The sequence below is a fragment of the Streptomyces sp. CNZ301 genome (genome assembly GCF_004217425.1).
Window position 1 is genome coordinate 1,373,069 of sequence record NZ_SHLG01000001.1, and the last position, 115,343, is coordinate 1,488,411.

Sequence of the window (115,343 nt, forward strand, 5' to 3'; positions counted from 1 at the left end):
ACATCCCCTGCGACCAGGGAAGTCGACCTTCCCTCGGCACCCTTCGCTGTCAGTGCCCGGCGGTAGTCTGGGAACCAGAACGACGCCGAATCCGGGCCGGTTCCATCACGTCAGCACACCAGTCGCGTCAGTACGTCACCCACGTCACGACGTTCACGGAGGTCGCCGATGACCGCAGCCACAGCCAGCAACCTGACGCCCCCTCTGCCGCTCGCCCTCCCGGCCCCGGCCGACGGCCGGCTCCCGAAGAGGCGGCTCCCGGCGGGCCGCCCGCGGGAGTGGTATGTCTCCCACAACCGCCAGTTGAAGGCGATGCGCATAGCCATCGCCCTGCTCGACTCCGGTGTCTACACGCCGGGTCAGGCCCGTGACCACACGATCCGCCGCACGGCGGCTCGCATCGGCGTGCACCCGCCGTCCAACACCACGTGCAGGCTGGTGCGTTCACTGCTCCCGTAGGTCCTGTCCAGCCCGCAGGCCGCGTCAGGTGCCGGGGCCGCCCGCCTCGCGGTCCCGGCCCTCGCGCCATCCGGCGACGACCCGCTCCACGTCGTAGGGGGTGAGATTGAGCGGCGGTCCGGAGAGCGGGCGCCGGATGGCCTCGCGGATCTTGTCGTTGATCCCGTTCACGATCCGCCGCACCTCCTTCTCCGACGGTGCGCGCGAGGCCGCGTCGAGCGCGTCCTGGGCCTCCTTGCGCAGGGCGAGGGTCGGCGGCAGATGCGACAGGCCCTCGTCGCGCATCTTCTGCTTCAGCCACCAGTTCTCGTCGTACGGGGCGTCCGCGTCCCGCAGCGGCTTGCCGGCACCGGGAAGTTCCGCGAAGGCGCCGCGCTCCCCCGCCTCGCGGATCTGCCTGTCGACCCAGGACTCGAAGGTGATGCCGGGCGGCTTCCGTTCGGTCATGGCGTCATTGTCCCGCAGCGCGGCCGGCACCGGCAGTGCGCCACCCGGCCGGGGAGGTCGGCGGCGGGGTGCCCGGAAGCCGCCTTAGCGGCCGGCTTCCGGAATTTCTGCCGCCGGAATCCCGCACGCCGTGACCGGCGTCACACGCGGGCGAAGACTGGTGATTCCCGGACCTGGCGGCTCTCCCATCACGGCCGATCACCGACGGTGGGTGACTTCAGGTGACGGATTCCGGCATTGACGCCTCTCGGTCATGACGGAGCGCGCCGCGCTCACGGCGGGCGTGCTGGCGGCGTTCACGGGCTGACGAGAAGCCGCGCGCGCCCGCTCCACCGTTCCCCCCCGGAGCGCCGCGCGCGGCCTGCCACCGCCACCCCTCCCGCACCGGCAAGCCTTCCGGCCGCGCTTCACCGGGCATGGTGCGGCCCCGCCCAACGTGCTTCCCCGGCAGTACAGTTGATCCCGTGTGCGGCCGGTTACCGCTGCATCCCGGACCAGGAGGGGAAGTCTGTGAGCAGTCTCAACAAGGGTCTCGAAAAGGTCGAGGTGACGCTGAAGTGGGACCCGAGTCCCATCGGTGCGCCCGTCCATGATCTCGATCTCGTCGCCGCCACGTACACCGCCGACGCCCCGTACGGCGACCCGGACTATCTGGTGCACTTCGACAGCCGTTCCCCGGACGGCACCATCACGCTCAACCGGGACAGCCGCACCGGCCAGGGCTTCGGGCCCGACGAGGCCATGACGCTGGAGCTGGAGCGGCTGGCGCCCTCCTACACCCGGGTGGTGGTGGGCGTCGCCATCCAGCAGGCCCCGGGCCGGACGACGTTCGGGGACGTGGCCAACACCATCGTGAAGATCGCCCAGGGCTACGACAAGCTCGCGGAGGACGACTTCGCGGGCGTGGCCACCTCCACGGCGGCGACCGTCGCGGAGTTCGTGCGCTCGGAGGACGGGGCGTGGGAGCTGCGCGACGGGATCACCGGATTCGACACGGAGCCGGAGTCCTTCGCGCGGGAGATGGGCCGCAGGCCCGCCTGATCCCGCCCTCCTGCCCCGCGAGCCCGCCCCGGAGGGGGCGACGCACACCTGCCGGTGCTGTGCCACGGCGCGCCTGCTGGGACAGACTTGCCGGATGAGCGATTCCCAGGGATCTTCCCGCAGCGAGCTGTCCGGGCGGACCCCCTGGGCGTCCCTCCACCGGCCGGTGCAGCAGTTCCTGCGCACGGAGACCGGAAGCGCGGCGGTGCTGCTGACGGCGACACTTGCCGCGCTGGTCTGGGCGAACATCGACTTCGCCTCGTACGAGGCACTGTGGTCGACGAAGCTGTACATCGGGATCTCCGACGACCGGCTGTCACTGGACCTGCACGACTGGGTCAACAGCGGGCTGATGACGTTCTTCTTCTTCGTCGTCGGCCTGGAGGCGCGCCGCGAGTTCGACATGGGAGACCTGCGTGAGCGGCGCAGGGTCGCCCTGCCCGCCCTCGCCGGGGCCGGCGGGATGCTGGTGCCCGTCGCCATCTATCTCGCGCTGAACGCTGGCAGCCCGTCGGCGCAGGGCTGGGGAGCGGCGATGTCGACCGACACGGCGTTCGCGCTGGGCATCCTGGCCCTGGTGGGACCGCGCTTCCCGCGCCGGCTGCGGGCCTTCATGCTCACCTTCACCGTCGTCGACGACGTCATCGCGCTGGCCGTCATCGCCCTCGTCTACAGCGAAGACGTCACTGCCGTACCGCTGTTGGCGGCCTGCGGTCTCCTCCTCGTCGTGCTGGGGCTCCGGTTCGCCGGCGTCTCCTCACCTCCGGCCTACGCCGCCCTGGGCGCCGGCATGTGGCTCGCGCTGCTCAAGTCCGGTGTCGACCCGGTCGTCACGGGTCTCGTGCTGGGCCTGCTGACGTACGCGTATCCCGCGGCGCGCGGCGACCTGGAACGCGCCAGCGGACTCTTCCGCCTCTTCCGTGAGCAGCCGACCGGTGAACTGGCACGCACGGCACGCGTCGGTCTGTCCGCGGCGATCTCGCCCAACGAACGTCTACGGAACCTGTTCCACCCCTGGGCCAGCTATGTGATCGTCCCCCTCTTCGCCCTCGCCAACACGGGCGTGCCGCTCACGGAAGAGCTGCTCGAGCGCGCCTTCACCTCGCCGCTGACGCTCGGCATCCTCCTCGGCCTCGTCGCGGGGAAACCGGTCGGCATCGTCGGCGTCTCGTGGCTGGTGACGCGGCTCAGCGGCGGACGGCTGCGTCCCCCGGTGGGCTGGGCCGCGGTGGCGGGCGGCGGGACGATCGCCGGCATCGGCTTCACGGTCTCGCTCCTCATCGCCGGACTGGCCTTCCACGGGGCGCAGTTGGAGGAGGCGAAGATCGGCGTCCTCAGCGCGGCGCTGTGCGCGTCGCTGCTGACGTGGGCGGTCTCAGGCGTGACGTCGATGCTGCCGCACCGCATCAAGGGGCGGGCCATGCTCGGCACTTCCGAACCGCTGACGGATCTGGTCACCGACGTCGACGACGAGCGCGATCACGTGCGCGGCCCCGCCGACGCCGTCGTCACCCTCGTCGAGTACGGCGACCACGAATGCCCGTACTGCGCCGCGGCCGAGCCCGTCATCCGGTCCCTGCTCGGCGACCGCGACGACGTGCGCCACGTGTGGCGGCATCTGCCGCTGACGGACGTCCACCCGAACGCGCAGCTGAGAGCCGAGGCGACCGAAGCGGCAGGCGCGCAGGGCGCGTTCTGGGAGATGCACGACTTCCTCCTGTCCAACCAGGAGGAGACGACCATCCCCATGCTGGTACGTCAGGCGAAGGTGCTGGGGCTCGACACCGAACGGTTCCGCGAGGATCTGCGCGAACGCGTCGGAGCCGACCGCGTCGCCGAGGACATCGAGTCCGCCGACGAGAGCGGCGTCTCGGGCACGCCCACGTTCTTCGTCAACGGCCGCCGCCACCACGGCTCGTTCGACAGCGCGAGCCTGCACAAGGCGGTGCGGGCCGCGCGGGTGAGGGCCGACATCGGGCGGTAGCGCGTGTCAGGAGGCGGGGCAGGCGACCCGGCCCGGCGGAGGGAAGGCGGACCGGGACGCGCCAGGTCGATGCGTCTAGGGGCCGCCGTCGGTGGGCCCGGTCAGGGCGGTGCCCGCGCGGAGGTTCCAGCGGCCCGAGCGGCCGCTGAGCTCCGTGGCTGTCAGCGGTGCGACGTCAACCCTCCACAGCGTGTGCGGCGGTGCCTCCAGGGCGGAAACCACGGCCGCACGCACGATGTCGGGCTCGACGACTGCCAGGACCGGGCCGCGGCCGGGCACATCCGCAAGCCCCGCCAGCCACTGCCGCGTCCTGGCGCACAGTCCGGCGACCGGCTCACCGCCGTGCGGGGCGCTTGCGGGGTCCGAGAGCCACAACGCGACGGCTTCCGGTTCGGCGGCGCTCACCTCCTCCAGGGTTCTGCCGCGCCAGCGGCCCGTCGCGCAGCCCGCCAGCCGCTCGTCCACGAGGTCGCGGGCGCCTGCGAGCCCCAGCTCCTCGGCCGTCCGCACACAGCGCGGCGAGGGCGAGACCGTGCTGCGTCCGGCCGCCGACAGCAGCCGCGCGGCCGCGGCCCGTGCCCGGCGCGCATCCCGCAGCCCGGCGTCGCTCAAGGGACTTCCGTCATCGAAGCGGAACTCCTCGGACGCCTCGCTGCGGGCCGGCGAGATCAAAGTCACTCGCGTGGTCATCGGCCTCTCCTCGCCGTGAACGGCGGCTTTCGGTACGGGAGTTGATCACGTGTCGTCCCGGTGTCCGGGACGCGCGCCCTTGGCCGGGCAGGTGAAGTCGGGGTACCTTCCGCTGGTATCGATCAACGACGGCAGGGCGGAAGCCGGTGAGATTCCGGCGCGGTCGCGCCACTGTATGCCCTTCCCGGTCCGCTGCCGTGCGCAGCGTACGGGCAGGGGCGAGCCAGACCCGCAGGCCGTCACGAGCTCCACCGACAGGGACGCGAGTTCCCAACAGGAGGTCCTGCCATGGCACAGTCCATCGCCCCGCCCAGCTCCGCAACTCCCGCCTCCGGCGCAGCCGTTCCGGCGACGCTCCCGGTCAAGGCGATCCTTCCGTGGGCATTCTTCTTCGGTCTGCTGATGCTCGTCCTGCTGTACTTCGTCGGCGCGGAGCAGGGGGCCACGTCCCTCATCTCCGGCACGGGCGTGCACGAGTGGGTCCACGACGGACGCCACCTCCTCGGCTTCCCCTGCCACTGAGCGGGGAGGAGCACGATGAACTCCGCCACTGTGAGGACCCTCCTCGTGCGCGGCATGCTCGCCGGCCTCGTGGCCGGCCTGTTCGCCCTGGTGACGGCCTCGTTCCTGGGTGAACCGCATGTGGATGCCGCGATCGCCCTGGAGGAGGCGCATTCGCACGAGCACGGCGAGGAGATCGTCAGCCGCGGCGTGCAGTCCACCGCGGGCCTCGCCACGGCCGTCCTGGTCTACGGCGTCGCGATCGGCGGCATCGCCTCGCTGGCCTTCAGCTTCGCACTGGGACGCGTGGGCCGCTTCGGCCCCCGTGCCACGGCGCTGCTGCTGTCGGGTGCCGCGTTCGTGTGCGTGTACCTGGTGCCGTTCCTGAAGTACCCGGCCAACCCGCCGTCCGTGGGTGATCCGGCGAGCCTCGACAAGCGAACGGCTCTGTACTTCCTGATGGTTCTGCTGAGTGTGCTGCTCGCCGTCGCGGCGACGATCCTCGGCAGGCGTCTCGCGCCGCGCATGGGCAACTGGTACGCGACGGTGACGGCCGTGGTCGGCTTCGTCCTCGTCGTCGGACTCGCCTACGCCTTCCTTCCGTCCCTCAGCGAGCTTCCCGAGCACTTCCCGGCGCTGCTGCTGTGGCAGTTCCGGCTCTCGACGCTCGCCGTGCATCTGGTGCTGTGGGCGGCCTTCGGGCTGGCGTTCGGCCATCTCGCCGAGCGTGCCCTCGGTCCGGCGGCGGGCGGCGAGAAGAAGGCGGCCCCGGCCGCCGCGGCACCCGCCGCCAACTGAAGGAAGAACGGAACAGCACGACTCCCGTCCTCCACGGGCCGTGCGCCGCTGCCGGGCGCCCGATTCGGGTGCCCGGCAGCGGCCTTTCATGGTGCGTCGTCGGCTCATGGTGCGTCCTCGGCGCTGTGCGGGGCACCGGTCCCGGCGGACCGGACCGGTGCCGCACCGCGCCGAACGCACGCGTGCTCAGCCGCGGCCCGCGCCCGCGGTCTCCGCGCGCACTGTCCGCGCCGCCTCGACCATGTGCTCCAGCGCCCGGCGTACCTCGGGCCAGGCGCGGGTCTTCAGACCGCAGTCCGGGTTGACCCACAGCCTCTCCGCCGGGATCGCGCCGAGCCCCTTGCGCAGCAGCGACGCGACCTCGTGCGCGTCGGGCACCCGCGGGGAGTGGATGTCGTAGACGCCGGGGCCGACCTCGTTCGGGTAGCCGGCGGCGGCCAGTTCACCGGCGACCTGCATGTGGGAGCGGGCGGCCTCCAGACTGATGACGTCGGCGTCGAGGTCCGCGATGGCGGAGACGATGTCGCCGAACTCCGCGTAGCACATGTGCGTGTGGATCTGGGTGTCCGCGCGCACGACGGAGGTGGCCAGGCGGAACGCCTCCGTCGCCCACGCCAGGTACTCCGGGCGGCGCTGCGCCCGCAGGGGCAGCGTCTCGCGCAGCGCAGGCTCGTCGACCTGGATGACGGCGGTGCCCGAGGCCTCCAGGTCGGCGACCTCGTCGCGCAGGGCGAGGGCCACTTGGCGTGCGGTCTCGGCCTGCGGCTGGTCGTCACGCACGAAGGACCACGCGAGCATCGTGACGGGGCCGGTCAGCATGCCCTTGACGGGCCGTGCGGTCTGCGACTGGGCGTAGCGCGTCCACTCCACCGTCATCGGCGCGGGACGTGACACGTCACCCGCGAGGATCGGGGGACGCACGTAGCGGGTGCCGTAGGACTGGACCCAGCCGTGCTGCGTCGCGACGTAGCCGTTCAGCCGTTCCGCGAAGTACTGGACCATGTCGTTGCGTTCGGGCTCGCCGTGCACGAGCACATCCAGTCCCGCTTGTTCCTGGAAGGCGAGGACTTCGCGGATCTCGGCGGCGATCCGCCTGTCGTAGCCTTCCGCGTCGAGCCGTCCGGCCCTCAAGTCGGCGCGCGCGGAGCGCAGTTCACCGGTCTGCGGGAACGAGCCGATGGTGGTCGCCGGAAGCATCGGCAGCTTCAGCCGTGCCCGCTGCGCCGCTGCCCGCTCCGGGTAGGGCGCGGTGCGGCGCGCGTCGGCGTCGGTGACGGCTTCGGTGCGGGCCCGCACGGCGGGGTCGCGGGTGAGCGCGGCCGACGAACGGGAGGCGAGAGCCGAGGAGTTGGCGTGCAGCAGTCCCGCGATGACGTCGGTTCCCTCGCGCAGTCCCGTCGCGAGGGCGACGGCTTCCTCCACTTTCTGCCGGGCGAAGGCGAGCCAGCGGGCGACCTGCGGGTCGACGCCGCGCTCTGCCGCCGCGTCGAGCGGCACGTGCAGCAGCGAGCAGGACGGCGCCACGTCGACGCGGTCGGCGAAGCCCAGCAGCGAGGCCAGTGTGGACAGCGACTTCTTCAGGTCGTTGATCCACACGTTCCGTCCGTCGACGACTCCCGCGACGAGCCGCTTGCCGGGCAGCCCGCCGGCGCGCGCCAGGTCCTCCAGGTTCGCGGCGGCGGGACCGGTGAAGTCCACCGCCAGCCCCTCGACGGGCGCCCTGGCGAGTACGGGCAGCGCGTCCCCCAGCCGGTCGAAGCAGGAGCCCACCAGCAGCGCGGGCCGGTCGGTGAGCCCGCCCAGCTCCCGGTAGGCGCGTGCCGCGGCGTTCAGTTCGGCGGGCGTGCGGTCCGCCACCAGCGCCGGCTCGTCGAGCTGAACCCAGCGCGCCCCGGCCGCGCGGAGGTCGGCGAGCACCTCGGCGTACACCGGCAGGAGCCGGTCCAGCAGCGTCAGGGGTTCGAAGTCCGGGGCCACGCCGGGCGCGGGCTTCGCGAGCAGCAGGTACGTGACGGGGCCGACGAGGACGGGCCTGGCCTCATGCCCCTGGGCGACGGCCTCGGACAGCTCGCCGGTCTGCTTCGCCGAGTTCGCGGCGAAGACGGTGTCCGGCCCCAACTCCGGTACGAGATAGTGGTAATTGGTGTCGAACCACTTCGTCATCTCCAGCGGCGCGACGTCCTGGGTACCGCGCGCCATGGCGAAGTAGCCGTCCAGCGCGTCCGCCTCCACGGCGTCGCGGTGGCGTTCGGGGACTGCACCGACCATGACGGTCGTGTCCAGCACATGGTCGTAGAGGGAGAAGTCGCCGGTGGGCACTTCACGCACGCCGGCTTCCCTCAGCTGCCGCCAGTTGCCGCGGCGCAGCCCCGCGGCGGTCTCCCGCAGGGCGTCGGCGGTGACGCGGCCCTTCCAGTAGCCCTCGACGGCCTTCTTCAGCTCACGGCCGGGGCCCTGCCGTGGATACCCGTGGACGGTGGCGCGGGGCTTCGTGGACGTCCTCGACGCCGCACCTTGGGATTTCGGTGTCACTCAACTCTCCTTCGCGAGTCTCGCCGGTGACCCGAGAGGCACGGGGCGAGGAGGAGAGGCGACGCGGCGGCACGCGCGCTCACCGCGTGCTGCTCACCTGTACCGCCGACCCGCCCTCGAGGTCACCGAGATCGCCGCGTACGAGGCGCGCACGCGGGCAGTGGCAGGTCTTCGGACTCGCGGGCACACCGCGTCCGTGATCCACGGACGGGCTCCTACCGGCCGTCGCTTCCCGGGTCCGCTCGGACCCAGTGCGTGTGACGGCTTTCGTTCCCACTCACCGCTGCGGGGCAGTTCCGGAGTCTCACCGGATTCCCTCTTGCGACGTACCTGTCTGGCGGACAGGCCGAACCGACTGCGTCTCCAGCGTACGAGGAGGTACGGCGCCGGCAAAGGCCACCGGGGTGAGGGGGACCTCATGCGCCGGAGCGGTTTGCCCGGCCGGGAGGTGTTCCGGGGGGCGTGGGCGGCAGAACGCACCGCGACGGGCCACTACGGGCGGGAGCGAAGTCACGCGGGGTCCCGGGCGCGAGCCACGGGTGAACAGCGTGGGCGGCCCCTCGCGGCGCGCGCCGGCCGTGCCGGTGAAGAGCCGCTCCACACGGACGGAGCGCAGGGCCGTCCGGGTCGCGGCGGTGTGGCGCACGGCGTGGAGCGGGCCACCGGTCCCAAGCTGCTGCCGGAGACTCACCGCCCGCCGGTGCGCAGGCCGGACGGGGCGGCCCGTTCCACGACGACTGGAGACGATGACCATGCCACCCCACACCGCGTCCGCGTCCTCGGCAGGGGCCGCGGCCGCACCGCACGTCCCCTCCCCCGCGGCCGCCACGGACGGGACCGAGGCCTCGGAGGCGGCCGAAGCCTTCGAGGCGGCAGGCCTGCCGCCGCAGACGAACCTCGCCGACCCGCGGTTCTGGCAACTGCCGCACGAGCAGCGGCACCAGGCGTTCGCCGTGCTGCGCGAGCGGGAGACGCCCACGTACTTCGCACATCCCCAGCACGCCCTGCGCAAGCGGCAGCAGCCGGGGTTCTACGCTCTCGTCAGGCACGAGCACGTGCAGGAGGCCAGCCGCAACGCCGCCGTGTTCGGGAGCGCCCCGGGGGTCACGACGCCGCATCCCGCGCCGTGGGTGAAGGCCCTCTTCGGGGAGTCCATGGTCAACGTGGACGGCCGCGACCACGCCAAGCTGCGGAAGATCATCTCCCGGGCGTTCAGCCCGCGGCTGCTGGCGGGCGCCGAGAAGGACATCGAGGAGGTCGTCGCGACCGTCGTCGGGAACGCGGTGCGGCAGCCCTCCCGGGAGTTCGTGACGGCCGTGGCCTCCCTCGTGCCCTGCGAGGTCGTGTGCAACATGATGGGCATCCCGCAGAAGCACCGGCCGCGTATCCTCGCCCAGCTCAACGACGCCTCGGAGAACATCGGCGTACGGCGCGGAGCAGGAGCGAAATTCCGCATTCCCGGCAAGGGTCTGCGGGCTCTGGCCCGCATGCACGTCATGATCGCCATGCTCGCGCGGGAGCGCCGGCGTCACCCCACCGGCGACCTCGTCTCCGCGCTCGTCACCACCGACGTCGACGGACAGTGCCTGGGCAACCGCCAACTCGGTGCGTTCTTCACCTTGTTGATGGTCGCCGGAGTGGAGACCACCCGCAACGCGATCTCACACGGACTCTCTCTGCTCAGTGAGAACCCGGAACAACGTGAGCTGTGGGAGAGCGACTTCGAGAAGTACGCGGACACCGCCGTGGAGGAGATCGTGCGGTGCTCGACGCCGATCATCCAGTTCCGCCGCACGCTGCGCACCGATCACGTCATGGGCGGCCGCACACTCCGCAAGGGCGAGACGGTGGCGATGTACTACGCCTCCGCCAACCGCGACGAGGCGGTCTTCACCGACCCCGGCACCTTCGACATCACCCGCGACCCCAACCCCCACCTCGGCTACGGCGGCGGCGGGCCTCACCACTGCCTCGGCGCGCACCTCGCCCGGCAGGAACTCAAGGCGCTCTTCAGGGTTCTGCTCACCGACTCCGTCGCCATGCGGGCCGCGGGCCTGCCGGAGCTGGTGCCCTCCAGCTTCGACAACCGCATCCGCTCGCTGAAGTTCGAGGTCGCCGGGGCGGAGTGACCGGCGAGGAACATCACCACGCGCTCGGGCGGCACTTGCCCGGCGCACCGCATGGAACAGGCGAGGCTCCCCACCGTTGCGCCGGTGTCCTTCACCGGGCCGGCGCAACGACAGGGAACCTCGCCTTCTGGACGGGAAGGCCGTTACCCGATTCATGCGGGATCGGGTAACGGCCTCCGTCACCGGCGTTGCCCTCGGAGATGACCGGCTGCACGCGAGGTGTGCGTGCGGCAACCCGTCACTGGAGCCTCCGGGGACGACCGGTCAGGGATTGACGGTGTGGCCCGCACTGCCCGCGGAAGCGGTGTAGTCCGCGTCATCCGGGGTGTACGTCGCCGTCACCGTGAACGGAGAACCCACTGTGGTGTTGTACGTGTGGCTGACAGTGGCCACACCGCCGGACAGCGGCACGGCCGCCGAGACGTTCCCGTCACCGAAGTCGAGCACCACCGACCCCGTCGGCGTGCCCCCGCCCGGAGCGACGGCATTGACGTGGACCGTGAAGTCCACCGACTGCCCCACCACCGACGGATCCGGCAGATCGTCGAAGATCGTCGTGGTGGTGGCCGACGGATTCACCACATGCGCATCCGTCCCCGCCGAACCGAGGTAGTCCGCGTCATCCGGGGTGTACGTCGCCGTCACCGTGTACGGAGAACCACTCACCGTGGCATAGGCGTGCGTTGTCGAAGCCACGCCGGCAACCAAAGGCACCGATCCCGACACGTTCCCGTCGCCGAAGTCGAAGACCACCGACCCCGTCGGAGTCCCCCCACCCGGAGAGGCCGCCGAGACCGTCGCCGTGAAGGTCACCGACTGACCCACGAGCGACGGATCGGGCGCACCCGCCAACGCCGTGGACGTCGCAGCGGCGTTCACCACATGCGCATCCGTCCCCGCCGAACCGACGTAGTCCGCGTCATCCGGGGTGTACGTCGCCGTCACCGTGAACGGAGAACCACTCACCGTGTCGTACGCATGCGTCGTATTCGCCGCACCGCCGGACAGCGGCACCGATCCCGACACGTTCCCGTCACCGAAGTCGAAGACCACCGACCCCGTAGGAGTCCCCCCACCCGGAGAGACCGCCGACACCGTCGCCGTGAAGGTCACCGACTCACCCACGAGCGACGGATCCGGAGAACCAGCCACCACCGTCGACGTCGCAGCAGCATTCACCACATGCGCATCCGTCCCCGCCGAACCGACGTAGTCCGCGTCATCCGGGGTGTACGTCGCCGTCACCGTGAACGGAGAACCACCGACCGTGGCATAAGCGTGCGTCGTGTTCGCCGCACCGCCGGACAGCGGCACCGATCCCGACACGTTCCCGTCACCGAAGTCGAAGACCACCGACCCCGTAGGAGTCCCCCCACCCGGAGAGACCGCCGACACCGTCGCCGTGAACGACACCGACTCACCCACGAGCGACGGATCCGGAGAACCAGCCACCACCGTCGACGTCGCAGCAGCATTCACCACATGCGCATCCGTCCCCGCCGAACCGACGTAGTCCGCGTCATCCGGGGTGTACGTCGCCGTCACCGTGAACGGAGAACCACTCACCGTGTCGTACGCATGCGTCGTGTTCGCCGCACCGGCAACCAAAGGCACCGATCCCGACACGTTCCCGTCACCGAAGTCGAAGACCACCGACCCCGTAGGAGTCCCCCCACCCGGAGAGACCGCCGACACCGTCGCCGTAAACGACACCGACTCACCCACGAGCGACGGATCCGGAGAACCAGCCACCACCGTCGACGTCGCAGCAGCATTCACCACATGCGCATCCGTCCCCGCCGAACCGACGTAGTCCGCGTCATCCGGGGTGTACGTCGCCGTCACCGTGAACGGAGAACCACTCACCGTGTCGTACGCATGCGTCGTATTCGCCGCACCGCCGGACAGCGGCACCGAACCCGAGACGTTCCCGTCACCGAAGTCGAAGACCACCGACCCCGTAGGAGTCCCCCCACCCGGAGAGACCGCCGACACCGTCGCCGTAAACGACACCGACTCACCCACGAGCGACGGATCCGGAGAACCAGCCACCACCGTCGACGTCGCAGCAGCATTCACCACATGCGCATCCGTCCCCGCCGAACCGACGTAGTCCGCGTCATCCGGGGTGTACGTCGCCGTCACCGTGAACGGAGAACCACCGACCGTGGCATAAGCGTGCGTCGTGTTCGCCGCACCGCCGGACAGCGGCACCGATCCCGAGACGTTCCCGTCACCGAAGTCGAAGACCACCGACCCCGTCGGAGTACCCCCACCCGGAGAGACCGCTGACACCGTCGCCGTAAACGACACCAACTGACCCACGAGCGACGGATCCGGAGAACCAGCCACCACCGTCGACGTCGCAGCAGCATTCACCACATGCGCATCCGTCCCCGCCGAACCGACGTAGTCCGCGTCATCCGGGGTGTACGTCGCCGTCACCGTGAACGGAGAACCACTCACCGTGTCGTACGCATGCGTCGTGTTCGCCGCACCGGCAACCAAAGGCACCGCCGCCGAGACGTTCCCGTCACCGAAGTCGAAGACCACCGACCCCGTCGGAGTACCCGAACCCGGAGAGACCGCTGACACCGTCGCCGTGAACGACACCGACTCACCCACGAGCGACGGATCCGGAGAACCAGCCACCACCGTCGACGTCGCAGCAGCATTCACCACATGCGCATCCGTCCCCACCGAACCGGAGAAGTTGGCACTGCCGCCATACGTCGCCGTCACCGTGAACGGCGAACCGCCGACCGTGGCATAAGCGTGCGTCGTGTTCGCCACGCCGCCAACCAAGGGCACCGCCGCCGAGACGTTCCCGTCACCGAAGTCGAAGACCACCGACCCCGTCGGAGTACCCGAACCCGGAGAGACCGCTGACACCGTCGCCGTGAACGACACCGACTCACCCACGAGCGACGGATCCGGAGAACCAGCCACCACCGTCGACGTCGCAGCAGCATTCACCACATGCGCATCCGTCCCCACCGAACCGGAGAAGTTGGCACTGCCGCCATACGTCGCCGTCACCGTGAACGGCGAACCCGACGTCGTCGTATACGTGTGCGTCGTACTCGCCGCACCGCCGGACAGCGGCACGGCCGCCGAGACGTTTCCGTCGCCGAAGTCGAAGACCACCGACCCCGTCGGAGTACCCGAACCCGGAGAAACCGCCGATACCGTCGCCGTAAAGGTCACCGACTGACCCACCACCGACGGATCGGGCGAATCCACCACCACCGTCGACGACGCAGCAGCATTCACCACATGCGCATCCGTCCCCGCCGAACCGACGTAATCCCCGTCATCCGGGGTGTACGTCGCCGTCACCGTGAACGGAGAACCCGACGTCGTCGTATACGTGTGCGTCGTACTCGCCACACCCCCGGACAGCGGCACGGCCGCCGAGACGTTCCCGTCACCGAAGTCGAAGACCACCGACCCCGTCGGAACACCCCCGCCCGGAGGGACCGCCGACACCGTCGCCGTGAACGTCACCGACTGACCCACCACCGACGGATCCGGAGAACCAGCCACCACCGTCGACGACGCAGCAGCATTCACCACATGCGCATCCGTCCCCGCCGAACCGGAGAAGTTGGCACTGCCGCCATACGTCGCCGTCACCGTGTACGGAGAACCGCCGACCGTGGCGTAGGCATGTGAAATGGTGGCGACGCCCCCGGACAGAGGCACGGCCGCCGAGACGTTCCCGTCACCGAAGTCGAAGACCACCGACCCCGTCGGAACACCCGAACCCGGAGACACCGCCGACACCGTCGCCGTGAACGTCACCGACTGACCCACCACCGACGGATCCGGAGAATCCACCACCACCGTCGACGACGCAGCAGCATTCACCACATGCGAGCCAGTCCCCACCGACGCACTGAAGTTGGCACTGCCGCCATACGTCGCCGTCACCGTGAACGGCGAACCCGACGTCGTCGTATAGGCGTGCGTCGTCGAAGCCACGCCGGCAACCAGAGGCACGGCCGCCGAGACGTTCCCGTCACCGAAGTCGAAGACCACCGACCCCGTCGGAGTACCCGAACCCGGAGACACCGCCGACACCGTCGCCGTGAACGTCACCGACTGACCCACCACCGACGGATCCGGAGAATCCACCACCACCGTCGACGACGCAGCAGCATTCACCACATGCGAGCCAGTCCCCACCGACGCACTGAAATTGGCGCTGCCGCCATACGTCGCCGTCACCGTGAACGGCGAACCCGACGTCGTCGTGTAGGCGTGCGTGATGCTCGTAGTGCCTCCGGCCAAGGCCACCGGACCCGAGACGTTTCCGTCGCCGAAGTCGAAGACCACCGACCCCGTCGGAGTACCCGAACCCGGAGACACCGCCGACACCGTCGCCGTAAAGGTCACCGACTGACCCACCACCGACGGATCCGGAGAATCCACCACCACCGTCGACGACGCAGCAGCATTCACCACATGCGAGCCAGTCCCCACCGACGCACTGAAATTGGCACTGCCGCCATACGTCGCCGTCACCGTGAACGGCGAACCCGACGTCGTCGTATACGTGTGCGTCGTACTCGCCACACCACCGGACAACGGCACGGCCGCCGAGACGTTCCCGTCACCGAAGTCGAAGACCACCGACCCCGTCGGAGTACCCGAACCCGGAGACACCGCCGACACCGTCGCCGTGAACGTCACCGACTGACCCACCACCGACGGATCCGGAGAATCCACCACCACCGTCGACGACGCAGCAGCATTCACCACATGCGAGCCAGTCCCCACCGACGCACTGAAATTGGCACTGCCGCCATACGTCGCCGTCACCGTGAACGGCGAACCCGACGTCGTCGTATACGTGTGCGTCGTACTCGCCACACCACCGGACAACGGCACGGCCGCCGAGACGTTCCCGTCACCGAAGTCGAAGACCACCGACCCCGTCGGAGTACCCGAACCCGGAGACACCGCCGACACCGTCGCCGTAAAGGTCACCGACTGACCCACCACCGACGGATCCGGAGAATCCACCACCACCGTCGACGACGCAGCAGCATTCACCACATGCGAGCCAGTCCCCACCGACGCACTGAAGTTGGAGTCACCGCTGTATACCGCTGTGACCGTGAACGGCGAACCCGACGTCGTCGTGTAGGCGTGCGTCGTCGAAGCCACACCACCGGTCAGCGGCACCACCACCGCAGGGCTGCCGTCACCGAAGTTGAACGTGACAGTCCCCGTGGGAGTGCCCATGTTGGGAGGGACGGGCGCGACCGTCGCCGTGAACGTCACCGACTCACCCACCACCGACGGATCAGGCGCATCCATCAGCGTCGTCGTCGATGTCGGCGCGCCGACGTAGTCGTAGGCGAAGCCGCCGCCCGGGCCGGATGCGGTCACCACAGTGACGAGCGCCGTGCCGGGGACTCCGGGGGGAACCACGACGTTGTTGATCACCGTGGGACCGACCACGTTGTAGCTGATCGCGTCGACGTTGCCGAACTTCACGGCCGTCACACCGGTGAAGCCGGTGCCGACGATGGCGACCACGTTGCCGCCGCTGCTCGGTCCGGATGCCGCCGGGCTGATTCCTGTGATCCTCGCGCCGGGCGTCCCGCTGTATGTGAAGGCCTTGCCGTTGCTGGTGCCGCTGGGGTTGACCACGGTGATCAGCAGCGTGCCGCTTCCTGCGGGAACGGTGGCGTTGATCCTCGCATCGCTGACCACAGTGAAGGTGGCATTGGTGCTGCCGAACTTGACGGCGGTCGCACCCGTGAAACCGGAACCGTGGATGGCGACGGTGTTGCCGGCAGAAGCCCTTGTAGGTTGAACGAGACTGATCGTTGGTGCGGGCATGACGCAGCTCCTCCGAAGGAGATTCCAGGGCGGAGGCCTCACCCGCAGGGACGTGCCCTGGTCAACTCCCCGTCCCGCCCGGGGGTACGGCAGAGAGGGTGGCCGTCCGGACAGCTGACGGAGGTGAAGCCCGTTGCCTCTTACGGGCAATAGAAGCGAACAGGATGCATGCCCCGAAAGGAGTGAAATCTGGCAGAAGATGCATACGGAGTGAATAGGACAATCCCATGAAGGCATCAACTGCGCCCGTTCGCGCCGGAGTACGCCCCTCCAGGCAGCCATGCCTGGCACCCGTGGACCACGTCCGGGGAGTCGTCCGCCTGAGGGCGGCCCAGGCACCCTCAGGCGGACACCACCGCCTCGTCGCCGCCTCGTCGCCGCCCCGTCGCCGCCCCGTCGCCGCCCGGCAGGGTCCGCCCCGCCCTCGCCCCTCCTCGGCGGCCGCTCACAAGCACTCGCAGCGGGCAATCCCCGGAAAAAATCCACGCCGGGCCGCTTCACGCGGCCCGGCGTGGCCGTGTTCACTGACGTATGCCCTTCATCAGAGCCATGTCCCGCATGTCTTCATCGTGTTCTTCGTATGCGAGTCGCCGGTTCCCATCGCCACTTTTCGTACTGAACGTGGTAAGCGGTCGCTCGCCGGTGGCGACTGACGAGTAGATTTTTCCGTCGCGTTGCGCCACAACCGTTTTCCAGGGCTACTGACTGCACTACGTTGTCAGGCGCGTACACCCCGCGAACCGGTCGGGTCAGACCAGCCCGTCTGACGGTTCTCCCGTTACGGGTCAGATCTGCGCCGTGAGCGATGTCCCGTGCCGCGGCAGCCTGCGCTCACTGGGGGAAGCCCGCCCGAAAGGCTCCAACATCGCGTGGCGACGGACAGTTGAACAGCGAGCTCAAGCACCGCCCCGGACCAGGCGCCTGATGCTTCACCGCTCCTGTGCCGCCGGCGGTTGCTCTCCGCGACAGCACTTCCGGCTCCACTGCGAATTGGTGGATCGGCGACTTCAGCACCCGCGTAAGCTGCCTCGAAAGAGAAATCATGAAAAGACCTCGCATTGCGGTAACACGCGTTGCGGCCGCCGCAGCCGCTCTCACCATTACGGCGACTGCCTGCAGCGGCCTGAACAGCGCTTCCGGTGAACAGGAGTTCAGCGGCCAGACCCTCACGGTCGCCGGCTCCTGGACCGGCGGCGAGGGAAAGAACTTCAGAAAGGTGCTCGACGGCTTCTCCAAGAAGACCGGCGCCAAGGTGAAGTTCGCTTCCAGCCGTGCGCAAGGACGTGACGACTTCGCCCTTTTCATCCGCGATCTGCTCAAGAGCGGAAAAGTCCCGGATGTGGCAATGGTGCCGCAGGTGGGTGTGCTGCAGCAGTTCGCGCAGAAGGGCTGGCTGGAGCCGCTTCCGCCGAGGGTCGAGCTCGAAGCCGCCCGCAACTTCGCCCTCGTGTGGCAGAACTACGGCAGCGTCCGGCGGATCTTCTACGGCCTCTACTTCAAGGCGTCGCACAAGTCGACGGTCTGGTACAACCCCAAGGCGTTCGAGAAGGCCGACGTCACTCCGCCGAAGGACTACTCGGAGATGATCGAGAACGGCGAGAAGCTGGCCAGCGCCGGCACCCCCGCCTTCTCCGTGGCCGGGAAGGACGCCTGGCCGCTCACCGACTGGTTCGAGAACATCTACCTCGCGCAGGCCGGGCCCGCCAACTACGCCAAGCTGGCCACGAACGAGATCGGCTGGACGGACCCCACCGTCATCAAGGCGCTGAAGACCTTCGGCAAGCTGTTCGAGGGCGGCAGGCTGGTGGCCGGCGGCGGTACGGAGGCGCTGCGCACCGACCTCAACGAGTCCGTCGGCGCCGTCTACGGCAAGGACCCCAAGGCGGCGATGGTCTACGAGGGCGACTTCGTGGCGGGGATCATATCCGGCGAGTTCAACAGGAAGGTCGACGAGGACGCCGACTTCTTCGAGTTCCCCCCGGTGGCCAAGGACAAGCAGGCTCCGGTGATCAGCGGCGGCGACGCCGCGGTCGCCATGAAGTCGGGCAAGAACAAGGACCTGGCCATGTCCTTCATCGAGTACCTGGCCAGCCCGAAAGCGGCCGAGATCTGGGCGAAAGAGGGCGGATTCCTCTCGCCCAACATCAACTTGAACCTCAACGCCTATCCGGACGAGACGACCCGCAAGGTCGCCAAGTCCCTCGTGGACGCGGGCGAGGCAGTGCAGTTCGACATGTCCGACCAGGCGCCGGGCGCTTTCGGCGGCACACCCGGACAGGGTGAATGGCAGCTGCTCCAGGAGTTCATCCGCGACCCGTCGGACCCGGAGAAGACGGCCCAGAAACTCGACCAGGCAGCCGCGAAGGCGTACTTGGACGCGTCGGCCACGGGCACCACGGGCTGAGCCCTCGCACCGATACTTCGCCGCGACGCCCGGTACGGCCGCCCCGACCGGGAACGGACCTTCCGCGCCCCGTCTCACGAGACGACGATCGCCCCTGGGCGAGGCCGAGGTCCGTTCCCGGCTGCGCCGGGCCGCCCCCCTCCGCGTCGCCCGACCACCTTTTGCGGAGCCGGCCTTCCCGTCCCGTCCTTGCAAAGCTCTTTTCCGAAGCCGACCTTGCGAAGCCGTGCCGTTCTGCCCGGATCCGCTTCCCCTCCCCCGGTGCTGCTCGTCCTTCCCGCCCGAGGGGCCGTCACGATCCGGCCTCGTCGGCCGTGTTCACGTGACGACCGTGTGACGTGTCACAGACAGGCGAGCGAGGATGTGGGAACTTCAACTCCCTTACTCATCAGTAGAGTTGCTGCGATTCCGAGTGCGAAGTCCCGTCCGTGAAGCGGGCCGCACCGGCTCCGTCGTCCTGTCCGCGGGCGCGCGCCGGGTGGCTCCCAGGCTTCGCCGGGAGGTACTCCCCCCAGCTTCGCTGGGAGGCACCCCCCGGCGGACCCGGCCGGGCGGCCGGCTCGGGGCGGCCGGCCCGCGGGCGGGAGAGGATCGGATGAGCACTTCGGAAGCCACCACACTGGAGGAACTGGTCGACACGGACCGGTATCCCCTCACGGACCTCGACAGCGCAGGGGCACGCGACGTGCTCTCCCGGGCCAAGGAGGACCTCCTGGCCGACGGCTGCACCGTGCTGCCGGACTTCATCCGCCCCTCCCTACAAGAGACGCTGCGGAAGGAGTGCGCGGAGATGGCGCCCCGGGCGCACGTCGACGTCGCCACGGTCAACGTCTACAACATGGCCGCCGGCCCGGACCTCCCCGAGGACCATCCGGGCCGCATGGCCTTCGAGCGCGGCAACGCCTTCGTCCCCCGCGACCGGATTCCCTCCGGGTCCCTCATCAGCCGTCTCTACTCCGACGAGACGTTCAAGCGCTTCGTCGCGGGATGCTTCGAACTCGGCGAACTGCACGAGCTGGCCGACCCGTTGTCCGGGCTTGTGCTCAACGTCGTCGAGCCGGGGATGGAGCACCCCTGGCACTTCGACACCAACGAGTTCACCGTCAGCATGCTCACCCAGGAGGCGCAGGTGGGCGGCGTCTTCGAGTACTGCCCCAACATCAGGTCCGCGCAGGACGAGAACTTCGGCCGGGTGCGGGACGTACTTCAGGGCAGGGGCGGGGAGTTGACGCGGCGCCTGCTGCTGCGCCCCGGTGACCTTCAGCTGTTCAAGGGGCGTTTCTCCCTGCACCGCGTCAGCCCGGTGCGGGGCTGCGCGGCCCGCCACTCGGCGATCTTCGCCTACAGCGAGCGCCCCGGCGTCGTGGGAAGCGTCTCGCGCACCCGGCAGCTCTTCGGGCGTGTGCTGCCGGAGCACCTGGAGGCCGAGGGCCGCGCCGTGCGCGGCGACCGGCTGCTCGACTAGGGCTGCCGTGAGGCGGCCCTTCTGCCGCGCGCCTGCCACTTGTACACCGCTGCGCCCCCCTGCCACCCCCACAGGAGCCGTCCGTGCGCTTCGACGCCACCGGGAAAGTCACGCTCGACCACATCTACAACGGGCCCGATCCCCGTGCCTACTTCAGGGAACTGCGCGAACTCGACTACTGCGTCCCCCAGCAGGCCAAGCCCTACTTCGCGAAACTCATCGAGGAGTACCGCGACGCGCGGCAGGTCGCCGTGCCGAAGGTGCTCGACATCGGCTGCTCGTACGGCATCAACGCCGCTCTGCTCAAGTACGACGTGACGATGGACGCGCTCTACGCCCGCTACTGCGACGAGCACCTCGCCGCCGGGCCCGGCGCCGGTGCCCGTGCCGAGGAGACCTCCGAGGCGCTGCTGGCACGCGACCGCAGGCTGGCGCGTTCGCACACACCGGCGCGTCCGGTCCGCTTCGTGGGTCTGGACACCTCCGGCAGTGCGCTCGGGTACGCGCTCGAAGCGGGGTTCCTCGACGACGCCGTCCATGCCGACCTGGAACAGGACGACCCGTCACCGAGGGCGCGCGCGCAGTTCGCCGGCACGGATCTGGTCATCTCCACGGGCTGCATCGGCTATGTCACCGAGCGCACACTTACGCGTATCGTCCGCTCCACGGGCGACCGGCGGCCCTGGATGGCGCACTTCGTGCTGCGCATGTTCCCGTTCGACCCCGTCGAGCGGGCGCTCGAGGAGCTGGGATACAGCACTGTCTGTGCCGACGACGTCTTCCGGCAGCGCCGGTTCGCCTCTCCCCAGGAGCAGACGCAGGTGCTGGAGACGATGAAGGAAGCCGGAGTCGACGCGGACGGCCTGGAGGCCGACGGCTGGCTGTACGCGCGGCTGTATCTTTCCCGTCCGAGCGGAACCGCGGGATGGCCCTGGACCCCGGAACGTCTCGCGCGGGAGACCGCTGCCGGGCCGCCCCGAGAACCAGCCGCGCCCGCCGCACCGGCCGGACACACAACACCCACCGACGAACCGGAGTGAGAGCGCAAGTGAACACCAGTCAGGGAAGCGCGAGTCACGGAAGCGCGACGACCAACCCCACCTTCGCGCAGGAGGACTCCCTGCCGCGCGTGCCGCTGCCCACGCTGGAGGCCAGCTGCGAGAGGTTCCTCGCCTGGTGCGCGCCGCTGCTCTCGCCGGGTGAACTCGCGGCGTCCGAGGCGGAGGTGAGGACCTTTCTCGACCCCGAGGGGCCGGGGCGCGTGCTCCAGGCAGCTCTGGAGGAGTACAACTCCGCGGAGGGCGTGCACAGTTGGCTGGACACGTTCTGGCCCTACCGCTATCTGGGGCGGCGTGACCGCATCGCCCTGAACGCCAACTTCTTCTTCCTCTTCAGGGACTCGGACGAGACGCAGGTGGAGCGGGCGGCCGGACTCGTCGCCGGTGCGCTCGACTTCAAGCGGCAGATCGACGAGGAGCTGATCCCGCCCGTGGTGCAGCGGGGGAAGCCGCAGTCGATGGAGCAGCTGAAGTACCTCTTCTCCAGCACCCGCATCCCGGGCGTGGAGCAGGACATTTCACGCACGCCCTACTCGCCGGAGCGGCCCGGCCCCTCACGGGAGCGGCACATCCTGGTGTTCTTCCGCGGCAACATCTTCCGGATGGACGTCATCGGTCAGGACGGCGCCCCGCACAGCCTGGAGGACCTGCAAGCGGGGCTGCGCGAGGTGATGAAGGCGGGTGCCGAGCGGGCGGCCGGGGGAACCTCGGTGGGCCACCTCACCACCATGGCCCGCGCGGAGTGGGCGAAGGCCCGGGCGTCTCTGCTGGACTGCGATCCGGACAACGCGGAGTCCCTGCGTACCGTCGAGGACGCGTTGTTCTGCGTGTGCCTGGAGGACTTCGCGCCCTCCGGCGTCCAGGAGGCGTGCGACGAGCTGCTGTACGGGGACCGGGGCAACCGCTGGTTCGACAAGGCCGTGTCGTTCGTCGTCTTCGAGGACGGCCGTGCCGGGCTGAACGTGGAGCACTGCCAGCTGGACGGCACCACGATCCTGAGTTTCGTCGACGCGCTGCTGCCCGTGCCGGCGGTGGTGCACTCCGAGCAGTCCGGTGCGCGCACCCAGGGGGCGCCGGACGTACGGCCCGTGGAGTTCCGTACCGACGACGCGTTGCGGGAGCAAGTGCGTTCCGCAGCGGCGGAGTTCGCGGAGTACGGGCAGAGCACCGCGACGCGCACCGTCTCCTTCGGTGACTTCGGAAGCAACCACGCCAAAGCGCTCGGGGTCTCCCCCGACGCCTTCGTGCAGGTCGCTTACCAGCTGGCCCACAAGCGCGCCAAGGGCCGTCTGGGCGCCACGTACGAGTCGATCGCCACGCGGCAGTACAAGCACGGCCGTACGGAGGCGATGCGCGTCGTGACCCCGGAGATGTACGCGTTCGTCGACACGATGGAGGACCCGGAGGCGGACAGGGAGACCCGGCGCCTCGCCTTCCAGGCTGCCGCGACCGCGCACGTGGCGCGCGCGAAGGAGTGCCAGGCCGTGGAGGCCCCCGAACAGCACCTGTGGGAACTGGAGTTGATCCAGCGCCGCCGCGGTGCGGAGCTCGGTGTGCACGAGCAGCCCTCGCTGTACCGCAGCGCGGGCTGGCTGAGGATGCGGGAGGACTATCTGAGCACCAGCTCCGCGCCGTCCACCAACATCCAGTTCTTCGGGTTCGGTTCGACGAGCAGCCGTTGCATCGGCGTCGCCTATGTGCTGCTTCCGGAGCGCTTCAACCTCTACCTGAGCACGCCGCTCACGGTGGCGGACCAGATGCACACCTTCGCGGACAGGCTCCGCGAGGCCGTGACCGAACTTCGGGAGCTGCTGGCCGGCTAGGGCCTCGTCCAGCGGGAGCGATCAGCAGTGGGCGGGCCGTCGCGGGACGGTCCGCCCGCGTGCGGTCGGGTCACTCCCGCGCGGCGCGCGCAGACGTCAGCGAGGCGTGCAGCGGTTCGAGCCCCACCAGCAGGCTGTGCAGGGCGAGTTCGAAGCTGTCGGTGTCGATCTCCTCGGCGTGGGCCGGGATCAGGTGTGCCTGCACGAGGTTGGGATAGCGCTCGAAGTAGACCCGTGTGTCATCGGCGAAGCCGCTCGCGAAGGGCGTGGTGGCGGCCCCGATCACGAGGTACTTCACGGACGCGGCGATCATCGTCGCGTGCCGCGGGGGCCAGCCGGCTCCGACGAGCCCGCCGTGCACGGCGTCGGCCATGGCCAGGAAGTCCTCGCGCCTGCCGGTGCCGGCGGCCACGACCGGGGCGGCGTTGGGGTGCCTGCTGAGCGCGGCGTGGTACGACCTGCCCCACGTCTCCAGGCCCTCGCGCCAGCCGCGTTCGAAGCCGGAGGTGTCGACCTGGCGGGTGAGCAGGTTGGCCACGGCGTCCAGCACGGCGTCCTTGTTGGGGTAGTGGCTGTAGAGCGACGCGGCCTTCACATCGAGCTTCAGGGCGAGGTTGCGCATGGAGAGTGCGCCGATGCCCTCGGCGTCGATCAGTTCCAGCGCGGTGTCACGGATCCGCTCCCGGCTGAGCAGCGGCGATTTCGGGCGTGGCATCGGGGACTCCTTGTGAAAACTAACGCCGTAAGGTTAACGTACCCGGAGACAGAAACCTAACGCTGTTAGAAACAGATGAGGAGATCGCCGTGCCGCCCGTGACATCCCAGACCCCGCTCGGACTCTTCGGCACCGAGGCCCTGATCGGCGAGGAGGACCGCGCGATCCGGGACACGGTGCGGCAGTACGTCGAGGAGAAGGTCAGGCCCCGGCTCGCCGACTGGTACGAGTCCGGCTCCGTCCCCGCACGCGAACTGGCCAGAGAACTGGGCTCGTTGGGCGTGCTCGGCATGCATCTGGACGGCTACGGCTGCGCGGGCACCAGCGCCACCGCCTACGGGCTGGCGTGCATGGAACTGGAGGCCGGCGACTCCGGGCTGCGGTCCCTGGTCTCGGTGCAGGGCTCCCTCGCCATGTTCGCGATCTGGGAGTACGGCAGCGAGGAGCAGAAGCAGCGGTGGCTGCCGTCGATGGCCGCCGGTGACGCCATCGGCTGCTTCGGCCTGACCGAGCCGGACTTCGGCTCCAACCCCGCCGGCATGCGCACACGCGCGGTGCGCGACGGTTCCGACTGGGTGCTGGACGGCACCAAGATGTGGATCACGAACGGGTCCGTCGCCGACGTCGCCGTGGTGTGGGCGAAGACGGACGACCCGGGGAACAAGGTCCGCGGATTCGTCGTGCCGGCGGACACTCCCGGATTCTCGGCGCCCGAGATCAAGAAGAAGATGTCGCTGCGCGCGTCGGTGACGTCCGAACTCGTCCTGGACGGCGTGCGGTTGCCCGAATCGGCGGTGCTCCCCGGCGCCGTCGGCCTTTCCGGCCCGCTCTCCTGCCTCAACGAGGCGCGCTACGGCATCGTCTTCGGCGCGCTCGGCGCAGCGCGCGACTGCCTGGAGACCGCCCTCGACTACGCCCGCCAGCGGGAGATCTTCGACAAGCCCCTCGCCGCCTACCAGCTCTCGCAGTCCAAACTCGCCGACATGTCGCTGGAGTTGGGCAAGGGGATGCTGCTGGCGCTGCATCTCGGCAGCCTCAAGGACGCCGGTACGCTCCGTCCGGAACAGGTCAGCCTCGGCAAGCTCAACAACGTCCGCGAGGCGATCGGCATCGCCCGCGAGTGCCGCACGATGCTGGGAGCCGCCGGGATCACCCTGGAGTACCCGGTCATGCGGCACGCCAACAACCTGGAGTCCGTGCTCACTTACGAGGGCACCTCCGAGGTGCATCAGCTGGTGATCGGCCAGGCGCTCACCGGCGAGGCGGCGTTCCGCTGACCTGACGCCGAACGGCCCACGGCGCGGCCGCGGTCGGCCGCCGGCCCGCCTACCCGGCGGGGGCGTCCCGCCGGGCAACGAGCTGGACATTGCGCGTGGTGTGTCCGTGGAGCGTGGCGGTCGTCCCCGTACGCTCCTCCGCGACGGTGAAGCCGTTGCCGTGCAGCAGCGCCCGCAGCTGCTCGGGGCGGTGGTGGCGGAAGAGTCCTCCGTCCGGCGTGGAGAACGTGCCGTAGGCGCGGTACGGGGCCGCGGCGACCGCCTCCGCGTAGCGCCGCGAATGGCGTTCGTCGTCCTGCAGCGGCACATCACTGAGGTAGAGCACGCCGCCCGGCCTGATCAGCCGGGCGAGTTCGGAGACGAGCGCGTTCTGGTCGGCGTCGCCCGGGACGACGCCGAGCACGACGAACAGCAGGGCCGCGTCGAAGGAGTTGGCGGCGAACGGCAGCGGCAGCGCGCTCTGCCGGGTCAGCGTCAGGCCCGGGTGTTCACGTGCTCCGCGCTCGATCATCGCCGCGGAAGGGTCCACGCCCTGCACGTCGCGGTAGCCGAGCTCCTCCAGCTGCGCGGTCAACCGCCCGTAGCCGCAGCCGTAGTCGAGGATCCGGGCGTCGCGGGGCACATACCGCTCCAGCAGCGCGTGGTCGAGCGGATGCGTGAACGTCATCGTCGCGCCGGCGGTCTCCCAGTACGTGTGCACGGCCGGGCGCGCGGAACCGGCCGAAGCGGCGGAACTCACCGAACCCGGGGAACCGGTGGAACCGGCCGAATCGGCTGAACTGGCGGAAGGGCCCATACCGGAAGCGTAGCGACGGAGCACCCCGTGCCGCTGGAATCCGGCCCTTCGGTGACCGGGCCGAACGGCGCGCTCGAGGCGACCGCCCCTGCCGCGGTCATGCTCGTCAACCGCCGCCTCGTGCACCGGTGTTCGCCTCCGGACGGCGCGGCGCGTGCCGCGCAGGCCTGTGGGCCGTGCTCCCGGTCCGGGAGGGCACGGCCCACAGGTTCCGCGTCCGCGAGGGCGGGGCTCCGACTCAGCCGAGCGACGCGAGCGCCTCGTTGAAGATCTTCGAGGGACGCATCACGGCGGACGCCTTCGCCGCGTCCGGCCAGTAGTAGCCGCCGATGTCCGCGGGCGAACCCTGCACCGCGATCAGTTCGTCGACGATGGCCTGCTCCTGCTCGCCCAGGGTGCGGGCGAGGTCCGCGAAGGCCTCGGCGAGCTGGGTGTCATCGGTCTGCCGGGCCAGCTCCTGCGCCCAGTACAGGGCCAGGTAGAAGTGGCTGCCGCGGTTGTCGAGGCCGCCGAGCCTGCGCGTCGGGGACTTGTTCTCGTGCAGGAAGGTCGCCGTCGCGCGGTCGAGGGTGTCGGCGAGGATCTGGGCGCGCGCGTTGTCCGTCTTCTGCGCGAGGTGCTCGAAGCTGACCGCGAGTGCCAGGAACTCACCGAGGCTGTCCCAGCGCAGGTAGTTCTCCTTGACGAGCTGCTGCACGTGCTTGGGTGCCGAGCCGCCCGCGCCCGTCTCGAAGAGCCCGCCGCCGTTGATGAGCGGCACGACCGACAGCATCTTGGCGCTGGTGCCCAGTTCCAGGATGGGGAACAGGTCGGTCAGGTAGTCGCGCAGCACATTGCCCGTGACGGAGATCGTGTTCTCACCGCGGCGGATGCGCTCAAGGGAGAACGCGATCGCGTCGACGGGCGCCATGATCTCGATGCGCAGGCCGTCGGTGTCGTGCTGCGGCAGGTACTGCTCGACCTTCGCGATGAGGTTCGCGTCGTGCGCACGGCCCTGGTCGAGCCAGAACACCGCGGGGTCGCCGGTCGCGCGGGCGCGGCTGACGGCGAGCTTGACCCAGTCCTGGACGGGGACGTCCTTGGTCTGGCACATGCGGAAGATGTCACCGGTGCTGACGGCCTGCTCCAGTACGGCGTTGCCGTCGCCGTCGAGGACCCGCACGGTACCGGCGGCGGGGATCTCGAAGGTCTTGTCGTGGCTGCCGTACTCCTCGGCCTTCTGCGCCATCAGTCCGACGTTGGGCACGGAGCCCATCGTGGCCGGGTCGTACTGGCCGTTGGCGCGGCAGTCGTCGATCACGGCCTGGTAGATGCCGGCGTAGCTGCTGTCGGGGATGACGGCGAGGGTGTCCTGCTCCTCGTCGTCCTTGTTCCACATGTGGCCCGAGGTGCGGATCATGGCCGGCATGGAGGCGTCGACGATGACGTCGCTCGGCACGTGCAGGTTGCTGATGCCGCGGTGGGAGTCGACCATCGCCAGATCAGGGCCCTCGGCGAGCTCCGCCTCGAAGGACTCCTTGATCTTCGCGCCGTCGGGCAGGGACTCGAGGCCCTTGAAGATGCCGCCCAGACCGTCGTTCGGGGTCAGTCCGGCCCCGGCGAGGGTCTTGCCGTACTCCGCGAACGTCTTCGGGAAGAACGCGCGGACGACGTGGCCGAAGATGATCGGGTCCGAGACCTTCATCATCGTGGCCTTCAGATGCACCGAGAACAGCACGCCCTCGGCCTTGGCGCGTGCGACCTGCGCCGTGAGGAAGTCACGCAGCGCCGCGACGCGCATCACCGAGGCGTCGACGATCTCACCGGCGAGCACGGGAACCGACTCGCGCAGAACCGTGGTACTGCCGTCGTCGGCGGCCAGTTCGATGCGCAGGGAGCCGTCCTCGGGGACGATCACGGACTTCTCGGTGGAGCGGAAGTCGTCACCGTCCATGTGCGCGACGTTCGTCTTCGACTCCGGCGACCAGGCGCCCATGCGGTGCGGGTTGGACCGGGCGTAGTTCTTCACCGACGCCGGTGCGCGGCGGTCCGAGTTGCCCTCGCGGAGCACCGGGTTGACGGCGCTGCCCTTGACCTTGTCGTAGCGGGCGCGGATGTCGCGCTCCTCGTCGGTCTTCGGCTCGTCCGGGTAGTCCGGCAGCGCGTAGCCCTTCTCCTGAAGCTCAGCCACGGCCGCCTTCAGCTGCGGGATGGAAGCCGAGATGTTCGGCAGCTTGATGATGTTGGCCTCGGACGTCCTGGCCAGCTCACCGAGGTTCCCGAGGGCGTCCTCCACGCGCTGCCCGGGCTCCAGACGCTCTGGGAACTGGGCGAGGATGCGCCCGGCCAGGGAGATGTCGCGGCTCTCGACACCGACCCCCGCCGTCGAGGCGTACGCCCTGACCACAGGCAGGAACGAATACGTCGCCAGGGCCGGGGCCTCGTCGGTGTCCGTATAGATGATGGTCGAGTCAGTCACCGGTACTCCGCTCCACGTGCTCCACGTCTACATCGTCTCGATATCAAGATATCTGGTCCCGCCGCCTCCCCGTCCACCCGCCCCCGGCACCGGAAGGGAGGCGAGCGGCAGGCGTTTCTGCTCGGGGCCGGATCGGACCACCCGGCATGACCGGCATATCGGATCCGGCGCCGCTGCTGCTTTTCCTGCCGGCCAGGAAGGAAGTGACCGTGTCACGGGCCGAGAAGGCCGCGGCCGGAGGCTGTCACACTGACCGGCCGTTCCCACGAGACAGCCGCGCTCTGGCCAAACCGGCCGTCACGCTTGATCATGGCTGCCGTCGTCCGACCGAACACCTCTCCCTGCCGGAGCCCGCATGCCCTTCGACATCGACCTCTTCCGCGCGCAGTTCCCCGCTCTCGCGACCGGAACGGCGTTCTTCGACGGGCCCGGCGGCACGCAGACGCCCCGCGCGGTCATAGAGGCCGTCGCGGGAGCGCTCGCCGGGCCGCTGTCCAACCGCGGCAGCGGCAACCCCGCGGAGCGCAACGCGGAAGCGCTGGTCGCCGAGGCCCGGCAGGCGCTGGGCGACCTGCTCGGCGCGGACCCGCGCGGTGTCGTCTTCGGCCGCAGCGCCACGCAGCTCGCCTACGACTTCTCGCGTACGCTCGCGAAGTCCTGGTCGCCGGGCGACGAGGTGGTGGTCACACGCCTGGACCACGACTCCAACGTCCGCCCGTGGGTACAGGCCGCCGAGCAGGCGGGTGCCACCGTGCGGTGGGCCGAATTCGACCCTGAGACCGGCGAGTTGACGGCGGAGGCCGTCGGCGCCGTAATCTCCGATCGCACCCGGCTCGTCGCGGTCACCGGTGCCTCGAACCTGATCGGGACGCGTCCCCCGATCCCGGAGATCTCCCGGCTGGCGCACGACGCGGGCGCCCTGCTCTACGCCGACGGCGTCCACCTCACCGCGCACTCCCTCATCGATCTGGAGGCGCTGGGCGCCGACTTCTTCGCCTGCTCCCCCTACAAGTTCCTCGGCCCGCACATGGGAGTGCTCGCCGCCCGCCCGGAGCTGCTGGAGACGCTGGCCCCGGACAAGCTGCTGCCGTCCACCGACGCCGTCCCGGAACGCTTCGAGTTCGGCACTCTGCCCTACGAACTCCTCGCCGGAGCGCGCGCCGCCGTCGACGTCCTCGCGGCCCCCGGAGCGCACCCCGAACGGGACCGCAGGGAGCAACTCGTCGCCGCCTACTCGATGCTGGAGAAGCACGAGGACGCGCTGCTGCAGCGGCTCGAGAACGGCCTGGCGGAACTCCCCGCCGTCCGCAGCCACTCGCGTGCCGCCCTGCGCACGCCCACGCTGCTGCTGACCTTCGACGACGGCCACAACACCCCGGCCGCCGCACGCCACTTGGCGGAGCGCGGCATCAACGCCCCGTCCGGCTCCTTCTACGCGATCGAGGCCTCCCGCCACTTGGGTCTCGGCGATGCCGGAGGGCTGCGGGTGGGCCTGGCCCCGTACAACGACACGGAGGACGTGGACCGGCTGCTGGAGGGGCTGGCGGACTTCCTGCGCTGAGCGGGCCGAAGCACGGCGGACTGAACGCCTGGAGGAGGCCGAGGCGAGCTCCGGGGCAGTTCCGCGACAGCGCCCCCGCCGCCCCGGGGCCCGCTCGGGATCTGCCCCGGGACCGGCCGGGCCGGGTTGAAACCACACCGCTCGCAAGTTGACAACTACCGCATGCGGCCCCGAGCCCCTGGCTACATTTGACGGTGACCTGCCAACTGTGCGTCCCAGTCGGCGTCCGGGTGGCAAAAAACGAGGGAACGCGTCGTGATTCCGTCGAGGGGGCCGACGATGGCAGCACTGAAGTGCTCCAAGTGTGGAGCGCGAATCCAGCTTGACGGCACGTCGTCGTGTTCGTGCACGCCCGCGGCCACCGGCCGCAACGACGTCTCAGCCTTCCAGGCATTCCGGCCCCGCCTGAAGGCCTCGTCCCGGCAGCTCGGAGCGGGCACCGCCGGACGGTCCTTCGAGAGCGCCCGCAGGTCCCTGGACCGACGCGGCAGGGGTGTCGCCGTGGGCGTCGCCGCGGCCGTCGCGCTCGGGACAGTCGCTTTCAGCGTGGACGCGATGAATTCGGGCTCGTCGGTGCAGGGAGGCGGCAGGCCCGCCGTCTCGGTCTCACCCGACCCTGACATGGTCGCGCGGGAGGCGGCGGAACGCTCCGACGGGCAAGGCGCCCCCGAGCAGCCGCAGACGGGCAATCCCCCGCCGTCCATGGACGACGACGGCATGCGGCCCGCGGGCGAGGAGCAGGAGGAGCACCCCGGCTCGCAGCCTCCCCCGTCGGATGACGGGACGCCCGCTCCCTCCCCTTCGGGGGACGACGCGGGCGGCGCCGCGCAGGGCGGCTCCACCGGCGACCCGGGCGGCGGCGACGAGGGCGACGCGGGTGGCGACACCGGCGACGGCGGCGCGTCGAACGCGGGCGGCTCGCAGGGAGGCGGCGACCAGGACGAGGACGACGACGGCGGCCTGCTGAGCGGCCTGTTGGGCTTCCTGTTCGGAGGCGGCGGCCAGGACGACCGCGACGCCGGCAAGGACCAGGGTGAAGCCGCCGACCACGGAGGCGGCAAGGGCGACGGCGGCGGACCCCACGGAGGCGGCGGCCACAAGGGCGGCGGCGGAGGATCCCACGGCGGCGGTGCCCACCACGGAGGCGGGGGCCGGCACTAGCCAGGGCCGGCCCGGTTCTCGTCGGCACCGCCGTCCTCGACGCCCGCGAGGCGCTTCAGGACTTCCTCCTCACACAGGGCGCCCGCCAGGCCGGCGGCGTACGCGTCCTCGGCCGGGAGCCCCAGCCGCTCCGCCACCTCGTACTCGTGGTCGAGGTCGGTGCCGAACATGGCCGGATCGTCCGTGCTGACCGAGCACAGAACTCCAGCCTCACGCAACCGGGGCAGCGGGTGAGCGGAGAGCCGTTCGACGACTCCTGTGCGCAGGTTCGACGTCGGACAGACGTCGAGCACCACGGCCCGCTCCGCCAACTCGGCGACCAGCGCGGAGTCGTCGACGGCGCGGATGCCGTGACGCAGTCTTACGGCGCCGAGTTCGAGGGCTTCCCGGATCGATTCCACGCCGGCTGCTTCTCCCGCGTGCGGCACGAAGGCGAGTCCCCCGTCCTGCGCGATCCTCACAGCCCTCCGATACGGCTCCAGAGGGCCTTGCAGCTCATAGCCTCCGATTCCCAGGCCCACCACGCCCCGGTCCCGGTAACGCACCGACACCCTGGCGCACTTCTCCGCCAGCTCCACCGGACAGCCCCGGTAGAGGTCCGGCGTGAACCGCACCGTCAGCCCGAACCGCTCCTGCGCCTCGACGGCTCCTTCGCAGTAGCCCGTGTAGATCTCGTCCCAGCCGATGCCGTGAGCCTCCACACGCTCGGCCGGGGAGAAGATCGCCTCGAGATAGACCGCGCCGTGACTCCGGGCCTGCTGCGCGTAGTCGACGACCACCTGCCGGAAGTCGTCAGCGGTCCTCAGGCAGTTGGTCGTCATGATCCACACGTCGATGAAATGGCGGAAGTCGGTGAATCGGTAGAGCTCCTCCAAGCCGCCGACCGTGTCGGCCGGCAGTGACTCGCCGTTGCGGCGGGCGATCTCCAGCAGCGTCGCCGGGCGGATCGAACCTTCCAGATGAACGTGCATCTCAATCTTCGCGGATGTCACGGCCCTGAGCTTTGCACAAGGACGCCCTGCCCACCGGCGCTTCGGCGCCAGAGGCCACCCGCGGTACGGCGGTGCGCAGGAGTTGCGCCGCACGTGCCGATTCGTGGGCGAGTGCGGGTGCGGGTGCGGAAAGTTCACGCGTGAATGAGCCTCCGCTGCCTGGGCACCCGGGCGCGGAAGCCGACCCGCGCGTTGGAGGCATCCCCGTGCTCGCCGCCATCACCGGCGCGATCCGGACCGTGATCTCGGCGGTCCTCCCGCACGGACGGCCGGATCCGGGACAAGCGCACCCTCACCGCGCGGGGAGCGCGCCCAACTCTCCGAACGCGCCGCGCAGCTGACGTTCCACACGGTGAAGTCATCGCCGAACAGCGCACATCGGGGAGGTCCGCACACCGCGGGCCTCCCTTCCGCGTCAGAAGCGGCGCGGCCTCAGAAGCGGCGGTCAGCCTTCACGCCGTCGACAAAGAGCCTCCAGGACCCCGCCGGGACGACGACGGCCGGGCCATCCGGAACCTTGCTGTCACGGACGGGCACCACGCCGGGAAAACCGTCCGCCACCTCCACGCAGTCGCCGCCCGCCTGATTGCTGTGACTGCTCCTGCGCCACACGGCGCCGCTGAACCCTGGCCGGGACACTGACTCCACGGTGGTAGCCCTCCATCACGCAGCGAATCATGTCGAGCGACATCTTGGAGGGCAGGGCCATGGCCCGCAAGCGGTCATAAATCGCCGAGTACCGTTTGACCTCGGCCAATTCCTCGATGAGTTGGCCGTAGTCGGAACCCTCCAGGTAGGCCACCTCGGTGTCTTCCGGAAGGTCCAGGATCGTCAGAGAGCCCCCCATCGCCTCGTGTTCGCCTTGGTCGAACGGCAGCACTTGGATCGTGACTCCAGCTTGGGCGTTGGCCGCCAGGAGGCGGGTCAATTGGTCGTGCATCACAGCGCGGCCGCCGATGGGACGTCTGATCACTGCCTCATCGAGTACAACCCACAGATCTGGGTGATCGAGTGCCTGCAGCCGTTCTTGTCGGCCCATGCGCGCAATGACTCGCTCCTCCAACTGCTCAGCGCTGGTCGGCGATGGATCGACGCTCAGCACCGCCCGCGCGTACTCCCGCGTCTGCAGCAGACCGGGCACCACGTGCGCCGCGTACTGGCCGATGATCACCGCCCGGGCCGAGTACGCCATGAAGGCGCGGGACCAGTCCGGGAACGTCTCACGGTGGACGTACGGCCAGAGGTCGACCAGCAACCCGTCCGCATCGAGGGCGTTGTCGAGCGCACGAGCAAGCTCCAGCGTCGGCTTCGCACCGGAGGCGCGCTCGACCTGGGTGATGCGCGTGCTGACCACGTGGGTTCCGCGGCCCAGTTCCGCCTGCGTCATGCCCGCGGCCGTACGCAGCTTGCGCACCCGCGAGCCGAAGAGCGCGGCCATGGACGAGGCGGGATCGATTTCGTTGGCCACGGCCTTACTTCCGTTCCTTACGACCACCGTTGTAAGCCTTCGGCACCTTTTGAGGATAGGCCCGCCCGACGATCCTTGAGTACGGAAAGTCACGAATCATGAACCGAATCGGGATGACGCACAGTGCTCCACGCGACGACGAACGAACAGCCGGACCCCGAAACGGGACCACAGCCTGCCCTTCACCTTCACCGGGCCCCGGAACCGGACTCGGCTCAACTGCTGACGTTCGCCATGCAGTTCACGTCCTCGCCCCGGGGAGCGCGGCTTGCGCGGCGGCTCGCCGTGAAGCGGATGGACCAGTGGGGCTGCGCACCCGCGTCCGACATCTCGTGCAGCGTGGCGCTGCTGGTCGGTGAGCTCACCGCCAACGCGGTCTGCCACGGCCGCGTCCCGGGGCGCGACTTCGCGCTCCGACTCGCTCTCGACCCGAAGACGGGCGCCGTCCGTATCGAGGTCTCGGACGCCGACCCGGAGCCTCCGCCCCGCCTGTCCCGTCCACCCGGGACCGGACGACGAATCCGGCCGCGGACTGCTCCTCGTGGACTTCCTGGCCACCCGCTGGGGCACATGGCCCCCGTCACCCCGTGGGGAAGACCGTCTGGGCGGAGGTCGAACGAGAGCCGTGGACCTGGGGGATCTGGTGAAAGCCGTGCGGCCGCCCGCACCGCGACGGACCGGCGGTGGCGCCCGTCAGCGGCGGAACGCGCTCCGGTGGCCGGACTCCTGCACTGCCGCCGGCGGACGGGCCGTCGGCGGCTGCGCGCACCGCCGGCCGAGAGCTGCCCCGACTCGCAGCGCCGTCCGGGCATTTGGAAACGCGGCAACGGCCCGCTTGCCGCGACCGGCTGCCTCTTCAGTGACCGCCGGTGTCGATGACGCAGAACCGGTTGCCGTCGGGGTCGGCGAGAACGATGAAGTCGGCGTCGGGCGGGTACAGGTCCCAGTCCACGCGCTGCGCCCCCAGGGAGACCAGTCGCTCGACCTCGGCCGCCTGGTCGTCCTTGTCCCCCGCGTAGAGGTCCAGGTGGACCCTCGGATACTGCTGGACGGGCGTCTCGCTGAGGCCGAGCGAGAGCTGGGCCCCCGGTCCGTGCGCGGGCACGAGGACCGCCCATGTCTCCTCGACCTCGTCGCGCGGGACGTACCCGAGGGCCTGCGTCCAGAATGTGACTGCACGCCGCACGTCCGAGACGCCCAGGACGACGGACCCGATTCTCAGCATGTGCCGATCCTGGCACGTGGCAGCTTCCCGGCCGACGGGACGCGGCCCCGTCCGCGCGGAACCTCGCCAGCCCTCCCGCGGGCTGGCAGGCTCACGTCATGACGCGACTCACATTTCACGGGGGTGCCCGTTCCCCCCACCCGGCGCCGGGCACGGACACGCCGTCGCGGCCGGTCTCCTGGTCCCGCACGCGCAGGAAAGTCGTCGCCGTGACCGCGGGCGTCGCCCTTGCCCTCGGTACGGGCGGCTCCGCCGGGGCGCGCACCACCGCGCCCGCACCCGCGCCCTCGTGGCAGAAGGCCGTCGACCGGATTCTCACCGCCGAGCGGCTGGAGGGAGCGGCGACGAGCATCGTGATCAGCGACGCGGGCAGCGGCCGGTCGCTGTACGAACGCAACCCCGGCAAGCGGCTGATGCCCGCCTCCAACACCAAGCTGCTGACCTCCGCCGCCGCCATGGACGTCCTGGGCCCGGACTACCGCTACCGCACCGACGTGCTCGCCCACGGCGACCGGCACGGCGGGCGGCTCGACGGCGACCTGTACCTGCGCGGCACCGGCGACCCGACGCTGCTCGCCGAGGACTACGACGCGCTCGCGGCGGACGTCGCCGCTGCCGGGATCAGGACGGTGACCGGCGAACTCGTCGCAGACGACACCCGGTTCGACTCTCAGCGGCTCGGACGCTCGTGGGCGGCCGACGACGAGTCGGCGTACTACTCCTCACAGATCTCCGCGCTGAGCCTCGCGCCCGACACCGACTACGACACCGGCAGCGTCCACCTGGAGATCGTGCCCGGCTCGTCGACGGGCGAGAAGCCCAAGGTGAAGGTCACGCCGTCCAACAGCTACGTCGACGTCGACGTCACCGCCACCACGGTCGACCGGGACGGAAAGGACACGATCACCGTCGACCGCGAACACGGCGGCAACACCCTCACCGTGAGCGGCGGCATCCCGGCCGGCGCGGACCCGGACGAGTCCTGGACGAGCGTGTGGGAACCCACCGGCTACGCGGCCTCCGTCTTCGCCGACGCGTTGAAGCGGCACGGCGTCCGGGTCTCGGGGAAGACGGAACTGGGCAAGGCCACACCGGACGGCGCCGAGCGCGTCGCCAGGCACACGTCGATGCCCCTGGCGAAGATCAGCGTCCCGTTCCTGAAGCTCTCCAACAACAACCACGCCGAGGTCCTCACCAAGACCATGGGCGACGAGACGGCGGGCAAGGGCACGTGGAGCGCGGGCCTGAAGGCGGTACGGGACTTCCTGGAGAAGCAGGACGTGGACGCGGGCACGCTGCGCCAGGTCGACGGCTCGGGACTGTCCCGTATGGACAACGTCTCCGCACGCCACATCGCTACTCTTCTCCACACCGTGCGCAAGAAGCCGTGGTTCAAGCAGTGGTACGACGCGCTGCCCATCGCCTGTGCCGGGGACCGCATGACGGGCGGCACGCTGCGCTCACGCATGTGCGACACCCCGGCCGAGGGCAACGCACACGCCAAGACGGGTTCGCTGACCGGCGCTTCGGCGCTGTCGGGCTACGTCACCGACGCGGACGGCCGAGAGCTCGCCTACAGCGTCGTCCTCAACAACTACCTCGCCGGTTCGGTGAAGGACATCGAGGACGCGATCGTGGTGGCCCTCGCCTCCGACGGCCGCGACTCCGGCAGCGGGGCCGGGGCCGGGGCAGACGCCGGGGACAAGGCCCGCACAAAGGGCGCTGAGGGCACGAGTGACGACCGGCGCCCTGCGGGGCCCCTCGTCGTCGGCCCGGAGTGCTCCTGGAAGAAGCCCGCCCGCTGCTGACGTACGCGCCTCCGCACCGCCGGGGGCGTGCGCCCTGGCGCCGGGGTGCCGCGGCAATGCGGCCGCCCTGGCGTCGGGCTGGCGCGGCAATGCGGCGCCCGGCGCTGCGGGGCGGGCGCCACGCCCCGCCTTCAGCCCTTCAACGCCCTCGTGAACTCGTCCGCCTTCTTCCCGATTCCCGAACAGGTCGCCTGCGCCTTGGAGTTCGGGCCCCCGGGGCAGGGCTTGTCGCGGGTGGCGGACCACATGGACAGGCCGCCCAGCTTCTTCCTGTCCGCGAACTTCCGCAGTTCCGTGGCGTCTTCGGGGCGGAACACCTCGCCCTTGACGTCGTTCACCCCGATCATCGGGGTGATGGAGAGCGCGTCCCAGGCCTCCTCCTCGTCCCTGATCCCGAGGGCGGGCCGGATCTGCCTGTGGGCGGCGGTGGCTGCCTTGACGGCGTATTCGCCCATGTCTCCGTCGTAGAACGTGCCGTAGTCCATGGCCATGATGTTCACCCGGTTCACCCTCGCGCCGTTCTTCTGCGCGTTCTCCAGCACGGCACGGGCGTCCCGGTTCAAGCCCGAAGGCATCACGGGCAAGGTGAAGGAGACGTTGAGGTTCGGACGCTGCCGCTGGAGGCGCACGATCGCCTGGCTGCGGAGCTCGTTCGCCTTCTTGTCCGTCAGCGCCGGGCCTTCGAGGTCGAAGTCGAGCTTCGTCAGGCCGTAGGCGTCGATGACCTTGGTGTAGGCGCTCGTCAGCTCGTCCACCGAGCCGCAGACCCGGGCGAGTTCGTTGCCGCTCTGACCGCCGAAGGAGACCCGTACGTCGCCGCCCTCGTCGCGCAACTGCTCCACCTGCGCGGCCACGGGGTTGTCCTCCAGCCGCTGCCTGCCGCCCCACTTGGGCACGCAGCCGCCTCCCGGGGAGACGAACGCGAGGTTGTACTCCTTCACACCGGTCTTCCCCGCCCGCTCGAGAAGGTCGTAGGAGGGCTTGAGGGAGGTGTCGACGTACGGCGCGAAGTCACCGGAGTCCGGCAGCGGGTCCTCCGTCTGCGAAGGCGTCGCCGGGGGCGGGCCCGTGGGCCCGGGGTCGGTCTCCCCGCTCGAACAGCCGGCGAGCAACGACGCGGCAACTGCCGCTGCCGTCAATGCGGTTGCTGCATGCTTCCCTGCGCGGGTCCTCGGGGAAGCCTGCGCCTCCACGCGCTCGGTCATCGCCGGGCTGCCTCCTTCTGCCTGCCGGACGTCCGGTCTCCTGCACACCCGACAAGCTAGCGAGCGGGAACCGGACAATCGGCACGTTGGGAGCGGCGGCGGGGAGGGCTTAACTCACATTTAAGGGAGCGGAAAGCGGGAACGCCCGCCTGCCGGGTGCGGGGCAGGCGGATCTTCGGCGAACGTGAGCGCGTACGTACGGACGCGTACGTGCCGACGCGTACGTGCCGACGCGTACATCGGGGGTGACCCGCTCCACGGCCGCCGACAGCCCGGTCCCGGTGCCTGACGAAGGGCTGCCCTCAGCCCTGCTCGAAGTGCCCGGACTGCCCGGACTGCTGGGCATGCCCGGACTTCCCGGGCCGCTGGGGTTCCGCGGGCCGCTCCGGCTTCCGCCGCTCGGAACACGCCCTCGGCGGCGCGCAGTTGTCGGGGCGGTTGCCCCTGACGACGCTGCGCCACAGCGAGACCTCCCCGGGCGGCGCGTTGTAGATGCCGCCTCCGGACCGCTCGGCGACGTTCTCCACCACCGCGGACTTTCTGAGCAGCAGCGACTTCTTGTTGAAGATGCCGCCGCCGTCGCTCGCGGAGTGGTTGCGCGAGACGCGGGTTCCGGTCAGCGTCGTCGAACCCTCGTTGTACACCCCGCCTCCTGCGAGCGCCTCGTCCCCCTTGTTGCGTGTCACCACGCTGTCGATCAGATGGGTCGTCATGTTGACGTCGACCCCGACCCCGGCCCCCCGGTTGCCCGCCACGGTGCTCCGCCGGACGGTGGCCGTGGCCGTGGGTGCCGGGGTGGAACCGCCGGTCACGATGCCGCCGACCTCCGTACCCGCATTGCCGGCCACCCTGCTGCCCGTCATGTTCAGGGTCCACCGGTTCCAGATGCCGCCCCCGCCGCTGCTGGTCGAGTTGTGCGTGATCCGGCTGGAACGCACCGTCAGCGGCCCGTCGTTGAGAATGCCGCCGCCCCACCGTGCGAAGCCGCGGGTGACCTCGCTGCGCACCAGTTCCAGACGGGCGCTGGGCGCCCCCACGAAGGCGTTCCCGCCGAAGGAGAATTCGGGGCTCAGCTTGCCGTTGCGCAGCGTGACGTCCTTCAAGGTGAGGGAGCCGCCTCCGGCGACCTCGACGATGCGCATGTCGGGCGCCGAGCCGGCCCGTGCGAGCACCGCGCCGTTGCCCTCGACGGTGATGCGGCCGGTGATGCCGGGCAGCGCGTTGTCGCCGTAGTTTCCGGGGAAGACCCGGTTCAGCCGGTACGTGCACCCCTTCGCGAGGCTGATGGTCCCCGAGCCCGCCGCGTTGGCCTCCTGCACCGCTGCGATCAGGGCGGCGTTGTCGTGGCAGGGCACGGCCCTGGTCCTGTCACTGTCGGCCTGCGCGGTACCGGCCGGCAGTACGGTCAGAGCCGACACGAGGGCGAAGGCCCCCAGGGTGCGCACGGCGACGGACGGCATGGGGCCTCCTGCTCAGCTGCTCCGAGTGCTGACGTCGAAACGCTGGGCAGACATGGCGGGCGGAGCACGGCGGAGTGCGCCGAATGCCCGAGGGTGCGCCTCCCTGCGGATTCCGGATTCCGGGTTCCGGGTTCCGGGTTCCGGGTTCCTGAAGGCGGGGCCGCGCGGGACGTCGACCGACCGGACCGGTCGCGGGCCCGGGGGCGGAGGGGCCCGGCCCCTGCCGCGCGCGATTGCGCCGCCGGGGGGCAAGCCGCATGAGTCCGGCCGCCTTCGGGCACACGGCCCGGCCGGGGCTCTTTCACCAGGGGGCTTCCCACTCGCCGGACCCGGAGAGCTGGAGGGCGGACGATGGCCGCGCCAGGCGCTGTGCGCAGCCCCGCTGTGCGCAGCACGTTCCTGCACCGCGCTCACCCCGCGGCGTGGCGGCACGCGCGATGGGTGGGGCCCGTACGTGTGCTGGCGTGCCTCGTGGCGGTCGTGTGCGTGACGGCACTCGTCGGCGCGGCGACGCTGCGCGCCACGGTGCTGGAGCGCGGTTACTACCAGGGCGTGCTGGACGACGAGCGGGCGTACGACCGGCTGTACGACGAGGTACTCGTCGACCCGCGCTCGCGTCCGGTCACCAGGAGCCTGCTGTCCCGGCTGCCCGTTCCGGAGCCCGTGGTGACGGCCAACCTGAAGACGGTGCTGCCCCCGGCCACCGTGCGGGAGCTGACGGACGAGCAGATCGCCTCACTGGCCGGCTACTTCCGCGGTGACTCCGACGCCCTGGGGGTGTCGGTGAATCTGCGGCCGGTGATGGCGAACGTCGGCAAGCTCGCGCAGGTGTACCTCGGCGACCTGACATCCGGGAACCGGGCCGCGCCGGAGGCGGACGTGTCGGCGGCGCTCGCTCGCGTCGACAAGGCCCTCGACAGCGTCGCGGCCGGACGCAAGCCGGCGGACCTGCCCAAGGTGGAGCTCAGCGACCGGGCCGTGAAGAAGGTGAGTTCGGCACTGCTGTCCGGGGTGCCCGAGGACGAGCGGGAGTCGCTGAGGCCGCAGGTCGAGGGGGCGCTCGCGGTCGGTGACACCGGCACGGCCCTGGCGGCCGCCGGACCGCATCTTCCCGGCAGCAGGGCCGACAGCGGCGAGGAGAAGAGCCGTCGTGACCTGCTCCGCATGGCCGACGGCGGCCGCTGGAACGTCGTACGGGACCTGAGAAACGCGGACTTCGACACGGGCGCACTGGAGTCCGCGCGCGACGTCACCCGCTTCACGCAGGGCCCTGCGCAGACGCTCGCCGTCGTCGCCGGATTCCTCGCCCTCGCGTTCCTGTGGGTGTCAGGCCCGCCGGCGCGGCACACACGCCGGCTGCGAACCGTCGGCTGGCTCCTCACCGCGGGCGGCGCGGTACCCGCGGCCGTGTTCTGTGCGGTGCGCTGGAGTGCCGACGGCCTTCTCTGGCAGCCTCCCGCGGCGTGGCCGACGACACTGGCCCGACTGGTCGAGGACGTGCAGCACAACGCCCTCACCACCCTTACGGCGGCGGGTCTGTCCGCGGCCGCCGTGCCGTTCGCCGCCGGGGCACTGCTGGTGGCCGCCACCTTCGTACGGGAACGGCACCGGGCCCTGCGCAAGACGCTGAGAGCGCTGACCCGGCGTACACGCACACGTCTGGTGGGCATCTCCGCGGCAGCCGTCGCGGCCTCGGTCGTGCTCGGCGTCGTGTTCGCCCCGGCCGCGGCCGGCGGACCGGAGAAGCCGTACTGCAACGGATCGGCCGAGCTGTGCGACCTTCGGTACGACCAGGCTGCCTATCTGGCCACTCACAACTCGATGTCCTCGACGGCCGACCGGTTCATCAGCCCGCTCCAGGACGGCGACATCAAGACCCAACTGGACGACGGCGCCCGCGCGTTGCTCGTCGACACCCACCTGTGGGAACGCTCCGAGCAGGTCGCGGACCGGCTGAAGCTGTCCGACTTCGCGCCAGGCATGCGGGAGAACGTCGCGAAGATCATCGACCGGACGGGCCCCTCGCGGCCCGGTCCGTGGCTGTGCCACGCGGTCTGCCGCGCCGGCGCGCTTCCCCTCGTCGACACGCTGCGCGAGATCCGCACATGGCTCGACCAGCACCCCGGTGAGGTGGTCACGCTGATCGTCCAGAACGGCATCTCCGGCGAGCAGACGGCCTCCGCCTTCCGCAAGGCGGGCCTCCAGGACCTGCTGTTCACCCCGGACCGCGACCCGAAGGCGCCCTGGCCGACGCTGGGCGAGATGGTCGCCGACAACAAGCGGCTGGTCGTCTTCTCGGAGGGGTCGGGAGGACCGGCGCCCTGGTACCGCGGCTTCTACGAGTACGGGATGGAGACCAGGTACGACTTCCCCGAACCCGCGAAGATGAGCTGCGCAGCCAACCGCGGAGGCACCGGCAAACGGCTGTTCCTGCTCAACCACTTCATCACCGATGCGGGCGGCAGCCGCCTCGACGCCGGCCAGGTCAACGCCAAGGACTTCGTGATGGACCGCGCCCGCCGCTGCGGGGCGGAACGCGGCCGTCCCGTGAACTTCGTCGCCGTCGACTTCGCCAACGTCGGCGACGCAAGCGGTGCCGTGGCCGCCCTCAACGCCGCACGCGCCGCACGCGCCCGCTGAAGGGCCGCACGCCGCGGTGCGGACCCGCGGATGCCTCGGTGGCCGCCGCCTCGGCTCCCTGCGGGACGGGGCACACCTCCATGGCCGAGAGGCGGCGCAGAGCGGCCTCGGCCAGCAGCACCACGGAGGCCACGGCGAGAAAGGGCTGCAAGGGCGCCCAGTAGCTGAGCGCTCCCGAGGTGCCCAGCAGGAGCAGTACGAGCTTGTTGCACACGGGGCAGCCCACGGCGACGAACGACAGTACGCCGCCCACGGAGCCGAGGCGGCGGCCCGCCTCGGGCTCGGGGACGTCGGGGCCGGGCGCGCGGGTCTTCGGGTCCCTGACGTAGGTGGCCAGCACGACTCCCCCGAGTACGGCGGTCAGCGCCAGCGCCGGGTAGCTCCACCACTGCACCGCAACGGCCCGTGAGAACAGCGGGCTCGGCACGACGGCGGTGGGGAGACCCACCAGCAGTGCGGTGCCGGCGGCCGCACAGGCGGCCGCGGTCCAGCGGCGCGGCGACCACCCGCGCAGGGCGAGCCCCGCACGGCGGGGCGACCTCGTGGCAGAGGGCATGGTTGCCGTCTCCGATCGAAGCGTGGATCGATGTGTGGGGTGAGCGCCTTGCACGTGCCGACGAAATCACATCCCTGCGGGTGGATCGAGGGGGGCCTTCGGCCTCGGCCGGTCAGCGGCGGGGGATGGCCGGGGGCGGGACGTCGGGCAGGACAAGGGGTGCCGGACAGGAGCAGGGTGCCGACCCGGCGCCTTCGGCAGCGCCCGGCGCCTTCGGCGGCGTCCTGCGTGATCGGCGGCGTCCGGCGCCTTCGGCGCGAGGTGTTCAGCCGGGTGCCTTCTCCGCGTCGTCGGCAAGGATCTCCGACAGGTACCGCAGCATCTCCGGCTGCCTCTCGTGCAGGAAGAAGTGATCGCCTTCGATCACCTTCAGGCTGAATCCCGCGCTGGTGTGGCGCCGCCACCCGGCCACCGACGAGACGTCGACTTCTCCGTCCTCGCTGCCCGCGAAGGCTGTGATGGGGCAGCTCAACGGGCGGTCCTCGCTGAAGCGGTAGGTGTCGGCGACGGCGAGGTCGGCGCGCAGGATGGGGATCATCAGTTCCATGAGCGATTCGTCGGCGAGCACCGCCTCCGGGGTGCCGTTGAAGGAGCGCAGCCGTTCGCGGAAGAGCGGCTCGGGCAGGTCGTAGTCGGGAACGGCCGTACGGCGCAGATGCGGTGCGCGGAAGGCGCCCACGCAGAGGTGCACGGGAGGGCGTCCGTGGCGCTGCTCCATGGTGCGGGCGAGTTCGAAGGCGACGAGCGCCCCGAGGCTGTAACCGAACAGCGCGTACGGGGAGTTGCGCGCCGCGGCGAGTTCGGGCAGCAGATCCGCGACCAGCGGCTCGATCCGGTCGTGCGGGGCCTCGCGGAAGCGCCTGCCCCTGCCGGGGGGCTCGACGGGGCGTACGCGGACGTGCGGGGGAAGTCCGCTGTCCCAGTCGGCGTAGAGACGTGCGGAGCCTCCCGCGTAGGGGAAGCAGAACAGTTGCAGTGTGGCGGGGGCGGCGGGGTGGGAAGTGGCCACCGAACCCCGTCGCGGATCGGTGTCGTGCGCCATCGCCGCTCAGTCCTTCCTGAATGCGGAGTCGTTACGGGGGTGTTCGCGGTCCGGACGTGCCCCGGTGCCGTCCTGCCGCCGTGTCAGCAGGGAGGCGATCGTCTTGAACTGGACGTTGGAGGTGCCCTCGTAGATCGAGCCGATCTTCGCGTCGCGGTAGAGCTTCTCCACCGGGTGATCGCCGGCGAACCCGGCGCCGCCCAGGGTCTCCACGGCCTGCGACGCGGCACGTTCGGCCACGGCGGAGGCGATGTACTTGGCCATGGAGGTCGCCTTGATCCGCTCGGCCTGCGGCGCCCCGTTCTGGAGCAGACGCGCGGTGTTGTACAACAGCACGCGGGCCGCCTCCAGTTCGGCCGCCGTGCGGGCGAGAGGGAACTGCACCCCCTGGAAGTCCATGATTCTGGTGCCGAACTGCTCCCGTTCCTCCGCGTGCCGGAGGGCGTGGGTGAGGGCTCCGTCGGCGAGGCCGACGAGTTGGGCGGCGATGCCGAGCTTGCCGATGTCCAGGGTTTCCACCATCAGTACGCCGCCGTCGCCGGGGCGCCCGATCAGGCTCCCCCGGTCGACGCGGACGCCGTCGAACACGACCTCGCAGGTGGAACTCGCGCGTATGCCCATCTTCGGCACCGGTTCGCCGATGCTGAGACCGCTCGTTTCGCGGTCGACGAGGAAGGCGCCGAGGCCCGGGGCCGACCCCGGCGGTCCCTTCTCGGTGCGGGCGAAGACCAGGAAGAGGCCGGCCTCGGCGGCACTGGTGATCCAGCGCTTGCGGCCGTTGATGACGAACCCGTCGTCCCGCTGCTCCGCCCGGGTCTCCAGCGCGAAGGCGTCGCTGCCCGCATGCTCCTCCGAGATGGCGTACGCGCCCACTTGGCCGCCGGCGAGCCGCGGCAGGTGACGGCGCTTCTGGTCGCCGCTTCCGTGCCGCAGCAGAGCGCTGACGACCAGGGCGTTCTGCACGTCGACGAAGACGGCGGCGGCGGGGTCGTGGCGGGCGATCTCCTCGATGGCGAGCACCACTTGGAAGAGGTCGCCGCCGCTTCCTCCGTAGACCTCCGGGATCTCGATGCCCATCAGGCCCTCGTCGAACAGCTCCTTGACGAGGCCCTCGTCGAGCCGGCCCGCCACGTCCATCGCACGGGCGCGCGGGGCGACGGACCGCCGGCAGAAGTCGCGGACCTTCTCACGCCAGGCCCGTGCCGGTTCCGGCAGCGTCGTCAGCGCCTGGGGGCACTCCCCCGGTTCGGGTGTCGGCATCCGGTGTCCTCTCACGGTCGGCGGTACGGGCGGTCGGGGCGCTTCGCGGGCGCGGTCACGGGCGCGGTCACGAGCGGCCCGCGGCGTTCACGGCTGACGTGTGGTGCAGCCGGGGCGGCTGCTGAAGGCCGCGCCACATGGCCTCCTGGCCGCGGTGGGCGAAGAAGGTGGTCATGCGGAGGAACAGCGGCCTGAGCAGCCGGTTGTCGACCTGCGGGGCGCCGGCGACCTTGAAGATCGTGTCCCGCACCCAGCGGACGCGTTCCAGCCGTGCCTGTTCGTAGGCGCGCAGTGCCGCCGCGGGGTCGCCGGGAGAGGCGGCCATCTCGTCGCCGAGGACCACGCCGTCCTCGATGGCCTGGCAGGCTCCCTGTCCGAGGACGGTCGTCACGGCGTGCGCGGCGTCGCCGAGGAGCGTGACGCGGCCCTTGCTCCAGTGGTCACGCCACTCGCCGTAGAAGAGGTCGGTGCGCAGCAGCCGCTCCTCGGGGGTGTTCTCGACGAGGCGGCGCGGCGGGCCCTCGAAGCGTTCGGCGAGTTCCATGACGTGGGACCGGCGGGTGCCGGGCGCGTCCTCGCCGCCCTCAGCGGCGGGGTGCCCGATGGTCCACGTGACGCGGCCGTCCGCGATGTGCCAGGCGCCGCCGTTGACGCCGTGACGTGTCTGGAAGAGGTGCACCGTGCCCTTCGGGACGCCGCAGGCGCTGTCGCTGACGCCCCGGTAGGTGGTGACGCCGGTGTAGACGGGCTCGGAGATGCCGAAGAGTTCTGCGGCGATGCCGGACACCCCGGACTTCAGTCCGTCCGCACCGATCAGCACGTCGCCCTCGGCCCGGGAGCCGTCGTCGAAACCGACCGCGACGTGCTTCTCTCCGGACGAGAAGCCCGTGATGTTCGCCCCGAAGTGGACCTCCACGTCGAGGTCTTCGCACCCCTCGGTCAGGATCCGGGCGAGGTCGCCGCGGGCGATGGTGACGCCGGGGGTGCTGCCGGGGGCGGTGAACTCCTGCACGGGCGTGCGGATGACGGACACGTCGCGTTCCGTCATCACCCGGCTCCGCTCGATGGGGACGCCGTATTCGAAGAGCTGCTTCTCCACGCCGAGCGCCGCCAGTGCGGTGGTGGCGTTGCTCCAGATCGTCACGCCGGTGCCGCTGGTCTCGACGCGGAGGCCGCTGCGCCGCTCGTACACGCGTACAGGGAAACCCTGGCGGCCCAGGGCGAGTGCCGCCGTCAGCCCTCCGATGCCTGCGCCGACGACGAGAACGGTGGGTTTGGCTGTCATCTCATGCCTTTCGCGTGGCGGGTGGCAGGTCCGGGAGGGGGCGGTCCCCAAGTGCCCGGCGGTGTACGGCGGTTCAGGCGCCGTCGGCCCGTCCGGCCGAGGTCGTTCCCGGGGGCCGCGCCGAAGGTGGGGCCTGCGGGGGCGGCGGCGGCAGGAAACCGGCGGTCGTCAGTTCGCGCAGGTAGCTTCCGAGCAGTGCGTCGTCCACCGCCGGCGGGCGGCGGCCGCCCGTCACCCGAAGCGTGTTGGCGGTGTCGAAGACCGGTTCCCGCAGCCCGCTGCGGTCATCCTCGACCCGCTTGCCGAACAGCGAGAGCGTGGGCCCGAGTTCGCTGCCGGGGTGCCGGTCGGCGTAGTCGCGGCACGCCTCGTACCAGTCCTCGAAGCTGTCACGGCGCACCGGGTGCCCGGCCAGCCGCAGCGCCCTGTGCACCCCTTCGAAGCGCAGCCGCTCCGTGCCGCCGAACTGGTAGGTCCTGCCGAGGTGTTCGCGGCTGCGGGCCGCCTGTGCGACGACGTGTGCGATGTGGTCGACGGGCACGATGTCGGTGCTGAAGTCCAGCGCCGGGACCGAGCCCACCAGTGCGCACGCCCGCAGGATGTGGGTGAAGACGTCGTCGGCGCGCCACACCCCCGTGGTGCTGTCTCCGGCGATACGGCCGGGACGGTAGACCGAGACCGGCACCCCCCGTTCACGCGCCAGGGCGACGATCTGCTCGGCCGCCCACTTGCTCTGGTTGTAGCCGTTCTCGGCAGGCGGTGCCTCCGCGGGCAGTTCGTCCTCGCGCGCGGGCGGATCGCCCTCGCGGCGCAGCGTGAACACGGAGAGGGTCGAGACATGGTGTACGGGCTTGACCGGGCCCGTGCACGCCAGCCGCAGGATCTGCTGCGTACCGCCGACGTTGGTCCGCCGCAGGGCCGCGTAGGGCTTGGCGAAGTTGACGGCCGCTCCGCTGTGGTGGATCTCCTCGACGTGGTGGGCGAGTTCGCGGAAACCGTCGTGCCCGAGCCCGAGGTGGGGCTCGGCGAGGTCGCCGGGGAGCGCCCTTATCCGGTCCCGCGTCGTCCCGTCCCACCTGTCCCACAGCTTGAGGTCGCGCAGATGGCCGGCGAGTTTCTCCCGGGCCTTGTCCGGTGTCTCCGCCCTTACGAGGCAGACGATCTCGGCTCGGGTGCTCTTCAGCAGCGCGTCGAGCAGGAACGCGCCGAGGAAGCCGGTCGCTCCGGTCAGCAGCACCGCCCGCGGGTCGGGGTTCCACTCCCAGGTCCCCTCCACCCGTATCGCCGGGTCCAGGACCACGTCCTCGGCCGGGTCCGGGCTCTCGTCCCCTGCGTCGTCCCCTGCGACGGCCTCAGCCAGCGCACGAGGGGTCGGACGTTCGAACAGCAGCCGCAGGGGCGGCGCGGCCCCCGGCCAGGCGTCGCGTACGGCCGCGTGCAGTCGCGTGGCCGACAGCGAGTTGCCGCCGAGTTCGAAGAAGTCGTCGTGCGCGCCGACCCGTCCGACGCCGAGGACCTGCGCGAAGAGCTGCGCGATGTGCGCCTCGGCCGGTGTCGAAGGCGTCACATGGCCGGAGCGTGCGGCTACCGTGCGCACCGTGCCGGGCGCGGGCAGGGCGGCGCGGTCCGTCTTGCCGCTCGGGGTACGGGGGAACTCCCGCAGCACGGCCAGATGGGCGGGCACCATGTACTCGGGCAGGCGGTCACGCGCCAACTCATAGAGCTCGGCGGTGAGTTCGCCGTGCACGGAATCATTGGCGTCCGCGGCCTCCGCGCTCTCCTCACCCTTCGCACCGCCGGTCCCCGTGCCGCCGCTGCCCGGACCCGTGCTGACGTACGCCGCGAGACGAGGGTCGCCCGGCACGTCCTCGCGGACCACGGCGACCGCGTCCCGCACCGCCGCGTGCGTCCGCAGCACCGCCTCGATCTCTCCCAGCTCGATGCGGAAACCGCGGATCTTGACCTGGTCGTCCTCGCGCCCCAGGTACTCCAACTCGCCGCCGGGCAGCCAGCGCACGAGGTCGCCCGTGCGGTAGAGACGGCCACCGGGGCGGTCCGGATCGGGCAGGAAGCGCTCGGCGGTCAGTTCGGGACGGCCCAGATAGCCGCGTGCGACGCCGGGGCCTCCCACATGCAGTTCGCCTGGCACGCCGACCGGCACGGGACGCCCGTCCAAGCCGAGGACCTGGAGCACGGCGTTGGGCACCGGACGGCCGATGGGCGGGTGCCGGTCGCCGGCGAGGGGCCCGGCGAGCGTGGCGTAGACGGTGATCTCGGTGGGGCCGTAGGCGTTGAGGAGCCGGACGTGTGCCGCCCAGCGGGCGGCGACCGCCGCCGGGCAGTCCTCTCCGCCGGAGACGACCGTACGCAGCGAGGGCAGTTCGTCCGGGTCGAGCAGCGCCAGCAGCGACGGGGGGAAGAGCGCGACCGTGGCTCCGCCGGAGCGCACCTCGGCCGCCAGGTCCTCGCCCGCGAGGGTCGCCTCGGCGTCCGGTACCACGAGGCAGGCTCCGCCCAGCAGCGCCATGACCCACTCCCACACGGAGGCGTCGAAGCTGGTGGAGGCGAACGCCAGCATCCGGTCGCCGGGGCCGACGCCGATCAGGTCGCGGGTCAGATGGAGATCGGCCACCGAACGATGGGTGATCATCGTGCCCTTGGGGCGGCCCGTGGAGCCGGAGGTGTAGATGACGTACGCCAAGTCGTCCGGTCCGGCGAGCGGTCGGGGGTTCTGCTCGTCGTCCCGTTCTTCTGCCTCCGGCGGCTCCTCGTCGACGAGCACGGTCGTCGCCGGCTGCTCGCCGTCGGGGCGGTCCCCGAGGCGGTCGAGCAGCACGGACCGGGTGAGTACGACCGGCGCCGCGCAGTCGGCGAGCATGAAGCGGATCCGCTCGGGCGGGTATCCGGGGTCGACCGGCACATAGGCGCCCCCTGCCTTGAGCACAGCGAGTATCCCTGTGTACGTCTCGACCGAGCGGCCCGTGAGGAGGGCGACGAGGGTGCCGGGGCCGACGCCGAGGCCACGAAGCCGCCGGGCGAGGCGGTTGGCGCGGGCGTTGAGCTGCCCGTAGGTGACGGTGGTGGTGCCGCTGCTGAGCGCCGCCGCGTCGGGACGGGCGGCGGCCTGCTCCTCGAAGAGCACATGCGCCGGCACCTCGGGTACCGGCCGCACCTCGCCCCGCGACCAGGACCGGAGGTGCTCGCGGTCCGATTCGGGGAGGCCTGGAAGCCCGGAGAGGGGGGCTTCGGGGGCCTGCGCCACCGCCTGGAGCAGTTCTAGGTAGTGGTCGAACATCCGGTCCACGGTGGCCGGTTCGAACAGGTCGGTGTTGTACTCCATCGCGGCCCGCCAACCGTCCCCGCGCGGGACGATCTCCAGTACGAGGTCGAACTTGGAGGTGCCCGAGTGGATGTCGAAGGGACGCACGTCCGCGTCCCCCATGCGAACCTGCGGCACCTCGACGTTGCCGAAGGAGAAGACCGTCTGGAAAAGCGGGGTCCGTGACAGATCGCGTGCCGCGCCGACCTCGTCGACCAGGCGCTCGAAGGGGACGTCGGGGTGTGCGTAGGCCCCTACGCAGGTCTCCCGTACGCGGGCCAGCAACTCGGTGAAGGCGGGGTTGCCGGAGAGGTCGGTGCGGAGCACGAGGTTGTTGACGAAGAAGCCGATGAGGTTCTCCGACTCGGGACGTCCGCGGCCCGCGACCGGCGATCCGACGGCCACGTCCTGCCGCCCGCTGTAGCGCTGGATCAGGACGTCGAACGCGGCGAGCAGCACCATGAACAGCGTGGCGCCCGCGCGAGCGCCAAGGTTCTCCAACCCGCGCATCACGGCTGCCGGGACGGGCCGGTAGCGAACGCCGCCGCGGAAGGTCTGCACCGGTGGCCGCGGATGGTCCGCGGGCAGCTCGACGGGCGCCAGATCGCGCAACGTCTCCTTCCAGTAGGCGAGTTGGCGTTCCGTCTCCGGGGCGGTGAGCTGCCGGCGCTGCCAGTCCGCGTAGTCGCCGTACTGGACGGGCAGCGCCGGAAGGGCCGGTTCGGCTCCGGCGAGCCGGGACTCGTACAGCGTCACGAGTTCGCGCACGAGGACCGACACGGACCACCGGTCGCAGACTGCGTGGTGGAAGACCAGCGAGAGGACGCGGCTCTCCTCCCCGGTGCGCAGCAGCGTCGCACGCATCAGGGGCGCCCGTGCGAGGTCGAAGGGGCGGGTGGCGGCGTCCCGCAGGATGCGTTCCGTCTCCCGCGCACGCTCGCCGTCCCCGGCACCGCGCAGGTCGATCCGGTCCAGGGGGACGGTCACATGCGGGTGTACCGCCTGCCGCAGTTCCCCGTCCTTCTCTACGAGGGCCGTACGCAGGGTCTCGTGCCGCTCGGCGAGGCGGCCCAGGGCATCGGTCAGCGCCGGCTCGTCGACGGGGCCGTCCAGTTCGACCTGGGCGGACATCAGGTATGCCCGTGTGCTGCCGGGGTCGAGCTCGTGGAGGAACCACAGCCGCGACTGTCCGAGTGAGGCGGGCAGCAGCACGGCGTCCTCGCCGGGCGCGGCGAGGCGCGGCAGCGGTGCGGGGCCGTCCGGGTCGGGCTGGGGAGCCTGCTCCCGCTGCTTCGCCGCACCGCCCTGAGCACCGGCACCGGTCCCTGCCGGGGCGTCGGCCCCGTCCGGGGCGGGCGGGGAAGCCTGGTCCGGAGTCTCGCGCTCGGTCTCCTGCGCTTCCCGGGACTCCTGCGCCTTCCGGGCGGGAGCTGCCTGCTCCTCCCCGGAGCCGTCGAGTTCCTGCGCGAGGGAGGCGACCGTGGGCCTGTCGAACAGCACCCGGACCGGGACACGGCGCCCGAAGCGCTTGCTGAGTCTGCCCACGACCCGCCCGGCGAGCAGCGAGTGCCCTCCGAGGGCGAAGAAGTCGTCGTCGGCGCCTATCCGTTCGACGCCGAGCACTTCCTTCCACAGGCCGGCGATGTACTCCTCGGTCGCGGTACGGGGCGCGGTGAAGCCGTCCGCCGAGGCACGCGCGGCGCCGTCCGGGACGGGCAGGGCGGCCTTGTCGACCTTGCCGTTGGGGGTCCTGGGCATGGCCTCCAGTACGGCAAGGGAGGCGGGCACCATGTACTCGGGCAGCCGCGCGAGCGCCCACTCCCTCAGATCGCCCACGAGCCGGCCCGGGTCGTCGGTCGTCGTGCCGGGCACGACGTACCCGGTGAGCCGGCGGTCCCCGGGTGTGTCCTCCCGCAGGACCACGACGGACTCGCGTACCGCGTCGTGTTCGCGCAGCACGGCCGCGACTTCGCCGGGTTCGACGCGGAACCCGCGGATCTTCACCTGGGAGTCCGCACGCCCGACGAACTCCAGACGCCCGTCGCTGCGGTAGCGCACCAGGTCGCCCGTCCGGTACATCAGGGCGCCGGAGTCTCCCGGTTCCGGCACGAAGTGGTGTGCGGTCAGCTCCGGTTGGCCGTGGTAGCCGAGTGCGACGCCGGGACCGCCGATGTACAGCTCACCGGTGACGGTGACCGGCACGGGCCGCCCGTCGCCGTCCAGTACGCGGAAACGGGTGTGCGTCAGGGGCCGTCCGAGAGGCACGGGCGACTCGCCCTCCCTCGCCCGGTGGCAACTCGCCCACACGGTGGTCTCCGTGGGCCCGTAGACCTGCCATGCCTCGACCCCGGCAGCGGCCATACGTGCTGTCATCTCGGGGGTGAGCGGCTCCGCGCCGCACAGGCCGCGGAAGGGGTGTGCCGCCTGCCAGCCGGTGTCGAGCAGCAACTGCCACGCGGCCGGGGTGGCTTGCCAGTAGGTGGCCTTCGTGGCGGTCATGCGTGCCGCGAGCCGTTCGCCGTCGACGACGTCGGCGCGGGGGAAGAGTGCCACGGTCGCGCCGGTGGTCAGAGGCAGGAAGAGGTCGATCACCGACATGTCGAAGGCGTGCGTGATGGTGGCGGCGACCGTGTCGTCCTGGTCGAGGCCGGGCACGTTCCGCATGGAGTCCAGGAGGTTCGGCAGCCGCCCGTGGGGGATCATCACGCCCTTCGGCCTGCCGGTGGAGCCGGAGGTGTAGATGACGTACGCCAAGTCGTCCGGCCCGGCGAGGGGTCCGGGGTTCGTGGGCGGCTCGCCGGCCGCGGGCCAGGGCTCGTCGTCGAGGTGGATGGTGCCGGCGCCGTGCCGGGGAAGCCGTCCGGCGAGCGTGCGGTGGCTGAGCAGCAGCGAGATGCCGGAGTCCTGAAGCAGATAGCGGACTCGTTCGGGCGGGTATTCGGGGTCGATCGGCACATACGCGCCACCGGACTTGAGCACCGCGAGCAGGGCCACGACGAGGTCGGGTGTGCGCTCGGTGCACACTCCGACGCGGACCCCGGGGGCCACTCCGCGGCGGCGCAGCAGATGGGCGAGGCGGTTGGCGCGTTCGTTCAACTCGTCGTAGCTGAGGGCTTGTTCGTCGAGGAAGACGGCGCACTTGCCGCCGAGACGGGCGGCCTGCTCCTCCACCATGCGGTGCACGGGCAGTTCGCGCGGCGGGGCGCCCGTGTCGCCCCTGCCCCACTGCCGCAGCTGTTCCAGTTCCCCCTCGGGCAGCGAGGGCAGACGCGACAGGCGTTCACCGGCGGCGGCCGGGGCATCCCGCAGGAGCATGCAGAAGTGGTCGAGCATGCGGTCCGCCGTGGCGGCGTCGAACAGAGCCGTGTCGTATTCGAGTTCGGCGCGCAGGCCGTCACCGTCGGGCACGAGCGCGAGGAACAGGTCGACCTTGGCCGTGCCGGGATCGACGGGCACGGGCTCCACCGTCAGTCCCGGCAGGCGGAGTTCGTCGGGCGGGGTGTTGCCCAGCACGAGGATGGCCTGCGCCAGTGGCGCCCTCGACAGGTCGCGCTCCGGCCGCAGTTCCTGTACAAGCTGCTCGAACGGCACGTCTGCGTGGGCGTAGGCGCCCAGGCACACCTCACGGCAGCGGTCGACGAGTTCGCCGAACGTCGGGTCGCCGCCCAGGTCGGTGCGGAGCACGAGCGTGTTGATGAACATCCCGATGAGGTTCTCCAGTTCGGGCCTGTCACGGCCCGCTACGGAGGTGCCGACGGGGATGTCGTCCTGCCCGGAGTAGCGCGACAGCAGCAGGCAGTACGCGGCGTGCAGCACCATGAAGAGGCTGGCGCGGCGCTCGCCCGCGAGCCGCTGGAGCTCGGCGACGACGTCCGGCGGTATGTGCGCCACGCGGGTGGCGCCCCGGAAGGACTGTGCGGCGGGGCGCTGCCGGTCGGTGGCCAGGTCCAGTGCGGGCAGGTCCTCCAGCGTCATGCGCCACCACGCGAGCTGGCCCAGCAGCTCGCCGCTGTCGAACCGCCGGCGCTGCCACTCGGCGTAGTCGCCGTACTGGACGGGGAGTTGCGGCAGGTCCGGGCGACCGCCGGTGAGGAACGCCTTGTAGCAGGCGGCCAGTTCACGTACGAACACCGCGCCGGACCACATGTCGCCGATGCCGTGGTGGAAGGTGACGACGAGTACGTGGTCGTCGTCGGTGAGTTTGATCAGCGTGACCCGGGCGAGGGGGACCTCGTCGACGGCGAACGGGGTGGAGGTCTCCTGCGCGAGCGCCTCCTTGAGGGAGGTGCCGGGGTCGGCGGCGGCCGTCAGGTCCCGTTCCCCCACGGGGATGCGGCAGGGCGGTCCGGCGTCGTGGACGAACTGCACCGGTTCGCCGTCGTGCACGCCGAAGCTCGTACGCAGCGTCTCGTGCCGCTCCACCAGCGCGTCCACGGCGCTCTGCAAGGCGCCGCGGTCGAGGGTGCCGCGCAGATGCGCCGCGCCGTAGCCCAGGTAGGCGGCGGCGCTGCCGGGGTCCAGCTGCGCGAGGAACCACAACCGCTGCTGGCCGGAGGACATCGGCAGGACGAAGGGCTGGTCCGTCTCCTGCGCCGCCAGGGCTCCCGGCTCCGCTCGTTCGGTCGTCACGTCAACTCTCCTTGCTGTTCCCGGAGTCGGAGGTCCCGCCGGTGTTTCCGCGTGTGCTGCCGCCGCTCTTGCGCCGACGACGTGACGTCCGGTCGGCCGCCACCAGCTCCGGCCCCCCGGAGCCGGCCGGTGCGCCCCCGGACGGCTCCGCCCTCTCCTTCAGCTCTTTCGCGAAGGCGGCCAGCACCGGCTGTTCGAAGAGGGCCCGCACTCGTACGTCCCTGTGCAGGGCGGCCTTGAGCCTGCCGGTCACGCGTGTGGCCAGCAGGGAGTGGCCGCCGAGTTCGAAGAAGTCGTCGTAGGCGCCGACCCGGTCGACGCCGAGCAGCTCCGCCCACACGTCGGCGATCCGCTGCTCCAGCTCGTCGCGGGGCGCCACGTACTCTCCCGCGGCTGCCGTACGGCCGGTGCCGGGCGCCGGGAGAGCCCGCCTGTCGACCTTTCCGTTGGCCGTCAGCGGCAGCGCGTCGAGGAGCACGGCGGCCGAGGGCACCATGTACTCGGGCACTCCCGCGCGGGCCAGCTCGATCAGTCCGGCGGCCAGCTCCTCGCGGGAGTCCGCGCTTCGGGCCGCCACGTCCGGCACGACGGCGTAGGCGACGAGCCGCACGTCCCCGTGCCGGTCCTCGCGCGGCACGACGAGGACATCCGTCACCGCCTCGTGTGCCTTCAGCACCTGGGCGATCTCGCCCGGCTCCACGCGGAAGCCGCGCACCTTGACCTGGTCGTCGACCCTGCCCAGCACCTCCAGCTCGCCGTTGCCGAGCAGCCGGGCGAGGTCGCCGGACCGGTACATCCGCTCGCCGCCGCCCGCGAACAAGTCCGGCAGGAACCGCTCTTCGGTCAGTTCCGGCAGGTTGCGGTAGCCGCGGGCGACGCCGGGCCCCGAGACGTACATCTCCCCCGGCACCCCCTGCGGCACCGGCCGCAGATGGGCATCGAGGAGACGGATGCTCAGGTCGGGCAGCGGGCGTCCGATGTTGCTGCGCACGCCCGAGCCGGCCTCCTGCCGCGTCACGCGGTGGAACGTGGCGTGCACGGTGACCTCGGTGATGCCGTACAGGTTGACCAACTGCGGCTCGTCGTCGCCGAAGTGGCCGAACCAGGGGGCCAGCGCCGGCACATCCAGGTACTCGCCCGCGAAAAGCACGTATTTCAGGGGCGGTTGCTTCTCTTCGCTGTCGATCGCGTGCTGCATGTACGGGCGGAACGCTGACGGCGTCTGGCTGAAGACCGTCACGCCCTCCTCGGCGAGCAGGGCGTGCAGCGCGTCGGGGGCGCGCACCGTCTCGCGCGGAACGACGACGAGGCGTGCGCCTGTCGCGAAGGCGCCCCACATCTCGTAGACCGACACGTCGAAGGCGTAGGAGTGGCACAGGCTCCACACGTCCCCGGCGTCGAGGTCCATGAGCTGCTGCGTGCCGCGTACGAGGCGCACGACGTTGGAGTGCGGCAGCTCGACGCCCTTCGGGCGGCCCGTGGAGCCCGAGGTGTAGATGACGTACGCCAGAGCCGACGGGTCGGTGCCCGAAGTCGGCGCCGATGTCTCGCGGGCCCGGATGGCGTGCGCGTCCTCGTCCAGATTCACGGTGCGGCCGTCGAAGCCGGGGGCGCGGTCCGCGGCGGCGCCGTGGGTGACGAGCAGCGAGGCGCCCGCATCGGCGAGCACGTAGGCCATGCGCTCCCGCGGCTGGGCCAGGTCGAGCGGTACGTAGGCCGCTCCGCTCTTGAGCACCCCGAGAATGCCGACGGCCATGTCGGCGGTGCGATCCAGGCACAGGCCGACCCGCTCCTCCGGCCCGGCGCCCAAGTCGCGCAGGTGGTGGGCGAGTTGGTTCGCGCGCTCCTCCAGCTCCCGGTAGGTGAGGGTGTCGGTGCCGCTGACGAGGGCCACGGCGTCCGGTGTGCCGGCGGCCTGGCGGCTGAAGATGCCGTGGAGGCAGGACGCGGAGTCCTCCTCGACGGGCTGCGGCCGGTGACCGCCGTCCAGCAGCCGGACGCGTTCCTCGGGGGTGTAGGGCTCGATCTCGCCGAGCGTTCCGCCCGGCGCTGCGGCCATGCCGCCCAGCAGGTGGTTGAAGTGGGTCAGCAGTGTCTCCGCCACGGGCCCGGGGAAGCGGCGCCGGTCGTGCACCAGACGGGGCGGCAGTTCCTCCTGGGGGAAGACGACCATGGTCAGCGGGTAGTGGGGCCGGCCGTCATAGGAGAAGCCGGTGATCTCCAGTCCGTGCAGGGCCATTTCGGGCGGCGGGGTGTTCTCGAATGCGAGGTCGGTCTCGAACAGCGGCTGCCCGCCGGGCAGTCCGGCCCACCGGGGGAAGAGATGCAATGGCACGTCGGCGTGTTCGCGTGCGGCGGTCATCGAGTCCTGGAGGTGCCGCAGCCACGGCAGCAGCCGCTCGGCGGGGTCGATGCGGGCCCGCACGGGCGTGGTGGTGATCATCGGGCCGACGATGGTCTCCGCGCCGGGCAGACCGGTCGGCCGGTGCGTCGAGGTGGCTCCGCTGACGACGTCGTCGCGGCCGGTGTAGCGGCTCAGCAGCATCAACCAGGCACCTTGTACGAGGGTGTTGAGTGTGAGCCGGTTGTCCCGGGCGAGATCGTCGAGGTCTCGGACCAGCGAGCCGAGGGAGCGGTCGGGGACGAAGCTGTGCGTGGGGCCCTCGGGCTCAGGGTCCGGCGGGCCGATCTCCAGCGCCGGCGGCGGCATGTACCCGGCCAGTTCGCGGCGCCAGAACTCCTCCGCTCCCGCCATGTCCTGCTGCTTCCACCACGCCACGTAGTCCCGGTAGGAGCGGGCGGGCGCCAGACCGGCGGGCTCCTTGCGGCAGCGGGCCGCGTAGAGCGCGGCGAACTCCTGGAGTACGAGGCCGAACGACCAGCCGTCCATGACCAGATGGGGGAAGCTCCAGAAGAGGCGGTACAGGTCGTCCTCGAAGCGGATGAGGGCGAGCTTCATCAGCGGGGGCCTGCGCAGGTCGAAGCCGAGCCGCCGCTGCCGGGCGCGGAACGCCTCGTAGTGTTCCTCGCGTTCGGCGGGCGCCACCCGCCGCCAGTCGTGCTCCTCCACGGGTACGTCCACGCGGCGGTGCACGGCCTGGAGGGACTTGCCGACCTCCTCCCAGTGGAAGCCGGTGCGCAGGATCGGGTGGCGCGCGGCGACGTCCTGCCACGCCTGCCGGAAGGCCGCCGGGTCCATGCGCCCGCTGAGGGTGAAGGAGAGCTGTTCCAGGTACACGCCGGACTCGGGGGCGAACAGGCTGTGGAAGAGCATCCCTTCCTGTATGGGCGTCAACTCGTAGACGTCCTGGAGGTTTTCGGGCTTCACAGGGCCTCCTCGGCATGTGCGGTCGGGCCGGGCTGGGACGGGGAGGTCCCGGAGGGCTCGCCGTTCCCGGCGAGCGCGCCGAGGAACGTGTCGAGGGTGTTCTGGTCCAGCCCGGCGAGGGGGAAGTCGCCGGGGCTGATCACTGCTCGCCCGGTGTCGCGGCAGTGCTCGGTGATCCGCCGGAAGGCGGCGGGCAGCGCTTCGAGGACGGCGGCCAGCCGTGCGCCGGACGGCTCGCCGGCGCGGCAGGTGAGCGTCGCCAGCAGCCTGTCCCGCGCCAGGTGGGTGCTGAGGGTGACGGGGTGGTCCGCTCCGTCCAGCGCGGGTGGTCCCGCGGGCAGCAGATGCGCGCCGGCCGGGAGGTCCAGCTCGCCCAGGTGGCGGACCAGCACCTGCGCGGGTTGCGGCGAGGCGGGAGAGGGTTCGCCGTCGCCCGACGTCCCGGTGCGGCACTGGTCCTTGACGGAACGGAGCAGGGCGCCGACATCGCTGCTGTCGGCGGTGCCGGTCCCGGCGGCGGTACCGTCTCCGCCCGTACGGAATGTCAGCGTCACATGGGAGTTGAAGCTTCCCGCCGTGAACTCCGCGCCCGCACCGGCCTCTTCGCTGCCGCGCAGTTCGTATTCGAGGTCGTAGCGCAGCAGGGGTGGACTCCCGGTCGCGGAGACGGCCAGTGCGAAGGCCGCCGCGACGGTCTCGGAGGGCGTGAGGCGGTACGTGGCCGACGTGCTCCTCAGCAGCTCCGCCGTCTCCTCCTCGGTGAGCTGTGCCTGGAGGGAGTGCCGGGTGTCGCCTTCGGCGAGTTCCACCACGGGAGGCGGGGCGGGCAGCGGGGATCCGTCCGCTCCGCCTGCGTCCTCCGCGGCATCTGCGCCGGGGCCGCCTGCCGCGTTCTCCTCCGCGCTCTCCTCCGCGCTCTCCTCCGCGCTCGCCAGCGCGGTCAACGCCCGTACCCGCAGTGGGTCCTGGACCGGCAGCGCCGGATCCTCCCCGTTCGCGGCCGCCTCCACCGCGACGTGGAGGTCGCTGAGAAGCGCCCGCCAGGAGCCGCCGTCGACGCAGAGTTCGTGGACGAGCCACACCATGCGCTGCTCGGACTCGCCGAGGCGGAACAGTGCCGCCTTCGCCACGGGCCCGAACTGCGGGCACAGTTCGCCGCACATCTCCTCGACCATGCTCGTGAAGGCACGCTCGCGGCGGCCTTCGGGCAGCGCGGTCAGATCGATGTCGGGCACCCCCGACTCGTCGGCCTGCGCACTTCTGCGCACGGTCCGCCAGCCGCCGTCGGCTTCGGCCAGCCGCGTGTGCAGTGCCGTATGGCGTCGCGTCACGGCGGCGAGGGCCGATTCGAGCCAGGCGGACTCCACTTCGGGGCCGGTCCGCAGCTCCGCACGGTGAACTCCTCCGGGCAGCCCGGGGGCCGCCCACTCGACGAGCTGCCGCTGGCGCCGCGTCAGCGGCTCCGTGGAGGCCGCTCCGGCGACGGTGGCGCCGCGCGACTCCAGTTCTGCGGCGAGTTCTTCGAGCGTCTCGTGCTGGAAGAGGTCGGCCGCGGTGAACTCCAGGCCCTCCGCGTTGGCGCGGGAGACGATCTGGATACCCATGATCGAATTGCCGCCCACCGAGAAGAAGTTGTCGCGGGGCCCGATCCCGGACACCCCGACGACCTCCGCGACGATCTCCACCAGCCGTGCCGCGACAGGGCCCTGGGCGGCGTCCGAGCCGCCCTCGACGCGCGCCGGGTCGGGCAGCGCCGCGCGGTCCACCTTGCCGTTCGCGCTCAGCGGCAGCCGGTCCAGCACGAGGAAGACGGTCGGCACCATGTAGCTCGGCAGCACTTCTTCGGCCAGGGCCCGTACCTCGCCGAGGAACGCCTCGTCCCACTCCGGGGTGCGGCCGGACTCCGCCGCGTCCGGCACCACGTACGCCACGAGCCGCCGGTTGTGCCGGTCGCCGGGCGCGGCCGCCACGGCGGCGCGGACGCCGTCGTGGCGCGCCAACGCGGCCTCGATCTCGCCGAGTTCGATACGGAAGCCGCCGATCTTGACCTGGAAGTCCTCGCGCCCCAGGAACTCCAGCGTCCCGTCCGGGAGCCGGCGCCCCAGGTCACCGGTGCGGTAGAGCCGTTCCCCCGTCTCCGGCCAGGTGACGAACGACGCCCGCGTGCGCTCCTCGTCCCGCCAGTAGCCCGAGGCCAGTCCGGCGCCGCCGATGTACAGCTCGCCGGTGACCCAGACCGGGCAGGTCTCCATACGGTCGTTGAGTACGTGGAAGGTCTGGTTGCGCAGCGGCGTGCCGTACGGGACGGAGTCGCGGGCGCCGTCGGCCTCCGGGTCGATCGGGTGCCAGATGGACCACACGGCGGCCTCGGTGGCGCCGCCCAGGCTGACCGGCTCCACCTGCGGAATCAACTCCCTCAGCTGTGCGGGGAGTTCCACGGGGATCCAGTCGCCCGACATCAGCGCGAGCCGGAGCGGATTGGCCGGCCCGGCGTGCTCGTCGGTCCGGGTACCGTCACCGGCGCCGTCGCCGATGCCGCCCTCGCCGTTCTGCCCGGCGAGGTGTTCGACGTACATGCGCAGCAGCGCGGGAACGCTGTTCCACAACGTGACCCGGTGCCGCCGCACCAGCTCGTCCCAGTGGCCCGGGTCGCGGCTCGTGCCCGGCAGGGGGAGGACGAGCCTGCCGCCTGCGCCCAGGACGCCGAAGACGTCGTACACGGACAGGTCGAAGCTGAGCGAGGAGAGCCCCAGCACGGCGTCGTCGGGCCCGACGGAGAAGCGCTCGTTGATGTCCGTCAGCGTGTTCAGCGCGGCCCGGTGGGTAAGCATGACGCCCTTGGGCTCGCCCGTGGAGCCCGAGGTGAAGATGGTGTAGGCGAGGTCGCCCGGCGACTGCACCGGCTCGGGCGGCGTGCCGTCGGCGCCCGGCCCGTCCGGGTACGCGCCCACCTCGACCTCGACCTCGCGTATGCCCTCGGCCCAGGCGTGCCCGGAGCCGCCCTCGGGCACGAGGACGAGCCGCACCTCGCCGCGTTCGCACAGATGGTCCTGGCGTTCGGCGGGCAGCGCGGGATCGACCGGCAGATAGGCCGCGCCCGCGAGCTGCACGGCGAGCGCCGCGACGATCTGCTCGCAGCCTTTCTCCACGGCCACGGCGATCAGCCGCCCGGGGCCGGCACCCAGGCCGCGCAGCCGGTGCGCCAGCACGCACGCGTGCGCTCGCAGTCGCCCGTATGTCAACTCCGTTCCGGAGGCGGACACGACCGCGACCCGGTCGGGGTGCTCCGCCGCCCTGGCCATCACAGGCGCGTAGAGGAAGTCCTCCTTGAGCGGGCCCTCGGTGGCGTTGACGCTCTCGGTGAGCCGGCGCTGCTCCGGGGACAGCGGGCAGCGCACGGTGCCCCGCCACGCCTCGTCCGATGCCGCCAGGTCCGTCACCAGCCGCTCGAAGGCGTCGAAGACCTCCTCGATCACGCCCTCGGGGAAGAGCTGCCGGACCCAGTGCCAACTCAGCTGCACGCCCTCGGCGTTCTCCATCACGGCGAAGTCGAGCCACACCTGCGGCGTCTGGGCGATCTCGTGCTCCATGCGGCCGAGCCAGCCGAACATGGAGGCGTCCTCGGCCTCGTTCTCCTGCACGAGGGTGCTGGTGAAGACGACGGGCATCACCGATCCGCTGGTGCCGCCGCGCATGCGGGCCATCTCGCGGAGGATGTCCACCCCGTTGAGGTAGCGGTGCTCCAGGTCGGCCCAGCTCTGCCGCTGCACGGCCGAGGCGAGTGAGCCGAAGCTCTCCCCCCGCGACAGGTCCACGGGCAGCAGGTCGAACGACGCGAACTCCCCGACGAGGTCGCGCACGTCCTCGTGCACCTGGAGACGGTTGATCACGGTGACGTTCAGCGTGAACGACGCGGACCGCGACCAGGTGCCCAGCGCCGCCGCGTAGGCGGTGAGCATCGCGGCGGACGGTGTGACGCCGGCCGCCGCCGCCCGCTCCTTGAAGGCGTTCCACTGCTCGGTCGCCAACTGGGCGTTGCGCGCGGTGAATTCGGGGTCCTTGAGGGAGCCGGGGCTGAGTGCGAGCGGAAGGTCGGGCCCGGGCGGCAGCTCGGTCACGCGTTCGCGCCAGTACGCCAGTGAGCGCTCGTAGAGCGTGGTGCCGCGCAGCTCCTCGGAAGCGAGCACGTAGTCGCGGTAGGAGATGCGCAGCGGCCGGATCTCGTCGTCGCGGCCCTGGTAGTACCTGCGCCAGTCGCGCACCAGCAGCCGGATGCTGCCGATGTCGGCGATCAGCAGGTCGAAGCTGAAGTGCAGCCGGGCGCGTCCCTCGGGAAGCAGCGTGACCCGCACGTCGAACAGGGGCCACTCGTCGGCGGGCCGCACCTCGCGGGAGTGCTTCTCGCGCAGCTCGTCGAGCCGCCGTTCGCCCTCCTCGGCGGAGGCGTCCCGCAGGTCGAGCAGTCCGAAGCGGTAGGGCCCGGTGTCGGCGAGTATGCGCTGGCGTCCGTCGTCGCCGATGACGGCGCGCAGCATGTGGTGCCGCTCGATGACCTGCTGCCAGGCCGCCTCCAGCCGTGCGAGGTCGACGTCGGCGCCGAGTTCGACCTCCCAGTAGACGTGTGCGGCGACGTTGCCGCCGTCGAAGCTGTCCTGGCGGCCGATCCACTGTGCCTGCTGCATCTCCGACAGCGGGAACGGCTCGTGGAGGCACTCCGGATCGGGCCGCGCCACGGGCAGTTCCCCGTCGCCGCGCTCCGGCTCGCTCTCGGCGGCCCCGCCGCTCGTCCCGCCCGAGGTGTGGGACTCCCCCGCGCCCACTCCGCTCTCTTCGAGGAGTGCCGCCAGCCCCGCCACGGTGGGCTCGGCCAGCAGGTCGCCGAGCTTCACGCCAGTGCCGAGGTCGGCCTTGACGCGTTCGACCATGCGGGCCGCCAGCAGCGAATGGCCGCCCAGCTCCATGAAGTTGTCGTGGACGCCGACGGGCGCGACGCCCAGCAGCTCCTGCCAGATCACCACGAGCCTGCGGTCACGGTCGTCGCGTGGCTCGACGTACTCCGTGGTCAGGGCCGGCCGGGGGTCGAAAGCGCCCAGGGGCACGGGCTCGCCGCCACCGCCGGTGCCGGTCTCCTGCTCCGGCTCGGCCGCCTGGAGCACATAGCCACCGGGCTTGGCGCCGTGGACGCCGGGAGCCGCTTCGATCCAGTAGCGGCGGCGCTCGAACGGGTACGTCGGCAGGCCCGTGCGCCGGGCCCTGCCGCCCTGGACCAGGTTCCAGTCGATGTCGCCGCCCGCGGTCCACACCCGGCCGAGTCCCAGCATGAACTGCCGTACGTCGTCCCGCTCTTCGCCCGCGGACGGCAGCAGAGGGACGGTGACCGAGCCACGGGCACGCACCGTCGAGCGGGCCAGGGTGCTGAGCGTGGAACCCGGCCCGGCCTCCAGCAGCACGCACGGCCCGGACTCGGTGAGCTTGAGTACGCCGTCGCTGAAGCGGACCGGTTCGCGGATGTGGTGGACCCAGTGGTCGGGGTCGGTGGCCCGCTGAGGGGTGATCCAGTCGCCCGTGCGGTTCTCCACGTAGGGGACGGCCGGTTCGTGGAAGTCGACGCACGACAGTTCGTCCGCGAAGCGGCTCATCATCGGCTCGACCATCGCCGAGTGGAAGGCGTGCGAGGTGTGCAACTCCCTTACAGGTGTGCCCTGTTCGTCGAGGAGACGGGCGAAGGAGCGCAGCTGTTCTCCGGGCCCGGACACCGCGCACACGTCGGGTGCGTTGACCGCCGCCAGTGAGAGCCCTTCGGGCAGCCGCTCGAGGACCGCCTCTTCCGGCAGGGCGACGGACAGCATGCCGCCGGGCGGCAGCTCCTGCATCAGCCGCCCTCGTACGGCCACCAGCCGCAGGGCGTCGGGCAGCGAGAAGACCCCTGAGCGGCAGGCCGCGACGATTTCGCCGACGCTGTGCCCGATCATGGCGTCCGGGCGGACGCCGACGCTCTCCAGCAGCCCGGCGAGTGCGTAGCCGACGACGAAGAGCGCGGGCTGGGCGAGGGACGTCTGGCGCAGCAGCCCGGCCGCGGCCCCCGGGTCGGTGGTGGCGGCCGGGTGCATCACCTCGCGCAGATCGTGGCCGAGTTCGTCGAAGAGCAGGTCGGCGCAGGTGTCCACGCACTCGCTGAAGACGGGCTCCTGCTCGTACAGCAGCCTTGCCATGCCCGGGTACTGGCTTCCCTGGCCCGGGAACATCAGGGCGATACGCGGCTCTGGGGACGCGGCTGACGTGGCGGTCGACGCGGAGTCCCTCGTCTCCAGGGCCTGTTGAGCCTCCGAGGCGCCGGCGGCCACCACGAGCCTGCGGTGCCGGTGTGCCGCGCGCCCGTGCTGGAGCGTGGTGGCGGTGTCCGAGAGGTCCTCGGTGCCGTCGAGGGCGGCGGCCAGGCCGTCGGTGGCCGCTTCGAGGGACGCCGGCGTGCGCGCCGACAGCGGCAGCAGGAACAGGTCCCGGGTGAAGGGCACCGACGGCGCGGGCTCGGGCCCCTCCTCCAGCACGACGTGGGCATTGGTGCCGCCCATGCCGAAGGAGCTGACGCCGATCCGCCGCGGCATCGCGTCGGGCCGCCAGTCCTCCAGCTCCGTGACGACCCTGAACCGCGTCTCGTCCAGGCGCAGTTCGGGGTTGGGCTCGTCGAAGTTGAGGCTGGGGGCAAGCTGCCGGTGCCGCAGCTGGAGCACGGCCTTGATGAACCCGGTGATGCCGGCGGCCTCCGCCAGGTGCCCGACGTTGGACTTCACCGAACTGAGCGCGCAGGAAGCGGCGGCGGCGGTGCGAGTGCTGAACACCCGGCTGAGGGCCGTAACTTCGATCGGGTCGCCCAGCGGTGTGGCCGTGCCGTGCCCTTCGAGCGCGGTCACGGTGTCCGGTTCGACCTCGCCGACGCCGAGGGCGCCGGCGATGGCGCGGGCCTGGCCGTCGACGCCCGGGGCGGTGTAACCCACCTTGGCGGAGCCGTCGTTGGTGACGGCGGAGCCCTTGACCACCGCGTCTATCCGGTCGCCGTCGGCGATGGCGTCCACCAGCCGCTTGAGTACGACGGCACCCACGCCGCTGCCGAACATGGTGCCGCTGCACTCGGCGTCGAAGGAGCGGGTGTGGCCGTCCGCGGAGAAGATCATCCCCTGGCGGTGGAGGTAGCCGCGCCCCTGGGGCAACCGCAGCGAGGCCCCGCCCACGAGGGCGATGTCGCACTCGTGCCCGAGCAGTCCCTGTACGGCCATGTGCACGGCGACCAGCGACGACGAGCACGCCGTCTGCACGGACACGGCGGGCCCGTCGAGGCCGAGGCCGTAACTGATCCTGGTGGCGAGATAGTCCTTGTCGTTCGTGGTGAGGAGCTCCGTCACGTCGGCGATGTCGTCGAACCCGGGCCCGGCGGTGAGCAGATTGGATATGAGGTACGTGGACAGGCTGCTCCCGGCGTACACGGCGATGGAGCCGGGGAAGAGCGCGGGCACGCACCCGGCGTCCTCCAGCGCGGCGTGTGCCGTCTCCAGCAGCAGCCGCTGCTGCGGGTCCACCATCGCGGCATCACGGGCGTTGTAACCGAAGAACGCGGCGTCGAAGAGTTCGGGACCGTCGAGCACGGAGCCCGCCTTCACGAACGCCGGGTCGGCCACCAGTCCCTCGGGGACCCCCTTCTCCCTCAGTTCGGCGTCGTCGAAGAAGGTGACCGACTCCGTCCCACTGCGCAGGTTCTGCCAGAAGCTCGCCACGTCGGCCGCGCCGGGGAACCGCCCGGCCATGCCGATGACCGCGATGTCCCCGTCCGCGGCGGGCTCCGAGGGGGTGCTGTTGTGGGATGTGGTCATGCCCGGGCTCCTCCTGATGTGTGCGGAACGACCACCGGTTCGTCCGCTGCGCTCCTTCGCGCGGCGTGCCGGGGGCCGCCCTCGGGCCGCGGTCCCGTGCTGGGGCGCGGCCTCGCCGTACGGGTGCTCAGACGGTTCGGACCGTGTCCGGGACGGGCTCCGCCGGCTGGGACTCGCCCGGATCGTGTCCCGTCCCGAGGGGGCGGTTGCGGCCGTCGACGAAGACCACCTGTGGCCGGTGCTTTTCCAGTTCGCTGTCCGACAGCTGGGCGTAGCTGATGATGATGACCAGGTCGCCGGTGTGGACGAGCCTGGCGGCCGCTCCGTTGATTCCGATGACGCCAGAGCCCGGCTCGCCCTCGATGACGTAAGTCTCCAGCCGTGCACCGTTGTTGATGTCCACGACGTGCACGAGCTCACCGGGCAGCAGGTCCGCTGCGCGCATCAGGGCGGCGTCGACGGTCAGCGACCCCACGTAGTGCAGGTTCGCGTCCGTGACCGTGGCGCGGTGGATCTTCGACTTGAGCATTGTCCTGAACGGCATGGTCGGCCCCAAGCGATGAGAAGGTCTGGCCACAGCGAGGATGCAGCGACGGGCGGGATGAGTCGCACCTCGTTCAGAGAGGTCCTTCGTACTGCCGGGAGGGGCCCGGTCGGACAGCCCCGACTACTGGCTGACGGAGTCGCCGGTGCGGCCCTCCACCCGTACCCGCCCGCCCGGCCCGATCAGGCACCCCGACAGGGCTCCGTCCGGCACGCCGGGCGTCCGCGCCGGCAGGCGCCCCCGCGGCCGAAGTGGCGTCTTGCCAGGGCCGCCGGCGTCTCGACGGCTGCCGCACACGGGTGCGGTGGCAATACGGGTACGTAGGTCGGCCGCCCAGGAAGCGGTTTGTACAGCGTTCCGCCGACTTCCAGTCTGGAGCCCGGAGTTGAGGCGAAGAAATCGCGAGCTAAGGAGCGCCGATGAACGGCTTGAGCGCCGGTTCCGGGACCGCGGGCGTGAACGGCTGCCCCGTGGCGCACCAGCCCTCCGGTACCGGCGACGCGGGACCCGGCTACGGCGACCTTCTCCGCCTTGACGAGCTGCTCGCTCTCCCTCCCGGGCCCACGAAGCTCCACGACGAGCATCTGTTCTACGTCGCGCACATGGTCTACGAGCTGTGGTTCAAGGTGATCCTCGACGAGCTGGAGTGCGCCCGCGACGGGATGTTCGGCGACGACGTGCCGCGTGCCCTCTACTGTCTCCGCCGGGTGGCGACCATCGAGCGAGTGATGGTCCAGCAGGTCGAGGTGCTGGAGACCATCAGCCCGGGGAGCTTCGCCAAGCTCAGGCCGTTCCTGTACGAGGCGAGCGGCATACAGTCCGTGCAGTTCCGGGAGATCGAGTTCCTCTCCGGGCTCAAGGACGAGCGTCATCTGGGGCGCGGCGATCTGCGCCCGGCGGACCGGGAGTCGCTGAGGCGTCGCCTGGCGGAACCGACTCTGGGCGACGCCTTCCGTGCACTGCGCCGAGGGCGGGGCGACCCGGATCTCCTGGAGCTGCTGCGCGAGGAGATACCCGGCTCCGAACTGCTGTCCGTCGCCGAGGCGTTGACCGACCACGACGAGCAGTTCAGCGTCTGGCGTTCCCGGCATGTGCACATGGTGGAACGGATCATCGGCGCGAAGACCGGCACGGGCGGATCGAGCGGCGTGCACTATCTGCGTTCGACTCTCGACGAGCGCTTCTTCCCCGAGCTCTGGGAACTGCGCACCCGCCTCTAGAAGACTGCTGAAGATCTTGGTTGATCCGGGTTGCCACCGTCAGGTGGTGGCCTGGATCTGCCAGGTGGTGCCGTTGTGATGGAGTCCGAGGTTGATGAGTCGGCGGAGATTGAGGGCGGCGGCTCGGGTGTGGATCCAGGTGTCGTTCTTGATGGTGCCGCGGTAGCGGAGTTTGCGGTTGCCGTGGTGGACGAGCCAGGCGACGGCGCGTTCGACGGGTGGTCTCCAGCGTCGGTAGTCGGCTTGCCAGTCCGTGTCAGCGGCGGCCTGGTGGCGGGCTTGAACGAGTAGATCGTGGTGCGGCCGGATGGTCAGGATGCGTCCGGTCTTGGCTTTGGTGCATCGCTGACGCAGAGGACATCCGGTGCACTCCTTGGCGAAGGTGGCCTTGCGCTGACGGTGCCGTCCGCTGGGATCGGTGAGGGGGACGGTGTGTCCCTGGGGGCAGGTCACCGTGCCCGCGAGGGTGTCGATGGCGAAGTCGTCGAGGGTGAAACCGCCCGGGACAGCAGGCCGCAGTGGCGCGGGCTTGAAGAACAGCCGGTGCCCCGATTGTTGGAGACTTTGACAGGCGGAACCGGTGGAGTAGGCAGTGTCGCCGAAGGCGTCCACCGGATCGTTTTCCTGGGCGAGCAGGTCGAGGCCGACAGCAGCTTCGTGGTGTTCGCTGCCGGTCGCGGGCCGGAGGGCGACTGCGGTGAATAAGCCGGTCTCGGGCTCGATGGCCAGATGGGCCTTGAAGCCGTCCTGCTGCTGGTGGCGGGTCTTGTGCGCGTGGCGGGACTCCGGGTCGACGGTGGAGATCATCCGGTCGTAAGCGGTGCCCTGGGTGATGCGCCAGCGCCCGTCACGCCCGTCGCTGTCATCGGCGGGTTCGACGTCCTGGCCGGCGACCAAGGCCAGGATGCCGACCGCATTCGCGGCCTTTTCACCGAGTTCCTGCTCGGGCAGATGACCCAGCAGCCGCAGTGCGTCACCGACCAGGGCGTCCACCAGCTCAGCTCGTGCCGCCTGGTCGTTCCAGGCGATACGGGGCTTGCCGGGATCGCTGTAGTCGTGAGCCCGACACTGCTGGTCGGCGACTGCCGGGGCGCCGGGGACCTCACGGATCACCGTCCGGATCGCGGCGACGATCTGGGTAACGGTGTCCTGGGTGGCCACCGCATCATCCAGCACCGTGGAGTCCAGTGCCCGACGGTGCTTGCCCTTGAGCACGCCGGTGGTCTTGATGACCTCGCGGACGGTCTCGAATACCCGGTTCGGCCGGGCCGAGCGGGCCAGCCTGCGGCGAAAGTAGGACAGCAACGACGGGTCGAAGGCCGTGTCGTGCAGGCCGAGTCCGCAGGCAGCCTTCCACCGCAGGTCACAGCGCAGTTCCTGAACCGTCTCGAAGTCCGACAGGCCATGAAGAGCCTGCAGCGTGACGGCCGCGGCCAGGATCTGCGGCGGCATGCTCGGCCGCCCGTTTGCCGAGGGGTACATGTCCGCGAACATTCCTGCCGGGAACAACCGTCCACGGTGCTCGGCCAGGAAAGCGAACACACTCCCAGCCGGGATCAACTCCCGGCAGGTCTCCCACACATCCGGACCGACCGTCTCCCCGACCCACTCCCCTTGAACCACACCAACGAGTCTGGCCCCACCGCTCAAACGACGAGGCCAGAACCCCAAGATCTTCAGCAGTCTTCTAGGGCCTGTCCGGCGCCTCCGGCCGGACCGGACTGCCGGCCGTACCGGGCCTCTGACCGTCTCGGTCCTCCGGCCGGCCGCGGCGCGGCGCCGGTCCCGCCTCCTGCGGACCGAGTACGGCCCGCCTCCCATCAGTCGAGTGCCGTGACCGTCCAGATCACGTCACTTGCGGACCATGAGGAAGCACGCCATCTTCGAGTCGAGCGGCGGCTCCGGAAGGCGCTCGATGGTGAAGTCGTCGCCGAACAGCTCGTGTTCCTCACCGGGACGTATCCCGCTGAGGAACCGGGAGACCCCCTGGAAGGCGAACCTGGGCACTTCCTTGTCGTCGCTCTCGGTGTAGAAGCACCACAGCACGACCATCGACCCGGGATGTGAGAACCGCTTGAAGTTGGCGGCCATGTCCAGCCGGTCCTGCCCGGTCAGGTCGTCGAGGGTGCCGAAGTCGAGCAGCAGATCGTAGGTGCCCTCGACACCCGGTATGGACGGCCGGGTGAGGTTCCCCTTGACGAAGCGGACGCGGTCGGTGACTCCCGCCGCGGCGGCGGCCTTGCGTGCCTTGCGCAGGGCGACGGGCGTGAAGTCCACGCCCGTCACGTCCTCGAAGCCCTGCTCGGCGAGGTAGACGGAGCAAGTGCCGCCGCCGCAGCCCAGGTCCAGTACGCGCTTCTGCTCGGTGGGCGAGATCCGGTTCTCCTTCACCAGCTCCACCAGGTTCTCCCGTACGCCTCCTTCCCAGGGTGCCCCGACCCGGTACAGCACGTCGTACATCCAGCGTTTGACAGTCACGGAGTTCTCCCTCTGGCGACGTTCGGGCGCACAGCGCTGTTCGTAGGCGCATGGTCGCCATGGCGCGACGAACCGGACAACCGCCATGAGCGCGCAAGAAAGACCAAGGACACAGGTAGTCGATCACCCCCCTCGGCCGGGGAGTGCCCGCTTGGGTACGTGGCTCCGCGCACCGGGGCGGCCGGTCCCGCCGAGTCGCCGCTCGCGTCCGCGCCGCAGGGCAGCGGGCACGCCGGAGGCGCCCCACGGCCCTGCGGACCGGCCCGGGAAGCCGCCACCCGTCCGGCCGTACGTCCGGCTCCCCGTCCCCGGTTGCCGTCCGCCGACCCGCCGACTCTCCACGTCCGCACGGCACTTGTGCGGCAGGAGCCGGCCCCTGCCCGACGCCGCCCGCCCGGGCCCGAGCCGTCAGCCCGTCTGGAAGTGCATGGCATTCGGGGTGAGCTTCCGTGCCCGTTCGGACACCTCTCCCGGGGCTTGGGCGGTGCCCGCGCTGCCCGCATGATCCTGCCGGGACGCGTACGTGCCGCATCACCGCGCGCACCCGCCAGACCGTCGAGATTGGGGAACAGCGTCATGACTGTCAGCATCCCGTCCGGCACCGAGCTTCCCGCCGCGAGTCTCCTCGACATCCTCCGCGTGCGGACCGAACAGGCGCCCGAGGCAACGGCGTTCAGGTTCCCCGCCTTCGACGAGCGGTCGGGGCGTCCGCTGCCCGCGGGCGGTCTCACCCGCGCACAACTCGACGCCAGGGCACGGGCAGTGGCCGCGACACTCCAGCAGAGCGGGGCGGGGGGCCGACGCGTCCTGCTGCTGCTCCCGCCCGGACCGGACTTCGTGGCGGGCCAGTTCGGCTGCTACTACGCGGGCGCCTGCGTCGTCGCCTGCGCACCCCCGAAGGGCGCACCCGACACCGTCCAGGGCGAGCGCTTCGTCCAGATCGGCCTGGACGCGGACGTCGCCGCCGTGGTCTGCCAGGCCGGCCGCAGCGGGGAACTGCGCGCCGCCTGGCGGGAGTCGGGCGTGGCGGACGTGCCGTGGATCGAGGTGGACGGCGAGCTGGCCGACCCGGAACTGTGGACCGCGCCGAAGGTCGCGGGCGGCGATCTGGCGCTGATGCAGTACACCTCGGGCTCCACCGGCTCGCCAAAGGGCGTCATGGTCTCCCACGACAACCTCCTCGAACAGCTCCGGGTCTTCCGCGACTTGGCGGAGCTGCCCGACGGCGCCGAGGTCGTGACCTGGATGCCCGTCTACCATGCGCTGGGCATCGCCGGGACCGTGACGATGTCGCAGTTCATCGGCGGACGGTGCACGCTTCTCACGCCGGAGGACTTCGTCGCAGAGCCGTTCCGCTGGCTCAGGGCGATCTCCGACGCCGACGCGCCCGTCTTCAGCTGCGGCCCCAACTTCGCCTATGACCGCTGCGTCGAGCATGTGACGCCCGAGCAGCGCGAGCAACTCGACCTGAGCCGCTGGCACTCCGCCTTCAATGCCGCGGAACGCATCCAGGCCCGTACCGTCGAGGCATTCACCCGTACCTTCGCGCCGCACGGTTTCCGCCGCGAGGCGTGGTTCCCCGGCTACGGGCTCACCGAGGTGACCCTCGGCATCAGCGGCAGGCGCAGCGCCGACCCGCTGGCCCTCTCCGTCGACGCCGCCGAGCTGGAGAAGGGCCGGGTACGCCCCGTGGAGGACGGCTCCGGGGCCCGTACCGCCGAACTCGTCGGCTGCGGCCCCGCCCACCCCCGGGTCCGCATGCTCATCGTCGACCCCGCGACCCGCCGCGAGTGCCCCTCGGGCGAGGTCGGCGAGGTGTGGGTCAGCGGCGACGTCGTCAACCAGGGCTACTGGCAGCGCCCCGAACAGACGGAGGAGACATTCGCCGGTCGGCTCGACGACGGTTCGGGGCCGTTCCTGCGCACCGGCGACCTCGCCTTCCGGCACGACGACGAGATCGTGGTCTGCGGGCGGCTGAAGGAACTCATCATCGTGCGGGGACGCAACATCCACCCGCAGGACGTGGAGGCCGCCGCCCGCCGGGCGCACCCGTCGCTGGCGACGGCACCGGCGGCCGCGTTCTCCGTCGACGCCGAGGAAGGCGAACGCCTCATAGTCGTACAGGCGGTTGAGGACCCGGGCAGCGATCTGGACCTGCCGGCGCTCGGCGCCCGTATCCGTACGGCCGTCGCCGCCGACGAGGAAGTCGAGCCGTACGCCGTGGTGTTCGTCAAACCCGACGGGATCCCGATGACGGGCAGCGGCAAGATCCGCCGCACCACCTGCCGCCAGTCGTACCTCGACGGTGAGATCGACGCGCTGCACACCGACGTGAGCCGCGCACGCACCGCGGCACCCGAATCCGCCGCGGAGGACACTTCGGCCGCCCCGCTGCGGGACATGGCGCTCGCCCTGCCCGACGAGCTGCGCGGCCAGGTGGTGACGGCGGAGGTGCGCCGCCGCATCGCCGCGGCCCTGGACACTCCGCAGGACGAACTGCCCGTGGACACCCCGCTGATCGCTCTCGGCCTGGAATCGCTGCGCATCGTGGAGTTGCGCTACGCACTCGGCCGGGACTTCGATGTGTCGCTGCCCATGGCCGACTTCGTGCGGGGCAGCGTCACGGACGTGGTGACGCGCCTGCTGCGGGGACTTCAGGGCGACAGCCCGCAGGGCATCGCCTGGCCCGAAGTGACCGCCGACCCGGAGAACCGGCACGAGCCGTTCCCCCTCACGGAGATCCAGCACGGCTATCTCGTCGGCCGCAGCAGCGCGTACGACCTGGGCGGCTCGTCCATCCACCTCTACACGGAGTACGACTGCGCGGACCTGGACCTGGAGCGGCTGCGCCGGGCACTCGACGCGCTGGTGCGGCGGCAGGAGATGCTCCGTGCGGTGATCTCGGCGGACGGCCGTCAGCGCATCCTTCCCGACGTGGGCGAGGTGCCCGTCACGGTCTACGACCACCGGGACTCCGAAGAGGCGGCGCTCGACGCTCACTTGGCGGAGCTGCGGGAGGAACTGGGCCATCAGGTGCTGCCGTTGGACCAGTGGCCGATGTTCGATGTCCGGGTCACTTGGACCGGCGGCCCCGGCAGCACACGGGCCCGTGTGCATGTGAGCCTTGACCTGCTGGTCGCCGATGTGGCGAGCGTCCGGCTGTTCTTCCTGGAACTCGGCGACCTCTACGCCGACCCCGAGGCTCAACTGCCGCCCCTGACGGTGTCGTTCCGCGACTACGTCATCGCCGCGCAGGCCCTGCGGGACACCGACGCCTACGCCCGCTCCAAGTCGTACTGGCTCGACCGTATCGAGACGCTGCCGCCCAACCCCCAACTCCCCCTCGTATCCGGCGGCCTGCCCGAAGGCGCTCGGCCCGAACGCAAACGGCGACTCAGCAGACTCGACGCCCCGCGCTGGAGCCGGGTGAAGGAGCGCGCCGCCGCGCACGGCATCACGCCGTCCGCCGTCCAGCTCGCCGCCTACGCGGCCGTGCTGGGGACCTGGAGCCGCAGCGGCCACTTCACCATCGACGTGCCCCTCTTCAACCGGCACCCTCTGCATCCGGACATCGACCGGATCATCGGCGACTTCACGTCGGTGACGCTGCTGGAGGTCGATCTGCGTCCCGGCGGCGGCTTCCTCGCCCTCGCCCGGCGCATCCAGCAGCAGCTCTGGCGGGACCTGGACCACCGGTTCTTCAGCGGAGTCGAGGTGATGCGCGAGATCACCCGCAGCCGGGACGTCCCCGTCGGCTCCTACGCCGGCATCGTCTTCGCCAGCGCCCGTGAACAGGGCCGTGACCAGGACTTCCAGCAGGGCGAACTCGGCGCGGACTGGCTGGGCGAGACGGTCTACGCGGTCTCCCAGACGCCGCAGGTCCTCCTCGACCACCAGGTCTACGAGCAGCGGGGCGCACTGTCGTACAAGTGGGACGCCGTCGAGGCCATGTTCCCGCCGGGCGTCATGGACGAGATGTTCGGCGCCTACGACCGGCTCATGCACGCCCTCGCCGACGACGAGAACGCATGGGGACCGGACGGCACGGACCTTCTTCCGCCCGCGCAGCGGCAGTTGGCGGACGAGGTCAACGACACCGCGGGCGAGTCGCCCGACGAGCTGCTGTGCACCGCCGTCGTGGAACAGGCCGTCCGGCACCCCGACCGTGTCGCCGTGATCGCCTCCGGACGCTCCCTCACCTACGGCGAGCTGTACCGGCACGCCTGCCGCCTGGGACGGCGCCTCCGTGAACTCGGCGCGGCCCCCGGCAAGCTCGTCGCGGTGTCGCTGCCCAAATGCGTGGAGCAGGTCACCGCCGTGCTCGCCGTGCATCTCTCCGGCGCTGCCTACACGCCGCTCGACCCGGACCTGCCGAAGGAACGCCAGGACAGGCTGCTGGCACACTCCGGCGCACAGCTCGTGCTGACCCCCGCCGACGGCTCGGGCCCCGACCGTCCCGGGGACGTGACCGAGGTCCCCGTCGACCTCGACGGCACCGGCGACGACTCCCCGCTCCGCACCGTGCAGCACCCGGACGATCTCGCCTACGTCCTCTACACCTCCGGCTCCACCGGCGAGCCCAAGGGCGTGGCACAGTCCCACCGCTCGGTGCTCAACACCGTCGCGGACTTCGCCGACCGCTGCGCGCTCACCGCCGACGACCGCGCGCTGGGCCTGTCCGCACTCAGCTTCGACCTGTCCGTGGGCGACCTCTTCGCCACGCTGCGCAGCGGCGGCGCCCTGGTGCTGCCGGAACCCGAATCCCTCAAAGAGCCGGGCCGCTGGCTGGAGTTGATGGCCGAGCACCGCGTCACCGTGTGGAACTCCGTGCCGGCACTCATGCGGATGCTCGTCGAGCACGTCGGAATCCCGGCGGTGTGGAGCGGCGCCGCACACCCCGGCCTCGACGCGCTGCGCGTCGTGTGGTTCTCCGGCGACTGGATCCCCGTCGACCTTCCGGGCCGCGTGCGGTCGATCGCACCGCACGCACGTGTGGTGGCCTCCGGCGGCCCGACCGAGACGGCGATCTGGTGCGTCGCCCACGAGGTGACCGACGACGACGCCGGCCGCGTGTCCATCCCCTACGGCCGCCCGATGCGCAACCACACCATCGACGTCCTCAACGACCGCATGCAGCCGTGCCCCGTGTGGGTCCCCGGAGAGATGTACATCGGCGGCAGCGGCCTGGCCGACGGCTACTGGCGGGACCCGGAACGCACCGCGCAGTCCTTTGTGACCGACCCCGCCTCGGGTCGCCGCCTGTACCGGTCGGGCGACCTGGGACGCCGGCTCCCGAACGGCGAGATCGAGATCCTGGGCCGTGAGGACTTCCAGGTGAAGATCCGCGGTCACCGCATCGAACTCGGCGAGATCGAGGCAGCGTTGCTGCGTCACGACGACATCCGTACGGCCGCGGTCACACCCGTCGGCGACAGCCATGAGAGCGCGCGGCTCGCGGCCGTGTTCGTCGCCGCCGGATCCCGCGCGTCCGCCGTGGCGGACGAGGACCGTACCCGTGCGGACGGCAAGCCCGGACCGGCCGGGCACGACGTCTACGACGAGGCGCTGGGCGACGTCGTGACCGATCCGATGAAGCGGCTCGAATTCAAGGCGCGCCGCCCCGGGCTGCGCAGGGATCTCGAAGGAGGCGCACACCCGCTGGCCGCCGCCCCGCCCACGGAGCACGAGGGGCGATCCGGCGTGCCGCCCCGCAGGAGCCGACGCACCTACGGCACAGGCCGGTTGACCCTGGCCGCCCTCGGACGGCTGCTGGAACCCCTGCGCACCGAGGCCGACCCCGGAGGAATGCTGCCGCGCCGCCGCTACGCCTCCGCCGGTGCCCTCTACCCCGTACAGACCTATCTCTACGTCGCCGAGGGCCGCGTCGCGGGACTGGCCGGAGGCACCTACTACCACGACCCCGACGGTCACCGGCTGGTGGAGGTGCAGCCCGGAGCGCTGCTCGACGCGGGCATCCACGCCCCCGACAACCAGGAGACGCACCGCAACGCCGCTTTCGCGCTCTTCCTCGTGGCTCAACTTGACGCCATCGACCCCCTGTACGGAAAGCGGGCCCGGGACTTCAGCGTGCTCGAAGCGGGCCTGATGACCCAGCTTCTGGACGACGCGGCACCGGAGAACGGCATCGGACTCTGCCAGGTCGGCTACTTCCACGACACCGAAGCGCTGCACGCGGCACTGGAGTTGGGGCCGTCGGCGGATGTCGTGCACGGACTGCTCGGAGGGGTTCTCACCGAGGACGCCGGGAGCGGCGACAGCAGCGCCGGAATAGCCGCTGCGCAGAGCGGGTCGGGCCGGCCGGCCGCTCCCCCGCGGCGGCTGGCGGACGAGCTGCCCGGCCACCTCGCCGCGTCGCTGCCCGGCTACATGGTGCCGGCCACGTATGTCGAGGTGCCCGAACTTCCGCTCACGCCAAGGGGAAAGCTGGACCGTGCCGCGCTGCGGCGGCTCGCCGAGGAGGCGGGCAGCGCGAGCCCCGAAGCGGCAGCGGGCACCGAAGGGGACGGCGGCGCCGAGAACGAGACGGAGGCGTCGATCCTCTCCGTGTTCCGTGCCGAACTGGGCCCGAGGGCCGCGGTCACGGTCCGCGACCGGTTCTTCGACATGGGCGCCGACTCCGTGTCTCTCGTGCGCGTGCACCGGACGCTCCAGGCGGAGTTGGGCCGCAAGTTCCCGCTGATGACCATGTTCGAGCACTCCACGATCCGGCGCCTCGCGGAATTCCTGTCCGGGGCGCGGCCCCAACAGGACACCGTGGACGAGGCGTTCGCCCGCGCACGCCGCAGGTCCCGTGGCCGGCGCCCCTCGGGGCGGCATGAGTGAGCCGCAACGTGCACCGGGGGCGGCGGCGCGCTCGCTTCGCGGCGTGCCGCTGAGCGCGGTACCGGGCCTCGCCGCGGAGTCGCACGGCGGCGTGCGTTTCGGCTGCGACGTCCGCTGGCGAGCGGGCCGGGCCTTCGTCGACTCGGTGGCGGGCTTCGCCGGGGCCGTCGCCCGGCATGCCCGCCGGCTTCGGGCGGCAGGCGTACGGCCCGGAAGCGTGGTGGCAGTGATCAGGCGCAACCACGCCGATCTGCAGGCGCTGCTCTATGCCGCGCTGCGCGTCGGGGCCGTGCCCGCGCTGCTGCCCCTGCGGCTGGACCGGGACGAACTCCTGGACTGCCTGGGGGCGTTGGACCGTCCGCACCTCCTCCTGGACGTCGCGGGCGTGGTGCGGCTGGACGGGGCGGAGGAGGCGGTGCGCAGCCGTTGCGGCAGGGTCTTCACGCTCTCGCTGGTCGACGAGTCGACACAGTGGTGGGCTCCGCCCCTTCCGCTCGGCGGGGAAGAGAAGCCGCACGGCAGCACACCGGAACGCGCCGGCCCCGGTTCCGGTCCGGACGAGGTGGTCACGTACGACATCGCCCGTAGCAGCCTGCGGGTACTCCTCGGCAGTGAACTTCGTACACGCGCCGACCAGTTGACGAGCGGCCGCCGGGCTCAGGGAGCGGGTGCCGACGCGGCGCACTTCGACTTCTGCACCCCCGACGCGTGTGCGACGGTCCTCGGCACCCTGCTGCACGAGGTGCCGTTCCTCGCGCTGACACGAACCGAGCCGCCCGCGCTGGAGGTGTTCCTGCGCGACCACCGGCCGGTCTCGCTGGAGGCGCCGGCCGAAGTTCTCGCCTCCTGGGCGCCGTTGGCGTCCGCGCCGACGATGCCGTTCTCCTCGGTGCGCAGATTCGTCGCCAGTGACGGCCTGCTGGACCGACGCACGGTTCGGACGCTGCTCGACGCGTCCGCCGCGCGCCGCCCGTTCTTCGTGCAGCGGGACGCCCGGGGGAAGCAAGTCCCCTGCACGGAGAGCGGGTTGCCTACGTCCGCTCGCCCCGTGAGATGAAGTAGGACACGACGGGGTCGGCGTCGCCGCCGGAGCGCACATACGCCGAGAACCGCTCCTCGTGCACCCGGTGGGTGAAGTTCCAGGTGAGGGAGACGCTGTCCTGGAGCGCGATGGCCGTGTGGTACCAGCCCTGCGGGATGAAGATCGCGTCGCCGGGCGACAGGACCTCGTCGAGCACGGGAACGGCCTCCCGCCAGCGGGGGAACCGGGCGTCGTCCGGCTCGTCGACGTCCACCGTGCCGCCCTCGCCGTCGGTGAGCAGCTCGCCCGCCTCCGGCGGATACATGATGAAGCGCTTCTCCCCCGTCACCTGGCACAGGCACGCGTCGCTCGCCCACGGGTCGACGTGCAGCCGTGTGCGTCCGCCCGTGCCGCACACGAACAGGCCCCTGGCGGGGAACTTGTCCCGGGTGGGGTCGAGCCGCCCGGCCGCGCGCGGAAAGACGTAGTCGCCCTCGGGCAGCCACAACGGCATGGCCCAGTCGTCGGCCAGCTCCTCGAACGCGTCGTCGGCCGTGATCATCTGGTCCTCGCGCTGCCGGGTGAACCAGCGCAGATACGGCGGGATCGGGGCGGGGTCGTCGTGCCCGGTGTGGGTGTCGACGTAGTCGGCGAAGGTGACCAGTTCCTCAAGCTCGAAGAGGGTGTCGAACAGCGGCACTTCGTAGTTGCCGAAGCGCTCCTTGAGCGACTCGATCTCCCAGGGCGGCGGCATCTTCCAGCCGTTGAGGGTTCCCCTGACCACCACGGGACTGCCGGGCCGCAGATGGTTGTCGAGAAAGTCCGCCCCAGTGAGCGAGTCGACCACGTGAGAGCATGGCATGCGCGCCTCCGTACGTCTTCTTGGCCGAGGGCCCTGGGGCCTGTCCGGCGGTGTCCGGCAAGACTGGTCCTGGCCCCGGGGGCTGTTGCACGCACCGCCTGCGGCACGGCCCCCGTGCGAGAGAATCTACGGCGCGAAGCCGCGCTGTCCCGTAGCCGCCGAGGGCGCCTCTTCTTCTTGACCACAGTGCGAGGTTCGAGGTCCCCGGACGGCCTGACCGATCGGGCACCCAATTCGGTCGCTCTTTCGTGACTGTCGCCAAGTCCAGTCCTGAGTACGGTCGTTCCTGCATCACGGGTACCGGTCTCGACCGCCTCATCCCCACGCTACGGAGAGACATTGGGACATCCGCGCGGCACCGCACGTACCTGGGCGCTCGCGGCCCTCTGTGCGGCCCAGTTCATGTCGATGCTCGACAGCACGGTGGTCAACCTCGCGATGCAGAGCATCCGCAGGGACCTCGACGCCGGGGTGTCAGGGCTCCAGTGGGTCGTCGGTGCATATGTGCTTGCGTTCGCCTGCCTGCTGCTGACCGGCGGCTCGCTCGGCGACCGGTACGGCCGCAAGCGGATGTTCCTGTCGGGCCTGACGGTCTTCACCGGCGGCTCCCTGCTGTGCGCGGCAGCGCAGTCCCTGCCGACTCTGGTGCTGGGCAGAGTCGTTCAGGGCCTCGGCGCGGCACTGTTCGTGCCGACCACGCTCGCCGTACTCACCCATCTCTTCCCCGAGCCGAGGGAACGGGCCCGCGCCATCGGCGTCTGGGCCGGCGTCTCGGCCCTGGCCCTGCCTCTCGGTCCGCTCCTCGGCGGCCTCCTGGTGGACGGCTTCGGCTGGCCGAGCGTGTTCCTCGTCAACGGGCCGGTCGGCCTCGCCGCGCTGGCGGTCTCGTACCGGGCGCTGCCCGAGACGCCGGTGACGCGGAGACCGGTGGACCTGCCGGGTCAGGTGCTGGGGATCTGCTGGCTCGGGGGCGTGACCTACGCACTGATCGAGGCGGAGCAGGAGGGCTGGGGCTCGCCCCGTATCGCGGCGCTGCTCGCGCTGGCGGTGGCGGCGCTGGCGCTGTTCCTCGTCGCGGAGAAGCGCGCCGCTCATCCCATGGTCCCCCTCGGGCTGTTCCGCAGCAGGCGCTTCGCCGCCTGCAACGGCGTGCTGTTCGCCGTCGCCTTCGGCCTGCTCAGCTCATTCCTCTTCCTGTCGCTCTTCCTTCAGCAGGTGCAGGGGTACACCCCGGCGGAGGCCGGACTGCGCATGCTGCCGCTGCTGCTGCCGGCCGCCGCGGCGGCCCCGGTGGCCGGCCGGCTGGCGGGGCGGTACGGCCCCGTACTGCCTATGACCTGCGGGCTGGTGATGGCGGGCGGTGCGCTGCTGGCGCTGTCCGCAGCGGACGCCGCCACCCCTTACGCCCGGTGGTGGCCGGTGCTGCTGCCGCTGGGAGCGGGCGTCGGGATGACGGTGACGCCGACCAACGCCGCACTGATGGCGAGCGTCGAGCAGGCCAAGGCGGGAATCGCCTCCGCCACGTCCATCGCGAGCCAGCAGGTGGGCAACGTGCTCGGCATCGCGGTCGTCGGCGCCGTGGTCACCATGGGCTTCTCCGCCTCGCTGACGGAACGGGCCGCTCAGCTCGAGATGTCCCCGAGGGCCGCGGAGAGGCTGGTGGACGCGGCGGTCGGAAGCAGCCTCGGCGCCGGGTACTCGGAGCACGGCCGTCAGGAGGAGACGATCGACAGTGCCTTCGCCGACGGAATCGGCCGCGGGCTCGTGGTCAGCGGCTCCGCCTATCTCTTCGGCGCCGCGCTGACCCTGGCGTTCGTGCGTGAGCGCAAGGAGCCGCAGCCGTCCGAGGCGGCGCTCGCCGGGAGCTGAGGGTCGCCCGCTCCCGGCCGCCGTGGCCGACGAATTCCATCACGAGGCAACCCGGACGCTGAGCAGCTCAAATACAGGATCATGAATTCCACTCGCGTCCGTGAGCCACGGAATTCGCATTGCAGCCACCTCCAGGTATATACTTTCACAGAGCCGCTCGGAATGACGTGTACAAATTCGACATTCCCCCCGAGTCTGCTAGGCCGTAATCTTTGCAAAATGTTCTGCGGAGTTTGCCCAAGCGAGCTGCCATCCTTGCAGGGCGGGCACGACAACCTTGTCGGACGTGTTCGCTGCCGCGATCCCGCCAGTGACGGGCCACTCGCCACAACGAAGCAAACAGACTGAATCACCCGGGCAGTTGGCAGCATTCTGCCAGATCCTTGCCCTCTCCCCCCTTGTGGCCGGTTGCCGAAATTACGCGTACCTCCCCACTTCACACAAACACTACAACGTGGGAAATCACAGACTCAAAAATTTGCTTGTGAAAAGAATACCGTCGCCCGCAAGGCTGCCGTAAGATGAACATCGAACGAGGTCGGCTTCGGACGGCAAAATTCCACGCCACGCCAGAAACAGGCAGATCCGCTGCACGAAGTCGCGTTCGGAACCTGTTGACCCGCGACACGTTCACCTGGAACGGAATCCTGGGGAGTCCGAATGCCCGACACCGGCAAGCAGAGTTACACGCACACGAGCTCTCGACCGGCCGGACCGCGACTGAGAACCGCCGGCGTCCGCCCGCACGACGAGACCGTGGAGCGAGGCGCCCTCGATCCGGGCGGCCTGCGCGTCTTCGTCGTACATCCGCACCAGATGGTCAGATGCGGGCTGGAAACCATGATGAGCGACCTGGCCCTCGTGGAGCACGTACGCGTCTTCGCCGACGTCGAGACCGCACGGCGGAGGCTGGGGCTCGCGCACCCCGATGTGCTCATCTGCCGGGGTTCCGCCACCGACGACGTACGGGATCTGGCGCTGAGCTGCCAGGAGCAGGGGACCAAGCTGCTGTCGCTGCTGGAGGGCCCCGAGGAGCAGCAACTCGCCCTGGCCTCCGAGGTTCCGGCCGACGGTTTCCTGCTCGCCGCGGACCTGACGGTCGAGTCGCTCGGTGAGTCGCTGACACGGCTGACGAGCGGTGAGATGCCGCTTCCGGCATCGCTTTCCCGTTGGCTGCTTGGGCAGTTAAGGGAGGGGGCGCCGCACCGAGCGGAACGGTCCTACTCGCTGACGCCCCGTGAGAGCGAGACACTGCACCTGCTGTCGAAGGGTCTGAGCAACAAGCAGATCGCGAGATCGCTGCACATCTCGCAGCACGGAGCGAAGCGTCACGTCGCCAACGTCATCGCCAAGCTCAACTGCCCCAACCGGACCCTGGCGGTGGCTCTCGCGCTGCGTGAGGGCCTCATCGAGGACTCGGCCGACGAAGGGATCTGAACGGTGCGCTCCGCTCGGCGCCCGCGATTCTCAAGCGGACGCTGGGGCAAGGGACTTGACGAGGCCACGCGTGGGGCCGCGCATCCGCCGCAGGCGGACGGTCCCGCCGCCGTGCGCTCGTCCGCGGAGTCGCGGTAGGTGTCAACTCAGCGGTTTGTGAGGCTTTCTGACGCATGCATGAGACCGATCGCGGCCCCTTGCGGGCCGCCACCGGGGTCCGGCGCCTTCCACCGGCGCTTACCACCGACATTCCGGTGCTGGTGATGCTGGTGGCCTGCTGGATGCTGGTGCCGGTGGCCTGGGCGCACCTGGCGACGGGGTTCGCCCTCGTCGCCCTGATCCTGCTTCACCTGTGGACCCGGCGAGGGCTGGTCGCCGGACTGTTCCGGGGTGACCGCCGTACCAGAAGGGGCCGTTGGGGCAGGCGGCTGGCGTACGGGTTGTTCCTGCTCGCCGCGATCCTGATGACGGCGTCCGGAGTGATGCGCTGGGCGGGCATGCCGCCCGAGCACACGGCGCACGCGGCCACCAGCACCATGCTGCTGGCCGGTGCCCTGGTCCACATCTGGGCGAGCAGACGTGCCTTGCGGGCCCGGCTGCGGCGTGCCGGCCCGGCGACAGCGAGCGCGAAGGCCACGGCGGGCGCGCGGCGCGACTCGGCCACGACCCGGTGACGGGCGGGCGGCCACGACCCGGTGACGGCTAACAGCCTTGCGGGCTCGCCGGGTTCGGCGGCAACAACCCCGATCAGGTCACCAAGGCACCCCCGGCTCCTGTGCTCGCGGGCCGCTCGGGCAGCGACGAGAACCCCGCCAGTGTGCTCGACGCCCTCAACTGCTCCGTCTTTCGGGCGTGGGCCCGAGTATGCAGCTCGCTCAGGTAGCGGTCTCGGACACCAGAGTTGTCCGCACACCCCCGACGCGGACGGACTCGGCAGCGAGGCGAAGCGACGAGCCCTCGTTCTCCGCCACCACGCTCACCCCGGCCGCAGCCGGGGCCAGTTCGAGAGTGGGTGCCGGGAGTTGCCAGCCGTTCAGCGCGGCCTCCGTGATCTCCTCGCAGACGAGGTGGAAGGTGAGGCTGTAGAACGACTTGGCTTCCCACTCCGGGCGGGGGTGGTCCGGCAGGTCGCCGGTGCTGAGGCCGAGTGTGGCGGAGGTGCCGCGCTCGTCGAGTGCAGGTAGTGGAGCTTGCAGCGGTCCAGCGTGGGGACGGTGGAGTCCGAATGAACGGTCCTGGAAGACCGCCATGTCGTTTCCGTCGGGTGTCCGAAGGTCTCTTCGGTGCAGAAGATCGGCGAGCCGTCGTCGTTGAGGAGTTGCTTGCTGCCCGCGTACTCCGGGCCCGCGGGCGGAGACCCATTCGTACCGACAGCGCGCAACTCCGTGATCGGCAGGCCCAATTCATGTGCCAACGTCTCGTGCGAGGCGAGGGTCACTGATGCCTTGGGATTTCGGCCGTGTTGTCGCGTGAAGCACGGTTCATCCGTGCAGAGTCTGCTCATAAGCAGAGCACTATCGGTCCTGCCGCTGCACTTTCCTCTAACGTTAAACAGGTCTGCGGACTGTGCACCGTGGTCGGCGCACGAACAGTGCCGCGGGGGAACGCGACACAGCGGATCCGTTGAGGAGGCCGAGGGTGGCAGCGCCAACGTGCTCAACATGCGGGGCACTTATCCGGATCGACGGCACATCGCCCTGTCCGTGCGTGCTCACGGCGGCGGCAGAAGTCGATCGGGCCTTCGAGACGTTCCAATACAAGTGGAATCCCCTCCCGTCCAAGTCCGCCAAGGCCACCGCACCGCCTGCACCTGCCTCGGACGGCACAGGCGGCTCGCGTCCGGGCCGACGGGGCAAGAACGTTCTCATGGCCATCGCAGCGGCCGCGGCGTTCGGGACAGTGGCATTCAGCGTGCAATCGTTGAACGACGGTGGAACGAAAGACGAGAGCAGCGGCACCCCGTCCCTCTTGCTTCCACCCGGCCTGGGCAGCCCTGACCCGGGTGATGCGACCGGCGAACGCCCACCCGCTGGGGACGCCGATGGTTCCTCGCCGGCTGACTGGCCGGACCAAGTCAGTGACGATGACGGTGGGTTGCACCCCAATATGCCTCCCCCCAAGCAGCACAACGATGACCCCCCGCCTCCGCCCCCGCCCAACGACGGCGGAGGCATCCCGCCCATCGACGACGGCGGAGGCGGCGCCCCGCCCAACGACGACGGCGGAGGCGGCGCCCCACCCAACGACGACGGCGGAGGCGGCGCCCCACCCAACGACGACGGCGGAGGCGGCGCCCCACCCAACGACGACGGCGGAGGCGGCGCCCCACCCAACGACGACGGCGGAGGCGGCGCCCCACCCAACGACGACGGCGGAGGCGGCGCCCCACCCAACGACGACGGCGGAGGCGGCGCCCCACCCAACGACGACGGCGGAGGCGGCGCCCCACCCAACGACGACGGCGGCAGCTCTTCGAACAAGGGCCACGGATTGGACAGGCTGCTGGGCAAAGTCGGTGGCATGCTCGACGGTGGCGGCCGCGGCCACCAAGGCGGTGGTCACCAGGGCGGAGGCGGCCACCAAGCCGGAGGTCCCCAAGCCGGAAGCGGCCACCAAGCCGGAGGTCCCCAAGCCGGAAGCGGCCACCAAGCCGGAGGTCCCCAAGCCGGAAGCGGCCACCAAGCCGGAGGTCCCCAAGCCGGAAGCGGCCACCAAGCCGGAGGTCCCCAAGCCGGAAGCGGCCACCAAGCCGGAAGCGGCCACCAAGCCGGAGGTCCCCAAGCCGGAAGCGGCCACCAAGCCGGAGGTCCCCAAGCCGGAAGCGGCCACCAAGCCGGAGGTCCCCAAGCCGGAAGCGGCCACCAAGCCGGAGGTCACCAAGCCGGAAGCGGCCACCAAGCCGGAGGTCCCCAAGCCGGAAGCGGCCACCAAGCCGGAGGTCCCCAAGCCGGAAGCGGCCACCAAGCCGGAGGTCCCCAAGCCGGAAGCGGCCACCGCTAGGGCCGGTTGCGAAAGTTGATCCGACCTAGATGATCACGAGCGGCGCGAAGGGACTTGGGGGCACGGGAACCCGGGCTTCACGCTGAGGACCTACCCACCCGCTTCTCATGCCGAACAGCCAGGCACGCACACGGCGGGCCGTCGACAAGGCGTTCAGGAGCACAACCGCCGCCGGCAAGCCGGAGACCACGTAGCTCAACGCTCCTCGCAGAAACGGCCGTGGGCCGCACCTCCCAGAGCGGGAAGTGCGGCCCACGGCCCGTGTACGGCCCAGGAGAGCAAATGAATGCTCTGACCTGCGGCGTTTCTAGATGTCGAAGTACAGCTCGAACTCGTGCGGGTGCGGCCGCAGTTGCATCGGGGCGATCTCGTTCTCGCGCTTGTACTCGATCCACGTGTCGATCAGGTCGGCCGTGAAGACACCGCCCGCCTGCAGGTACTCGTTGTCCGCCTCCAGGGCCTCAAGGACCGCGGGGAGGGAGGTGGGAACCTGCGGGACGCCCGCGTGCTCCTCGGGGGCGAGCTCGTAGAGGTCCTTGTCGATCGGCTCGGCCGGCTCGATCTTGTTCTTGACGCCGTCGAGGCCCGCCATCAGCAGCGCCGAGAAGGCCAGGTACGGGTTCGAGGACGGGTCGGGCGCGCGGAACTCGACGCGCTTGGCCTTCGGGTTGGAGCCCGTGATCGGGATGCGCATCGCGGCGGAGCGGTTGCGCTGCGAGTAGACCAGGTTGACCGGCGCCTCGAAGCCCGGGACGAGGCGGTGGTAGGAGTTCACCGTCGGGTTGGTGAACGCCAGCAGCGACGGGGCGTGCTTGAGGATGCCGCCGATGTAGTAGCGGGCGGTGTCGGACAGGCCCGCGTAGCCCTGCTCGTCGTAGAAGAGCGGCGAACCGTCGTTCCACAGCGACTGGTGCACGTGCATGCCGGAGCCGTTGTCACCGAAGATCGGCTTGGGCATGAACGTGGCGGTCTTGCCGTTGCGCCAAGCGGTGTTCTTCACGATGTACTTGAAGAGCATCAGGTCGTCGGCGGCGGCGAGCAGCGTGTTGAACTTGTAGTTGATCTCGGCCTGTCCGGCGGTGCCCACCTCGTGGTGCTGGCGCTCGACCTTGAGGCCGGCCTTGTTCAGCTCGCTGCTGATCTCGGCACGCAGGTCGGCGAAGTGGTCGACGGGCGGGGCCGGGAAGTAGCCGCCCTTGTAGCGGACCTTGTAGCCACGGTTGCCGCCGTCCTCGATGGTGCCGGTGTTCCAGGCACCCGCCTCGGAGTCGATGTGGTAATAGCCGGCGTTGGCCTTGGTCTCGAAGCGGACATCGTCGAAGACGTAGAACTCCGCCTCGGGGCCGAAGAAGGCGGTGTCGGCGATGCCGGAGGAGGCGAGGTAGGCCTCGGCCTTCTTCGCCACGTTCCGCGGGTCACGGCTGTACTGCTCGCCGGTGATCGGGTCGTGGATGAAGAAGTTGATGTTGAGGTGCTTCTGCGCGCGGAAGGGGTCCACCCGGGCCGTGCTCAGGTCGGGGACGAGCGCCATGTCCGACTCGTGGATTGCCTGGAAGCCGCGGATCGAGGAACCGTCGAACATCAGGTTCTCGTCCGGGTCGAAGGACTCGGCCGGGACCGTGAAGTGCTGCATGATGCCAGGCAGGTCGCAGAACCGGACGTCGATGAACTCCACGTCGTTGTCGGCGATGTATTTCTTGGCCTCGGCGGCGTTCTGGAACATCCATCCTCCTAGTCCCGCCGCGGAGGGACGGGAATTGCTGGTACGCAGGCCAGTGCGGTGGCACGCGCTGGGCCCGACCATAGGCAGACGCGATTTCTCAAGCGTGACCCGTCTGTTTCGCTGATGTTAACCACTGCCCTGCCGATACCCGATGACCTGCGCACGAGGTCTTTCACCCCTCACGGTACGGTTGCCGTGTGAACAACAGGGACGCGATCGGCTCATGGCTCTCGGGTCCTCGTGCCGCCGCCGAGGACATGGGCGCGGATTTCGGGCACCGTGGTGAACGGCTGGGTCTGCCCGCCGAGGGGCCGCGTTCCGTCGCGCCGGTCGGGCGCCGACTGGGCGCGCTGTTCATCGACTGGGCGCTCTCCGTGCTGATCGCCTACGGGCTGTTCGCGGGCGGCGACCTGCACAGCGCGAACAACTGGGCGCTGGCGGTGTTCCTCGTGCTGAGCCTGCTGACGGTCGGAACCGTCGGCAGCACCCCCGGCAAGCGGCTCCTGAGGCTGCGCGTGGTGGCCGTGGACGGGCTGGAACGGCTGGTCCTGTGGCGGGTGGCGGTCCGTACGGCTCTGCTGGGCCTGGCCGTGCCGGCGCTGATCTGGGACAGGGACGGGCGCGGCCTGCACGACAGGCTCTCCGGCGCGGTTCAGGTAAGGGTGTAGGACAGACTCTCCGGCGCGGTTCAGGTAAGGGTGCAGAGGCCGGCTGGGCGGTCACGCCCGGCACTCCGGCGCCGCTTCACCTGCCCGTCGGCACACATGTCCCAGGTCGGCCTGCATGGGCCGAGGCCGGGCACGCACACGGCCGGGCAGGCACACGTCAGAAGGTCCGGCCCGGGAGATCGTTCCCGGGCCGGACCTGTGCGTATGCGATGCGCGAACGTACCGGCGGACGTGCCGCCCGGGGTTCAGCGGCCGCCCTGGCCCCGCGGCATCCGCATGCCCTTCGGCATCGGACCCTTCGGGATCGGCATGTTGCTCATCAGGTCGCCCATCGCGCGCAGCCGGTCGTTGACCTGCGTGGTCTGGGGGCCGGTGAGCACCCGCGGCAGCTTCAGCAGCTTGGTGCGCAGCTTCTTCAGCTCCACCTGGCCCTCGGCCTCGCCGACGACGAAGTCGTGCACGGGGACGTCGGAGACGACGCGTGCCATGCGCTTCTTCTCGGACGCCAGCAACGAGCGGAGCCGGTTCGGGTTGCCCTCGGCCACGAGGACGATGCCCGCACGGCCCACGGCCCGGTGGACGACGTCCTGGCTGCGGTTCATCGCGACGGCCGGCGTGACGGTCCAGCCGCGCCCGATGTTCTCCAGCACGGCCGCCGCGGCACCCGGCTGTCCTTCCATCTGGCCGAAGGCCGCCCGCTCGGCCCGGCGCCCGAAGATGATCGCCATCGCGAGCAGGGCCAGCATCACGCCCAGGATGCCCGCGTAGACCGGGTGCCCGATCAGGAAGCCGATGGCGAGGAGTACACCGAAGGTGACAAGCCCCACACCGGCAAGAATCAGGCCGATCTTCCGGTCGGCACGCCGGGTCATCTTGTACGTCAGAGCGATCTGCTTGAGCCGCCCAGGGTTGTTCTCGGAGTCTTCCTTCCTCGCCATGCGGGGAAGTTTACGTGGCGGCCGGCCTCCGGTCGGCCGCGGCCTCCAGTACCCGCTCGGCCTCGGTACGCGCGACGGCTCGGCGGCGGTTCTCCAGGACCGCCGCCCAGGCGTTCCGGCGCGCTGTCGCATGGCCCCTGCGCATCAGAAGGTTCTCGACGCTCTCCAGCGCGCGCAGTGTGGTCCGCAAGGCGGTTCCCTCCGTGATCTCACGTAGCTGCCGTGAACTGTAAGTACAGCCATCGTCACCGTTAGGTGTTACCAGCGGATGACCAGCGGGTCAAAGGCTGTGAACGCCGATGCGGCCAACGTCACGCCGCAGTCAAGGCGGTTCGTGCGCCGGTGCGGTCCGTGCGGGCGGTGCCCCCGTCACGCCGCCCGCGCGTCGCGTGCCTCGACGGCCTGCTTGTACAGGCGGCCCGCACGGTACGAGGAGCGCACCAGCGGCCCGGACATGACGCCCGCGAAGCCGATCTCCTCGGCCTCCTGCTGGAGTTCGACGAACTCCTGCGGCTTCACCCAGCGCTCGACGGGGTGATGGCGTGCGGAGGGCCTCAAGTACTGGGTGATCGTGATGAGTTCGCAACCGGCTCCGTGCAGGTCGCGCAGCGCCTCGCTGACCTCGTCGCGCGTCTCGCCCATGCCGAGGATGAGGTTGGACTTGGTGACCAGACCGTCCTCGCGGGCGCGGGTGATCACTTCCAGGGAGCGCTCGTAGCGGAACGCGGGGCGGATGCGCTTGAAGATGCGGGGCACGGTCTCGACGTTGTGGGCGAGCACCTCGGGACGCGAGGAGAAGACCTCCGCGAGCTGCTCCGGTACCGCGTTGAAGTCGGGGATGAGCAGCTCGACCCCGGTGTCGGGCATCAACTCGTGGATCTGGCGCACCGTTTCGGCGTAGAGCCAGGCACCGCCGTCGTCGAGGTCGTCGCGGGCGACGCCGGTGATCGTCGCGTAGCGCAGCTCCATCTGCTGGACGGACTCGGCGACGCGGCGCGGCTCGTCCCGGTCGAGCTCGGCCGGCCTGCCGGTGTCGATCTGGCAGAAGTCGCAGCGGCGCGTGCACTGTTCGCCACCGATGAGGAACGTGGCCTCCCGGTCCTCCCAGCATTCGAAGATGTTGGGGCAGCCGGCCTCCTGGCACACCGTGTGCAGGCCCTCGCGCTTGACCAGGTCCTGCAGAGCGTTGTACTCGGGCCCCATCTTGGCCCGGGTCTTGATCCACTCGGGCTTGCGCTCGATGGGGGTCTGGCTGTTGCGGACTTCAAGGCGGAGCATTTTGCGACCGTCGGGTGCGACAGCGGACACGTCCGGCTCCCTACGTACTTTCGATTCCTCGGCGAACTTCAGGGTACGCCCATCGCTCCGGTGACTCCCACCGCCGGGTGGCCTCACAGACGCAGGGCGCACTCACAGCCGTGGCAGTGGGAGGTACCGAGGGGGCGGGTGCGGCAGTGACAGGTGCGGACGGGCGGGTGCGGCAGCGGGCTCACACGGCACGGGGCAGCGGCTCCGACGACTCCAGGACCTCGCTCAGGTGCTTCTCCATGACGGGCAGCACATCCGTCACGGGAACGTCGCGGCCCAGTTCGTCCGAGAGCGACGTCACGCCCGCGTCGCGGATGCCGCAGGGGACGATGCGGTCGAACCAGGTGTTGTCGGGGTCGCAGTTGAGCGCGAAGCCGTGCATGGTCACGCCCTTCGCGACGCGGACTCCGATCGCGCCGATCTTGCGGTCCTCGCCGCGCTGGCCCGCGTTGGAGGGCGCGTACTCGGGGCCGCGCAGCCGCGGGTCGTACTCGTCGTCGTCACCGGGCTCCGGGTCGAAGTCCAGGGAGAGACCGCCGAGTTCGTCGCCGGAGCGGCCGGCCGTGCCGGAGGTGTCGCCGAGCACCCACGCGCCGCTGCGGCCCTCGATCCGCGTGGTCTCCAGGCCGAAGTCGGCACAGGTGCGGATCATGGCCTCTTCCAGCCGGCGCACGTGCGCGATCACGTCCACCGGGCGGGGCAGCTTCAGGATGGGGTAGCCGACGAGCTGCCCCGGGCCGTGCCAGGTGATCTTCCCGCCGCGGTCGACGTCGACGACGGGAGTGCCGTCGACGGGCCGTTCGCCGGGCTCCGTGCGGCGGCCCGCCGTGAAGACCGGAGTGTGCTCGAGGAGCAGGCAGGTGTCGGGAATCTCCTCCGCGAAACGCGCCGCGTGCACACGGCGCTGCTCCTGCCATGCCTCTTCGTAGTCCACGGCCTCGGCGCCGAACCCAAGACGGACAAAGCGCAGCTCGTTCACGGCTCCTCCAATGTCGTACCGGCCCGTGCCGGGTCGGCCGGTCCGTGCGGGGCGGGCCGTGGAGCCCGGTCCCACAGAAAACTCTACGGCTGCGGCGGCCCTTTGCGGCAGCCGGGCACCTCCTCACACGTATGGATGAAAAGGACAGCGAAGGGTGCGAGCCGCACCCGCAGGACGGCTAAGTTCGCGCCGTTCCGCAGGGTGCCACGGCGCCTGCAGCAAGCCGTAGCTCAGGAGCCCGTAAAGCTGATGACCACCGAACGTTCCGTGGACTCCTCCGCCCAGTCCTCCCCCTCCTCCTCCCCTTCCCCCTCCGCCTTCTCCTCGTCGCCGTCCTCTCCACCGTCGTCGTCGGCGCAGTCCCAGGGGCAGTCCTCGGCCCAGCGCGTCCCCAACCGCCAGCTCGCCGCACTCATCGCGGAGGCCGGCTTCTCCAATGCCGGACTGGCCCGGCGCGTGGACCAGTTGGGGCTGGAGCACGGCCTCGATCTGCGTTACGACAAGACCTCCGTGACGCGGTGGCTGCGCGGTCAGCAGCCTCGCGGCACGACGCCCGCGCTGATCGCGGAGGTCTTCACCCGCCGGCTCGGCAGACGGCTGTCCGCGCAGGACCTGGGCCTGGACGCCTGCGCCCCGGTCTACGCGGGGCTGGAGTTCGCGGCGACGCCCTCCGAGGCCGTGGACATCGTCAGCGGGCTGTGGCGCAAGGACTCGGGAAGCCACGCGGAGCTGCGCAAGATCGCGTTCACACCGGCCGGGCTGGTCGTCCCCAGCCGTGACTGGCTCATCGGGCGCCCCGACGAGCGGGTGGCCAGGGGCGTGGACCCCGACGCCGGGCCGGGAGCGGGCGCGGACGGCGCCGGCGGTCTGCACGGCCGGCCCCATGCTGCGGGAGTCGCGGCACGGCAGGGCGTCGGCGCCACACGGGTGCCCTCGCCCCGCGGGACCGGGCCCGTGCCGGCCGGAACCCGCACGGCCCCGGGTGCCGCCGCGGCGGCGGGTGCGGCGGCACGCGCGGCGGCCGTCGCCGGTGCGGCGCGGTCCGAGCGGCCCGACCGGACGGAGCGGGGTCCCGGCCAGCGCGTGTCCGTCGGAGACGTCAACGCGCTGCGCTCCGTCGGCGAACTCTTCCGCGCCCTCGACCACGCATACGGCGGCGGCCACGCGCGGCAGGCCCTGGTGCGGTACCTGGAGCACGAGGCGGAGCCGATGCTCCGCGGCGTGTACGGGGAGCAGCTGGGGCGGCGGCTCTTCGGCGCCGCCGCCGACCTGACGCGTCTCGCTGGCTGGACGTCGTACGACATCGCGGCGCACGGCCTGGCCCAGCGCTACTTCGTGCAGGCGCTGCGGCTGGCGCAGGCGGCGGGCGACCGCGCCTACGGCAGCTATGTGCTGGTGACGATGAGCAGGCAGGCGGTGTATCTGGGGCACGGCCGGGAGGCGGTGCAGCTGGCGAGGGTCGCCCAGCAGGGCGTCGGGAGTGCCGCCCCGCCGCTGGTGCAGGCGCTGCTGCACGCGGCGGAGGCCCGCGGGCACGGCGTGCTGGGCGAGGTGCGTGCCTGCACGTCCTCACTGGCGCGGGCCGAACGGGCGCTGGAGGCGGCCAAGACCGGGGAGGAGGTGCCCCCGTGGGCGCGCGTCTTCGACGAGGCACAGCTGGCGGACGAGAGCGGGCACTGCCACCGGGACCTCCAGCAGTACAGGGCGGCGGCGCAGCACGCGGAGCGCTCCCTTCAGCTGCGCGGCACGGGATTTGCGCGCAGCCGCCTCTTCTGCCGGATGGTGCTGGCGACGGCGCGGCTGGGGCTCGGCGAGGTCGAGCAGGCGTGTGCTCTGGCGGCGGAGGCGGCACAGCAGGCGGCGGACATGCGGTCGGTGCGTGCGCACGAGTACGTACGGGACTTCGAGCGGCGGCTGGAGCCCTACCGGGACGCGGCGCCGGTGCGGGGGTACCGCGAGCGGGTTGCGGCGCTGAACTGACCGGCCTCGCACGGGAGTTCCCGCACGGGGTTGCCGTCCGGGAGTCCCCCTCGCGGCCGTTCCCTGACAGGCACGTCGCCGGGCGGCTGCGGAATCCGCACGGGAGTGCGGCCGGGCGGCTGCGGGACCCGCACCGGAGTGCGGCCGGGCGGCTGCGGAACCCGCACCGGAGTGCCGACGGGCGGATAGGGAGGCATGGGGCCTGAGGCACGGCGGCGACGGACGCGGCCGGGGCCCCCGCTCCGCTCATTCGGCCGCCCCTGTCATTCGCCGGTGCGGCCGTCGATGTGCTCCCGTATGAGGTCGGCGTGGCCGTTGTGCCGTGCGTACTCGTCCGTCATGTAGACGAACAGGGCGCGCAGGTCCATGAGTTGACCATTCGGGCGGCGGAAGGAGGCATCCAGCGGGCGTTCCGCGGCGGCAGCGCGGGCCGCCGCGACCTCCCGGTGGTAGATCTCGAAGTCGCCGGGGGCGCTCTCGGCGGTGCCGTCCTCGAAGTCCCCCTCCATGTTGTCGTCCGTGAAGAAGATCCACGGCAGAGCGCTCTCGCCGGCGAGGTGGTTGCGGAACCACCAGCGTTCGACCCCGGCCAGGTGCCGGGCCAGGCCCAGCAGGGACAGCGTGGAGCGGCCGACGGGCCGCCGCACGAGCTGCTCGCCGGTCAGGCCGCCGCACTTGTACAGGAACGTCGCCCGCCCGTGGTCCAGCGCGGACTCCAGCACGTTCCTCTCATCGCCCGCGTACACCCGCTCGGGACGCTTCACCTCGGGAGTTGTCCAGGTCATGCGCTCACGCTAGGGCGCGCCACCGACAACGGCGCCCGGCCCGCAGCGCCCGGCCGGTACGGCCCGCGCCTTCCGGCCCCTTCCCGCACCGCCCTCAGCCCAGCCGGCGGAGTCCGGCCGCCGTCGGGCCGAAGCCGCAGCGTGCGTAGAACCCTGCCAGGTGCTCCTCGTGGTCGACGTGCAGCCACCGCGCTCCGGCCAGCCGTGCCTCGTCCGCCGCGCACCGTACGAGCCGCACCCCCACTCCCTGCCGCCGCACGGCCGGGTGCACCGTCGTGTCGAGCACGAAGGCGTGCACACCTCCGTCGCCGACGACGTTCACATAGCCCACGAGGTCGTCCCGGCGGAACGCGGCGACCCACAGCAGGCTGCGTTCCAGCCGGGCGCCGAAGTCGGTGTGTTCGTGCGCCGGCCAGGACGCGGCGAAGAGGGCGTTCAGTTCGGCGTCGCGCAGCGGCGGCCTCACCCGGAGCCGCACCGGCGTCGCGGCGGGCCCGGTCACCGGCCGACCGGATCGCAGGGGATCTCCATGGTCACCATCGTCGGGCCGCCGGGCGGGCTGCTGACGGCGAGGATGCCGTCGAACTGGCCCAGGCGCCGCTCGATGCCCGCCATTCCGGAGCCCTTCCGGGGGTCGGCGCCTCCCCGTCCGTCGTCGGTGACGGCGATCCGCAGCATGCCCCCGGCGGCCGCCTCGCTGTAGTGGACGTCGAGCCACACGCGTCCGGCCTGCGCGTGCTTCGCGGCGTTGGTGAGGACCTCGCTGATCGCGAAGTACGCCGCGGACTCGACCGGTTCGGCGAAGCGCCCCTCCAGTTCGACGTCCGCCTCGACCGGAACCTGCATGCGGAGTGCCAGTGCTCTCGCCGCGTCGCCGAGGCCCCGTTCCGCGAGGACCGGCGGGTGGATTCCGCGTACGAGGTCGCGCAGTTCGGTCAGCGCCTCGGCGGAGTTCTCCCGTGTCTGCGCGAGCAGCTTCTTCGCCTGCGCCGGGTCCTTCTCGATGAGGGCTTCGATCGTGCCGAGGCTCATGCCCATGGACACCAGGCGCGCCTGCGCGCCGTCGTGCAGGTCGCGTTCGATGCGGCGCAGTTCGGCGGCGGAGGAGTCGACGGCGTCGTGACGGGTCTCGTAGAGCCGCTCGACGCGCTGTTCCAGCCGCGCACCCCGGCTGGGCGAGATCATGCCCTTGACGATGAGGAAGTGCGCCTTGACGAAGTACGGGTTCGCACTCGTCGCGAGCGCGATCAGCAGCGCGCCGAGGCCCGCGCAGAGGGTGGCCGTGCCGAAGCCCTCGACGGGGATGAAGGCGTACCAGTAGTTGTGCCGAACGGCCCGCCAGACCCCGGCGAAGAGGACGAAGCCCTCCACGCCGTACGCGATGAGCGCGACGGGGAAGAGCGCGGTGACGAAGCCGAGGACGGCGTCCGTCAGCAGCCAGCCCAGGTCCCGCCACGTGGCGGGATCCCGCAGCAGCCTCGTGCAGCGTGCGACGGTGCCGCCGACGCCGTCGGCCGGCGGGAGCGCGCGGTAGGGCGGCCGGACGGTGATGCCCGCCCAGTCGCGGGCGAGTTGGCGTCGCTGGTTGGCGTGCATGCGCACCAGGTGGGTCACCGCGGGCGTCGTGAAGAGGCCGACGCCGAGCACGATGAAGGCGATGGACAGCACACTCGCGATGAACAGCGCCAGCGAGACGCCGAGCGAGAGCACGCACAGCGCCAGTCCCCGCGCCGCCGCCGTCAGAGCATCGCGTACACGTCCGCGCAGTGCCGGTTCGCCCGACCCCGCCCGGGGGACGCCGGTGACGGTCCCCTCCGCCGCTGCTCCTTGATTCACCGCTGCCGCCCCTTCTTCCTGGCCCCCGCCGCTCCCCCGTCGGAATTCGGCGGCGCTCCGCGCGCCGGGCACTGCTCCAGTCTGCTCCGCGCCGGGCCTCGCGGGCAGGGGGACCGGCCCCCCTGCGACGGTGTGGCTGGCTACACCCCCGCGCATGCTGCGCGGCGACCGCAGCTGGTACCTGCCGCGCATTCTGCGCGGGCTGCCCGACCTGTCGCACGGGGAGCCGGCACAGGCCGCGGCTGCGCCCGGAACAGGGGGCCCGACGGACGTCCCCGACCGTCGCGGCCGAGTCCGCCGGTCCGGCGCCGGCCACCCGCTCCCGCTGACACGGGCCGGACGGAACCGGAATGCGTCCCGCCCCTCGCGCCGCCCGCCGCGGGGGCCGGGGCGCGATCCTCGTGCGGCGACCGCGGGGGGGACGCCCCTGCCACGCCGATACCGGACGCCGTTTTCCCGCAGGTCAGAGCGGCTGGCGTGGGCGACTTGCGCAGGTGTCACGGCACCTGGCTCGATCGGCGGGCTTCCCTCATGGGCCGCACCTTCAGCCCGTACGCTGCCCCCATGCCGCACATCACTGTCGACTACTCCGATGCCCTCGCCGAGACGTTCGACCGCCGCGGCTTCGGGCTGGCCCTGCACCCGCTGCTCGCCCGCACCGTGGTCGGTTCCGTCTCGGGCTGCAAGACCAGGTTCCGGCAGATCGACGAGTGCGTGATCGCGGACGGGACGGACGAGGTCGCGATGCTCCACGTCGAGGTGGCGCTGCTGTCCGGGCGCACACCCGAGGCGAAGGCCGAACTCTCCAGGGCCGTCCTCGGGCTCGCCCGCGACCATGTCAAGCCGACGCCGGGCGTCACGCTGCACACCTCCGTCGATGTCTGCGACCTTTCCCGCCGCAGCTTCGCAAGTCACACGGAAGAGGACCACGTATGAAATTCGGACTGCTCGGCACCGGGCCGTGGGCATCCAGCACGCACGGGCCCGCTCTCGCGGCGCACAAGGACGTGGAGTTGACGGGCGTGTGGGGCCGCCGCTCCGAGGCGGCCAGAGAACTCGCCGGTGAACTCGGCACCCGTGCCTACGACGACGTCGACGCTCTGCTGACCGACTGCGACGCCGTAGCCGTCGCGCTTCCCCCCGACGTGCAGGCGCCGCTGGCGGTGCGGGCCGCGGAGGCCGGCTGCCATCTGCTGCTGGACAAGCCCGTCGCCACGACGCCCGTGGCCGCGCGGCAGGTCACCGAGGCGGTGGACGCCGCCGGCGTGGCGTCCGTCGTCTTCTTCACCTTGCGCTTCAGCGAGCCGACCGCCACGTGGATCGGCGAACAAGCCGCAGCGGAGGGATGGCTGACGGGCCGGGCCGACTGGCTCTCTCCCGTCTTCGGCGGCGCCGACTCCCCTTACACGGCGTCGCCGTGGCGCCGGGAGAGAGGAGCCCTGTGGGACGTCGGTCCGCACGCGCTGTCCGTGCTGCTGCCCGTGCTGGGCGATGTGACCGACCTCGGTTCGGTCCGCGCGGGGCGTGGCGTCGGCGACACCGTCCACATGGTCCTCCGGCACGCGGACGGAGCCTCCAGCACCTGCACGCTCAGCCATTCCGTGCCGCCGGCGGCCGGCGGGGTCACCGCCGAGGTCAGGGGTGCCGCCGGTACGGCGGCTCTGCCCCAGCGGGACGAGGCGCCGGTGGACGCGTTCGCGAGGGCCGTGGACGCGCTGGCCGAGTCGGCGCGCACGGGCGTGGGCCACGCCTGTGACGTCCGGTTCGCGCAGCGGGTCACGGAGATCCTCTCGAGCGCGGAGGCGGCCCTCGATCAGTAGCCGTCCGCAGAGCCTGAACGCATCCCGTCCCGGCACGGAGCGGGATGCGTTCAGGCAGGAGCACGCCGCGGGCGTCGCGGACGGCTGGGGCGAGGGGTCCCGTCCGTCCGCGGGCGACCGTCCTCCCCCGGGACCGGGGTCTGCCGGGCCTCGCCCCGGCCGTGCCCCGAGCCGGTAGATTCCGGGAGCGACCCAGCTTTCCGGCCACCGTGGAGACCTTGTGCGCGTCGTCATCGCCGAAGACCTGTTCCTCCTGCGTGACGGCCTGGTGCGCCTGCTGGAGGCGTTCGGATTCGAGATCGCGGCCGCCGTCGACAACGGGCCCGAGCTGAGCAGGGCACTGAAGGAACTGGAGCCCGATGTCGCCGTCGTCGACGTGCGTCTGCCGCCGTCGTTCAGCGACGAGGGGCTGCAGTGCGCGCTGGAGGCGCGGCGCAGACGCCCCGGGCTGCCGGTCCTGGTCCTCTCCCAGCACGTCGAGCAGCTGTATGCGCGGGAGCTGCTCGCGGACGGCACGGGCGGCGTCGGCTATCTGCTCAAGGACCGGGTCTTCGACGCGGACCAGTTCGTCGACGCGGTGCGACGCGTCGCCGCGGGCGGTACGGCGATGGACCCGCAGGTGATCCAGCAGTTGCTCTCCCGGCGCTCGCGGGAGGCGCCCATGGCGAGACTCACGGCCCGGGAGCGGGAAGTGATGGAACTCATGGCGCAGGGCCGCTCCAACACCGCCATCGCCACGCAGCTCGTCGTGACGGAGCGGGCCGTCGCCAAGCACACGTCAAATATTTTCGGGAAGTTGGGGCTTCCGCCCTCCGACGACGACAACCGTCGGGTGCTCGCGGTGCTGGCTTATCTGGACGGGGCCGACCGGGGCTGACCAGTACAACCTGTGCCGCGCCCTCTCGTATAAGCACATAAAACTCGATTAGCGTGCGCAGCACATGTGTCAGCGGTGACCGGATGTTGCGAGAAGTGGAGCACGCCGTGGAGGACATCAACAGACGCACGCTTCTGGGTACGGCCGGAGCGCTCGGCGCGGGTGTGGCGCTGGGCCCCAGCACCAACCCGGCGGCCGCCCAGACGCCGGCCGTCCCCGGCTTCCACACCGCGGCCCCCGACATGGAACACGCCGCGGCCGCCGTCCGGCGTCTGCTCCCCGACCACCACGACCAGATCTCCTTCACCGCGCTCACCGGCGGCAAGGAACGCTTCAAGGTCTCCGGACGCGCAGGCGCCGTCGAGATCGCCGGAACCTCCCCGGCCGTGGCCCTCACCGGGCTGCACTGGTACCTCAAGTACACCTGCGCCTCCCACATCTCGTGGGCGGGCAGCCAGACCGACCTGCCCAAGCAGCTCCCCGCACCGGGCAGCCCGTACGAGCGCAGCGCCACCGTGCCGCACCGCTTCATGCTCAACGACACGCACGACGGCTACACCGCCCCGTACGCGGACTGGAAGCACTGGGAGCGCTTCATCGACGTGATGGCCCTGCACGGCTGCAACGAGGTGCTGGTGACAACCGGTTCCGAGGCCGTCTACCACCGTCTGCTGATGGACTTCGGCTATTCCGACGACGAGGCCCGCACGTGGATCCCCGCGCCCTCTCACCAGCCGTGGTGGCTGCTGCAGAACCTCTCCGAGTACGGAGGGCCCGTCTCCTCGGGACTGCTGAAGAAGCGTGAGGACCTGGGCCGCCGCATCGTGACACGGCTGCGGGAACTGGGCATGCACGCCGTGCTGCCCGGCTACTTCGGCACGGTCCCCGACGACTTCTCGGACCGCAACCCCGGCGGAAGGACCGTGGCCCAGGGCGACTGGAACGGCCTGACCAGGCCCGCGTGGCTCGACCCGCGCACGTCCGTCTTCCGCCGGGTCGCCGCCGCGTACTACAAGCACCAGAAGGACGTCTTCGGCGAGATCCGCCACGTCAAGATGGATCTGCTGCACGAAGGCGGCAAGGCCGGCGACGTGCCCGTCTCCGACGCGGCGCAGGCCGTGGAGAAGGCCCTCCAGGCGGCGCTGCCCGGCGCGACCTGGGTGATCCTCGGCTGGCAGAAGAACCCGCGCCGCGAACTGCTCGACGCGCTCAGGCACAAGAACCGCGCACTCGTCGTGGACGGCCTCTCCGACCTGGAGAGGATCACCAGCCGCGAGTCGGACTGGGGCGGAGTCCCGTACGCCTTCGGCACCATCCCCAACTTCGGCGGCCGCACGACGGTCGGCGCCAAGACGCAGATGTGGACGGAGCGGTTCACGAAGTGGCGGGACAAGTCGGGCAGCAAGCTGGTGGGGACCGCGTACATGCCGGAGTCCTCGCACCGCGACCCGCTCGCCTTCGAACTCTTCAGTGAACTCGCCTGGCGGGATGAGCCGGTCGAACGGAAGCAGTGGTTCGCCGACTACGCGCGGCTGCGCTACGGCGGGGAGGACGAGAAGGCCCGGGCCGCGCTCGCGGCCCTGCGCGGCACCGCCTACGAGATCAGCAGCACGGACGGCCGTCCGCACGACAGCATCTTCGCGGCACGGCCCAGCCTCGACGCCCGCTCCGGCGCCCACTACGCCACGCACACCCCGGCCTTCGACCTCGCCGACTTCGACGCGGCGCTGACGGCCCTGCTCGGCGTCCGCGAATCGCTCCGCGGCAGCGACGCCTACCGCTACGACCTCGCCGACGTCACGCGCCAGGCCCTCGCCAACCGCTCGTGGCTGCTCATCGGCAAACTGAAGTCCGCGTACCAGCAGCAGGACACGGCGGCCTTCCGCAAGCTGAGCAATCTGTGGCTGTCGCTGATGAAGCTCAGCGACGAGATCGCCGGCACCCACCAGTCCTTCCTGCTAGGACCGTGGCTCGCCGACGCGCGGCGGATGGCCGGCGGCGAGTCCGAGCAGGACAAGCTCGAACTCACCGCACGCACGCTGCTCACCGCGTGGGCGGACCGTCCGGCCGCCGACAAGGGCAGGCTCGCCAACTACGCCAACCGCGACTGGCAGGGCCTCATCGGGGACTTCCACCAGCCCCAGTGGCGCGCCTACCTGGAGGAAATCGAGGACGCCCTCGCGGAGGACCGGACCCCCAAGAGTTTCGACTGGTACGAGCTGGAGGCAGCCTGGGCGCGGGAGACCAAGTCGTACGCGCAGCGCCCTTCGGGAGATCCCCACCGCACCGCGCAGCGCGTGCACGCCGCCCTGGCCAAGGCACCGTTCCAGGGCAGCGTGACCGCCAAGTCGGACCCGGTCACGCTGACCCCCGGCGCCTCCGGCACGTTCGAGGCCGTCTTCCGCAACGAGAGCGGACTGCGCGCGACGGGCGTCGTCGACTTCTCCCTGACCGGCCTGCAGAACGCCGAGCCGCAGGGCTCCACCTCCGTGCTGCGGGTCGAACAGGGCAGCAGCGCAGGCGTCAAGTGGCGTGTTCGGGCGCCGAAGGACGAGCTGAAGGATCCGCTGCAGCCGCTCGCCTACGAACTGACGGTGGAGTACGGGCCCGAAGGCGAGCGCCGCGTGCGGATGCCGCAGCCCGGCAGGCTCTACGTCGCGGGACCGCTGGACCGGGAGCTGTCCACCGTCAGCACCAACGACGCCGTCTTCGGCCAGCTCGGCGACCGCTTCGCGATCGAAGGCGCCGGCGACGACATGTGGAAGGGCACCTCGCACTTCGGTGCGATCTACCGCGAGGGAGCCCTGCGCGACGGGGTCTCGGCGACGGTGCGCGTCACCTCCCAGGAAGTGACGGGTCCGTGGGCACGCGCCGGGATCGTGGCCCGCAACCAGCTTCCCGGCACCGCGTCGCAGGGCTTCGTCAACCTGTCGGTGACACCGGACAACGGTGTGGTGCTCTCCTACGACTCCGACGGCGACGGCACCCTCAACCGATACGAACGCGTCACCGGCGTCACCGCCCCCGTCACACTGCGCCTCACCCGCGACGGACGCTCCTTCCAGGGCGAACTGTCCACGGACAACGGCGCGAACTGGCGCACGGTGGGCACCGTCACCGTGCCGGGTGCCCTTTCGCGGCAGGACGTGGGGATGTTCATGTCGGCGACGAACGGCGGCACGGGAGCCCGCGGCACGGTGGAGTTCCGGGACTGGGATGTGAGCTGACGTCCGGCGCCCTGCGATCCGCGGGGCACGGCGGACGGGCCGGGCGCGCCCGGGGCGCCAGGTGACCAAGCCACCGGTCGTTCGTTTTCGTGAGCGTGGCACTTTCGGAAACGACTTCGCAGCATTCGCGCACACCGTCCGGCTCCGTCGACGTGGAGCAGGCCCAGGCGGCGCTCGTCGAGCACTACCCGCGGCTGGTGCGGCTGGCCTATCTGGTGCTGCCGCCCTCCCTCGCGCGGCACCGACGGGTGCTGACGGCGCATTCGCTCGTACAGCGGACGCTTCCCCGCGGCCGCGGCAGCGCCGAGGTCAAGATGCTGCCGGCGCAGCGGCGCGGAGGTGACGGCCCGGCAGGCGGCGACGCCGCCCACGCGACCGGCGCGGACGTCTACGAGTTTCTGACGACGCGCGTGCTGCGGGCGGCGCTCTCCGGTGAGCGGCCGCGGCGCCTGGGGCCGTGGCGGCTGCGCCCGCTGCCGGTGCGGCCCGGGCTCTTCCCCCTGGTCCTGGGGCTCCAGCTCTTCCCGCGTTCCGGCGGCGCGTACGAACTCGCCCTGGAAAAGGCGCTGTCGGAGGTCTCCGGAGCGGCGCGGGCGGCGTGCGCGCTGCGCGGCTGGGAGGGCATGCCGGACGAAGAGGTGTGCCGTGTGCTCGAGGCCGCGGGGGTGCAGGAGCCCGCCGAGGCGCTCGCCGCCGCATCCCGGATCCGTCTGCCTGCGGGAAGCAACGACAAGCCGGTGCTGGGCCCTTCGGAGTTCGACCCGTGCTCGCTTCAGGCACGCCCCACGGATCTGCTGCGCCGCCGCCAGCATCTGCGCGCGGCTCTCTCGGCGGTGGCGGCGGTCGTCGTGTGCGGCGGGCTTCTGGGGCTGCCCGGCGACTCCTGGGGTCCCGACGGTGCCGCGGCGCCTCTCTACGCCCGCAACCCGGCCGCCGAAAAGGCCCTGGAACCGGCATCGTTGACCCGGGTCCCCGCCGGGGCCTGGGAGCAGGCCTCGCGCACGGACTTCTCCGCCTGGCCGGCGCGCGGAGACCTCACCGACGACGACGGGCTGCTGCGCCGGGCGCTGGCCGTCTGGGCGCGCCCCGGTGGCAAGGTGCGCCTGTCGGTGACGCAGGGGACGTCCCACGGGCCGCCCGCCGGGCCGCCCCAACTGCTGTACGCGGGGCGGGTGGACGGCGCGAAAGTCGTCCTGCTGCACGACGGGCTGCGGGCGGCGCGGTACGCCGAACCCGAGGGAGCGGACAGCGGCGGAGCGGTACTGGACATCGCCCGCACGGACGGTGCGGACACGGCGGAGTCCGGTGCGCTGGTCATCTCCCGAAGCGACTCCAACGTCCGCTATCTGACGGCGCCCTGGGTCTCCGAGGCGGCAGAGGTGGATCTGCTGCAGTCCGACGACGAGGGCCGGAGACTCAACCGCGAGGACGACGGAGTCCTCATGTCGCTGACCGGCCCGGGCCGCGACCCGCGCGAGTGCAACCGATGGCCGGGGCTGCTGCTGTCCACGAGCGGGAAGTCGAAACGTCATCTCTACACCGATCTGGGCGAGTTGACGCCGGCACGGGTCACCTCCGGAAGCCCCGCCAAGAAGCCGCGCGACGCGACGAGTGCGACGGCGAGGGGGCGGCTGGCGCACACGGCCTGCGGGTTCCGCTCGATGGTGGGCGGCGGCGTGCGCTCGGTCAACACTTGGAAGTTCGCGACGCAACTGCTGCCGGGCGGGGCCAGTTCGGCGACCTGGCTGTGCACCCGGGGCGAGACGTGGCAGGGCAAGGGCGCCCGCATCTTCACCAGTTTCCGGCGTTCCGGTCTGGAGCGCGGCGAGCAGGCCGTCTTCACCGCACGCGCCACGGACACCCCCGCATGCGGCCCGCGCCGGCCGCATGCGGTGAGCGGCGCACTGTGGAAGAGCGACGCCGGCAACTGGTACGTGCTCGCCGCAGGCAGCCGCAAGGTGGCCGGTATCCGGGCGACGGGCAAGTCCGGCGGCCCGAGCGGCAGTTCACCGGGCCGGAAGCTGGCTCTGCCCGCGAAGAAGGGCGCCAAGGCCAAGATCAGCGCCCGGCTGGCCAACGGCGAGAAGCTGGAGTCGGGTCGCTGACCCACCGACCGCGGGGCGGGAGGCCGAGGCGAATCCCGCCTCCCGCCCGGCGGGAGGGCAGCGCGGTGAGGACCGGCCCGACCGGCCGGGCGCGTGCGGACCGCGCGTGGCGGGCCGCCGGCCGGCCGGACCGGAGAGTGGCGCCGGGCGAACGCGGGCAGCGCGCCGGGAGGCGTGCCGCCGGGACGCTCACCCGTTCCGTGCCCGGGACCTGTCCCCCGCGTGAGCCGGGGCCTGCCCCGTGGAGCCTCGTACGACGAGCTCCGGCTGGAAGACGAACTCACTGTGCGGCACGGGGTTTCCGCGGATCTCCTCCAGCAGCGTGTGCACCGCCGCGTTCGCCATGGCGCGCACCGGCTGCCGGACGGTCGTCAGCGGAGGGTCGGTGAAGGCGTTCAGCTCCGAGTCGTCGTAGCCGACGACGGAGACGTCTCGGGGCACGTCGAGCCCCCGCTGGCGTGCGGCCCGCACGACGCCCAGCGCCATCAGGTCGCTGCCGCACACGATGCCGGTGCAGCCCGCGTCGAGGAGACCGCCCGCCGCGGCGTGGCCGCCCTCCACTGTGAACAGGGTGTGCCGCACGAGGCCCGACGCCGGCCCCGGCCCGTCCTCGGCGAGTTCCTCCGCGAATCCCTGGGCCTTGCGGCGCACCGGCACGAACCGGTCCGGGCCGACGGCCAGTCCGATCCGCTCGTGGCCCAGCTCGCGCAGGTGCCGTACGGCGATGCGGGCGGCGGCATGGTCGTCCGGTGAGACGAAGGGTGCGGCGATCCGCTCGTTGTAGCCGTTGACGAGGACGTACGGCACACCGCGGGCCGCCAGCCGGGCATAGCGTGCGGGCTCGGCCGTCAGGTCGGCGTGCAGCCCGGAGAGGAAGATGATGCCGGTGACGGCGCGGTCGACGAGTTGGGCGACCAGTTCGTCCTCGGTGGCTCCGCCGGGCATCTGCGTGCCGAGTACGGGCGTGTAGCCGTAGCCGGTCAGGGACTGCTCGATCACCTGGGCGAAGGCCGGGAAGATCGGGTTGGTCAGTTCGGGGATGACGAGGCCGACGAGTCCAGCGCTGCGCGACCGCAGGCGTACCGGCCGCTCGTACCCGAGGACGTCGAGCGCGGCCAGCACCCGCTGCCTCGTCGAATCGGCCACGCCCGCCTTGCCGTTGAGGACCCGGCTGACGGTGGCTTCGCTGACACGTGCCTGCCCGGCGACGTCGGCGAGCCGCGTGGCGGGGAGCGCCGAGGCCGCAGCCGTCATGCGCCGGCCCCGGCGGCCGACGCCGTGCCGTGCGCCGTGGCGTTTCCGGCCTCCCCCGCGATGCTCCACCAGGCGGTGGTGTCGGCCGGGAGGGGACCGTGGCCGTCGTACGGGCCGCTCGCCAGGAGCAACTCTCCGGGGGTTCCCTCCAGTTCGGCGGGCTCCTCGCCGGTGTTGGCGGTGCAGACGAAGTCGCCGCGGCGGAAGGCGAGCACGCCATGCGGTGCGGACAGCCACTCGACCGAGTCCCCCGCGCCCAGGCCGGGATGCGCGCGGCGCAGCCGCAGCGCCCTGCGGTACAGCTCCAGTGTGGAGCCGGGCTCGCCGGCCTGTGCCGCCACGGACATCTCGCCCCAGTCCTCGGGCTGCGGCAGCCAGCTTGTGCCGCGGCCGAAGCCGAAGGAGCTGCCCGTCCGTTCCCACGGCAGCGGCACGCGGCATCCGTCGCGCAGCCCCTCCTGCCCGTTGTCGCGGAAGAAGGAGGGGTCCTGGCGGGCCTCGTCGGGGAGTTCGGTGACCTCGGGCAGGCCCAGCTCTTCCCCCTGGTAGACGTACGCGGAGCCCGGCAGCGCCAGCATCAGCAGCGCGGCGGCGCGGGCTCGGGGCAGGCCGCCGCCGAGTCGGGTGCGGTGGCGTACGACGTCGTGGTTGGAGAGCACCCACGTCGCGGGCGCGGCGACGGGCCGCATGGCCTCCAGGGACTCGCTGACGACGGCCCGCAGCGCCTCCGCGTCCCAATCGGTCTGCAGATAGTGGAAGTTGAAGGCCTGGTGCAGCTCGTCCTCGCGCACGTAGAGGGCCGTGCGCTGCGAGTTGGGCGTCCATGCCTCGGCGACACCGATGCGTTCGCCCGGGTACTCCTCCAGTACGCGCCGCCAGTCACGGTAGATCTCGTGCACGCCGTCCTGGTCGAAGAAGGGGAGGCGGGCGTTGCCCAGCAGCCGCAGCTGGCCGCTCTGCCCCGTGTCGGGCAGGCCCGGTGCCTTGACGAGGCCGTGGGCGACGTCGATGCGGAATCCGTCGACACCCAGGTCGAGCCAGAAGCGCAGCACCGTGCGGAACTCGTCGTGCACGGCGGGGTGTTCCCAGTTGAAGTCGGGCTGCTCGGGCGCGAAGAGGTGCAGGTACCACTCGCCGGGTGTGCCGTCCGCCTCCTTCACACGCGTCCAGGCGGGGCCGCCGAAGACCGACTCCCAGTCGTTGGGCGGCAGTTGGCCTTCCTCGCCCCTGCCGGGCCGGAAGTGGTAGCGCGCGCGGGCCGGTGAACCCGGGCCCTCATCCAGGGCCTGCTGGAACCACACGTGGCGGTCCGAGGAGTGATTGGGCACGACGTCGACGATGACGCGCAGCCCCAGAGCGTGAGCGTCCTTGATCAGCGCGGCGGCGTCGGCCAGGTCGCCGAAGCGGGGGTCGACGGCGCGGTAGTCGGTCACGTCGTAGCCGCCGTCGGCCTGCGGCGAGGCGTAGAAGGGGCTGAGCCACACCGCGTCCACACCCAGGTCCGCGAGGTACGGCAGCCGGGACCGTACACCCTGGAGGTCGCCCATGCCGTCACCGTCGCCGTCGGCGAAGGAACGCGGATAGACCTGGTAGATGACCGCGTCGCGCCACCAGCCCGTGCGTTCCGGTCGCGTTCCCTGCTCGCCGGCCGGAGCGGCTGCGCCGGCGTGTCCGAGATGCTGGGTCATGTCATCCCTGAGAGTCGGAGGTGTGGTGCGGGTCCGTACCGTCCCGGCGGGGGCCGTGACGTGGCCGGGGTCAGGACTTCGTGGCACCGGCGGTGAGCCCGGCCACGAGATGGCGCTGCGCGAATCCGAAGACGACCGCGGCGGGAACGGCGATGATGACGGCCGCGGCGGTCATCGAACCCCAGTCGGAGCCGTAGCGGTTGACGAAGGTCTGCAGCCCGCCCGCCAGGGTCAGGTTCTCCTCGCCCGTCATGAAGGCCGTGGCGTAGGCGACTTCGGCCCAGGCGGTCACGAAGCTGTAGAAGCCGGTGACGGCCAGTCCGGGTCTCGCCAGGGGCAGCACGAGTCGCCAGAAGGTGCCGAAGGGCGTGAGCCCGTCGACGCGCCCCGACTCGTCGATGTCGACGGGGACGGTGTCGAAGAAGCCCTTCATCATCCAGGCGCAGAACGGCACGGCGATCGTCAGATAGGTGATGATCAGACCGACGGGCTGGTTGAGCAGGCCGAGGGTGGCCATGGTGTTGTACAGCGGCACGATGAGCACCGCCATGGGGAACATCTGCGTGATCAGCAGCACCCACATCAGCGGCCGCATCCCGGGGAAGCGGAAACGGCTGATGGCGTAGCCGGTCGTCGCGGCGATGAAGACGCCGATCAGGGTCGTGCCGACGACGACGAGCAGCGAGTTCCCCAGCCACGTCAGGAAGTAGGTGTCGGCGACGACATGCGTGTAGTTGTCGAGCGTGAAGTCGCGCACCAGCGCGGTGGAGAACGATTCGCTCTTCGGCTTGAAGGACGTCACCAGCAGCCACAGGGGCGGGAACAGCGCGACGGCCGTCGCCGCCAGCAGTCCGGCGTGCAGTCCGAACGCGGCGAGGGGGCCTCGCTCGCCGCGCCTTCCCGGAACGGGGATCGTCTTCGCGGCGGTCACGTCACCACACCTCTCCCTGGCGGCGCAGCGCCCGCCTGTAGACGACCGTGAAGAGCGAGAGCAGCACCAGTATCAGCACACCCCAGGCGGCCGAAGTGGCAAAGTCCCGCGGGCTGTTGATGAAGGACAGCCGGAAGGCGTACGTCACGAGGATCTCCGTGGAGTCCTCCGGGCCGCCCCTGGTGAGCAGATAGATCACGGGGAACATGTTGAAGGTCCAGATGGTGCTGAGCAGCACGACGGTGCTGCTGACCGCGCGCACGCCGGGCAGCGTGATACTGCGGAAGCGCTGCCAGGGCCCGGCGCCGTCCATCTCGGCCGCCTCGTACAGCTCTCCGGGTATGCCCTGAAGCGCGCCGAGCATCGCGACGATCATGAAGGGGACGCCGAGCCAGACATTGACGGCGATGACGGCGACCTTGGCCCACAGCGGATCGCCCAGCCACGGCACCGAGTCGATGCCGCCCCCGTCGAGCACCTTGTTCAGCAGGCCGTTCTTCTCGTTGAAGAGCATCTTCCAGGCGAAGACGGAGACGAAGGCCGGGATGCCCCACGGCACGATCATCCCGATGCGGTAGAAAGAGCGGCCGCGCACCTGCCTGTTGAGCATCACGGCCAGCGTCAGACCGAGTGCGAATGTGACGCCGACACAGCCCGCGGTCCACACCACCGTCCAGCCGAGGCGGTCCCAGAAGACGCTGTCACCGAGGATCGCCGTGTAGTTGTCGAGCCCCGTGAAGCGGTACGTCGCAGGCAGGTGGTTGACGCCGATGGTGCGCTCGACGTTCGCCTCGTCGGCGTCCGTGAGCGACAGGTAGAAGCCGCGCAGCAGCGGATAGCCGATGATGACGCCGATCACCACGACGACGGGGGCGACCATGGCCCACGCGTACCAGTGCTTCTCCGCCGCCCTGCGCAGCCTTCCGGCTTTCCCGCTCCGCCCGCCGCTCCCCCGCTGGCGGACGCGGGCGCCGCCTTCGGCGTCCGCGTCCGCGCGGGCCGGCCGGCTGGTGGTCTCCACAGCCATCTCCCGGGCCGTCCCCTCTTCCTCGATGGCCTACTTGTAGTCCTTGAGCACCTTGCCGAAGCCCTCACCGGTCTTGTCCGCGGCCTCCTTCGGGCTGCGGCTGCCGGTGAGCACGGCGTCCATCTGCCCCCGGATCGGTTCGAAGAGGGAGTTGCCCTCGGCGATCCACGGCCGCTGAACGGCGTTGTCGACGGCGGGCTTGAAGAACTCGACCATCTTGTTCTCGCGGACCGAGGGCTTCTCGTACACGGAGTTGCGCGTGGGCAGCAGGCTCAGCTCCTCGGTGGTGCGCTGCTGCACCTCGGCGGAGCTCATGTACTTGGCGAACTCCTGGGCGGTCCGCATGTTCTTGGTGCCGGCGTACACCGAGAGGTTCCAGCCGCCCTGGGGCGAGCCGCTCCCCTTGCTCCCCGCCGGTACGGGCGCGACGCCGAGGTTGTCCTTGTCGTCCTTGAACTCCTTGCCCTGCTGGGCTCCGGCGATGTCCCACGGGCCGTCGATGATCATGGCGACGTCGCCGTCCTGGAACGCCTTGAGGCCGTTCTCCTGGCCGTCGCTGCTGTCGGTGACCGCCGCCTTGGAGTCCACGAGGTCCTTCATCCTCGCGAAGGCCTTCGCGCCGGGCCCGTCGTCCACGGTGATCTTCTTCGCGGTGGGGTCGACGAGGTCGCCGCCCTCGCCGTAGAGGTAGGGCAGGAACCAGTAGGGGTCGTCGCCGCGCAGGTAGAGCGCGGTCCCGCCGGTCCTGCTCTTGATCTTCTCGGCGGACTTCTTCAGCTCGTCGAAGGACTTGGGCACGCCGACGCCCGCCTTCTTGAGCATCTTCTTGTTGTAGAAGAGACCGAGGGTGTCGGTGACCTGCGGCACGGCGTAGGTCTTGCCCTTGAAGCGCGTGCTGCCCGCCGCCGTCTTGATGTAGTCGCCGGCGTCGTCGAGCGCCGGGGTGCCGTCCAGCGGGGCGAGGTAGCCGAGGTTCGCGAAGTCGGCGACCCAGGCGACCTCGGTGCGCATCACGTCCGGGGCGCCGGAGTTGCCGCCCGCCGCGTTCTTGAACTTCTGGTTCGCGTCACCGAAGTTGACGTGCACGTACTTGACATCGACCTTCGGGTGCTTCTTCTCGAAGTCCTCGGCGATCTTCTTGTACGTGCCCTTCTCGGCGTCGTTCGAGGTGTCCCAGTAAGTGACGGTGCCGGCGATCTCGCCCTTGCCGGCGTTGTCGCTGCTCCCGTCGTCCCCACCGCATGCCGTCGCCGTCAGTGCGAGCACCGCCACCGCCGCGGTGACTGCTGTGCCACGCCGCATGTCATTCCCTCCCATGTCTTTCCCCCGGACCTGCGGTCCGGGTGGACCCCGCCCTCGGCCTCCGCTCCGGTGGAACCCGGATCCCGTCCTCCGGTCCGGGGGCCCCACCCGCGGCCTCCGGGCCGGAGGACCGGCCTCGTGCGCCTGGACGGCGCCGGGCTGCGGAGGAACGTAACGGGATCGAATGAGTTTGCGCAAGACCTTGCAGCAATCTTGCAGCAATTTTCAGGACTGCTTTCGGTCTCCGGCACCGGGCGCGGTGTGCAGTGATTGCCGCGCCCGGTACAGTCCAGCCCTGTGACCGCACGGCTAGCTGACATCGCAGCACAGGCGGGGGTCAGCGAAGCGACGGTCAGCCGTGTCCTCAACGGCAAGCAGGGCGTCGCCGCGGCCACCCGGGAATCCGTCCTCGCCGCCCTCGACGTGCTCGGGTACGAGCGGCCCCTCAAGCTGCGGCACCGCAGCGCGGGTCTCGTGGGGCTGATCACCCCCGAGTTGGAGAACCCGATCTTCCCCGCCTTCGCGCAGGTGATCGCCCAGGGCCTCACCCGGCAGGGGTACACACCGGTGCTGGCCACGCAGACCCCCGGCGGATCGACGGAGGACGAGCTGACGGAGATGCTCGTCGACCGCGGCGTCGCCGGGATCGTCTTCGTCTCCGGGCTGCATGCCGACACCACCGCCGACATGCAGCGCTACGAGCGGCTGCGCGGGCAGGGCGTGCCGTTCGTCCTCATCAACGGCTACTCGGACAAGGTCCGCGCCCCGTTCGTCTCCCCCGACGACCGTGCGGCGATGCGACTGGCCGTCACACACCTCGCCGCCCTCGGCCACCGGCGCATCGGGCTGGCCCTCGGACCCGAGCGCTTCGTGCCCGTACAGAGGAAGATCGAGGGTTTTCTCCGCGCCGTGCAGGAGCAGCTGGAACTGACGGAGAGCCAGGCACGCAGGTTCGTGCAGCACTCCCTGTTCACCCTGGAGGGCGGACAGGCCGCCGCGAGCGCGCTGTTGGACCGTGACTGCACGGCCGTGGTGTGCGCCAGCGACATGATGGCGCTCGGCGCGATCCGTGCCGCCCGGCAGCGGGGACTGGAAGTCCCGGGCGACATCTCGGTGATCGGTTTCGACGACTCCCCGCTGATCGCCTTCACCGATCCCCCGTTGACCACGATCCGTCAGCCGGTGCCCTCCATGGGGCAGGCGGCCGTCCGTGCGCTGCTCGAGGAGATCGGGGGCACACCCGCTCCGCACAGCGAATTCGTCTTCCTGCCCGAGCTGGTCGTACGGGGCTCGACGGCGTCCGTCCCCTCGGTCGCAGGGAGGACGGAAAGGGCCGGATACCCGACCGCAGGATGATCGGAGCGGTGTCCCCTTCTGGCAGACTGTCCCCTCATGGGGGCATCCACAACGAGGACCGAACGGGCAAACGGGACAGCCACCGCGAAGCTGCAGACCGACAACCGCGGGGCCGGCAGAGCCGAGGACGCCGACGAGAGTGACAGAGCGTCCGAGGCCGAGCCGTTGCGTGCCGCGCGGCGGCCCAGCATCTGGTTCGAGATCGTCCTCGTCCTGGTCTTCTACGCGGTCTACTCCGCCATCCGGAACGCCGTGCCCGAACAGCGCGTCCAGGCCCTCAACAACGCCGACTGGGTGTGGAGGACGGAGCATCTCCTCGGCATCGCCGTCGAAGACACCATCAACCACGCGGCAGACAGCGTCACCTGGCTCATCCTCACGATGAACTACTACTACGCGACGCTGCACTTCGTGGTCACCGTCGTGGTGCTGGTCTGGCTGTACCACTCGCACCCCGGCCGCTACGCCGCCACTCGGCTCGTCGTCTTCGCCACCACCGCCATCGCCCTGCTCGGGTACTACCTCTTTCCGCTGGCGCCGCCCCGGCTGATGCGCGGCGACGAATTCATCGACACCGTTCAGGTGCACCAGACTTGGGGCTCGATGGCGTCCGGCAACCTCGCCGACATGTCGAACCAGTACGCGGCGATGCCGTCGATGCACATCGGCTGGTCGGTGTGGTGCGGCATCACCATCGCCGCGCTCGCGAAGCCGCTTTGGGTGCGTGTGCTGGGCGCGCTCTACCCGCTGGTGACCCTCACCGTCATCGTGTGCACGGCCAACCACTTCTGGCTGGACGCGGTGGGCGGCGTCATCTGTCTGGCCTTCGGTTTCGCACTCTCCTGGGGCTGGTACGGGCGTGTGGCCTACCGGCTGCCGAGACTGGCCGCGGCGCCGGCCCCCGCATAGGGCCTGTCGCCCGGGCGGAACCACCGCCAGGGCGGTGGTTCCGGGTGGGCCGGAGCGCCCGCCACTCCGGCGCCCGCAGCAGCGTCATACCTCGTGGAAGCGTCAGCCTCCGTGGAGGAGCCGGTCCCGGGGAAGCGTCAGCCTTCGTAGAAGAGCCGTTCGGCGACGCCCCTCGCACGCCGCGTGACGCGGCGGTAGTCGTCCAGCATCTCGCCGCTTCCGCCGGCCTCGGCGGGCCTCGGCCCGGGCCCGGCGGACTCGTAGCCGAGGTAGCGTCCGACGGCTCCCAACTCGCGTGCCTCGGAGGGGAATGTGTCGCCCGCACGTCCCCGCACGAGCATCACCGCGTTGCGCACGCGCGTCGCCATCAGCCACGCCTCGTCGAGGATGCGGGCGTCCTCCTCGCCGATCAGTTCCGCCTCGCGGGCCGCGGCCAGCGCCTCCCGCGTACGTGTCGTGCGCAGGGCCGGCACGGACGCGGCGTGCCGCAACTGGAAGAGCTGCACCGTCCACTCGACGTCGGCGAGGCCGCCGCGGCCCATCTTGGCGTGCGTGGTGGAGTCCGCGCCGCGCGGCACCCGCTCCGCCTCCATGCGGGCCTTCAGCCGCCGGATCTCGCGCAGCGCCTCCTCGCTCAGGCCGTCGGCCGGATACCGGAGAGGATCGATGAGTTCGGTGAAGCGGCGGCCCAGCTCCTCGTCCCCGGCGACGGGCGCCGCACGCAGCAGCGCCTGGCTCTCCCAAGCCGAGGACCAGCGGCGGTAGTACGTGGCGTAGGAGTCGAGGGAGCGCACCAGCGGCCCGGACTTGCCCTCGGGCCGAAGGTCCGCGTCGACGAGCAGCGGCGGGTCGGTCGTGGGCAGCTGGAGCAGCCTGCGCAACTCGGTCGCCACGGCGAACGCGGCCTTGTTCGCCTCCTCCTCGCCGACGCCCTCCCGTGCCTCGTGCACGAACAGCACGTCCGCGTCGGAGCCGTAGCCCAGTTCGGCGCCGCCGAAGCGTCCCATGCCGATGACCGCGAAACGCGTGGGCAGTTCGTCGCCCCACCTGCCGCGGACGGCGGCACGCAGCGCGCCGGCGAGGGTGGCGGAGTTGATGTCGGTCAGGGCCGTTCCGACGCGGTCGACCGCCGCCGCCGGGTCCTCCGAGGGCAACTCCTCCGTCCCGTAGGCGCCGATGACGTCGCCCGCGGCCGTGCGGAACAGTTCCCGGCGCCGCACGCCGCGGGCCGCCGCCACGCCCGACTCGGCGTCCTCGGCCCGGCCGACGGCGGCCAGGACCTCCTGGGTGAGCGACTCGCGTGAACGCGGCAGCAGCCCGTGCTCGTCGCCGAGCAGCGCGACCGCTTCGGGGGCGCGCAGCAGCAGGTCGGGGGCGAAGCGGCCGGCCGAGAGGACCCTCGCGAGGTTCTCCGCCGCTGCTCCCTCGTCCCGCAGCAGGCGCAGATACCACGGGGTGTTGCCCAGGGCGTCGGACACCTTGCGGAAGCCCAGCAGCCCCGCGTCGGGGTCGGAGGAGTCCGCGAACCACCCGAGCAGCACCGGCAGCAGCGTCCGCTGGATGGCGGACTTGCGGCTCACGCCGCTGGCCAGGGCCTCCAGGTGGCGCAGCGCCCCGGCCGGGTCGGCGTAGCCGAGCGCTTCCAGCCGCTGCCGCGCGGCGCTCGGCGACAGCCGCGCCTCGCCGACCTCCAGCTGGGCCACGGCGTCCAGCAGCGGACGGTAGAAGAGCTTCTCGTGCAGCCGCCGCACGGCCGCGGCGTGCCGCCGCCACGCCCGGTGCAGCTCGGTGACGGGTTCGCTGCGGTAGCCGAGCGAGCGTCCCAGGCGCCGCTGGTCCTCCTCGTTCTCCGGCATCAGGTGCGTACGGCGCATCTTGTGCAGCTGGATGTGGTGCTCCATGGTGCGCAGGAACCGGTACGCGGAATCCAGCGCGGCCGCGTCCTGGCGTCCGACGTAGCCGCCGACGGCGAGGGCGTCGAGCGCATCGAGCGTGTTGGGGCTGCGCAGCGTCGCGTCGGAGCGGCCGTGCACCAACTGCAGGAGCTGTACGGCGAATTCGACGTCCCGGAGGCCGCCGGGGCCCAGCTTCAGCTCGCGTTCGACCTGGGCCGCCGGGATCGCCGCGACGACGCGGCGGCGCATCTGCTGCACGTCCGGAACGAAGTTCTCCCGCTCCGCGGCCTGCCAGACCAGCGGCGCCACGGCCTCCACGTACGCCTCGCCGAGTGCGGTGTCGCCGGCGACCGGACGTGCCTTCAGCAGCGCCTGGAACTCCCACGTCTTCGCCCAGCGGTTGAGGTAGGCCAGGTGGGAGTAGAGCGTGCGCACCAGGGGGCCGTTGCGGCCCTCGGGACGCAGGTTGGCGTCGACGGGCCAGATGGTGCCCTCCGCCGTGGTGTCGGAGCAGACGCGCATCATGCGGGAGGCGAGGCGTCCCGCGGCCTGCAACGCATGTGATTCGTCGGTGCCTTCGACGGGTTCCGCCACGAAGATGACGTCCACGTCCGAGACGTAGTTCAGCTCGTGGCCCCCGCACTTGCCCATGCCGATCACCGCGAGCCTGCACTTGGCCGCGTCCTCGGGCTCCTCGGACTGCGCGATGCTGAGCGCGGCCCGCAGCGTCGCGGTGGCCAGATCCGCCAACTCGGCGGCGGTGCGGGCCAGATCGCTGGTGCCGCACACGTCGCGGGCCGCCACGGACAGCAGGCTGCTCCGGTAGCGGTGCCGCAGATCGTCCGGTCCGCTCGCCGGGCGGACGCGGGCCTCGAACTCCTCGACGCCGGGGTGCAGATCGGCCGACTCGTACGTCACGAGGGCCTGCCAGTCGTCGGGGTGGGCGGCCAGGTGGTCGCCGAGCGCCTCGGAGACCCCGAGCACGCCGAGCAGCCGGTCGCGCAGGGGCTTGCTCGTCAGCAGCGTGCCCACGAGCGGCTGCGGGTCCTTCTGCGCCTCGATGAGCCGCACGAGCCCGCGCAGCGCGAGGTCCGGGTCCGCGGTCGCGGCGAACGCGTCCAGCAGACCCGTGTCGGCCCGCACCTCCTCCAGGCCGGCCGTGGCGAGCAGCCCGTCGGCGGCGGCGGGTTCGGTGAACCCGCGCCTGATCAGTTGTCCGTACCGGCTACCCCGGCGCCCGCCCTGCACCTGACCGTCCTCCGTCGTCTCGCTTTCCGGGTCCCTGGTGCCCGGATACCCCGCCTCCTCCTTGGCCTCGCGGCCCGGGTGGTACCCGCCAGATGCGGCCGGGACGTCACAACACCGGCAGGCTCTTGCGCAACTCGAAGGCGGTGACCTCGCTGCGGTACTCCTCCCACTCCTGCTTCTTGTTGCGCAGGAAGAAGTCGTACACGTGCTCGCCCAGCGTCTCCGCGACGAGTTCGCTGCGTTCCATCAGCGTGATCGCCTCGCCAAGGTTCTGCGGCAGCGGCTCGATGCCCATCGCCCGGCGCTCGGCGTCGGACAGGGCCCACACGTCGTCGTCGGCCCCGGGCGGCAGTTCGTAGCTCTCCTCGATGCCCTTGAGCCCGGCAGCCAGAAGGGTCGCGTACGCGAGGTAGGGGTTGGCGCCGGAGTCGAGGGAGCGCACCTCGATGCGGGTGGAGCCCATCTTCCCCGGCTTGTACATGGGCACGCGGATCAGCGCGCTGCGGTTGTTGTGCCCCCAGCAGATGTACGAGGGGGACTCGCCGCCCTCGCCGGCCGTGCGGTTGGCGCCTCCCCAGATGCGCTTGTAGGAGTTGACCCACTGGTTCGTGACGGCGGAGATCTCGCCCGCGTGGGTGAGCAGCCCGGCGATGAAGGAGCGGCCGACCTTGGAGAGCTGGTATTCGGAGCCGGACTCGTAGAAGGCGTTGCGGTCGCCCTCGAAGAGCGACAGGTGGGTGTGCATCCCGGAGCCCGGGTGCTCGGAGAAGGGCTTGGGCATGAACGTGGCCTGGACGCCCTGCTCCAGCGCCACCTGCTTCATCACGAGCCGGAACGTCATGATGTTGTCGGCGGTGGAGAGCGCGTCGGCGTAGCGCAGGTCGATCTCCTGCTGGCCGGGGCCGCCCTCGTGGTGGGAGAACTCCACCGAGATGCCCATCGACTCCAGCATCGTGATCGCCTGCCGCCGGAAGTCCAT

At 71.0% G+C, this 115,343-nt stretch carries 70 protein-coding genes, 2 pseudogenes and 1 riboswitch (1 of these 73 cut by a window edge); of the genes and pseudogenes, 32 read left to right on the plus strand and 40 right to left on the minus strand.

What is annotated here, in order from left to right:
* Positions 1 to 168 precede the first annotated feature (168 nt).
* On the plus strand, positions 169 to 459 hold the full coding sequence (locus tag EV375_RS06195; protein ID WP_130298551.1) for a hypothetical protein: 291 nt from the start codon (positions 169 to 171) through the stop codon (positions 457 to 459).
* 24 nt (positions 460 to 483) lie between these two features.
* Here the strand turns inward: EV375_RS06195 and EV375_RS06200 are convergent, their stop codons facing one another.
* On the minus strand, positions 484 to 906 hold the full coding sequence (locus EV375_RS06200) for a DnaJ family domain-containing protein (RefSeq protein ID WP_130298552.1): 423 nt from the start codon (positions 904 to 906) through the stop codon (positions 484 to 486).
* A gap of 510 nt (positions 907 to 1,416) precedes the next feature.
* Between EV375_RS06200 and EV375_RS06205 the strand changes: the two genes are divergently transcribed.
* Positions 1,417 to 1,947 carry a TerD family protein gene (locus EV375_RS06205; protein ID WP_130298553.1) on the plus strand — a complete coding sequence of 177 codons (531 nt, stop codon included), beginning with the start codon at positions 1,417 to 1,419 and terminating at the stop codon, positions 1,945 to 1,947.
* A gap of 94 nt (positions 1,948 to 2,041) precedes the next feature.
* Positions 2,042 to 3,931, plus strand: a complete 1,890-nt coding sequence (gene nhaA, locus EV375_RS06210) for a Na+/H+ antiporter NhaA (protein ID WP_130298554.1) — start codon at positions 2,042 to 2,044, stop codon at positions 3,929 to 3,931.
* Positions 3,932 to 4,006: 75 nt separating this feature from the next.
* On the opposite strand, the gene EV375_RS06215 is transcribed toward nhaA, so the two are convergent.
* A complete protein-coding gene (locus EV375_RS06215) occupies positions 4,007 to 4,621 on the minus strand; it encodes a histidine phosphatase family protein (RefSeq protein WP_130298555.1) in 615 nt (204 codons plus the stop codon).
* A gap of 288 nt (positions 4,622 to 4,909) precedes the next feature.
* On the opposite strand from EV375_RS06215, the gene EV375_RS06220 reads away from it, so the two are divergent.
* Both EV375_RS06220 and EV375_RS06225 read left to right on the plus strand, forming a co-directional pair.
* Positions 4,910 to 5,143, plus strand: a complete 234-nt coding sequence (locus EV375_RS06220; RefSeq protein WP_055485583.1) for a CbtB domain-containing protein — start codon at positions 4,910 to 4,912, stop codon at positions 5,141 to 5,143.
* Positions 5,144 to 5,158: 15 nt separating this feature from the next.
* Positions 5,159 to 5,920 carry a CbtA family protein gene (locus EV375_RS06225; RefSeq protein ID WP_130298556.1) on the plus strand — a complete coding sequence of 254 codons (762 nt, stop codon included), beginning with the start codon at positions 5,159 to 5,161 and terminating at the stop codon, positions 5,918 to 5,920.
* 186 nt (positions 5,921 to 6,106) lie between these two features.
* On the opposite strand, the gene metE is transcribed toward EV375_RS06225, so the two are convergent.
* On the minus strand, positions 6,107 to 8,452 hold the full coding sequence (metE, locus tag EV375_RS06230) for a 5-methyltetrahydropteroyltriglutamate--homocysteine S-methyltransferase (RefSeq protein WP_130298557.1): 2,346 nt from the start codon (positions 8,450 to 8,452) through the stop codon (positions 6,107 to 6,109).
* A gap of 162 nt (positions 8,453 to 8,614) precedes the next feature.
* Positions 8,615 to 8,805, minus strand: a riboswitch (cobalamin riboswitch).
* 399 nt (positions 8,806 to 9,204) lie between these two features.
* Here metE and EV375_RS06235 point away from each other — a divergent pair.
* Complete coding sequence (locus tag EV375_RS06235; RefSeq protein WP_486588318.1) at positions 9,205 to 10,581, plus strand: cytochrome P450 family protein; 1,377 nt, start codon at positions 9,205 to 9,207, stop codon at positions 10,579 to 10,581.
* A 264-nt stretch (positions 10,582 to 10,845) separates the two neighbouring features.
* Here EV375_RS06235 and EV375_RS06240 read toward each other — a convergent pair whose 3' ends face one another.
* Positions 10,846 to 16,434 carry an Ig-like domain repeat protein gene (locus tag EV375_RS06240; protein WP_165434688.1) on the minus strand — a complete coding sequence of 1,863 codons (5,589 nt, stop codon included), beginning with the start codon at positions 16,432 to 16,434 and terminating at the stop codon, positions 10,846 to 10,848.
* 1,042 nt (positions 16,435 to 17,476) lie between these two features.
* Between EV375_RS06240 and EV375_RS06245 the strand changes: the two genes are divergently transcribed.
* From EV375_RS06245 to EV375_RS06260, 4 genes are all read left to right on the plus strand, one after another.
* Positions 17,477 to 18,838, plus strand: coding sequence for an ABC transporter substrate-binding protein (locus EV375_RS06245; RefSeq protein ID WP_130298559.1), 1,362 nt, complete (start codon positions 17,477 to 17,479; stop codon positions 18,836 to 18,838).
* Between the two features lie 595 nt (positions 18,839 to 19,433).
* Positions 19,434 to 20,303, plus strand: coding sequence for a HalD/BesD family halogenase (locus tag EV375_RS06250; protein WP_130298560.1), 870 nt, complete (start codon positions 19,434 to 19,436; stop codon positions 20,301 to 20,303).
* 83 nt (positions 20,304 to 20,386) lie between these two features.
* Positions 20,387 to 21,343 (plus strand): class I SAM-dependent methyltransferase, encoded by a 957-nt coding sequence (locus EV375_RS06255; RefSeq protein WP_130298561.1) that lies wholly within the window; start codon positions 20,387 to 20,389, stop codon positions 21,341 to 21,343.
* Positions 21,344 to 21,351: 8 nt separating this feature from the next.
* Positions 21,352 to 23,184, plus strand: a complete 1,833-nt coding sequence (locus tag EV375_RS06260) for a choline/carnitine O-acyltransferase (RefSeq protein ID WP_486588319.1) — start codon at positions 21,352 to 21,354, stop codon at positions 23,182 to 23,184.
* A gap of 70 nt (positions 23,185 to 23,254) precedes the next feature.
* Here EV375_RS06260 and EV375_RS06265 read toward each other — a convergent pair whose 3' ends face one another.
* Entirely contained in the window at positions 23,255 to 23,899 is a 645-nt protein-coding gene (locus EV375_RS06265; protein ID WP_130298563.1) for a TetR family transcriptional regulator, read from the minus strand.
* 98 nt (positions 23,900 to 23,997) lie between these two features.
* Between EV375_RS06265 and EV375_RS06270 the strand changes: the two genes are divergently transcribed.
* Complete coding sequence (locus EV375_RS06270) at positions 23,998 to 25,176, plus strand: acyl-CoA dehydrogenase family protein (protein ID WP_130301652.1); 1,179 nt, start codon at positions 23,998 to 24,000, stop codon at positions 25,174 to 25,176.
* 49 nt (positions 25,177 to 25,225) lie between these two features.
* On the opposite strand, the gene EV375_RS06275 is transcribed toward EV375_RS06270, so the two are convergent.
* Together EV375_RS06275 and EV375_RS06280 are read right to left on the minus strand one after the other, a co-directional pair.
* Positions 25,226 to 25,972, minus strand: coding sequence for a class I SAM-dependent methyltransferase (locus tag EV375_RS06275; RefSeq protein WP_130298564.1), 747 nt, complete (start codon positions 25,970 to 25,972; stop codon positions 25,226 to 25,228).
* 238 nt (positions 25,973 to 26,210) lie between these two features.
* Positions 26,211 to 28,430 (minus strand): NADP-dependent isocitrate dehydrogenase, encoded by a 2,220-nt coding sequence (locus EV375_RS06280; protein WP_130298565.1) that lies wholly within the window; start codon positions 28,428 to 28,430, stop codon positions 26,211 to 26,213.
* A 355-nt stretch (positions 28,431 to 28,785) separates the two neighbouring features.
* Between EV375_RS06280 and EV375_RS06285 the strand changes: the two genes are divergently transcribed.
* Together EV375_RS06285 and EV375_RS06290 are read left to right on the plus strand one after the other, a co-directional pair.
* Complete coding sequence (locus EV375_RS06285; protein WP_130298566.1) at positions 28,786 to 29,991, plus strand: cysteine desulfurase-like protein; 1,206 nt, start codon at positions 28,786 to 28,788, stop codon at positions 29,989 to 29,991.
* Positions 29,992 to 30,270: 279 nt separating this feature from the next.
* Complete coding sequence (locus EV375_RS06290; protein ID WP_130298567.1) at positions 30,271 to 31,152, plus strand: hypothetical protein; 882 nt, start codon at positions 30,271 to 30,273, stop codon at positions 31,150 to 31,152.
* Here EV375_RS06290 and add read toward each other — a convergent pair.
* From add to EV375_RS06305, 3 genes are all read right to left on the minus strand, one after another.
* A complete protein-coding gene (add, locus tag EV375_RS06295) occupies positions 31,149 to 32,144 on the minus strand; it encodes an adenosine deaminase (protein ID WP_130298568.1) in 996 nt (331 codons plus the stop codon). The two genes, EV375_RS06290 and add, sit on opposite strands and share 4 nt — an antisense overlap.
* A 432-nt stretch (positions 32,145 to 32,576) precedes the next feature.
* Entirely contained in the window at positions 32,577 to 32,711 is a 135-nt protein-coding gene (locus tag EV375_RS29565; RefSeq protein WP_486588320.1) for a DUF397 domain-containing protein, read from the minus strand.
* A complete protein-coding gene (locus tag EV375_RS06305; protein WP_130301653.1) occupies positions 32,668 to 33,582 on the minus strand; it encodes a Scr1 family TA system antitoxin-like transcriptional regulator in 915 nt (304 codons plus the stop codon). The genes EV375_RS29565 and EV375_RS06305 overlap by 44 nt, the downstream gene beginning before the upstream one ends.
* 264 nt (positions 33,583 to 33,846) lie before the next feature.
* Here EV375_RS06305 and EV375_RS29570 point away from each other — a divergent pair.
* Positions 33,847 to 34,259 (plus strand): annotated as a pseudogene (locus EV375_RS29570) (ATP-binding protein).
* Between the two features lie 209 nt (positions 34,260 to 34,468).
* Here the strand turns inward: EV375_RS29570 and EV375_RS06315 are convergent.
* A complete protein-coding gene (locus EV375_RS06315; protein WP_130298570.1) occupies positions 34,469 to 34,837 on the minus strand; it encodes a VOC family protein in 369 nt (122 codons plus the stop codon).
* Between the two features lie 98 nt (positions 34,838 to 34,935).
* On the opposite strand from EV375_RS06315, the gene dacB reads away from it, so the two are divergent.
* Complete coding sequence (dacB, locus tag EV375_RS06320; protein ID WP_130298571.1) at positions 34,936 to 36,645, plus strand: D-alanyl-D-alanine carboxypeptidase/D-alanyl-D-alanine endopeptidase; 1,710 nt, start codon at positions 34,936 to 34,938, stop codon at positions 36,643 to 36,645.
* A gap of 131 nt (positions 36,646 to 36,776) precedes the next feature.
* On the opposite strand, the gene EV375_RS06325 is transcribed toward dacB, so the two are convergent.
* Both EV375_RS06325 and EV375_RS06330 read right to left on the minus strand, forming a co-directional pair.
* Positions 36,777 to 37,850: a chitinase gene (locus EV375_RS06325; protein ID WP_130298572.1), complete on the minus strand. Its 1,074-nt coding sequence runs from the start codon at positions 37,848 to 37,850 to the stop codon at positions 36,777 to 36,779.
* 302 nt (positions 37,851 to 38,152) lie between these two features.
* Positions 38,153 to 39,310, minus strand: a complete 1,158-nt coding sequence (locus EV375_RS06330) for a right-handed parallel beta-helix repeat-containing protein (protein WP_130298573.1) — start codon at positions 39,308 to 39,310, stop codon at positions 38,153 to 38,155.
* Between the two features lie 351 nt (positions 39,311 to 39,661).
* Between EV375_RS06330 and EV375_RS06335 the strand changes: the two genes are divergently transcribed.
* The gene (locus EV375_RS06335) at positions 39,662 to 41,950 is read left to right on the plus strand and encodes a PI-PLC domain-containing protein (protein ID WP_486588321.1); all 2,289 of its coding nucleotides are present in this window, start codon (positions 39,662 to 39,664) and stop codon (positions 41,948 to 41,950) included.
* Between the two features lie 52 nt (positions 41,951 to 42,002).
* Here EV375_RS06335 and EV375_RS06340 read toward each other — a convergent pair.
* The 8 genes and pseudogenes from EV375_RS06340 to panD form a co-directional block, all read right to left on the minus strand.
* Positions 42,003 to 42,506: pseudogene (locus tag EV375_RS06340) on the minus strand (hypothetical protein); the annotation flags it as partial.
* A gap of 265 nt (positions 42,507 to 42,771) precedes the next feature.
* Complete coding sequence (locus tag EV375_RS06345; protein ID WP_130298574.1) at positions 42,772 to 43,548, minus strand: thioesterase domain-containing protein; 777 nt, start codon at positions 43,546 to 43,548, stop codon at positions 42,772 to 42,774.
* Between the two features lie 6 nt (positions 43,549 to 43,554).
* Positions 43,555 to 44,808 carry an acyl-CoA dehydrogenase family protein gene (locus EV375_RS06350; protein ID WP_130298575.1) on the minus strand — a complete coding sequence of 418 codons (1,254 nt, stop codon included), beginning with the start codon at positions 44,806 to 44,808 and terminating at the stop codon, positions 43,555 to 43,557.
* 67 nt (positions 44,809 to 44,875) lie between these two features.
* Positions 44,876 to 46,093, minus strand: a complete 1,218-nt coding sequence (locus EV375_RS06355) for an FAD-dependent monooxygenase (RefSeq protein ID WP_130298576.1) — start codon at positions 46,091 to 46,093, stop codon at positions 44,876 to 44,878.
* Between the two features lie 73 nt (positions 46,094 to 46,166).
* On the minus strand, positions 46,167 to 54,041 hold the full coding sequence (locus tag EV375_RS06360) for a non-ribosomal peptide synthetase (RefSeq protein ID WP_130298577.1): 7,875 nt from the start codon (positions 54,039 to 54,041) through the stop codon (positions 46,167 to 46,169).
* 1 nt (position 54,042) lies between these two features.
* Positions 54,043 to 57,369: a non-ribosomal peptide synthetase gene (locus tag EV375_RS06365; protein ID WP_130298578.1), complete on the minus strand. Its 3,327-nt coding sequence runs from the start codon at positions 57,367 to 57,369 to the stop codon at positions 54,043 to 54,045.
* A complete protein-coding gene (locus tag EV375_RS06370) occupies positions 57,366 to 65,234 on the minus strand; it encodes a non-ribosomal peptide synthetase/type I polyketide synthase (protein ID WP_130298579.1) in 7,869 nt (2,622 codons plus the stop codon). The genes EV375_RS06365 and EV375_RS06370 overlap by 4 nt, the downstream gene beginning before the upstream one ends.
* Before the next feature lie 127 nt (positions 65,235 to 65,361).
* On the minus strand, positions 65,362 to 65,778 hold the full coding sequence (panD, locus tag EV375_RS06375; protein WP_130298580.1) for an aspartate 1-decarboxylase: 417 nt from the start codon (positions 65,776 to 65,778) through the stop codon (positions 65,362 to 65,364).
* A gap of 419 nt (positions 65,779 to 66,197) precedes the next feature.
* Between panD and EV375_RS06380 the strand changes: the two genes are divergently transcribed.
* The gene (locus EV375_RS06380; RefSeq protein ID WP_130298581.1) at positions 66,198 to 66,998 is read left to right on the plus strand and encodes a tryptophan 2,3-dioxygenase family protein; all 801 of its coding nucleotides are present in this window, start codon (positions 66,198 to 66,200) and stop codon (positions 66,996 to 66,998) included.
* Between the two features lie 39 nt (positions 66,999 to 67,037).
* On the opposite strand, the gene EV375_RS06385 is transcribed toward EV375_RS06380, so the two are convergent.
* Positions 67,038 to 68,579: an IS1182 family transposase gene (locus tag EV375_RS06385; RefSeq protein ID WP_130301611.1), complete on the minus strand. Its 1,542-nt coding sequence runs from the start codon at positions 68,577 to 68,579 to the stop codon at positions 67,038 to 67,040.
* A gap of 270 nt (positions 68,580 to 68,849) precedes the next feature.
* Positions 68,850 to 69,476: a class I SAM-dependent methyltransferase gene (locus tag EV375_RS06390; RefSeq protein ID WP_165434689.1), complete on the minus strand. Its 627-nt coding sequence runs from the start codon at positions 69,474 to 69,476 to the stop codon at positions 68,850 to 68,852.
* A 576-nt stretch (positions 69,477 to 70,052) separates the two neighbouring features.
* Between EV375_RS06390 and EV375_RS06395 the strand changes: the two genes are divergently transcribed.
* Positions 70,053 to 76,319 (plus strand): non-ribosomal peptide synthetase, encoded by a 6,267-nt coding sequence (locus EV375_RS06395; RefSeq protein ID WP_165434690.1) that lies wholly within the window; start codon positions 70,053 to 70,055, stop codon positions 76,317 to 76,319.
* Positions 76,312 to 77,376, plus strand: coding sequence for an AMP-binding protein (locus EV375_RS06400; protein WP_130298584.1), 1,065 nt, complete (start codon positions 76,312 to 76,314; stop codon positions 77,374 to 77,376). The genes EV375_RS06395 and EV375_RS06400 overlap by 8 nt, the downstream gene beginning before the upstream one ends.
* On the opposite strand, the gene EV375_RS06405 is transcribed toward EV375_RS06400, so the two are convergent.
* A complete protein-coding gene (locus EV375_RS06405) occupies positions 77,351 to 78,202 on the minus strand; it encodes a cupin-like domain-containing protein (protein ID WP_130298585.1) in 852 nt (283 codons plus the stop codon). The genes EV375_RS06400 and EV375_RS06405 overlap by 26 nt on opposite strands.
* 339 nt (positions 78,203 to 78,541) lie before the next feature.
* Between EV375_RS06405 and EV375_RS06410 the strand changes: the two genes are divergently transcribed.
* The 3 genes from EV375_RS06410 to EV375_RS06420 all read left to right on the plus strand — a co-directional run bounded on the left by EV375_RS06410 (position 78,542) and on the right by EV375_RS06420 (position 82,182).
* Positions 78,542 to 80,071, plus strand: coding sequence for an MFS transporter (locus EV375_RS06410; RefSeq protein ID WP_130298586.1), 1,530 nt, complete (start codon positions 78,542 to 78,544; stop codon positions 80,069 to 80,071).
* Between the two features lie 660 nt (positions 80,072 to 80,731).
* Complete coding sequence (locus tag EV375_RS06415) at positions 80,732 to 81,508, plus strand: response regulator transcription factor (protein ID WP_130298587.1); 777 nt, start codon at positions 80,732 to 80,734, stop codon at positions 81,506 to 81,508.
* Positions 81,509 to 81,681: 173 nt separating this feature from the next.
* Positions 81,682 to 82,182 (plus strand): hypothetical protein, encoded by a 501-nt coding sequence (locus EV375_RS06420; RefSeq protein WP_130298588.1) that lies wholly within the window; start codon positions 81,682 to 81,684, stop codon positions 82,180 to 82,182.
* A gap of 201 nt (positions 82,183 to 82,383) precedes the next feature.
* Here EV375_RS06420 and EV375_RS06425 read toward each other — a convergent pair whose 3' ends face one another.
* The gene (locus EV375_RS06425; RefSeq protein ID WP_130298589.1) at positions 82,384 to 82,758 is read right to left on the minus strand and encodes an Imm50 family immunity protein; all 375 of its coding nucleotides are present in this window, start codon (positions 82,756 to 82,758) and stop codon (positions 82,384 to 82,386) included.
* Between the two features lie 1,265 nt (positions 82,759 to 84,023).
* On the opposite strand from EV375_RS06425, the gene EV375_RS06430 reads away from it, so the two are divergent.
* On the plus strand, positions 84,024 to 84,527 hold the full coding sequence (locus tag EV375_RS06430; protein ID WP_130298590.1) for a hypothetical protein: 504 nt from the start codon (positions 84,024 to 84,026) through the stop codon (positions 84,525 to 84,527).
* 288 nt (positions 84,528 to 84,815) lie between these two features.
* Here the strand turns inward: EV375_RS06430 and glnA are convergent, their stop codons facing one another.
* A complete protein-coding gene (gene glnA, locus EV375_RS06435) occupies positions 84,816 to 86,231 on the minus strand; it encodes a type I glutamate--ammonia ligase (protein ID WP_130298591.1) in 1,416 nt (471 codons plus the stop codon).
* 197 nt (positions 86,232 to 86,428) lie between these two features.
* On the opposite strand from glnA, the gene EV375_RS06440 reads away from it, so the two are divergent.
* Positions 86,429 to 86,899 (plus strand): RDD family protein, encoded by a 471-nt coding sequence (locus tag EV375_RS06440; protein ID WP_130298592.1) that lies wholly within the window; start codon positions 86,429 to 86,431, stop codon positions 86,897 to 86,899.
* 245 nt (positions 86,900 to 87,144) lie between these two features.
* Here the strand turns inward: EV375_RS06440 and EV375_RS06445 are convergent, their stop codons facing one another.
* The 4 genes from EV375_RS06445 to lipB all read right to left on the minus strand — a co-directional run bounded on the left by EV375_RS06445 (position 87,145) and on the right by lipB (position 90,124).
* A complete protein-coding gene (locus EV375_RS06445) occupies positions 87,145 to 87,837 on the minus strand; it encodes a DUF4191 domain-containing protein (protein WP_130298593.1) in 693 nt (230 codons plus the stop codon).
* Between the two features lie 10 nt (positions 87,838 to 87,847).
* A complete protein-coding gene (locus EV375_RS06450) occupies positions 87,848 to 88,027 on the minus strand; it encodes a hypothetical protein (RefSeq protein ID WP_055488545.1) in 180 nt (59 codons plus the stop codon).
* A gap of 179 nt (positions 88,028 to 88,206) precedes the next feature.
* Positions 88,207 to 89,145 carry a lipoyl synthase gene (lipA, locus tag EV375_RS06455; protein WP_130298594.1) on the minus strand — a complete coding sequence of 313 codons (939 nt, stop codon included), beginning with the start codon at positions 89,143 to 89,145 and terminating at the stop codon, positions 88,207 to 88,209.
* Positions 89,146 to 89,326: 181 nt separating this feature from the next.
* On the minus strand, positions 89,327 to 90,124 hold the full coding sequence (gene lipB, locus EV375_RS06460) for a lipoyl(octanoyl) transferase LipB (protein ID WP_130298595.1): 798 nt from the start codon (positions 90,122 to 90,124) through the stop codon (positions 89,327 to 89,329).
* A 249-nt stretch (positions 90,125 to 90,373) separates the two neighbouring features.
* Between lipB and EV375_RS06465 the strand changes: the two genes are divergently transcribed.
* Positions 90,374 to 92,104, plus strand: coding sequence for an NsdA family TPR-like regulatory protein (locus EV375_RS06465; protein ID WP_486588322.1), 1,731 nt, complete (start codon positions 90,374 to 90,376; stop codon positions 92,102 to 92,104).
* Between the two features lie 263 nt (positions 92,105 to 92,367).
* Here the strand turns inward: EV375_RS06465 and EV375_RS06470 are convergent, their stop codons facing one another.
* The 3 genes from EV375_RS06470 to EV375_RS06480 all read right to left on the minus strand — a co-directional run bounded on the left by EV375_RS06470 (position 92,368) and on the right by EV375_RS06480 (position 94,656).
* Complete coding sequence (locus EV375_RS06470; RefSeq protein ID WP_130298596.1) at positions 92,368 to 92,889, minus strand: DinB family protein; 522 nt, start codon at positions 92,887 to 92,889, stop codon at positions 92,368 to 92,370.
* Between the two features lie 94 nt (positions 92,890 to 92,983).
* The gene (locus EV375_RS06475; RefSeq protein WP_486588323.1) at positions 92,984 to 93,391 is read right to left on the minus strand and encodes a GNAT family N-acetyltransferase; all 408 of its coding nucleotides are present in this window, start codon (positions 93,389 to 93,391) and stop codon (positions 92,984 to 92,986) included.
* Positions 93,388 to 94,656 (minus strand): sensor histidine kinase, encoded by a 1,269-nt coding sequence (locus tag EV375_RS06480; protein ID WP_486588702.1) that lies wholly within the window; start codon positions 94,654 to 94,656, stop codon positions 93,388 to 93,390. The genes EV375_RS06475 and EV375_RS06480 overlap by 4 nt, the downstream gene beginning before the upstream one ends.
* A gap of 633 nt (positions 94,657 to 95,289) precedes the next feature.
* Here EV375_RS06480 and EV375_RS06485 point away from each other — a divergent pair.
* The 5 genes from EV375_RS06485 to EV375_RS06505 all read left to right on the plus strand — a co-directional run bounded on the left by EV375_RS06485 (position 95,290) and on the right by EV375_RS06505 (position 102,754).
* The gene (locus EV375_RS06485; protein ID WP_055488547.1) at positions 95,290 to 95,661 is read left to right on the plus strand and encodes a 5-carboxymethyl-2-hydroxymuconate Delta-isomerase; all 372 of its coding nucleotides are present in this window, start codon (positions 95,290 to 95,292) and stop codon (positions 95,659 to 95,661) included.
* On the plus strand, positions 95,658 to 96,545 hold the full coding sequence (locus EV375_RS06490) for a Gfo/Idh/MocA family protein (protein WP_130298598.1): 888 nt from the start codon (positions 95,658 to 95,660) through the stop codon (positions 96,543 to 96,545). Before EV375_RS06485 ends, EV375_RS06490 begins: the two co-directional genes overlap by 4 nt.
* 220 nt (positions 96,546 to 96,765) lie before the next feature.
* Positions 96,766 to 97,422: a response regulator transcription factor gene (locus EV375_RS06495; protein ID WP_130298599.1), complete on the plus strand. Its 657-nt coding sequence runs from the start codon at positions 96,766 to 96,768 to the stop codon at positions 97,420 to 97,422.
* Between the two features lie 107 nt (positions 97,423 to 97,529).
* The gene (locus EV375_RS06500; protein WP_130301657.1) at positions 97,530 to 100,649 is read left to right on the plus strand and encodes an alpha-N-acetylglucosaminidase; all 3,120 of its coding nucleotides are present in this window, start codon (positions 97,530 to 97,532) and stop codon (positions 100,647 to 100,649) included.
* 95 nt (positions 100,650 to 100,744) lie between these two features.
* Positions 100,745 to 102,754, plus strand: coding sequence for a hypothetical protein (locus EV375_RS06505; RefSeq protein WP_130298600.1), 2,010 nt, complete (start codon positions 100,745 to 100,747; stop codon positions 102,752 to 102,754).
* 189 nt (positions 102,755 to 102,943) lie between these two features.
* Here EV375_RS06505 and EV375_RS06510 read toward each other — a convergent pair whose 3' ends face one another.
* From EV375_RS06510 to EV375_RS06530, 5 genes are all read right to left on the minus strand, one after another.
* Entirely contained in the window at positions 102,944 to 104,008 is a 1,065-nt protein-coding gene (locus tag EV375_RS06510) for a LacI family DNA-binding transcriptional regulator (RefSeq protein WP_130298601.1), read from the minus strand.
* Positions 104,005 to 105,696, minus strand: coding sequence for a glycoside hydrolase family 13 protein (locus EV375_RS06515; protein ID WP_130298602.1), 1,692 nt, complete (start codon positions 105,694 to 105,696; stop codon positions 104,005 to 104,007). The genes EV375_RS06510 and EV375_RS06515 overlap by 4 nt, the downstream gene beginning before the upstream one ends.
* Positions 105,697 to 105,766: 70 nt before the next feature.
* A complete protein-coding gene (locus EV375_RS06520) occupies positions 105,767 to 106,627 on the minus strand; it encodes a carbohydrate ABC transporter permease (protein WP_207227997.1) in 861 nt (286 codons plus the stop codon).
* Between the two features lies 1 nt (position 106,628).
* Positions 106,629 to 107,654: a carbohydrate ABC transporter permease gene (locus EV375_RS06525; RefSeq protein WP_130298603.1), complete on the minus strand. Its 1,026-nt coding sequence runs from the start codon at positions 107,652 to 107,654 to the stop codon at positions 106,629 to 106,631.
* Between the two features lie 30 nt (positions 107,655 to 107,684).
* The gene (locus EV375_RS06530; protein WP_130298604.1) at positions 107,685 to 108,956 is read right to left on the minus strand and encodes an extracellular solute-binding protein; all 1,272 of its coding nucleotides are present in this window, start codon (positions 108,954 to 108,956) and stop codon (positions 107,685 to 107,687) included.
* Positions 108,957 to 109,253: 297 nt separating this feature from the next.
* Between EV375_RS06530 and EV375_RS06535 the strand changes: the two genes are divergently transcribed.
* Positions 109,254 to 110,312 carry a LacI family DNA-binding transcriptional regulator gene (locus EV375_RS06535; protein WP_130298605.1) on the plus strand — a complete coding sequence of 353 codons (1,059 nt, stop codon included), beginning with the start codon at positions 109,254 to 109,256 and terminating at the stop codon, positions 110,310 to 110,312.
* A 36-nt stretch (positions 110,313 to 110,348) separates the two neighbouring features.
* Positions 110,349 to 111,221, plus strand: coding sequence for a phosphatase PAP2 family protein (locus EV375_RS06540; RefSeq protein ID WP_130298606.1), 873 nt, complete (start codon positions 110,349 to 110,351; stop codon positions 111,219 to 111,221).
* A 137-nt stretch (positions 111,222 to 111,358) separates the two neighbouring features.
* Here the strand turns inward: EV375_RS06540 and EV375_RS06545 are convergent, their stop codons facing one another.
* Positions 111,359 to 114,364, minus strand: a complete 3,006-nt coding sequence (locus EV375_RS06545) for a bifunctional [glutamine synthetase] adenylyltransferase/[glutamine synthetase]-adenylyl-L-tyrosine phosphorylase (RefSeq protein ID WP_130298607.1) — start codon at positions 114,362 to 114,364, stop codon at positions 111,359 to 111,361.
* A gap of 106 nt (positions 114,365 to 114,470) precedes the next feature.
* On the minus strand, positions 114,471 to 115,343 hold the 3' portion of the coding sequence (locus EV375_RS06550; protein WP_055488556.1) for a glutamine synthetase family protein. The gene runs 489 nt beyond the window's last position; 873 of the gene's 1,362 nt are visible here — the last part of the coding sequence; the start codon falls outside the window, past its right edge; its stop codon occupies positions 114,471 to 114,473.

Excerpts from the sequence above, each read along its gene's own strand:
- EV375_RS06195 (WP_130298551.1), top strand. The coding sequence starts at position 169 with ATGACCGCAGCCACAGCCAGCAACCTGACGCCCCCTCTGCCGCTCGCC.
- EV375_RS06200 (WP_130298552.1), bottom strand. The coding sequence starts at position 906 with ATGACCGAACGGAAGCCGCCCGGCATCACCTTCGAGTCCTGGGTCGAC.
- nhaA (WP_130298554.1), top strand. The coding sequence starts at position 2,042 with ATGAGCGATTCCCAGGGATCTTCCCGCAGCGAGCTGTCCGGGCGGACC.
- EV375_RS06215 (WP_130298555.1), bottom strand. The coding sequence starts at position 4,621 with ATGACCACGCGAGTGACTTTGATCTCGCCGGCCCGCAGCGAGGCGTCC.
- EV375_RS06220 (WP_055485583.1), top strand. The coding sequence starts at position 4,910 with ATGGCACAGTCCATCGCCCCGCCCAGCTCCGCAACTCCCGCCTCCGGC.
- EV375_RS06225 (WP_130298556.1), top strand. The coding sequence starts at position 5,159 with ATGAACTCCGCCACTGTGAGGACCCTCCTCGTGCGCGGCATGCTCGCC.
- EV375_RS06235 (WP_486588318.1), top strand. The coding sequence starts at position 9,205 with ATGCCACCCCACACCGCGTCCGCGTCCTCGGCAGGGGCCGCGGCCGCA.
- EV375_RS06240 (WP_165434688.1), bottom strand. The coding sequence starts at position 16,434 with ATGCCCGCACCAACGATCAGTCTCGTTCAACCTACAAGGGCTTCTGCC.
- EV375_RS06245 (WP_130298559.1), top strand. The coding sequence starts at position 17,477 with ATGAAAAGACCTCGCATTGCGGTAACACGCGTTGCGGCCGCCGCAGCC.
- EV375_RS06250 (WP_130298560.1), top strand. The coding sequence starts at position 19,434 with ATGAGCACTTCGGAAGCCACCACACTGGAGGAACTGGTCGACACGGAC.
- EV375_RS06265 (WP_130298563.1), bottom strand. The coding sequence starts at position 23,899 with ATGCCACGCCCGAAATCGCCGCTGCTCAGCCGGGAGCGGATCCGTGAC.
- EV375_RS06275 (WP_130298564.1), bottom strand. The coding sequence starts at position 25,972 with ATGGGCCCTTCCGCCAGTTCAGCCGATTCGGCCGGTTCCACCGGTTCC.
- EV375_RS06285 (WP_130298566.1), top strand. The coding sequence starts at position 28,786 with ATGCCCTTCGACATCGACCTCTTCCGCGCGCAGTTCCCCGCTCTCGCG.
- EV375_RS06290 (WP_130298567.1), top strand. The coding sequence starts at position 30,271 with ATGGCAGCACTGAAGTGCTCCAAGTGTGGAGCGCGAATCCAGCTTGAC.
- EV375_RS06305 (WP_130301653.1), bottom strand. The coding sequence starts at position 33,582 with ATGGCCGCGCTCTTCGGCTCGCGGGTGCGCAAGCTGCGTACGGCCGCG.
- EV375_RS06315 (WP_130298570.1), bottom strand. The coding sequence starts at position 34,837 with ATGCTGAGAATCGGGTCCGTCGTCCTGGGCGTCTCGGACGTGCGGCGT.
- dacB (WP_130298571.1), top strand. The coding sequence starts at position 34,936 with ATGACGCGACTCACATTTCACGGGGGTGCCCGTTCCCCCCACCCGGCG.
- EV375_RS06325 (WP_130298572.1), bottom strand. The coding sequence starts at position 37,850 with ATGACCGAGCGCGTGGAGGCGCAGGCTTCCCCGAGGACCCGCGCAGGG.
- EV375_RS06330 (WP_130298573.1), bottom strand. The coding sequence starts at position 39,310 with ATGCCGTCCGTCGCCGTGCGCACCCTGGGGGCCTTCGCCCTCGTGTCG.
- EV375_RS06335 (WP_486588321.1), top strand. The coding sequence starts at position 39,662 with ATGGCCGCGCCAGGCGCTGTGCGCAGCCCCGCTGTGCGCAGCACGTTC.
- EV375_RS06345 (WP_130298574.1), bottom strand. The coding sequence starts at position 43,548 with ATGGCGCACGACACCGATCCGCGACGGGGTTCGGTGGCCACTTCCCAC.
- EV375_RS06350 (WP_130298575.1), bottom strand. The coding sequence starts at position 44,808 with ATGCCGACACCCGAACCGGGGGAGTGCCCCCAGGCGCTGACGACGCTG.
- EV375_RS06355 (WP_130298576.1), bottom strand. The coding sequence starts at position 46,093 with ATGACAGCCAAACCCACCGTTCTCGTCGTCGGCGCAGGCATCGGAGGG.
- EV375_RS06370 (WP_130298579.1), bottom strand. The coding sequence starts at position 65,234 with ATGACCACATCCCACAACAGCACCCCCTCGGAGCCCGCCGCGGACGGG.
- panD (WP_130298580.1), bottom strand. The coding sequence starts at position 65,778 with ATGCCGTTCAGGACAATGCTCAAGTCGAAGATCCACCGCGCCACGGTC.
- EV375_RS06380 (WP_130298581.1), top strand. The coding sequence starts at position 66,198 with ATGAACGGCTTGAGCGCCGGTTCCGGGACCGCGGGCGTGAACGGCTGC.
- EV375_RS06395 (WP_165434690.1), top strand. The coding sequence starts at position 70,053 with ATGACTGTCAGCATCCCGTCCGGCACCGAGCTTCCCGCCGCGAGTCTC.
- EV375_RS06400 (WP_130298584.1), top strand. The coding sequence starts at position 76,312 with ATGAGTGAGCCGCAACGTGCACCGGGGGCGGCGGCGCGCTCGCTTCGC.
- EV375_RS06405 (WP_130298585.1), bottom strand. The coding sequence starts at position 78,202 with ATGCCATGCTCTCACGTGGTCGACTCGCTCACTGGGGCGGACTTTCTC.
- EV375_RS06415 (WP_130298587.1), top strand. The coding sequence starts at position 80,732 with ATGCCCGACACCGGCAAGCAGAGTTACACGCACACGAGCTCTCGACCG.
- EV375_RS06420 (WP_130298588.1), top strand. The coding sequence starts at position 81,682 with ATGCATGAGACCGATCGCGGCCCCTTGCGGGCCGCCACCGGGGTCCGG.
- EV375_RS06425 (WP_130298589.1), bottom strand. The coding sequence starts at position 82,758 with ATGGCGGTCTTCCAGGACCGTTCATTCGGACTCCACCGTCCCCACGCT.
- glnA (WP_130298591.1), bottom strand. The coding sequence starts at position 86,231 with ATGTTCCAGAACGCCGCCGAGGCCAAGAAATACATCGCCGACAACGAC.
- EV375_RS06445 (WP_130298593.1), bottom strand. The coding sequence starts at position 87,837 with ATGGCGAGGAAGGAAGACTCCGAGAACAACCCTGGGCGGCTCAAGCAG.
- EV375_RS06465 (WP_486588322.1), top strand. The coding sequence starts at position 90,374 with ATGACCACCGAACGTTCCGTGGACTCCTCCGCCCAGTCCTCCCCCTCC.
- EV375_RS06470 (WP_130298596.1), bottom strand. The coding sequence starts at position 92,889 with ATGACCTGGACAACTCCCGAGGTGAAGCGTCCCGAGCGGGTGTACGCG.
- EV375_RS06485 (WP_055488547.1), top strand. The coding sequence starts at position 95,290 with ATGCCGCACATCACTGTCGACTACTCCGATGCCCTCGCCGAGACGTTC.
- EV375_RS06490 (WP_130298598.1), top strand. The coding sequence starts at position 95,658 with ATGAAATTCGGACTGCTCGGCACCGGGCCGTGGGCATCCAGCACGCAC.
- EV375_RS06510 (WP_130298601.1), bottom strand. The coding sequence starts at position 104,008 with ATGACGGCTGCGGCCTCGGCGCTCCCCGCCACGCGGCTCGCCGACGTC.
- EV375_RS06515 (WP_130298602.1), bottom strand. The coding sequence starts at position 105,696 with ATGACCCAGCATCTCGGACACGCCGGCGCAGCCGCTCCGGCCGGCGAG.
- EV375_RS06525 (WP_130298603.1), bottom strand. The coding sequence starts at position 107,654 with ATGGCTGTGGAGACCACCAGCCGGCCGGCCCGCGCGGACGCGGACGCC.
- EV375_RS06530 (WP_130298604.1), bottom strand. The coding sequence starts at position 108,956 with ATGCGGCGTGGCACAGCAGTCACCGCGGCGGTGGCGGTGCTCGCACTG.
- EV375_RS06540 (WP_130298606.1), top strand. The coding sequence starts at position 110,349 with ATGGGGGCATCCACAACGAGGACCGAACGGGCAAACGGGACAGCCACC.